The sequence below is a fragment of the Casimicrobium huifangae genome, from assembly GCF_009746125.1.
Taxonomy (GTDB): domain Bacteria; phylum Pseudomonadota; class Gammaproteobacteria; order Burkholderiales; family Casimicrobiaceae; genus Casimicrobium; species Casimicrobium huifangae.
The window spans coordinates 57672-171181 of sequence record NZ_CP041352.1 but is presented as its reverse complement, the minus strand read 5'-3'; the positions used below and the strand labels follow the sequence as shown (position 1 = coordinate 171181).

Here is a 113510-nt window from a genome sequence, read left to right as displayed (position 1 = left end):
CCGCTGTCTGCGCATCCTTGGTGCCATTGATCAATGCCTGTGCAATGGCTCCAGCATGGAGACCTGCCCAAGTGAGGGCAGTCATCCAAAAGGCTGGCAGCACCAAGAACATCGTGCCCATGACGAACATCAGGAGCATGTCCCCGAAGGCGTTGTTCAGCCCCACCAGCGGGTCGAAGTTGGCGTGTGGCCGGTTCCAGCCGAAGCCCCAGCCGTAGAGCGCATCGAGGATGGTGCTGTCGATCCAGCGCGCGAGCTGGAACCAGAAATCGACGAAGAACAGCGCGAACTGCACGACGCTCACGGTAACGACGGTCTTCAGGTCGTAGGTGCCCACGACCAGCACCAGCGGGATGCAGATGACCAGCGCCATCTTGAGCAAGGCGAGCACCATGGGCAGCGCCTGGCGCACCACGTCCATGGCGGGAAACGCGGCAATCGCACCGACGGCCATTCCGACGTCGCCGGTGGCCCGCGTAACGATGTTCGGCAGGGTCTTGTCGATCTGGCCGCCGTAGTCTGTATAGACGCTGCCCTGGTTCAATTTCTGCTGCCGTGGCGAGGCGATGGTGCGGATCACCGAGTCGTCCACCTCAGCTCGGCTCAGGAAGCCGGCCCAGCCCGCTAGGCGATTCAGCAGGCTTGGGTCTACCTGCCCCAGCAGGCGCGCGCGCAGACCATTGCTGCCATCGGCCCACCACTGCCTGCAGGACGGATAACCGCCACCGCTGGCCACCTGCGCAAGCCCCGCGTCGCGGGTGCTGTCGTAGGGCCAGTCATCGCGTGGTGTGCTGGAGCGGTAGGTGTCGTAGTAGCCGCCGGTGTCCGTGAAGAAGCGCGAGCCGATCCAGGTCACGTCGTGCATCTGCGCTTCATCGAGGTTCGGGCGCTGCATGAAGAGCTTGGCGCGCGCTGGTCCGTAGCAGTCTCGCGAGAAATCCGCCACTTCCTGAGCCAGCACCGGGTCGTCGATGCGCGTGGCGTCGATCTCCATCCTCATCTGCCGCAGGTCTGTCCCGCAAGGGATCGCCGCCACCGATGCCCCCGTGACGGCGCGCGAGATGGCGTGCATGAAGGCCCACCACACCGGCACCTTCGCGGACTGGTTGTTGATGGTGCTGAAAGACTGCGACCAACCGGTATCCGTGGGTTGCGGCACGCTGACCTGGCATTGGGCCGAGCGCGTGCTGTCGTAGCGGATGGTGTTGAGATCCACGTCGATGAATGGAATACCGGCGAACATCACCACCACGATGGCGACGAACACCCGGTTCTCGATGCGCGCAGCCGAGAGCACGCCCTTGTTGCCTTCGTCGGCACCCTCCGCGCGGGCCTTCAGCCATTCCTGCACGATGATGGCAATGAAAGGCAGCGCGAATACACCGCTCGCCACCAGTACCGCCCAGATGCCGTTGTGGACGATCCACGACACCAGCGTGAGGTAGTACTCCAGGTAGTCGGTGGTGAAAAGCGTCATGGCCCCGATCTCCCCTCAAGCGGCCTGCATCAACAGGCTGGCTTCCAGCGCGACGATTGCGGCGACGCCGGCGATCTCGCTGCGCACCAGGCGACGCCGCGCCTGCTTATCCGCCCCGCGTTGGGCCTCACGCGCCAGCAGCCGGCGGCGCATCCAGACCCAGCCGTAGGCTGTCGCGCCGTACAGACACAGCCGCCACACCAGGAAGTAGCTCGCCGTGGCCGCGAGCCAGCGCTCCCAGCCGGCAACGCTGCCGACGAGATAAATGCCGACGATGTTGGCGCCCACAGCGGCGGCAACGAGCACCACCGTCCACAGCAACGCCTTCGCCGCGCGCTGGTTAAGCAGCCAGCGGGGGCGCAGCCAACTGGCGCGCGGCGGGTTCATGGGTTGCCTCCCGGATTGCCCTTCTGGAGCCGGTCGAGGCGGTCGGGTATGGGGTCGCCTTCGTAGATGCCACGCGAGCCAGCCGCGCGCGTGCCGTGGCGCTGGATGATGGCCATGGGGGAGTTGTTCGCCAGCTCGCGGCGCAGCTCCAGCTCGGTCTTGAGGTTGCGGATTTCCTGGTCGAGTGTGTCGCTTTCGTGGTTCACGGCCTCGACCGCCAACTGGTTCGCCGTGACGTTGGGCTCCTTCTTGCCGGTCAGCAGGGTGCGCTGGAGCAGCAATGCCTTCTCCAGCACAGACGCCAGCGCGACCTCCGAGGCCAGGCGCCGCGCCAGCAGGTCTTGATCCGGCTCGTCGCGCAGCGCCTCAATGACGCCGCGCGTGATGGGCAGCGAGGTGCTGCCAGCCGCGCGCAGGTTCTCGAAGGTGGTGTTGCGCGTTCCCGAGACCAGCTCCTGCAAGGCTTCCAGCTTGGCCTCGTATTCCTCCTGGATCAGCGGCGTCAGCCCGACGCCGGGCACTGTCTCGGTCTTGGTGCAGGCATCGCAGGTACGCTGCACCTGTTCCCCAAGAACCCGTGTGGCCCATTCAGTCGCTTGTTGTGGCGAGGTCCAGGTCTGGCAGGACAGACTCGCGCAACTGGCGGGGGCAATGGAGGATGCATCGGTCACGCTGCGGCCGTTGACCAGGTTGTAGCCCGCGCGGGTGACGTCGCCGACCACGCGGATGGCCGACTGACCTGCGCCGCCCGCATTGCTGCCACCGATCCAGGGTACGCCGTCGTTGCCACGGCGCGTTTCGGCCTGTTCGATCGCCGACACGGCATCCGTGCTCGACACCGCATCGCGCAGCGCCATGCCTTCGGCGACCTGGCTCCAGCCGAGCTGTCCGCCCGCCGTGTCGGCCATCTTCTCGGCCATGGCGCGGCAGGTCAGCTTGGAACGGTCGAAATCCAGCCGCGCCTGCAGCACGCCGTTGGTCAGCAGGTTGTACAGCCCCGGATCGGCACGCTGGATGATTAACGCAGGTAGCGATGCCACCGCGCTGGTGGCGCTCTGGATCACGTTGCTCATGATCTGCTGAAAGCCGTTGGTGACGCCGTTGAGCTGGTTGCGCAGCGTGGTCTGGATGCTCATGTCTCCGCAGATCAGGTTGCTGTTCCAACCCACGCCGACGCCGATCGAGCGCATGCCGGCCGCACGGCCCATGGACACCGCGCTGCCGCCGCCAATCGAATACATCACCTCGTCGCCGATGACGGAGCCGCCGGTCTGAAAGCCGGTCTGCGCCCACGCCAGACCGCCGCCAAGAACGAGCGCGCCAGCCAGCACCCCGGTCAATACCCGAGCCAATACCATGGGGCGCAGCAGGCGGCGTGCCTTTGGGGAGAGGTTCATCAGTTCAGGACGCTTCATCGCCGTACCCTCATTGGAAATCGACGCTGCCGAGGAACACTTGCCCCCGGCGTTCGCAGCACGCATAGGGACGCCACAGCGCCCAGGCGTAGTCGCCTTGCTGCGCCTGGGTCAGGAAGCCGCTGCGCGGGAACACCGTGCAGGACGAGGACAGGACGGGCGTGAGTTCCTGCCACTTGCCCGTCGAGGCATCGCCTTCCATCAGCGCGCCGGCAGGCCAGTAGCCGGGCCGCGAGTTGGCGAGCAGCGGCTGATAGACGTGAATCTGCCCACGGCGCGTGACGACATCGCCAGCGCGCTGGGCCACCACGGCGCCGGCCTTGTGGTCGTCGGCCTGGTGCAGGAAGCCGCCACGCGGATACACGTTGCCCCAGAGGTTCATCGTGGTGCGCGCGCCGACCTCGCGCCTGCCAGGAATCAGCGCCTCCGGGTAGACCATCTCGGGCACGTTGTAGCGCCAGGCCAGTGTGTCCAGGGTGCTGAGCAGGTACGGCATGAACGCCGTGCCCGCGCCCTCGCAGAAGTAGCCCGACGATGAGACGAACTGGTTGAACACCTCGACGCCGGGATGGCCGATGACGTCCGCGTTCTTGAACTTGGCGAGATTGTTCTCGTGGTCTTCGTTGGTGGTGCCGTCTCCGCCGGCCTGGGCCGAAGGGTTGGGCGTGCTCATCGGTCGAACTTCGACCCAGGGGTTCTCGCCGGTGTTGCTGTAGCTGGAGACGACCGCATCGGGGATGTAGTGGCGGACTTTGATGGACGTGCGCACCGTGCAGCCCGTCCAGGTGCAGTAGAGCCAGTAGCAGATGCCGACGACGCGGTATTCGAGGCAGTCTGGCGATGCCACTGAGCCAACGATGGTTGCGGTGTTGAGGGCGTAGCTGCCCGTGGCGCTGAGCAGCAGCACCGAGGCCACGCCAGCACGCAGGCGGCGCATCCGCTCGAAGGGTCGGGTCATGGCTGCGGCCTCCGGTGTTGCGCAATGCGCGCGACGGCACGGGCCACGTCCGGCTCGCCATAGACCACGTAACGCTGATCCACCACGACCGCCGGAATGCTGGTGACACCCAGGCTCCAGGCGTCGGCGACGCCCTGGTATGCCGACGCAATGCGGCGCTGGAGGTCGGCACCGCCGTTGTTCAGGCGGCGCTTGACGATGACCGCGGCCTGCTCAGGATCGGCGGGCAGCTGTGCGGAAAGCTCGGCTTCGATGCGCGGGCCTTCATCCAGCTCGATCAGCCGTTCCCCACCCATGGTCTTGACCGGGTGGCGGCTGTCGGTGACGACCACCACATCGGCGGCGAAGGTGGTTGGGCTGAAAACGGCCAAGGATGCCGGCAGTGCAACGGCCAGGCCAAGGGTTCGCCAGCCGGATGCGAAGCGGAATAAAGATGCTGGCATGTCGCGTGCCCTGGAAGTTGATCAGAGCCATAGTCGAACGCGAACCCGCTGCCGCCCCAACAAACAATGCGCATCGCGGGCACCCCGCATACCTGTTCGATGCTGCCGCATGGAAGAAAGCGGAGGCCGAAGCCCCCGCTGTGATTACAAAAGACCAGACTCGGCGAATGAGTACGGTGCGCCCTGACCAATCACAAAATGGTCGAGTACCCGCACGTCGATAAGCGCCAAGGCCGTCTTCAACTGTTCGGTCAGCAAGCGATCCGCATTGGATGGCTCGGTGGTGCCCGAGGGGTGCTGATGGGCGAAGATGACCGCAGCGGCGTTCAGTTGCAACGCTCGCTGCAGCACGACACGCGGATAAACCGAGGTCGCATTGATCGTTCCATGGAACATCGGCTCCACGGCCAGCACGTCGTGCATGCTGTTCATGAACACGACGACGAATATCTCATTGGGCTCGGCGACCAGCTTCAAGCGAAGGTAGTCCCTGACCGCAGCGGGCCGCTCAAGACGTGGCCCTGCTTTGAAAACCCGTCGCTCCAGCAACACGATGGCTTGCTGGACGATCCAGTCCTCGTTCTGAACAGAAATATCGGAAAGCGACTCCAGGCAGGAGTCATTGATGACGACAGACATGGCGAACCTCCAGGCAGGGAAATCGGAGGGCGCACATGCCCCTGGAGGGCAGGCCCTCCAGGGAATGGAACAACGGAACAAGGTGCATCCATCACCGCTGCTGCGGTGATCGTTCGCGGCAGGATGCGAGGCGAACGGGTAGCGGTCAGCGCAGCGTGCTGCGCCGTAGCCTCAATGATCGCAGGCTACCTGGGCATGTCGCCGACGACGTCGGCAGGCATTTCGGTAGTGGGTGAAGTGACCGAATCCTCAGCCGCCAGCATGTCCATGGCCGACAGCAGTGCATCGCCTTCGATCGGCCCCTGCAGCAGGATCGCCTGGCCGGTCTGGCGATCGTGCAGACGAATCGAAGGCGTCGCGGTCACACCGCCCTTCATGGCTTCCTCGGCCTGAGCGCGAATCAACGCTACGGGCCGCTCGCTGGCCAAACACTTCTCGACGGCTGGGTTGAGGCCGGGATAACGCAGACCCTCTGGCAAGCCCAGGCCGTCGCTGCGCGTGTGCGCATAGACCCATTCGATGGCCTGCCAGAAGGCCGCATGCCCACCTGTTTCGGCGGCGCACTCGGCCAGGCGTGCCTCGGCGGAGGCAGCCGGTTCGTGCGCGGCCAGCGGCTGGTGCTGCCATTGCAGGGCCACGTCCGCGTTGGCGCCCACCCAGCGCTTGAGCTGCGGGAAGTACGCTCGGCAGAACGGGCATTCGAGGTCGGCATAGAGCGTCAGCGTGAATCGGCCCTCGGGGTTGCCCATCTGCCAGGGAGGTCCGGCTACCTGCGCAGCACTGACCGGCGCGGGAGCCAGCGACGCGGGTTCGCTGGGAGTGCGGGACACGAGCCATATCAGCAGCAGTGTGATCAAGCCAGCGGCCAAGAACCAGGGCCAGCGCTTGCGCGAGCGCCGACGGCGGAACGCCTGCACCGGCATAGGAATGGAAGGACGTTTCGGTTTCACGGCAGTCTCCGGCGGCTATTGCGGCAGGCCCAAGGCTGGCGACTCGATGCCGCGCGCCTGGTCGATCTTCTCGGCCACCTTGAAGGCCGCGTCGAGTTCACTGATGCCGTGCTGCTGCATGAGTTGGTAACGCTCGGCTTTCTCCTCGGGTTCGGTCTGCGCGAGCGCGAGATAGAGGCTCGGTGGCACGGCCCGGAACAACACTTCCAGGCTCTTGGAGAGGATGACGCCCTCGGTGAACTTCCCAGCTTCTTTGCGCGCTGAAAGCATCAGCGCCTTCTGCGCAGGCGAGAGTTCGCGGAACCGGGCGATCTTCTCCACCTCATCGGGCGGCATCGACAGACAGATCCACCACTCGATCATGTTGAGCATGGGCTCTGCGGCGCGCGGCAAGTCGTCGATGTTTTGTGTGGCGAGCCAGAACCAGGCCCCCAACTTGCGCCACATCTTGGTGATCTTCACCACGTAGGGGGCGAGCAGCGGGTTCTTGGTGATGATGTGCCCTTCGTCGGTGACGTTGATGATCGGGCGGCCCAGGTACTGATCGCGCTCGGCAATGTTGTTCACCGTGCTGATCAGGCTGATGTAGGCAATGGAGAGCTGCGCGTTGTAGCCCTCGCGGGCATAGGTCGCCAGATCGACCAGGGTGATGTCGGCTTCGGGCCACGGCGAACCGTCGCGGTCGAACATTTCGCCGTCCGTGCCTTGGCAGAACATGTCCATGGCGTCGGCCATCTCCAGCAGTCGCACACGCCGCATTTCCGGCAGCATCGGGTCCTGGCTGCGCGTGCGCAGCGCGTTGCGCACATCGCGCGTGAGCACGGTGCGCTTCTCGCCATCCTTGCTGTGGCAGTTCTCTGCGGCATCAAGGATGCACTGACGGATCAGTGAGCGGTCGGCCCGCGTCATCCGGGCTTCTTCCTTGTCTTCGCCGCCGGTGATCATCAGCCTCGCGGTGATCTCCAATTCGCCCAGCACGTCGCGCTGCTCATCCGCCTCCATGGCCACAGCATCGGGTGGCAGGTCTTCATCCAGCGCATCGGCGTCGAGCGTCTGCACGTCGCTGGGCGTCTCGATCAGCCGCCGCGCATCCGCGAACGGCGCGAGCGTCACCCCCGAGCCGGGGGCCAGTTTGACCCGGTTCACGGTCAGACCCAGGCGCCGGGCAAAATCGCTGAACAAGCCAAAGCTGTTGCCGGCCTCCACAATGAACAGCCGTGGCCGGTAGATCGCCGTGACCTGATTCAAGAGGTTGTTGAGGGTCGCTGACTTGCCCGAACCCGTCGGGCCGAACAGAAACAGGTGGGCGTTCATCTGCCGATCCAGGCGGTTGAGCGGGTCGAAGGTGATCGGCCCGCCGCCGCGATTGAACATCGTGATGCCTGGATGCCCCGTGCCCTGGCTGCGCCCCCACACCGGCGAGAGATTGGCCGCATGCTGCGCGAACATCAGTTGCGTGTACCACTTCTTGCGATCCTGGCTGGGGTTGTAGCAGCACGGTAGCCAGCGCAGGTAGCTGTTGAGCGGCGCTACTTCGTCGTCCTCACGCACCGGCTGCAAGCCAGCGTTGAGCATCACGTTCGCCAGATCCAGACCGCGTCGGTCCAGCTCGGCCTCGTCGCGCCCGCGCAGATAGAACGCCAGCGTGCCGCGATAGAGCTTGTGCGCGCTGCCGATCAGGGAGCGGGCTTCATGCACGTCCTTGAGCGCCTGCTCCGACGCCAGGGTTTCGCCGACCGCTTTCTTGGCCAGGTGGTTCAAGTCCGCTTCAAGGACATCCTGCGGCGTGGCGACCATCGTCAGGCAAAGGGTGGTGTCCTCGGGCATCTGGTCGAACAGCGTGTTGATGGCGTCGCCTTTGCGGGTTTCGCCGGTCAGGTGCCCCGTGCCCGGCGGCATGCGCAGGCGGTCGGTGATCAGCACGCGGTGCGGCATGCCGTCGAAATGCCAGGTGCCGTGCGCCACGTCGGTACGCGGCTGGCCGAAGAACAGCCGCTGGCTGAAATCCCGCCCGCTCGCCAATTCGATCTCGCCGTCTTCGCCGGCCTCCGTACTTTCGGGGTAGCGCGCCAGCGCATAGAAGCGCTCCCGGTCTTCGGCCCCAGGCCCGAGCAGCGTGGGACGCGGGTTGAACCAGCGCAGCAGCCAGTCGTGAACATCCGCAGCCACCATGCGCCGGGCCTGAATGCCGGCGTTCGCCAGTCCGCCGCACAGGCGGTCGCAGACGATATTGAGCATCTGCTCGGGCGTCTGGCCGCGGCGGCTGTTTTGCCCTTGGCCGGTCACGCGGCGATAGACCACCATGCGCACGCGCCGGGTCTGGCCGCGCCAGCGCAGCCGTGTGACCACCGTGTCCTCGAACAGACCGCCCGGCTTGGCCACCGCGCGCAGGTGGTGGCCGAAGAAGCGCAGGTAGAACTCGCTGAACGCCGTATCACGGGCGCGCGGCTGCACATAGTCGCGCAGGGTCTGCATGTACTGGTCGAAACTGGGCTCGTCCTGAACGTAGAGCTGCAGCACCCAGGGGTTCTCGTCCAGTTCATCGAAACTGTCCTGCAGCGCGTTCTCCAAGGCATCGCGGGCCTGCGCGAGCCAGCCGGGTTCACGGCCTTCGGTGCCCAGCGGCACCAGCTCGTAGAACGCCGCCACCGATTGCCCGTCCTCCAGCAACATGGCTTTCGACTGCGGCAGGAACTCCACCCAGGGCAGCAGTTCCACGAACGACGGCGCGACCTCGTACAGCGCCTGCTCGTCTGCCAGGGTCGCCGACCTGCGAGCTTGCACCGCCGTGCCGGGTTCGGGGATGCCGGCCTGACGCAGTGCCCCGACGTGGCGCTGCCAGCCGTCCGGCTGCTCGTCATCGCCAGCGCCGGACGCGTCCAGCTTCGGTGCGGCCAGCTTCGGCCAGGAGAGTTTCCAGCGCATCAGTAGTCCTCCACGCGCTCGCCTGGCATGGCGTACTGCACGCGCTGGTACAGCGGGAACACGGTCGTATAGCCCGGAATCGGCACCGGGTCGGTGCCCGCCAAATGGGGATACACGTACATCACGAGATCGGGGTTTGGCAGGCGTTGGAACTGGCGATAGACCTCGTTGCGCGCCGTGCGCGTGTAGCGCATCTGCTCGGCAGGTGCGACCTGCACATCCGTCTCGGTCAGCGGCCTGCGCAGGCTCTGGCGTGCATCGAGCAACTGCCTGCGCGCCACCTGGCCGGCGCCACCGCCGCCGTCTCCGGCGTTCTGCTGCCAGATGTCCATCATCGTGCTGTCGCCGTGGGTCAGCAGCTTTTCCTTGTTGGTGGCGCAGCCGCCGAGCAGCGCGACGGTCAAGGCCAGCGCCAGGCCCTGAGCCCAGCTATTCAAGTTCGAGAGCATGGCTGTCTCCTGCGCGGTGATCGACCTTGCGGCCTTCTGGGTCGAAGTCGATGGCGAGCGGTTTTTCGAGGTGGACGGCGACCTTGGCACCGGGCTGCACATAAACGGCAGCGAAGGCCTGGCCGTAGAGCTTGTTGACCCAGCTCGACATATCCTGAACGCCACTGGCGAGAATCCGGCCCACGGCTTCCTGGCCGCTGATGCCCACGCTGCCGATGGAGCCGTCGGCGCCGACATAGGACGCCCTGCCGCTGTCGGATTCGATCAGTGAGGCCACGCCAGCGCCAGCCGCCGTGATCAGCGCCTGGGTGCCGAGGTACTGCTGCGCATTGCTGCGCCGCTCGCCGCTGACACAGGGAATGCCGTGCGGATCGCTGATCCAGCCCAGGCCGTCGCGTTGTTGGTTGTTTTGCTGGTTGCCCTCGCGATCCTCGGGAATGGTGCGGATGGTCCCGTCATGGAACGCGAAGGTGATGCTGCGCACCTGGCCGCGCACACACGAAAGCGTCCAGTCGCCCGATGCGGTGCCGGAGAACACGGCTCCGGCCACATCGGGAATGTCGATGCCGTTCGCGGTCAAATTGTCCGGCCCGACCAAGACCTTGAAGGGGTATGGATCGTTCACCGTGCCGTCGATCGGCACGCGGCCAATCAGCGCCGTCATCGCCACCGACCCCATCAGCGTCGAGTTGGTCGGCACGGTATAGACGGGCGTCGCGCTCTTGACGCCTGCCGCGCGTGCGCCCGCGTTCGCCACGGTTTGCGCTGTGGTTTCCAGCGTGCTCTGTGCGGAACCGAAGCTGGTGGGGAAGCTTATGCTGCCATTCGGCCTGCCGCGCCCGTCGCTTTGTTTCGCGTCATCCGGCTCCACCCAGCGCATACCGCCTTCCATGCCGGCCTCGTCGCCGTCACGCAGGCCCAGCCCCACCGGTAAATCGGCATGGCCGCCGCCACGCCCGCCGATGCTGTCCAGGCGTTGCTGCAGGTCGGCGAGCAGCCCCTCGGTCTGCTGGCGCGCGCTGGCCGCCTGCTGCTGGTCGCGGCGCAGGTTGGATCGCTCGGATTCGAGCGCCGAACTGATGCGCTGGTCGATGGCGTTCTCGCGCTGGCGCAGTCGCTGATTCTCCTCACGCTGCGACCTGTTGTCGGACAGCGCGGTCTGAAGTTCGGTGCGCAACTGCTTCACCTGGGCAACGAGTGTTGCCACGGTGTCGCGCGGGGTATCGCCCTCGATGCCCAGCGCCTTCATTTCCTCCGGCGTGAGCCTGCTGCTGCCGTCCGCGACAGGCGGCGCCGACGCGCCGTCACCGGAGAACAATCGGATAGCGACAAACAGCACCAGCAGGGCCACGGGGATCAGCAGCCATTTCAGGAGTCCGTTACTGCGCATGGCGGGCCTCCCTGTCGTCGCGGGCTGCTGCTTTGGGCTGCGGGAGATGCACAGCGGGGTCGAAACGATGAATCGCTGGCAGCAACGACTGCGCGAGCCCGTGCCCGCGCGTCACCAGGTACAGGACGGTGGTGTCCTCGGGGGTTCCGCGCGGGCCAAGCGCCTCGTGCTGGAAAGTGGCGGTGAGGAAATCCCCTTGCAGCATGCGCGGGTCGAGGCTGATCCAGTCGCTCCCGCTGTTGGTCAGGCGCACGGCAGTGACCCACTGGTCTTCCAGCCGCCACGACGCGAGCGCGACCGCGCGAGCCGGCAAGGTCGGCATCAGCGTGCCGAGGTCGAGGTCGCGGCGCAGGTTGACCCGCATGACGCCTGGCAAGGCTTCCACGGTACGCAGCGGCGCATAGAGGTTCTGTGCCGCGAAGCGTGTCAGCACGACGGGAATTGGCGTTTCGCGCCGCGCCGTCCGGGTGTCAGATTGATTCTGGGCGCGCGCCTGCGGCGCATCGGCACCGTCAGGCTGATCGCCATAGCGTGCCGGTGCGCTGTTGCCCTCAACGATGCGCACCGGTTCCAGCTCGGCCTCGCCGTCCTTGGGCGGCTCCGCCGCAATGTCGAGCAGGATCAACGCGCCCGTGTCGGCGTCCTGCAATTGCAGCCGTGTGGGCTCGATCGGCTCGTTGGCACGCAGGTATATCGCGCCACCTGCGCTCTGCACGCGCAGTCGCTCACCGACGCCCGCAGGCACGCCCACGCGGACGTTTCGGTCGATGAACACGATGCGCTCCTGGCCGACCTTCAACGGCACCGCCAGCGGCATGCGCTCCCAACGCAGGATCTCCACAGCATGGGCTACAGGTGCTGCGACCACGGCCAGCAGCCCCAGCAGCGCGAATACAGGATGCTTCATGGGCTTCATGGGGAATTACCTCCTTGAGGCGCTTGCGGCGTCAGGCCACCAGGCACCGGGCGCGTCGGCTCCGGTGCGCTGATGCGCTGGGGCGTGCCCTCGTAGCAGTCGAGCACCAGGCCGAACGGGTTGCGTGCTGGATCGACGTCCACCCGTGCGACCTTCACGGGGTAGCGCACCAGGGCGCGCTTGACCTGCTCGGCGCCGTAGTACTCGTCGGCGCTGATGTCCAGCGTCACCACCCAGTCGCGGTCGGAGATCACACGCACGCGCGCCGTGGGGTTGTCGCCATAACTGCGGCCGGGGATTTCGTAGATGCCGCGCACCCGCTGGCGCAGTTCGCCCGTGCTGCGGCGATAGTCGTAGTCCGCCTTGAGGAATGCCTGGCAGGACGGGGTGAGGTACGGCGAGAGCGTATGGAGGTTGCGCGGGTAGTCCTCTTCGCCATTTGTGGGCCAGCGATTGAGTGTCTGGAACACGTAGAACGTGAACGCATAGACCGATTCAGGCGGTACTTCCCACCACTTGCGGGTACTGCCGGAGCGCAGGTCAGGCGGAACGTGGATGGTCAGATCACGCGGTGCGCTCCACCATCCTCCGCCCATGACCAGGGCGACGATGACCAGCGCGCCAGCACCCAGGCGAAGCGTCTTGATGTGCGCCTGCAGGTGGGTGATCTCGTTCTTGAAACGGCTCATCGTGCGTCCCCGTGCGTGCCCCTGCGGGTAGTCCAGAAGCCAGAGCGCGAGATCAACACATGGCCGCCCACCCAGCCGGCCATCAGCGGATGGCGCGTGGCGATGCGCCACTGCAACTGCCGGTACAGCCAGGTGTCGGGACGCCCACGCTTGAGGCGGCGCAGGATGCCGCCGCCGATGAACACGCCCAGGGCCACGCCCAGGACAACAAAGGTCGGCGCGATGGCAATCGTGCGGAACACCCAGGACAGCGGCACGCCGACCACCAGGCCTGCGGCGCCGGACAGGCCGCAGCAAATCCACAGCTCGTCGGCGGTGAGTCCGCGCACGACCACCGGGTGCCTGTTGAGCCGGTGTGGAAGGAACGTGACTGTCCCATCGACACGGACATGCTGTTGCTCGGACATGGCCCGTCCTCGCTTACAGGATGCCGGTGGCTTCGGTGAGCAGCCAGATGCCGATCACGAGCAGGACAGCGCCGATGGCGACCGTGAGGCCGAACTGGCCCCAGGTCTTGCGGCCGGTGTGGATTTCCGCGTAGGTGCCGTAGGCGTGGTAGCACACGCCAATAAACATCGACGCCACCACCAAGAGGGCCACGAGCATGATGATGTCGTAGCCGTAGTTCCTGATCGTGTCCATGATGCCGCTGCCGGCGCCGCGGGTCGGGTTTTCCAATTGCGGCAGACCTTGCGCGAACGACAGCGCGGGCAGCGCAACGGTACCCAGCGCCACAGCGGCGCGTTGGGCAAAACGAGTAGAGAGGATGCGGTTTTGCATGGTCAATCCCTTCAGGTCAGGAGAGGAGGAAGAAAGTCAGCACGAGGTACATCGCGACGAAGCGGATGCAGACACCGAGGAACTGGCGCTGGTTGAGGCGGTTCTCGGCCCACCCCACGTAGGCCGTTCGGATGGCCCAGACGCCCCAGACGAGCAGAACCGCGAACACGACGCCGACCAGGACGGTCGCCATTGCGGACGGCGCGATGCCGCTGTTGGCTTGAAATGCCGAGACCTGGGCACCGTTCATGGCTTGCCCTGCGCAGTCGTCGGCAGCGATGGCGGGGTGACCAGCTCGGTGCGGTACTCGCCAGCCAGTTCGGAAAGGTCGCGCGGCTGGGCGCGCGAAGGGTTGAGATGGGCCTGGATGCCGGCGCGCACACGCGCCAGATCAGCCAGCAGTCGTGGGTAATCGAAGTGGTAGCGCTCGCCCGGCTGGATGGGGTCATGCGCGGCGCCACCCGCGACGGTGCGCTCCAGCGCATCGAGCTGGCGCAGCGCAGCGACCAGCTCCTGGCGCTGTGCCGGGGATTCGGCCAACGCCATCGAAGACTGCCCCAGCAGCAGGGCCGTCACGAGAAAAGTGGGCACGCCGCGATGCGCGGCGCGCAGCCAGATCGGAGCCAACATCGCGCCATTCCTGTGTGATCAGCAATGGCTTGATCGTGGAGATCAGAGGCATTTCAGGCCGCAAACAATAAGAACCTGCGGATGACCGGATTGATGGGAGAGGCACTTCCCAGATATGAATAAGCCCAATTGATGTACGATTGACGTACATCGTCAACTCCCTTATCTTTGGAGGGATATAGCCTGTCCATTCCGAGGCGCAATATGACCGCAGCAGCCCATCATCCGGGAGGAGTTCTCGCCCAGCGTCTTGAGGCTGTTGGTGTGTCGCCGACTGAGTTGGCGCGTCAGCTTGGCGTCCCTGCTAATAGGGTCACCCAGATAATCAACGGCAAACGTGGGGTCACTGGTGACTCGGCGCTACGGTTTGCTCATTGGTTCGGTGACGCCCCAGAGTTCTGGATGAACTTGCAATCGCGGTACGACTTGGAACTTGCAGAGGCTGAATCGGGACGAGCTATCAGGTCGCTCCCTACTGGCCCAGCCGTTCGCGGCCATAAGCCTAACAGGCATGTGAAATCTACGTAGGAAAGGTCTTTTATGAAAAAAGGCAGAAAAGCCTTTTCTCACTGTAGTGAGGGTGCTTGGAGAGGGGCAGCGTATGACTGATGATGCACCAACAGACATCACATTCCACTATCCACCGGAGCTGTTTAATCTACTGGTGGATGTTGTGCCGCTACTCAATCGTTCGAAGCAGGATGTGCTGGTGTTCTTCCGGGGTGCAGGGGTGCCTGACAACATGACTTCTGACGTTGCCGCTCACTTGAGGGTCACACCGAAGGATGTCAACAAGTACCAGATGGTTCGCACGGTGCTTGAACGCCTCAACGCAAAGGGGGAACACGCTCTCCGTGAACGGCGCGAAGTACTGCGGCGCGTGGTGGACTTTGCGAACTTCGATTCGTGCTGGCCCGCCGACCAGCTCAAGGCCAAGGGCCTTGTCGCTAGTATCCGCGAAGTCGTTAACCAGAAAGACGCTTTCACGCGCATGAACAATGCCCGCGAAGAAGAACGACAAGCTCGCCTCGCCGAGTCGAAGCGGATCGCAGCAGAAAATCGCGAGCGCAGTTCCAGGATCGAAAATGCCAAGCAGGGTTTGTATGCATTGTTTGGCACTGCCGCGACGGCGCAGGAACGCGGGAAAATGCTGGAAACGGCCCTCAATAATCTATTCCAAGCCTACGGCGTCCTCATTCATAAAGCCTTCCACTTGGTTGGTGAGGCTGGTGAAGGGATTGTCGAGCAAATTGATGGGGTTATTGAACTCGGCGGTGTTCTGTACTTCGTAGAAATGAAGTGGTAGAAGTGGCCCCACATTTCAAGACAGCAGGATAAGTGGAAACTCGGATAGCAAATGACGCGGCGGAAGCCGCGAGAAAGACTATTCGATGTCAACGAAGAAGAGCAGCGCAATTCGGCGCCAGCGGCGCAAGCTCACACCGGAATTCAAAGCCAGGGTTGCCCTGGCAGCGCTGCGGGAGGACGCAACGACAGCCGAGTTGGTGGCACGTTTTGACGTTCACGCCAACCAGATCAGCGAATGGAAGAAGCTATTGCTGGAGCGCGCCACACTCGCCTTTGGCGGGAGCACGACGCTGGCCGCTGGCGACGACGAAGCGCTCGTCAAGGCCCAGACCAAGATTGGGCAACAAGCCTTGGAGATTGATTTTTTAGAACGCGCGCTCACCAAGGTCGGATTGCTGAGCGCCGGGAAATGATCGACCGGACGCACAAACTATCGCTGACGCGGCAGGCCACGCTGGTTGGCATCAGCCGCTCGGCGGTGTACTACCAGGCCGTGGCGGTCTCCGAGCGCGATCTGGCGCTGATGCGGCGCATCGATGAGCTGCATCTGGAGCAGCCGTTCTGGGGCTCGCGGGGCCTCTTGCGCATGCTCAGGCGCGACGCATCGATCAAGCCCTGGATCGAGCAACAACCCTTGGGGCGCAAGCACGTCGCCACCCTCATGCGGCGCATGGGGATTGAGGCGCAGTGTCCAAAGCCCGGCACCAGCAAGCGAGGGCGTGGCCCCCGGCACAAGGTGTTCCCCTACCTGCTCGGCAGCATCAACTTCGAACAGATGGACGCCAACACGGTCTGGGCGCTCGACACCACCTACATCCCGATGCGTCACGGCTTCGCCTACCTCACCGCCGTGATCGACGTGGCCAGCCGCCGAGTGCTCGCGCACAAGCTCTGCACCACGCTGGAGGCGTATCACGCCGTCGAGATCGTCGAGCAGGCGATCCATCGCTTCGGTACGCCCGAGATCGTCAACACCGATCAGGGCAGCCAGTTCACCGCGCTCAAATTCGTTGAGGCGATCACGACGCGCAACATCAAGCTATCGATGGACGGTAGGGGGGCGTGGCGCGACAACGTCTTCGTCGAACGCTTCTGGCGAACAATCAAATACGAGCGCATCTACAAGCGTGCCTACGATACGGTGAGCCAGGCACGCGCCGACGTGGCTGAGTACATCGACTGGTACAACGAGCAGCGACCGCACACTTCCAACGAAATGGAGCAGACGCCGAAACAAGCCTACGACAATTCACGGGAGAAACTGGCGGCACGGAGCTTGAAGGCGGCTGCGTAGAATGAAGCGAACCGGCGTGCTCCGCGTTACCCACGGCGCGCGCGAAACGTGCTCTATACGACGAGTTTTCGCGCGCGCCGTGGATAACGCTACGCTCTCAACCCACCCTCCGAGTTCCACTTATCTTTCGGGGTTTGTTGTCTTGACGAATGGGGCCACTTCTGGTATCGCAATCCGGTGGGAAAGCCAGAGATTGCAGAGCATCTTGTACGTCTCATGTCGCGGGCCGAAGTTCGAGGTATCTTCATCTCTGCCAGTGACTACACGGAACCTGCGATTCACACGGTACGAGAGTTCCTGCAACACAAAGTGTTGGTTCTTTCGACGCTTCAGGAGGTCGTGCGCCTGCTTGAGCAACAGGACGACCTCACGGAATTTTTCACGAAAAAAGTCCAGGCAGCACAGATACACAAAAACCCGTACTTCTGCCCTCATGGTAGCCAGGGACAAGGTGCGTCATGACAGCGAGTTGGAAGGATATCAATAAGCCGCCGATCCCCGCGACCGTCGTTACGGCCGCACAGGTGGCGAATGGCCCTGTGATGCCGCCGCAGCAAAGGCTACTGACCTACTCGCCGGGAGAGTGGGAGGGGTTCGTCGAGGAGTGGGCTTATTACTGCCTCACGACGAAGTACGAACACGTTCAGCGCTTCTCAGGTGCTGGTGATATGGGTATCGACGTCGCCGGGTTCGCTGACGGAAAACGCCTTCAGGGTGTATGGGAAAACTTCCAGTGTAAGCACTACGACCATGCCATCAGGCCCAGCGATGTATGGACTGAGTTCGGTAAGGTCATCTGGTACTCGTACAAAGGTGAATACGCGGCCCCCCGTCACTACTATTTTGTTTCGCCGCTCGGTGCTGGCACGTCGCTTAGTCGCCTATTCTCGAATGCAACGAAGTTGCGCGAGGAATTGTTTGCGAACTGGGATAAGCATGTGAAAGGTGCGATCACTAGCACGCAAGAAGTGCTGCTCGATGCGGAACTCCGAGCCTATGTGGACACCTTCGATTTCTCCATCTTCGACGCCAAGACTGCGCTCCAGCTTGTTGACGATCATCGTGCCACACCGGTTCACACAGCGCGCTTCGGTGGTGGACTGCCAACGCGGCCTGCATCCGAAAAACCTCCCCAAGAAGTCGCTGTCACCGAGAGTCGCTATGTGACGCAGTTATTCGGTGCATACAGCGAGCACACGGGGACAATCGTGACTGATTCCTCGGCTCTGCCCATAGCGAAACTCAAAGATCATTTCCGCCGCCAACGAGAGGCGTTCTATGAGGCCGAGTCGCTGCGCGTCTTCGCACGCGACAGTGTGCCGCCCGGCACATTCGAGTCCTTGCTGGATGATATTCACGATGGCGTTATCGACACACATGACGGGAACCATGGCGATGGCTACGAAAAAGTCTGCGCTGTCACCAAGGCGGCCCGCGACATGCAGATTACGGCAAACGCCCTCATCACTTGTACGAACCCCAAGGATCGGGACGGGATCTGCCATCAACTCGTGAATGAGGAGCGTCTTCGGTGGACACGATCATGAGCCAAGAGCATAAGCCGATTACATTCAATGGCCCACTTGAGGCGGGTATTCGTGCGGTCTCGATTTTGGGTGCTGCCTATCCACAAACCTACGACCTCCAGCGGCTTGTCGCCCTTGATTACCTTCTTGTTCATACCGGCGATATCGACGGTCCAGACAATTTGCACCCACCGACACCAATGCACACGGCTGAGTTGCTCGTGCGCCGTAAATTGGTCGAGCAATCGCTGCTTCTGATGATGACCCGCGACCTTGTTGAGCGTGAAGTTACACCCGAAGGAATCAAGTACGGCGCAGGCGAGAATGCTGCGACGTTTTTGTCGTCAGTATCTTCCAACTACCTGCTGTCCCTGAAGGATCGCGCTGTATGGCTTGTCGAAACCATTGGCTACCTGACGGACGAACAGTTCAAAGGCATGATGCGCCGCTTCTTCGATAAATGGGTTGAGGAGTTTCAGCACGTCGAGCAAAGCCTGGGAGGCGAAGCATGACGGCAATAACCCCCGGTTTTCGCTTGCGCTTCCTCGGCTTCTTCGGCCCACAGAAGTCACCCGCAACAGTGACCTTCGGCGCCGGTCTCAACGTCATTTACGGCGCTTCGAACACTGGAAAGTCTTTCATTGTCGAAGCCATCGACTTCATGCTTGGTGGCAAACCACCCCTGCGCGACATCCCTGAACGCGTCGGCTACGACCTCGTTCTCCTGGGGCTTGAGACCCTTGATGGGAAGTCATTTACGCTTTGGCGCAGCATAGACGGCGGCGGCTTTCGGCTATACGAAGACTTGCACCAGATGCCGCCGACGACCGACATCCCGTACACGCAGCTTGACGAAAAGCACAGCGATAAGAACTGCACGAATCTGTCCTCGTTCTTGCTGAATCTATGCAACCTTGGTGGCAAGCGTGTCCGCAAAAACTCCCGAAACGAAACGATCAGCCTGAGCTTTCGCAACATTGCTCGCTTGATGATCGTCGATGAGACGGAGATTACCCAACAAAGCTCTCCGCTGGTTGATGGAAATCCCACCGCGAATACACCGAACTTGGCGACGTTCAAGTTGCTTTTAACCGGGGCGGACGACTCCGCATTGGTCGCTAGCAATAAGAGTGAGCCAGAGGAGTTATCGCGCGAGGCACAATTGCATCTTCTCGATCAGCTTCTTGATGACTATCGTGATCGGCTCAAGGAATTGACCAAGAGTCCGAAGGAGTTGGAGGAGCAGCTAGAGAAGATCGACACCTCGCTTCGTCAACAGGCGGCCCTGGTAAACACCACAGAAGCTGAGTTTCAGGAGGCTGCGGGGAAACGGCGAGAACTGCGCAAGAAGCTGGAGGAAAGCCGAGAGCGACGTGCAGAGGTCGGCGCGATGCTTGAGCGATTCGGTTTGCTCGACAGGCACTACGTGTCCGATATTGAAAGGCTGCGCGCCATTGAGGAAGGCGGGACGCTGTTTAGCGTGCTGGGTGCCGGGCATTGCCCTCTCTGCGGAGCGGATCCCGATCATCATCGCGTCGATACCGGGTGTAATGGAGACACTGATGCTGTCGTTCAGGCCGCACGAGTGGAGGTCGCCAAGATCGAAGTTTTGCGCACTGAACTTGTAGCGACCGTCCGAAGCCTTGAGCGTGAAGGTGCCAACTTTGATCGCAGGATGCCTACTGTTGTTCGAGAGCTGGAGTCAATCTCGGAGTCGGTTGAAGAATTGATCGCACCTAAGCTCTCAACTCTTCGAAAGTCCTATTCCGACTTTGCCGACAAGCGTGCCGAGGTGCGCGAAGCGCTGGCACTCTACGCTACCGTACAAGACATGGAGCGCCGTCGCGCCGACCTTGAGAAGGACACCGAGGATGAGAAGGCCGGGGCTGTTGCAAGCGCAGATCTCTCAACCACTGTGACTTATAGTTTTGCCAAGACTGTCGAGGGCATACTGACCGGTTGGCACTTCCCAGAGACTGGGGATGTGTATTTCGATTCCAAGGCTCGGGATCTTGTTATCGCTGGAAAGTCGCGTAGTGCTTTTGGTAAGGGGCTTCGCGCCATCACTCATGCAGCCTTCACCCTCGGGCTGCTTGCTTTCTGCCGTGCGCGCCAGACCCCGCATACGGGATTTGTCGTGCTCGACTCTCCTTTGCTGGCATACCGAGAGCCAGACGGAGCGGAAGATGACTTGACTGGTACTGACCTTCAAGAACAGTTCTATGCATATCTTGAAGCGTTGCCTAGCGACACACAAGTCATCGTTGTTGAGAACACGGATCCGCCTGCTTCAATTATGCAGCGCGAGCAGTCGCTTATGTTCGGCAAGAACCCGTATCATGGGCGGTACGGATTATTCCCTTATACAACGGACTCCGCTCAATAAATGGGCATAGAAATGGGAAGAAGCCAATGGCATGAGGTGAGCGCGAGAATTCCCGACCGTTGAAGCTGGGCGTTTTCGTATGGGGACTCGATTACAGGTACTTCTTGAAACTCCCTGCAGTCAGGCTCACGGCCAGTCCCAGCAAGGCGGCGCTGGGCAGCAGGATCAGCAGCGGATGCACCGAGATCGGCAAGGCCAGGTATGTGACCCAGGGCAGCACGGCCAGTGGCATCAGACTGGCTTTTGCTCGGTGGTAGATAAAGCCGGATTCCCGGCCCGCGCCGAACCGGCGCACGTCACGCCTCACCAGGCCGTCGATTAAACCAACAAATGCCGCCGTGAAGATCAGCGGCAGCGTAAGCACCAGGACCAACAGACGCACCAGGAAAGTAAGCGTAGTGAAGGCGGCGGCGATCAGGTAGCTTTCGGCCCAGACATAGACCTGGCTGATGAAGTAACGGAAGTTCCGCGCCTGCCCTTGGCTGGGCGCACGGGCGCGCTCTGCGGTCTGGCTCATGCGCTCCAGCAGTCCTGAGCGCACGAACACCCATTCGTAGCCGGTGTCCACCAGCGCATGCGCCGTGCGCCCCGGCTCCTGCACGACCACGCTGCGTGGGAAGTGCTTGGACAGGTGCCCCAACTCGTACTGCAACATCTGCTGGGAGTGCTGCCAGCCTTGATCCTTCCAGAACAGGTGCATGCCGATGCACTCCATCAGGATCGAGAACAGCAGCGAGCTGACCAGCACCCCGAGCAGTCGGAACGGCAAGGTGATGGTGCCGACGATCAGGCCCTGGCGGCGGTTCTGCTCGCGCTGCGCAGTGGAGGCGGCATCGCTCATGGCGCGGCCTCTTCGCTGGCCGTGTCGCCCGTGTCGCCCGTGTCGGTGATGGGTATGGCGATGGCCGCCTCATCGAGCAGGTCGTCCGGCAAGGCCGCGTCCTGCAAGACCGGGGAGCTGGTGAACTCCCACCACTGCGTGGCCTCGCTGTAGCTCTGGCGCATGTGCCCAGCCAGTTGCTGCAAGTCCGCCGGCATCACTTCATCCGGGTCTGGCGCCGGCAACGGCATGCGCACCTTCCAAAGCTGGCCACCCTGCAACAGCGCGAAGCACTGGCCTTTGGGCAGGCCGACGACGTGCGATGGCTCGATCATCGGCACGCTGGACATGCTGATGCGGTCTTGGGTGTTCGACGTAAAGTCCGTCGCGCCGCGAATGTCCGAGCTGTCGGTTGCGCCGCTGACGATGGTGGTCGTATAGACCTCGACCTTCGGCAATTGCCGGGTCAGCAACTCAGCGGTGGCCGTTTCGCGCACGCGCAGCATGAACAGGTTGTTGAAGTTGCCGATCACCTGACCGGCCTTCGCCCGGTTGCCGATGCGGGCTTCGATGTCCGAGAGGGTCTGCGTGTACGCGGTGACTTGCAGGCCAGCGCCGCCGCCCTTGTTGATCAGCGGAATGAACTCGTCGCCCATCAACTCGTTGAACTCATCGGCATGGACGTTGATCGGCACGCGCGAGCCTGCCGATGCGCCCGGCAGGCCGTCGTCGATCCCGTGCTTGTAGATGTGGCCAGCGACCGAAACCAGGTCGGAGAACATGGAATTGCCGACTGCGGCGGCGACCTCGGCATCGGATAGCGCATCCAGGCCGACATAGACCACGGCGCGCTTTCGGATGACCTGCATCCAATCGAAGATCGGACGCGGGTCGGCCAGGTCGGAGTAGTTCGGGGCCAGAAGCTGGGCGATCTTGCCGCTGGTGAGCTTCTCCAGCAGCGGCAGCAGCGATGCGACGATCTTGTCGAAGTAGGTCTTGTCGTAGCGCACCGCCGAGCGCAGGCCGTCGAGCACCGGATCGTAGTTGCGAGCCTGCGAGAGGTACTGTTCCAGCGCCACCACGCGCTTTTCGCGCCCGATCATGTTGCGCGGGATGTTCTTCTCGTTGAGCTTGGCCTCGATCTGGACGATCACCTCCCAGGCCTTGGGCTCGGTCTTGGCGAAGTAATGCTGGGCGTACTCGATGAACAGCGCGTCGATGTTGATCACATGGCGTTGGATCAGCATGTAGTCCGGGCGCTGCCCCAGTTCCACCAGGGCGCGGGCGATGATGTTGACGAAGCGCCACGCAAATTCGCGAAATGCCGCGCTGTTGCCTTCCCCGGAGAGCTGCCCTGCAACACGGGTGGCCACCTCGCTGATGCGCCCAAAGCGGCCCACGGCGTTGTAGCGCGCAGAAATGTCCGGCCAGCCCAAATGGAAGACATAGAACTCGCCCTCGCGGCCCGCACGCTTGGCCTCGACGTACACCCGCTTCAAAAGATCGGCGTCGCCCTTGGGGTCGATGACGATGACGACCTCGTGCTCGCCGTCGGCGTTCTTGCGCCGGATGTCCTGGGTCACGAACAACTCGGCCAACCGCGTCTTGCCCACGCGCGTGGTGCCCAGTACCAGCGAATGCCCGACGCGCTCACCCAGCGGTAGGCTGACGTCCACCTCATCGGGTTCGATGCCGTGCAGGCGCGGCAGGCCGCCCACAGGCGGCAGCGGGCGCACCGGGTTGAAAGGCACGTCCCAGCCCGTGAGTGCAGGCAGCCGAGACAGCGGGAACGGCGCGAACTCCAGCCGTTCCTCCAGCCTGCGCGCCAGCCGGTAGGCCGGCGTTGGCTCGACGTAGCGGCGAAACTCCGGTCGGTACGTCTGCATCAGCCGATGGGTGTGTTTCTGCTCCCACAGAAACCCGCGGCCCACGAACAGACGCTGCTGGCTGACCGGCACGTCCTTGCTGGTCATCACATAGCGCGGCAAGCGGCGAATGTTGCGCCGGTAGCGCAGGATGACGCGGGCATCGCGGTAGCGGATGGCACCGTAGGCGCAGAACGCCAGCGCACTGCCGACGCCCATGGCGGGGCTCAGCGCGAGCGACCACGGGGCCACCAGGGACAGAAACGCGGCGCCTGCACACGCCGCGACGGTATAGAACTCCACCGCTGGGCGCAGCAAAACCTCGACTGGCTGTTTCCCCGACATGGCTTCATTGCTCGATGCCGGTGGCTGTGATCAGCACCGGGTAATGCCGCAGACCCAGGCGCTCGGCCAGGTCGTCACCGGCCACAGGCGCGAGGGGAACGCCCGGCACCAGGGCGCGCAGCCGTGCCAGACCCTGCACGGTCTCGACGTTAACCACCAGGCCCACCGCGCCGCGCTCGCGCAGCGATGTTGCCTGGCTGCGCATCCAGGCGTGGGACGCCTCGTCGTCGCCGACGACCACGAAAGGCCGCAGGCCCGGTGCCTCGATCACCCGCCGCGCGACGGTGCCAGGCGTGAGCTTGGCACTGCGCACCGGCAACATCGCGGCCTCGTCCATGAGCGTGGCGGGCACCGGGAGCATCGGGATGGGCGGTCGGGCCGGAGCATTGGCGCGCGGCTGAAGGTTCAGAGCCTCGTAGTACGGCAGCGCCGACGTGCCGCCACGGTCTTCGACCACGATCAGCGGCTCGCCGGCACGCGAGGCCAGCGGCAGAGCCGCCAGCAGCACGAGCAAGCCCTTCAGTGTGAGATGGGTCAAATGGGATGTTTTCATGGGATGCTCTCCTGGCGTGCGGCGAAGGCCGCAGCGGTTGGGCGCGTGCCCTGCACGCGGGCAAGGTGGCGCGACACGCTGCGCCGATAGCGGGCGGCAGGTTCTCCGCCCGCAGGACGGTGATAGCGACCGATTGCCAGTAACCAGTCCTCGCCAGTGACGTGCTGCTCCTTCAGGATTTCAGCGGCGATGGCGAGGTTGCGGTATGGGTCGAGCAGGTCACACGCGCTGACATAGCGTTGTTGGTGGTAGCCGAGGTTGATCTGCCCGAGACCCGCGTCGATGCGCGTGTGCGACGTGGAGCGCATCGCCTGCTGCAATCCGGCGCAGGCGTCGGCACGGGTGGCGAAGCGGTGCGACTGGCCGGCGACGTTGAGCGACCACGGCCACGGGACGATGCGCCCGTTGCGCCGGATGCCGCTCTCCTGCAAGGCCACCGCGTAGAGCACCGTCGAGGGAATGCCCGCGAGCTGTGCGGCAAGCTGGTAAGCCGGTGGCGGAATCTCCTGGGCATGGGCGGCGCAGGCGCACAGGCCCGCCGCGATCGCCAGTGCGCGCAAGCACTGCGAAACGGAGGTGGCCGCTACGGCTGGCGCTGCCATTGACCGTTCACCTCGCGCACGACCGCAGGAAGGTCTCCGGGCAAGCTCAGCGACAGCCACCGCCCGCCATCATGGTTGAGCGTGATGCCACCGCTGCGCACGCGCACCGGATCGACGTTCGCACGCTTGGCCCAGTCGCGAATACGTGTGTCGTCCTGGCGGCTGCCAACCATGTACAGGTCGAACTCGGTGCCGGAGGATTGCAGGCGCTGCACGAGCTGCCCGCAGGCCGCGCAGCCGTCCTTGACGAACACCGCCGTGCGGCCGGAGCCGCGTTCGGCACCCGCGTTGGGCTTGTCGTCAGGCAGGTTCACTCGCTGCATGCCGGGATTCAGGCGCTGCCAGGCCTCGTCGTAGGCACGCTGGTAGGCGAGCAGCTTCTCGACGCGGCGCGCTTCGACCTGCACCTGCAGCTCTGCGTAACGGCGCCGTTCCTCGTCGGTGCGCGCCTCGATGCCCAGGGCGGACAGCGGGTCCAGGTTGGGCGAGTAGATGCCCAACGGCCCGTCCATCAGTTCGCGATAGCGCGCCCACTCCTGCGGTTGCAGGCCCCAGTCGCTTGCCACCCGGTCGTCCAGGATGCGGGCGACAAGGAGGCGCTCCTGGCTCTGCGCATTGCGGGCGGAGGCCGTGGCCGGCTGCTGCGCCCAGGCGGGCAACTGGGCAGACGCGAGCAGGAGCGCGGAAAGGATGATCGACGGTTTCATGTCGTGCGCTCCGCTCAAGGAATCGCCATGCGACGGGTCTGGTCGCCGGCCTGGAACACCGCGGTGTTGCCCTCGACTGCCTGCAAGCGCCACGGGCCGACGGCATCGCCGGGAAGCAGCACTTGAAGCTGGTCGGGCGTGAAGTTCCCGTTGTTCGGCGCGACGGACAGGCTGCGCTGGCCGGCGCGAAGTTCGGCGCCGACGATGCGGAACGGCAGTGGCGGCGGTTCCGGCTTGGCGGTGGGCCTGGTCGGTACGCGCGGCTGGGCGGACGCTGCGGCACGCGCAACAGTCTGGCGTGTCTTGATTTGCTCGACTTCGGTGCGCAGCGCCTGAAGGTCTTCGGCAGCGGCATAGCCGCTCAGCGCTTTTTCGACCTGAGCAGCGCGTGCTTCCAGGAGTTCGCGGGTGTCTTTGAGGTCTGCCGCCGTTGCGACGGCTGGACGCTGCTGGATGGCATCAATGGTCTCGGCCAGGCCCATCGCCTGCGCTTCGAGACGTTGCAGGCGGGTATCAAGCTGATTCTGGTCGGTCTGGTCGTTCACCGCCTGGTAGCCGAGAGCGACGAAGACGCTGAGGCTGATCAGCCAGAGCCACATCAGGCTCTGCACCACCACGGCGGTGATCGGGCGACGGGGAGACTGCGCGGCATTCATGGCTGGCCTCCCGAACCCGAAGGCATCAGCGGAAACGTCTGCACCGCCTCGGCAGCGGGCGGCTCGTGTGCGTGCTCGGCGGTCGCACTGCCTCCAGGCCGCTCGAAGCAAATCTGCCGTGCCCGTTCATCCGCATGCAGTTCCCAGGCCGGGCCAGCCAGGGTGAGCAGCGCATCGCGCAAGGTCATGGGGCCAAGATGCAGGTGCGCCGCCGGCAGCGGGAGCACATACAACTCGGTCACGGCGCGAGGCGTCTCGCAAAGCTGGTAGCCGCTGCGTTTGAGCACATGCCGCAGGCCATCGCCCACCGTGGCACGGGCATCCTCGGGCATGAACACGTCGATGGTCTGCAACAGCAAGTCACGCTGCGCCGCCGTGGGTGTCAGCTCGACCAGCGTGTAGCGGCCATAGCGCACGACGGGAATGAACTCGGGGGCCTCGGGTTCGGGAGCGGAGGAGACGCCTTCTATGGCGTCTGGCACCAGCGGCGCGGTCGTGGTGGCGCAGCCGCTGGCCAGCGCTGCGGCCAGGAGACCAGCGCCGACCAGACGCCGGGATACATGGGTTGCGGGCATGGCATCGGCTCTTCTGTTGCGATGCCGATACCTTGGCGGCACGGTGCCGTGCGGTCAGCCAGGAATGCGAACTGGGTAGTGCCCGGTTTCAGGGGCGACCCGGATGCCTACTGCGTATCGTCCAGGCGGTACAGACGCACCCGTTGTTGCGCACAACCAGTAGCTCATGGATCAATAGGCGGATTTGCAGTTAAGCCGCAATATGGGACGAAAAACGGTGTACTTCGCGAATCAATTGCAGGGTGGCTGCCGTAGCACGCCAAAGAAAAAACGCAGCCCCGCCCACGAAGAACGCGAGTGGGGCTGCAAGTTGTGAACAAAAGAAAGCCGGCGGCGCTAGGCCGGCGATGGCGTGGAAATCAGGCGGTGACCAATTGCCGGGCCAGTGCGACCTCGACGGAATCACCGTCCTGATTCAGAACATCCAGCCCCGATTCGGGCACGTCGCCCGAGGTGGACTGCGAGACCATGATCTTCTTGGCCATCAGTTCCAGGCAGGTCATCTGCGAGGAACCGGCATAGCCGAGGTAGATCACGCGCACGGGCTGTTTCTGCCCGATGCGCCAGGAGCGGCGTGCTGCCTGTTGGAGCGAGTACACGTTGTAGCCACTTTGCATGAACACAATCGTCGGGAACTCCAACAAATCCAGTCCCGTCTTGACCAGCTCGGGATTGGTGACGAGCACGTCGATGCCACGGTCCAGTTGCTCGGCGATCCAGTCTTCTCGGCGGCTGGCATCCACGCTTGCGCGCAGTACCGCCACCTTGAAGCCTTCCTGCTCCAGCAGCCCCTTCAGGCGCGACGTGGTGTCGCGCGTGCCGGTATAGACCGTGTAGGCCAGAACGTTGCGGCCCTGTTCCTTCTCCGCTTTGCAGATATCGATCAGCTCACGCTCCTTGGGGCTGATCTCGAACTCATTGAACTGAGCCGGGACAAACGCCAAGGTGTTGCGCGTGCGCGGATGCACCACGGTCTCCGACCGGAAGCAGCAATCCGGCCAGGCCAGCAGCACGTTGAGCACCACCCCCAGCAAGGTCGTATCGCGTCGCGCCAGAGCCTGTTTCAGCTCTGCGGTCAGCCGACCCGCCAAATCGCGGTAGGCCGCAGCTTGCGCCACGTCCATCTGGACTTCACGAAACTCCTCGTCATACGGCGGCAGGACGTTGCCACCGATGTCCTTGAGCTTGAGAAAGATCGTGAACGGCAGGATGCAGCGCAAGACGCCTTTCGGGCCGAAGCCGGGAGCCTTGACGGTGCGCACCGATACCTTGGTGCCCTTGGCCGTCTTGTGCGCCGTGCCGGCGCTCTCGGAGTAGATGTCCTTGAGGACGCCGTGATCGCGCATGAACGCCATCGCAGCCGAGGTCATGCTGCCGCTCGTGGTCGGGCGGTAGCCGTCTTCGATCATCCGTCCTGGCAGTGCCCGGAACAGCAGGTAGAACAGATCATCGCCGTAGCCGCCCATTAGCGTGCCGGTCAGCAGCAAGGTCTTGCGAGCCTTCGCCGCCAGCACGCCCATGGCCTGGCCCTGGGCACTGCCACCGTTCTTGTACTCGTGCGCCTCGTCGGCGATGAGCAGGTCGAACGTGCCTTGCGGCAGGTAGCGTTTGATGAATTCGGACGGTTGGTAGCCGCCCTCGCCAAAGCCAAACTCCATGTTGGCCATCGCACGTTCCATGCGCGTGGCCTGACGGTCGGAAAACACCAGCTCGCCGTTGCCATCCATGAGGTTGATGAACTCATGGATGTTGTCACCCAGCATCGAGGCCAGGAAGCCGTCACCGAACTTCTGCATCAACTTCTGCGCGGTGACTTCCCCGATGGTCGGGATGCGCTTCAAGGCTTTGAGGACGACCGAGGACTGGTCGCTGCCGGACAGGCTGCGCGGGCGGATCAGCGTCCACAGGGGCGCGGCGCAGTGGCTGCACTTCCTGCGGGACTCCTCGGCTTCGAGCCCGATCGGGTTGACCGGCTCGCCGTCGAGGTCGGTGATGAGCGTGCCGCAGTCCGGGCAGGCCGCCACGTCGCCGTGGCGGGTGCGCCGCTGGGTGAAGACCGGCTTCCAATGGAACCCCATCCGCATCCTGACGCGGCCCAGGATGAAAAACTCCTGGCCCGTGGGCTGCACACCCAACTGCTCGCGCAGCTTGATGAGCTTGACTAGCGTGTCCGGGCCATTGAGCACCCAGACCTTGGCACCAGCCACCGTCTCCTGGATCTCGCGCCGCCACTTGTAGACCAAGTGGGGAGGCGAAAGCACCAGGGTGCGGCGGTAGCCTTCGGCGTTGAGCACGGCGGCCGTGGCGATGCCGACGGTCGTCTTGCCGCAACCCATTTCGCCATTGACGATCGCAGCGCGCTCGCCTTGATCGACCAACAGCTCGGCGGCGGCATGGACAACTTCGGCCTGGGCCTGGAACAACTTGCGCTTGAGGCTGGCGACGACGAGTTGCCGCTGTGCTTGCGCTTGGCCGGTATAGACCGGCGGGTTGGCGCGGTTGAGAGAGTCGAGCAGTTCGTCGCCGAACTCGCCGACAAAATCCTGAAGGCTCAGGGTGAGAGGGTTGGATTCCGCTTCGAGCAGTTCGCCCTGTACGGGCTCTGCATCGTTAGCGGTGGTGTCGAGATCAACGGACATGGTGATGCTCCAAAGAAAAATGGGACATGCACCACCCCAGCGGGGCGATGGCATGCCCCGTGGTGGGTAGAGAGACGGCGAACCGTCAGTGGTTGGACAGTGCAGGCGCTCGTGGCCTGCGGTGACAACTCGCGGTCAGTACTCGGACGGCAGCACGATGCGGGTCGCTCTGCGATCTGCTTCGGTGAAGATGCGGATGCTCAGGTCACGGGTGACGACGTAAAACGAATCGAGGCGTTCGCCAGACTCCAACGCAGCGTTGTTCTGCTGCCATTGGTAGTCCGCGACGTCGCCCCAGTCGCCACGCATGTGGCGTTCGAAAAGCGGCATGGGATCGAGCCGGCCTTCGTTCATCAGGCGTTCGACGCCTTCGCTGAACTCCAGTGCACCGATTTCGAACAGCCGTTTGCGGCGGTGCTTGTCATGTTGGTCGGATGTCATGTGGTTTCCTTCGGAGTGAAGGGGCTACAGCACCCTTGCGGGGTGTCGGTGGCCCCGCGTTGGAGAAGATCAGTACTCGCTGGGCAACAGCAACGTGGTGAGGCTGCGATCCCATTCGGTGATGATCCAGAGCTTCAGGCCGGGTGCGACCTGGTAGGAAGAGAACAGACGATCCTCACCGGACTTCAGCGCGGCATCGTTCTGCCGCCTGTCGCTGTCGTCGAGGTCGCCCCAATCGCCGCCGAGGTGGCGACGCAGGTAGGGAATCGGGTTGAATTGGCCTGTTGGACCAGGTCATCGACGCCGCAGGTCATGACCACCTGGCCGGGCGAGAAGCGCAGGCTCGGGGGCTGGCTGATGGAGAGTGCTTGGGCTGCCATGGGAAGGCTCCTGGATATGGAGGGGCCACGGCACCCCATCGGGGCGACTGGACCCCGGTGGGTGGAAAACTCGACGGCGAACCGTCGGCGGTGGAGAAACGATCAGCGAATGGTCAACACCTCGCCCCGCGTGGCGGAACCCGGCGTCATGTCCCAGGCTCGGATGACGGGAACGAACTTGTCGGTGAGGATGCGCGTCTCGGCAATCGAGCCGTCTTCGCGTTCGGTGAATTCCCGCTGGAGCGTCTTGTCCTTGTGGGTGTCACCTTTGACGACGAGTACGCGCCCCGTCTTGGATTGCACGACTCCCGAGATCGCACCCGCAGCCAGGGCCAGGGCGAGATGCCAGTGGGACAAGGCCCGCGCCGGTGGACGCAGCGTCTGCTGCGCGGCCCCCAACTGCGTATCCCGCGACGGCCAGAGGCCTTGCAGTCTGCCAACCTCATCGGCGAACTGCTCCGGCTCCATCGTCACGCGGAAGAAATGCCCCGGCTCCGCCGGACTGGCTGGGACGATGTACGGCAGGAACGGCCATTCGCCCGGCAGCTCCTCGGCTTCGACTTCGCCAAGCCCAACCTGCAGCAGCAGATTGCGCACGGCTTTGACGCCATCGGGTGCCTGCTCACGCTGGCGCACCCGCCGACCGAAGATCACCACCTGCTTGAACTGCGTTTCCACCGCTCGGTAGATCCGCAGGTCGGTGTAGTGGCGCGTCAGCCAGCCGACCAGCTCGGCGTCGAGCACGTAGCCGGGGATGATGAAGACCAGCACGCCGCCGTACTGCAGCAGGGGCAGCGTGCGCTGGTAGAACAGCTTTTCGAGGCGGGCACGGCCCTGACCCTGATAGCCAATGTTGCCGTTGACGTCCTTGGACAGGTCGCCATATGGCGGATTGAGCCAGAGCAGCCCAAAGGACTGCTTGGAGATCATCGTGTCCATCAGATCCGCGTGCAGGCAGTGATCGACCAGGCCGCGGGCATGGCGCGCCCGCTCTGCGTCGAACTCGACGGCGAACGCCCTGGCCTGCTCGCGCCCGAGGGCATGAGCAGCTTCGGCAATCGCCACGCCTTCGCCGGCGCAGGGATCGAGGATGCACATCGGCCCATTGGATTCAGGCGCACTGGGCATCAGTGCATTGAGGGCTCTTTCGAGCGTCGGTTCATCGGTTGGGAAGTACCCGTTCTTCACGAAGTTGCGGGCAAGCCGCGGGAACATGAGAGCCATGGAAGTCTCCTGGTTGGCGGGGATGAATAGAGAAGGCGCGCCTTGGCGTGCCTGCGCAGGTGGGTCAAGCCGTTACCGTTTCCGGCGTCCAAATCCTGGCCGGATAGGGATAGGCGGTGAGCACGTCACTGCGGATCAGCGAGCCGAGCGCCTGGGTCAGCGCCGGCACGTCGATGGCGAGCCGATGGCCCACCAAAGGCCCGAGGGCGAATGGCAGGCGGGTCAGCATCTCGCGGCTTTGCAGCAGTTCCAGCACGGTTTCGCGCCAGTGGTCGAGCAACGGCAGTGGGCAGGTGTCCTGCACCAACGGCCACAAGCGGTCAAGCCGGTGGTCGCTATCGCGGGGCAGCAATGCCAGTGCGCTGGCGTTGGCCTTGTCGGGCTTGACGCAGCGCCGATCGAACAGCCACACGTTGGACAGCGAACCGAACAGCGTTCGCCGGTAGGCGCGGGTCATGCGCTTTTCCAGGCGATCGACGTTGCCGACGAACACCGGGACGCTGCCACCCTGGTCGGTGATGACATGGAACTGCTCCAGCCCCTGCTCGTCGCGCCCGAGGGTCAGGCGAGCCAGGAACTGCTGGACGGCGGTGTCCCGCGCCCAGATCGACAGGAAGATCAGGTTGCCCTGGTCATCGCCGACGCAAGCGTCGGCCATCACTTCCGGGCATTCGTCGATGCGGTACAGCGTGGTGGAAGAAGTGTTTGCGGGCATGGTGGTGTCCTCGGATGAACGGGAACAGCACCGCCCGCAGGGGGCAAGTACTGCCCCTTGGGGTGGAAAAAAAGCGTCCCTGACTCAGGCCGTCAGCGCCGTAGCTGGAGCTATGGCTTCCTTGGATGTGCGCCGCCGCACGTGGTAGGCGCGAACGCCTGCACGCCATTCGGCGGACTGCTCCGGTGCGAGGTTCAGATAGGACAGCGGGCACGAGTAGTAGTACGGGTGCATGGATTCGTCCAGCGGCTTGTAGCCCCACTGGCCGCCGCTGCGTTCCAGCAGATCGCAGCGGATGGTGCACAGGGACTGGCCCGGTGCGAGATCACGGTGTACGCCTTCGGCCTTGGCCGTCACTTGCACAACAGACCAGAGGACGTTGCCACGCAGCGCGTGGGCGATGACCTTGACGCTGGCGCGCTCGGTCTCTTGCGGTGCGATCAACTCCGCGATCAGTTCAGAGCGCGATTGGGGTGAGAAATACCAGCCCATGAGAGGCCTCCTGAAAAAATTGAGCCAGAAGCCTTCCCGTGGGGAAGACCCCCGGCGGGTGGATGAAGCACACCGCAGATGTGATGCCAGTACTACGCAGGTTGCAGTTCGGCCTGGCGGCTCCACTCCTGCGTCTTGAAGTCCAGCGCGTAGCCCAGTTCGCCCAGGCGGGCGATCTGCGTGCGCAGGGTGCGGCGGTCGATGGTCGAATCCAGTTTCACGGACTCGCCCAGCGGCCAGAGCAAGCTGAACAGCGCGGCGTCGCCATCTTCGGTACTGCCGGGAGCAGTTGCCGCAGCGGGCGTCGGCGCATCCACGCCGAAGGGCGTGGTATCGACCAGCGGGTCCGTGGATGCCTGCACGGGTGCTGGCTTGGCGGGCCTGGAAGTTTTGCTGGGCTTGGCCGGTGTTGCCGGTGTTACTGCAGGCTGTGCGCCCAACTCTTCATCAAGTGGATCGAGGTCCTGGGTGGCGAAGCTGCGTGCCTCGTCACGGCTCAGTTTGTCGATGTCGTAGAGCGTCATTCCGTCCAGGCTGGCACGGATCTCGAAGCGCATGCCGCCACCGACCGGGTAGGACTTCGGGAAGATGTACCTGATGATGAACTCCCCGTCGTACTTGCCTTCGGGGTATTGCTCCAGCTCCGGGTCCTTGACCTCGAACGTACCGAGGTGCGTGGCGAGGCGTCCGACCGTGAAGGGGCCGTTCTTGCCGCGGATGGTACGCAGCGTGAGTTGGCCGGGGACGATGATGGGCGAAACCGATTTCTCGGGCGCCGATGTGACTGCCATGATGGTTCTCCTTGTGAATAGCAAGAGCGGCAAGGCCCCATGAAGGGCCATGCCGGATCAGAACGAAGCAGCCAATGCCGGCTCCTGCTCCTCGACTTCACCTTCGGGCTCACGCTCGGCGGGCTCGACAGGCTGATCGGAAGCGAGGTCGGCGTCCTCGGCTTCGGGCGCGGGAGCGTCCTGGGCCGGCGGCGAATCGGCTTGCGCGGGGCTCGTCGGATAGACCTTGGTGCCGTCGATCTTGATCAGGCCGATGTGGATCAGTGTCGAATCCAGGCTTGCGGCCGGTTCCCCAGCGCGCTCACCCTTGGTGCGGATGTACGGATCGATCTTCATGTCGTTGAGACGGAAGGCGATCAGCACCTTGCAGTCCCCTTCGATGGCCTGCACGCACCGGCGAACCAGATGCTCGGCTTCAGGGGTGGTAACGATGGTGTCGAAGTACCGATACTCCGGTTCATCGACAGGCCCGGCCAGCGCGGCGACGGTGCAAGAGAGGAACGGGTCGCCATCTTTGGGCGTGACGTCCTTCGGACGGCTGAGGTAGCCGATGCCGCGGGTGATCAGCTCGTGCTGCCTGATCGAAGCCAGTTCGGCCCGGTCAAGCGGCTCGGCCTTGAGCAGTCGCGCCTTGAGGGACGCGGCGGCTTGGCCTTTCTGCTCGCCCTTGTCGCGGATGTACGCATCGCCCCACAGGTCGCCGAGGCGAAAGCGCACCAGTGGGCGCTGCTTGGGATCGTCAACGCCGATGTAGCGCTCGACCAGTTTCTTGGCCTCGGCACCCGAGACCTTGACGTCGAAATAGCGATAGCTGGGATCCTTGGCGGGGCCGACCAGCGCGGCGATGGTGCATGCCAGGAAAGGCTGCGCACGGCGGCCGCCCCGAACAGGTACTTCACGGGCACGCTGGATGTAACCGATGCCCGAAGTGTGGAGGTCAAAATACGATTTCTCGTTGGATGTGGTGGTCATGGTGAATCTCCATAGGGATGAAGCGGAGACACACCAGCCCCACGCTGCGGGGAAAGGTGCGTAACCCCGCGATGGGTTGATAAGGCGAAAGCATCCACCACCAGAGACTGGTGGCCGCTCGCGAATGGATGCGGTGCGAGCTGGCTCGGTCACGCAGTGGGAACTACGTCGCAACCTCGAAGACCGGTGGTTGCCTGGCATGTCGCTGACAACGTCAGCAGGCATGGGCTCAGCATGACCAGGCCTCGCGCGCGAGGCAGCCATCAATCGGTATCCGATCGATTCCCTTTGATGAAATCTCCCACGGCAGAAAAAAGGCCCTCCTTCCGAATGGAGGGAGAGCCTGTGGGGGCATGTCGCCTGGTACTTTTCGTGGTGTCACGCCGGTACAGCGCGGCGCCGTCGGGACGTCTTCGCGCCGATCACGCTCACGTCGATCAGGCGCCAGCGCCCGTCGTCTATGAGTCGCTCCAGCACTTCGCCGAGCATGTCGAAATACACCTCGTCGTGCCGATCGACCAACTCGCCGTCGCGGCGCAGCTCCACCGCATAGGTATCGCTGCCGCGTTGGTAGAGGATCGTCACCTGGCCGGCGAACTTCGCGGTCGAAACCGTGAAACTGATCGCCGGGGGCGTTTCGATGATCCTGGACGGCTTCGGATCGACCCAGGTGAAGTCGTGGGCGCCCGCATCGACCAGCATGTGGGTGATGCGGCGGAACCCGTCGGGCGCCGGCATTTCCTCCAACTGCTCGATGAGCTGACCCAGTTCCATGCACTGCGGCTCGGGAATGGGCAACTTGGCCGGCGCGGAGCCGAGGATGTGTGTCTTGACGGTGTAGGGCGTGCCGTCGGACATCATCTCGGTGCGCTCTTCTGGCGTGTCCGCACGCAGACCGTCGAAACGACGACGGGCATAGGGTTGGACATGCACCTTGGTGCCCTCGCTGGGAATGCTGGTCACCAGGTTGGGATCGAGTACCGCGAACTCGCTGGGCTTGAGCTTGACGACGATGGCGTCCTCGCTGGCGGCGACCACCCTGCCGTCGAAGGGCTGGGGATCGATAACGAAGCCCAGTGTCGAGGACTGTGGCTGATCATCGAACACGCGGTACTTGAACGACCGCACGTTGCGCGGCACATGGCCTGCGACCAGCGAAGGCATCAGGGTCTTGATAAGAGAGCGATCCATGTGAATCTCCTTGAGGAAGAACAAGGGATTCCCCGCCCGCAAGGGAGAGGTCCCTTGTGGGTGAATGGGCGCGGTGCGTCCGTAGGAAGAAACAACCAGCACGGTTTCCCGCGCTTGCAGCCTTGAAGGTCTTGGCTGCCTGGGCATGTGTCGGCAACGCCGACGAACATTGGGCAAGGATGGCCCTGGAGTGAGTGGCCTGCGCTCAGGAAACCGCACCGCGCCGCACCCGCTTTCCTGCGCCGCGACAAGAAAAGGCCCCTCGAAAGGGGCTGGGTGGTCAGGCTTGGCACACGAAGTAGTGTTCGCGCTGACGTGGAAAGAACACGTGCTTCCACGTGTCGCCGCCGGTGTTGCCACCGTCGAAGACGACCATTTCGTAGGCATCAATGTCGGTGTCTGCCAGATCGGCGCTGGCGATATGGCGCATGTGCAGCATGCCGCTCAAGCGCTCGAATACCAGGATCTGGCCGATGGCGTCGTCCTGGCCCATGGCGTTGACGCAGGCTCCAAGCTGATGCTCGAAGTCGCGCGCGGGCGAGATGAGGTCGGGGAACATAAAGTGCTCCTATGAAATAGGACCAGCCCGGCTCCCAGAAAGGAGACAGGCTGGCATGGAGGGCAAAGAGGAAGGTGGGCGCGTGGTGTGTTTGCTAGGGCTCGGCCAGCGGCAGGCCCAGCAACACGGGCGCGTCAGCGTCGAGGATGAGGATGCGCACATCGGCCTGGCCAGCCAGTTCCAGGATGTTCGCCAGGTCGTCTGGCATGCCCTTGCTGCGGTGCTCCTGCCGAAGCTGCTCGGCGGTGATGCCCTCGGCGTATTCCAGGTTCTTGTCCGTCCAGGGCGTGGAGATCAGCTTGACGCCAATCGCCGGGCTGTACGGAACCCGAAAGGCGATGAACAGAAAGGCCTCCGGCGTGGCAAGGTCCGCCAGATTGGCGAGGTACAGGCCGGTTTCCTGGCTGATGTGCGCGCTGCTGATCTCCCAGCATCGGCTGTAGTAGCCGGTCTCGAAACTCAGGCGCTGCACGACTTCCCGCGCGGCCTCGACCGAATAGCTGTCACCGACGTGGATCAGGCGACCGTCGAAGTCCTCGCCATGAATGGCATAGACCACGGCACCGATCACGCCTTCGCCGTTAACGCCTTCATCGGCATCGCATTCGGCCAGCACCTCGGCGCTTATAGGTTCAGAGCCGTTCGTGACCACCGCGAAATCGCTGGTGACGATGCAGGACGATGAAATCAATTCCTCGTCGGAAAGGTGTTGCTGGCTCGGGTGGATGTTTCGCCAGACATGCGGGCTTCCGTCCTCGTAGCTGATGGACAGCGTGCGGACGATCTTCAAATTCCAGTAGCCGCGGAGAAAGGGATTGGGATTCTGGGACATGGGAACTCTCCAGATTGAATAATGGAGCCAATTCCCGCCACCGGGAATTGGACCCGGTGGGTTGAAAAGGGAAAATGCGTCAGTCGACGCTGATCGTTGGCTTTGATTCAGCCGCTTTACGCTGGGCAACGGAAAGGAAATCGAGGGACATGGCCGTGTGGGCGCATGTCCCTCGTGGGGAACGAAAAGACGGGGGTGTGCCGGAAACGGGTTCACCAGCCGCTGTAGTTCAGCATCAAGTCGGCAATGACCTTGCGGCGTTCCAAGTCGAGACCGTCGAAGTCCGACAGCCCGTGGAAGTGGCAGCGTTTGAGCATGGCACCGCCCTCGTGCGCGTTGTAGAAGCTGACCATGGCGGACAGAAACATGCGTTGCCCGCTGCTCAGGACACCGAGGGCATCGTTGAGCCGCAGCATGTTGGGACGCAGATCCCACTTGCTCTTGGCCTGGTTCAGGCCGTCACGGGTGCCGTCGCCAAACCATTCGGGGCCAGCGATCTCGGCACCACGCTTCCATGCCTCGAAGAAGGCTTGGGGCGCGGCAGCGAAATGCTGCTCTTCCCGCATGATCTGATCGACGACTTCTCGCGGCAGCAGTTGATTCATGGCGTGATTCCTCCAGTTGGATCAGGGAATGGCGAGCTGGGACCAGCCGCCTCTTTCGAGGGCACGTTGAGCCGCTGCATGGCTGCGGAAGTACTCGTGCGATTCCCGCGAAACGGGACCTTCGGTATCGCGCGTGCCGATGTAGTGGCCGGCGGCGCTTTGCAGGACTTCGAGCGGCAGGAACTTGCCGCAATAGGTCAAGGCCAACTGGCCGAAAGAGGCTTTGTGGGACATGGGTAGGCTCCTTGGAAAAGCGGGGCCTTGTCCCTCACGGGATGGCAGCTCCCGCACGCGGTGGATAAAAAGCATCGACGTCACGGGGACGCGCGTCCGCAGACTTGATGCGATACGGACTGGCGGGTTACGCGGGAAGAACCCGCGGCAGCCTGGAACCCATGGCTGCTGGCATGTGCTGACGAATCAGCGAACATGCGGGCAGCTTCGTCCGGGGGGCGCGCTGCGTCAGTTGGAAAACGGCATTCGGCCCAGCCCGGATTGGTGGGCGCAGAGACAGAAAACCCGCATCGAGTGCGGGCTGTCAGGGGGGTGCTTGGGTGCGTTGGCTCACTCGGGCGTGTCGCCCAGCACATGCTGCTTCCACAGGGCGAATGCCTCGTCCTGTCCCAGTTCGGCCAGGACCACAATGGGTTGCGCCTGCCGCGCACGCAGCGAAGCGAAATACGCCTTACGGTCGGCGATGGCCTTGAGATTGATGCCATCGATGAACAGCAGCTTGCCGCCCTTGATGAACAGCACCTTGTTGCCAAGGTCGCGCTCGAACGCGGCTCGTACTTTCTCCGGTTGTTGCATGCGTCGGTTTCCTGTTGCTGTGGCCGGCCATTGGCTCGGAACGTTGATCGGCGAGATAAAGGCGCCGAAGGCTCGCTGACCTTCGGCTCGGGAGGAAATAACCACCCGTGGGCTGTTGCAGGCCCGGTCGTCGCTAGAACCGTCTGCTCATCAGCAATCACACCCGGCCCATGTCGTGGCTGGGGCCGGCATCGTCTGGCGCACATCCGCGCACAAAGGGAGCCCGTTTTTGCGCCGGTGGGCACCGGCACCGAATACCGCTGACCACAAAGGGTCTCCGGGTGGCTCGCGCTGCCAGGCAAGCCATCGGGGGGCCCTTCGCAGTGGGCGGGAGAAACACAGACCAGCAGAACACGCGGGAGACGGTTCGCGGAAAAGCTACCTTCAAGTCCCGCAGCCGGGGACGGCTGGACGGGACGCGCACACGGACAAGAAGGCGTTGCGCGCTGGGCGACCCGCAGGGGCGTGCGGGACACGGGCCACGCCTTTGAAACAGGGCGCGGCCCACGGGAAACGGAGTCAGTCAGGCGCCTTTGCGGCCGCTGCTACGCGAGCGCGAAGCGCCACGCTTGGGCGTACCGGATTCGACCGGCAGCGTGCCTTTGCAGTCGGGGTAGCGACTGCACGACCAGAATGGGCCGCTCTTGCCGGTGCGCTGGCGCGTCGGTGCGCCGCACTGCGGACATGCTGGCCCATGGGGAAGCTTGATGGACAGGGACATGCTGCCGTACTGCGCGATCAACTGCGAAATCCAGGCGGCCTGCTTGCTGAGGAATACGTCCAGGGTGAGCTGTCCGGCCTCGATCATGTCGAGCGCCTGCTCCCACACCGCCGTTGTGCCGGGGTCTGCAATCGCTGCGGGCACGGCGTCGATCAGCGTGAACGCCGCATCCGATGCGCGAATGGAGCGACCCTTCTTCACGATGTAGCCACGGGCGATTAGCACGCTGATGATGTTGGCCCGCGTCGCCTCGGTGCCGATGCCCGTCGTGTCCTTCAGCTTCTGCTTCAGGCGCGGGTCGGTTACGAAGCGCGCAATGCCCTTCATTGATTTGACCAGTTCGCCCTGGGTATAGGGCTTGGGCGGCATCGTCTTGAGCGCCTTGATCTCGGCCTCGGCCACCTGGCACGCCAGGCCCTCACGCAGTGGGGGCAGCACCTGGCTGCGCGCCGCGTCGACGCAGTCCTCGTCCGCTTGCGGTTCGGCCAGCACCAGACGCCAGCCCTTGATGACCACCTGTTTACCGGCGGCCACCAGCGTCTGTCGGCCGCAGGAAAACTCAGCCACGGTACGGTCGAACTCGTGGTGCGGGAGGAACTGCGCCAGGTAATGCGCCCGGATCAGCCGGTACACCGCCAGTTCCTTCTCGCTCAGAGCAGAGAGGTTCGCGGGTTCGAGCGTCGGAATGATGCCGTGGTGCGCCGTGACCTTGCCGTCGTTCCAGGCGCGCGAACGCTGGGAGCGGTCGAGCTGACTCATGATCGGTCGCAGCGACGGGTCGGTTTTGAGCAGGCTGTCCAGGACGGCGGGCACCTCGGCGAACATGCTTTCGGGCAGGTAGCCAGAGTCCGAGCGCGGGTAGGTCGTGGCCTTGTGCGTCTCGTACAGGGCCTGGGCGATCTGCAATGTCTCCTGCACGTCCAGCCCGAGCTGCCTGGAACAGACCTCCTGAAGCGTCCCCAGGTCGAACAGCAGCGGCGGGCCTTCGCGCACGCGCTCGGTCTCGACCGACACCACCTGGGCGCTGCCCGCAGCACGAATCTGCTGCGCCGCCTGCTGGGCGACCGGCTGTTGCAGACAACGACCGGCGTCGTCGGTGCAGCCATCGGGCGCAACCCACTGCGCGGAGAAAGCCTGACCCTCTGCGGACAAAGACACGTCGATGGCCCAGAACGGCACCGACTTGAAAGCCGCGATTTCGCGGTCGCGATCCACGACCAGCTTCAGGGTCGGGGTCTGGACACGTCCGACCGACAGCACGCCGTCGTAGCCCGCCTGCCGCCCGAGCACCGTGAACAGACGGCTGAGGTTCATGCCGACGAGCCAGTCTGCCCGCGAACGCGCCAGCGCCGAGTAATACATCGGCAGCGTATCGGACGACGGCCGTAGCTTGCCGAGCGCGGTGCGGATCGACGCATCGTTGAGCGCCGACAGCCACAAGCGTTCGATGGGGCCACGGTAGCCGCACAGGTCGATGATCTCTCGGGCGATCAGTTCGCCCTCGCGGTCGGCATCGGTGGCGATGACGAGATGGGTCGCCTTCGCCAGAAGCGCCTTGACGACCTTGAATTGCGTGGCGGCCTTCGGTTTGACCTCGACCCGCCACTGCTGGGGAATGATGGGCAACTGTTCCAGCGACCAGCGCTTGAGCGCCGCGTCATAGACCTCGGGTGCTGCCGCTTCTACGAGATGGCCGATGCACCAGGTGATGGTGATGCCGGAGCCGTTGAGGCAGCCTTCACCGCGCCGCGTCGCGCCGAGAATCCGGCCAATATCCTTGCCCTGGGAGGGCTTCTCGCACAAGAACAGCCGCATGTCCGTCCATCCGATTTCCGTGGTTCATTGAGTTGCTGGAATCGAGGATGCCGGGCACCGCCAGGGGCAGCAGCAAACAAGTCGCAAGCGGTGGCGACCACTTTCACAGGATGGAATGGCTGGGGCGGAGATGGCGTGCAGCCGGGGTGTGCGGGCCGGGAGCCGCGATTTTCGGGAGCGCATGGAAGCCGGTGGACGTTGATGGAGCTATCCCCTGGGGATAGCTCGCGAGAGCATGGAACGGCGAACAGTGGCCGGCCCATGCCGGGTCACTTCCTACGCCGCGGCTCTTTTGGCGCAGCCGGTTCCTGGACTGCCTGGGACTTTGCCTCCGCATCCTGCGGCTTCGGGCTGAGGGTCACGGACTCGATGCGGAACGGCAGGATGCCGACGCTGCGCGCGTTGATCTGCCAGGTCTCGCGTGGCTGATCTTCGTTGTCCGTCCAGGGCTCGCGCTCCATGCGGCCGACGACCAGCACGCGCATGCCTTTCTGGTAGAGGTTTTTCCAGTGCGCGGTGTCACGGTGCCAGATTTCCACTGGCGCCCAAAAGCCGCCGCGATCCTCGAAGTCGCCGCCTTTGGTGGGAACGGGGTTGTCGAAATACACGTTCAGCCGCAGCAAGCGCCGCGGCTCGTCGTTGCCGTTGGGGAACTCCCGGTACTCGGGCGGGGAGCCAATGTTGCCTTCGCCCCAAAAATGCGTGCTCATGTTGCAATCTCCATGGTGATTGAAATACCCGAGCCGCGTCGGCGTCGGGCGCGTACTGGGGTGTCCGGTGTCATCACCGATCACGCATTCCAGGTGGGATGGACTTGAGCCTGCGCAGGTAGGCGTCTTCCGCCTTGGCGGCCTTGCTGGCGCACTCCTGGGCCTGCCTGCCCAAGGTGTGCAACAGGCTGATCTGCATGTTCAGCGTGATGCGCTGAAGCTCAATCGCGTGCAGCTCGGCCAACAGGTTGACCGGCGTGCCGATGTTCGCCATCAATTCCTGCCACAGGGCTACGCCCATGGCTGAGCGGTCGTGCTTGCGCCAGCGCAAAAACGCCGTGCCTGCGCCAGTGGTTTGCTGGGCCAACTCCACGGGCAGCAGGTGGAAGGGATGCCCGACTGCCTGTTGCAGCACCTGCCGCTGCGCCAAGCCAATCAACTCGTCGCGCATGGCGAAGCACTGGCTGGCCCAGCCCTCAAGATCCCCCTTACCCTTAAAAGGCTTTAAAAGGCCTTTTAGAGAGGCAGCGTGTTCCAGCTTCATGAAGGCAGCCTGTTGCAGGCCCTGGAAGTAGCGGGGTTCGCGGTTCGGATCGCTCATGCCTGCTCGCCCTCGACCTCGCCGGCGCCGACCTCGGGCACCGCGCCGGTGGCGGCCTCGTCGTTGGGGGCAGGCGCTGCAGCAGGACTCTCAGCACGCTGTTGCAGGCCACGGCGCACGATGGGCGGCGCGAACTTCGAGCGGCGCGTGCCTTCCAGCACGTCCTGCGGCAGTTCGCCGAATTTCTCCAACGCCGCCCGTGCTGCGGCGTTCTTCGACACGAAGTCGTCGCGCGTACAGCCCGAATAGCGGTATTGCTGGGCCAGCGAGAACAGGCTGCGCAGTGCATGGGCGCCCTCGTTGAGCCAGCGCTCCAAGGTGCTGCGGTCGATGAGCGCCGTGTGGTGGGCGAGGATCAGTTTGCGGGCGATGTCGTCGTAGTCGGCCAGCAGATAGACGGCGGCAAAGCCGAGCTGCGCATTGACGAACAGCGGCAACTTGACGGGCTGCACGTTGAGGTTCTCGCCCAGGCTGAGTGCCGGCGGCACGCTTGCCAGCGCCTGATCCACCTGCTCGCGCAGCGATTGCAGCGTGGTCTTGGTCTGGTCGAGCTTGACCTCGATGCGCAGCATCCACCAGTCCGAGTACGGGTCGTCCTGCTCCGAACCGCGCCGCATCTTGTTCATTTGGGCGATGTAGCCGTTCAGGCCGACGATGCCGGGTCGCCCCTCGGCGGCGGCACGGCCATGCCAGATGCGCGAGGCGTGGTGGGTGTGAAGCGTCAGCGACATCGCGCTGCGCAGGGAACCGAGATTCAGTTGCAGAGGTTCATTGGTTGCCATGGTGTCCGCTCGTTGTGTGGAAAGGAGCGGTCAGCTTCGGCAGGAAGCGGAAGGCCGTCAGTCAACAAACCGAAACCTGCCAGACCCCGGTTCAGCGCGTGGTGGCCGCCTGCGGCGCGAGCTATCCCCTGGGGATAGCTCCATGGAGCGCCAGCGAACGCTGCACGTCGGGATCAGGGCGGACAACGCCGATGCTGCTGCAGATGTTCGAGGCGAGGCCTGCGACTGCACGGCATCCGCCCCAACGGTGGAACTATCCCCAGGGGATAGCTCTACTGGCATCCATGGGCGTCCACTTCACCGCCTTGTCGGTCGTCTCACTTGCTGGCGAGCAGATCTCGCAGTCGCTCGATGTGCTGCCTGGCGACTTCTGGTGGCACCGGCTTACCCTGCGTTTGGGGTGGTGGTGCGGGTGGTGGCCGTTCGTTTGGCTGAGTGGGTGCCGGTGGCGGGTCTTTCTTGGCCCAGGCATTGAACTCACCGTGGATGGCCCGCTGGATGATGCCGAACAGATACCCAGCGGGATTGCGGATGCCGTGGTTGCTACAACGCGCGGCCCATTCGTCCAGCACGTCCTGCCTCAGCGAGGCATCAACCTGCTGCAATGCCACCTTGGCACCCGCCTGCTGTTCCGCCTTCAGTTGCGCAAAGCGCTTGGGCCATTGCAGATCGTCCAGTGCGCGCGCCTGCGCAGTAGTACGTATTTCATTAATACAACTACTACGTACTGTACGGGCCTGCTTCGGATTCCGAAGAGAGACGTCTGGCGCGGGTTTCGGCCCTGCTTCGGAATCCGTAGTGGGGCGTTCGTCATTCCGAAGAAGGCTCGGAGCCCCTTCTTCGGAATCGTGAATGGCGTCTTCCTGTGGATAACTATCGCTGGCCGTAAGGTCCTGGTTGGCGAGGCGTTCGGCCATCACCTGCAACCGTGACGGGAGGGTGCGTCCGGCCAGCAATGGGTCTTCACCGATTTCCTTGAGCGTGTGCAGGCCCACGATCTGCACGGCCTTGGCAGAATGGCCGAGCGCCTGGCTGACGAGTTGCAGGTAGTCCGGGTCGAGCTGCATGGCCTCGAACGGTGTCAGAGGTTCGTCGTGCAGCACGTACAGATTGCCGAGGATGCGGCCAGTCTTGGGGTCACGCCGTCGCCGAACCAGGCTCAGCCAGCGGGTCAGGCGCATCAGTGTCAGCGCCCGTGCCACGGTTTCATGCGAGGCCTGGCCTGCGCAGGGCATGGACGCCAGCCAGGGCCGCAACTGCTCGTAGGTGGGAAATGCGGTCACACCATCGTCGTTGAGCATCAGCCGGAACACTTGCCAGGCGTTTCGTTCCAGCGGCGTCAGGCGGCGGTCGAGGAACAACTTGCGTGGCACCGTCTCGTGCCGGTTGCCACTGAAGAGGAAAGCATCGCCGGAGGTAGGCGTGGGCGACTGTGCCGGTGTAGGCGCAGGTGCGCTGGGGGCGGGCTTGGGCGCAAGGTCTTTCAGCGCAGCATCGAACAGCTCTGCGAGTGCGATGGGGCCTTGGCGTCGGACTCGTGGTGCGGTGTCGTCCACGGCCATGACTCAAGCCAATCCCTGATCGACCCAGCCCTTGATCGAGGCCCAGACCACCGACAGAGGCAGCGACATGCCTTCGGCCAAGTCCATGGCGGCATCGAGAATGGAGGTTTCGTCTTCGAGATCGACCGTCCTGCTGTTGGTCACGGCCTTCCATTGCCGCCACAGCTCCGTGTCCTGCTCCTCGTCCAGCACGGGATGTCGGCCCTTGCGCTTGGGCAGACCGAGGATTTCACGGCGAAGCGCTACTTCCTGATGCGTCAAGCCATAGAACTTGCTGACCATCTCCGTGCTCGCGCCCAGCCTGAGCATGCGATCGACTGTGGCGATTTCCTTCTCCACGTCCTGCGCCTGCTGGAGCAGCCGCCGCAGCACTTCGCGGTTGACCGTCACTGAGCACCAGGAGACGTTGGCGTTGGCCAGCACGCTGATCAGCGCGGGATGCTTGAGGGCGTCCAGCTCTGCCTCGCCAAACCCCATCAGTTTGCAGCGGCGCAGTTGCCCATTGCGCAGGTCATAGAGGGCCTGGGCGATGACAGCCTGGTTGAGTGGGTGTGCTGTGGACATGCTGGCCTCCCTCGCTTAGGTTCCAGAGTCCGCAGCGCCGGCTTCGAGATCGAGCAGGCGGCGGGCCAGTCGCAGCAGGCGGAACAGCTTGACCAGCGCGGTGTCGCTCAATCGTCGGGTTACGTCGCCCTGGCCGTGCAGCAGCGCCGGCAGGTCGATGACGAGTTGCCCGTTGTCCAGACCGACATCGGCGGGCTGCTGACCGGCCAGGCAAGCCAACAGCGTATGGACGGCACGGCCCAGCGGCGCTGGGTTTGTGGTGCGAGCACGGCAGGCGAAGCCGATGCCGTCTGGGCGGTCATCGATGCACTCGCCCAGGTCTGCCTCGACCGCAATCTCGCGGGCAAACTGCGCGACGTGGATGCGCAGGTGCTCGGGTGTGTCCAGGCCGGGGGCGATGTACCAGACATCCGAGATCGGATAGAGCCCGCCGGCCTGCACCGGGATGGACTGCAAGACATTCGCCGAGAAGTCGTGCGGCAGTGGATCGCCCAACTGGTCGGCGACCATGCGCTGGATGGACTCAAGCCGTTCGGTCGTCGGCGCTGGCGAGACGATGTGCTCCCGAAGCACGTCGTCATCTACCGCCGGACTGGCTGCGCCAGAATGACTGGCGTCCGCGTCGCTCTCGCCCGTCGAGGGCGTTGCCGTCGGCCTCGCAGCAGGTGGCGCAGTATCGGCCGGTGGGCGCGCGATGGCTTCTGGCTCTGGCAAGGCAGGCGGCGTCGAGGGCGGCGTCGGCTCGCTGACCAAGGCCCGCTGGCGGCTCTCGGACTCGGTCATGTCCAAAGCGAGCACGTCGTAATCGACGTCCAGCAATTCGGTCATCTGGCCGATCAGCTCGTCCTGTACGCGCTGCGCAGAGAACTCGTCGGCCTGGACATCGAATTGCGACAGCACATCCTGAAAGAACTCGTCGAAGTCCTGAACCAGTGAGCGGCCTTTGGCGTAGTGCTCCCAGGTGCGCTCGCAGGCCTTGCGCATGACCGACAACCGCTCGACCTGGTGACGCCCCAGGCCGGCGTAGAGCACGGTCGGGATTGCGGGCAGCAGGTAGCGTACGGCGTCGGCCATCCGGCTGATGTGCGACTGCTGCACGGGGTATCCGTCCGCGGCCAGGCGGCGGGCCAGCTCGGACTGGCTCAGGGTGGAGCGGATTTCCAGTTCGTAGAACTCGCGCGCTTTCTCGACGCCCAAAGCGCGCTCAATGAAGGTGAGGCCACCGCGCAGTTCGTTTTCCGCAAGATGTCCGGTGAGCGCGACGATCTCGCCACGCTCGGGCCATGGGCGGAACAGGCATGAGACCCGAAAAAAACGTTCGTCCCGGGTCTCCGACCAGAGTTCGCGCAGGATTGCCAGTCGCGTGTTGCCGCCATTGCGGATGATGTAGTGATCGTCGCCGGGCCGCCGGGTGATGGCCGGAGCCGCGTCCAGGCCACGCTCGCGGATGGATGCCTTGATTTCCTCGTACACCGGATTGCGCTTCTTGCGCGGGTCGTGGTCGTAGGGGCGCAACTGGTCGAGCGTCACGACCATGGGCGTGTCGGCGATCGGGTCGCTCAAGGTCGTTGCTGACGGGCCGCTGCGCTCGAACCCGGACGCAAGCAGTTTGCCGGCCATCTGCTGGGAGGTGATCTCAGTCATGGCCGCCCCCCTGCGCTTGGGATCGGGTCTCGCGCTCGGCACGACGGATCTGCGCACGGGCGTTGAGGGCTGCCCGGTGATCGCTGGCCGTCGAACTGGTGTAGATCGCGGCGCAGCCTGCCTTGGTGAACTTGAGGTGACCGCCCGCCGTGCGCTTGACGTGCCAGCCTTCGCCGACGGCGAACTCGATCAGGGCGCGCAGCCGATTGTGGCCTCGGGCCAGTTCATGTGCGTTCGCCATGGGGCCTCCTGATATCAAGAGGCTGTGGCGGACGGCCGGACACTGCGGCCAATCGATCCTGCCACTGCGGGAACAACTCGTCGGCAAGATCGCGCATGGTGGTGAGCGCGGCGGGAGCGACTCTGCCCACTGGCTGGCGGTACTCGACCCGATGCACCGGCAGGCCGCGCGTCGCGGCCCGCGGATAAGCCTCAATGGCCGGCACGTCGGTAGCCAGAACCCGAATGCCGGTGTGGCCCTGGAACAGATCGCGCAGCGCCTGCTGGATCAGCCGTGCGTTGGCGGACACCGGATGGACGCGGTTGATGAGCAGGTGCAACGGCGGCGGCTCGATGCCCAGGTGCCGGTACGGCGCAATGTCCGCCAGCAACTGCATGGTGCCGCGCCGCAGTTCGCGGGCGGCGAGGATTTCCGGGGTCACGGGCGACAGCGCGAGGTCGGAGGCCAGCACCGCCATCTCCAGCAGCACCGAGCGCGCGCCCTGGGTGTCGATCAGCACCAGGTCGTAGAGGGGGTTCAGTATCGGCAGTAGGTGTCGCAGCCGCAGTCGCCCGTCTGGCGCGTGCAGCAGCAAGGTGTTCAGTTCGCCTCGGTGGTCGTTGGAGAGCACCAAGTCCAGGCCCGCGATGATCGTGCGGGACACAAGCTGGCCGAGGTCGCGCTCGTTGAAGGCCAGCAATTCATAGATACCGCCCGGCGCACGATGGGCCAGCTCGTAGTAGGAGGACAAGGTGGGCTGCACATCGAGATCGAGCAGCAGCACGCGCAGCCCGGCGTCCGCAGCGAGACCGCCAAGGTTTGCGGCCGTGGTGGTCTTGCCGACCCCACCTTTGGTTGAAATGATGGATACGACCTGCATGGCGTTCTCCGGGTCAGGATGGAAAGTCCGCGAGAGAACGGGTCAGGCCCGGTTGTTGACGCGCTCGTCGATCCACTGATCGATTTCGATGGAATCCCAGCCCACGGCGCGCACGCCCAGACGCAGCGCCTGCGGGAACTGGCGTTTCTTCATCAGGTTGTAGATGTGGGCGCGCTTGAAACCGGATTTCGCTTCGACTTCTTCCAGGCGCAGGATGCGGCGTTCGTTTGGCTGCAGTACAGGTGTTTGCGACATGGCGGTCACTCCTGAACGCTCAGTGGCGTTTGTTGGCGTGACCTCTATTCAATAGACACGGCTGCGAAAAGACATTGCAAATGCAATCCCCGCGACTGCACATACAAGCTGGCAAATCTCAGAGGGAGGCGCTACGCAGTCGGCGCCTGGCGGTGGCGAACTTGCCGTTCAATGTCCGCTCCGCGATGCCCATGGCGCCGCTGTGATGGGCAACCAGCGCGCTGACCACGGCCTCCTGCGTCTTGAAGCTGGAGTACGGCGTGCCCGATGGCGACTGGCCGAGCATCAGCTCCAACAGGCCGCCAACGATGTTCAGGTAGGTGGCCTCGGCCCGATCACTGATCGGACACTGCGCGCATGCCGAAATCACCGTCGACTGCTTGAGCAGCGCGTCATGCTTGTCCTGCAACTCGCGAAGCTGACGTTTGGTCTGTTCCAGGGCGGATTTCAAAGCCTGGCGTTCGACCAGCATGGCTTGCCCTGTTTCTAGGGAGATGAAGGGATGGATGATGCGCTCGCTGCGGGAGAAGAGAAAGCCGGGCCGCTGCTCGGGGTAGTGCTGGCGCATCCAGCACTTCAGATCGACATGGCGTACCGTCAGATCAGGCGATTCGATCAACGCGGTGTCGCGTGTCGTGATGCCATGCTGCCCGAAGGGCAGTTCCCCGTTGAGGATGCCGTCATAGATGCGGTCGGTGTACAGCCGCAGTTCGCCCAAACGCGGACAGTCCAGCGACTGCGGCAGATCCATAGGCGACGAGACCGAAGCCAGGATCACCTGCTCGTATCGCAGCAGTCCGGCCCAGCGGATGGACGCTTCGAGCGGGCGGTAGAACACCTTTGATGTTGGTGCATCATTTTTGTTCTCGTGCATGCTCCGTCTCCTTCCAGGAGAAGAACTACAGGGCCGACTGCTTTTGCAGCCGTCCTCATGGTCGGCCTGTTGTCCGCGCAAGACGCGAGTGATGACGCCCGCTTTTGATGACTTCTGATCAGTTCGCGCAACGAGTAGGCGTTGTGTGCTCGATGTGCAAAAATCCATCGGGCACAAGAAAACCGAGCGTCTGTCGCGGCTCGACAGTGACGCTTGCGCTATCAGGATCGTGAGAAGTGGCTGCTCTCGCAAAACCGTATCGGTATGGTCTGATGCGCCAGCGGTTTCAAAAAGCGGCAAACGCTCGGAATCTATTGATCGGGGCTTGAGATTGGCAACGAAAATCCGCTGGTGTCATATCCGATCGAGATACTGATATAGCGAGATAGCATTACCGAGAAGTCGCCTATGGTGACTGCCGAGCGCTGATCCGACGCTAAACGCTGCCTGCCAAAACGTGGAAATTGCGAGTTGGCCGCGCAGAAGACGGATGGGTGGCCATGCGAAGCGATCGACGTTCCCTCCTTTGACCTTGACCGGACGGTGCTGCCGCCCGGCCTCAGCTCAACGGGCGACGGGATCTTCGGGCATATCAACCAACATTGCCGTTTTTACCAGGCGCTCTACAGTCTGCCTGGCCAGCACCGGAGACGCCTCCGATTGCTCTGCAAGCTCATCGGTTTCTATGGCATGTGCGGCGACCAGTCGAGCTGCAAGATGCAGGTTGGTCGGATCGACGGCCTCGATGACTGGACACTTGCCCAGGGCATCGTATGGCCGCAGCAGTGCGTGATAGATGTGCCAGGTGTCGATACCGCGCGGCACCAGCTTCAGGACAGCCTGAATCAGCTTGCGCTTGATGGGGTCGAGTTGCCAGTCCGGGACGCGCTGCCCACGGTGACCCAGATGGATCGACAGGAGATTGCCGGCCTGAATCTCGTAAGTGATCCAGCGGCGGGACTTGCCAACCAGCTTGGCGTAATCGGCCACCGACAGGTTGTGGGATGCCTCGAATATCTCCAGCAATTGCAAGCGCTCGCGCTGCACCTCTGACAGCGTGGGTCGCGCGTACTCGGGCAGATGCACCGCCGAAAGTCGATAGACGGAAGCTGGAACCGCTGGTGCATCGGGTGCAGGCGCAACGATCAACTGAGGGGCGTTTGGATTCAGGGCGGGCGGCTGCGCTGCCGCCTGTCCGGCGATTGTGGGCAGGCCCTGCAACGTGATGGTCAAGTGCGTGCTGGCAACTTCGACCTGATTCTGCTCGAACAAGTCCAGCCGGTCGGCCCAGTCCTGCATCATGACGCGGCGTTGCTCGACGTACTCGGCGTGGTTGTAGGTCGCGCTGATCCGATCCGGATCGGCATGCGAAAGTTGGGCGTCTACCCACTTGGGCGGATACCCCAATTCATTGAGCGCAGTCGAGATGGTGGCGCGAACGCCATGCCCAGTGAGTTGGTCTTCATAGCCCATACGCTTGAGCGCGCCATTGAGCGTGTTCTCGCTCAGAGGGTTTTTCAGGCACCAATCACCGGGGATGAGATACACCTGTGCTGGCTTCAGATTTCCCAGCAAATGACGAACGACCTCTTGTGCCTGCAACGACAGTGGCACGATGTATGGCGGGATGTCGGCGAAACGCTGGCGCTTCTTCTTGGTGAGCTGCTTGCGTTGCTTGAGCCTGACAACCGGGATGATCCACAGACCGCGCTCCAGATCAAACTGATCGGGCGTGGCGTAGCGCAATTCACCGGTGCGCACGCCCGTGAGCAGCAGCAGACGTAGACCCAGTTGCGTATTCAGGCGACCGCTGTACTTGCGCAACGTCTGCAGCATTGCCGGCAGCTCGGGCATGCGCAAAAAGGGATTGTTCTCCACCGGGGGCAGCGGCATCGCCACCACGTCCAAATCCTTGGCCGGGTTGTCGCCCATGTTGGGCACCACCACCGAGGCGTAGGTGAATAGCTGGCTGAACCAGGTGCGCAGCTTCTCGGCCACCGACAGCGAGCCACGCTTTTCCACTCTGCCGATGATGTCCAGCAGGTGGGCACGGGTAACGTCGTAGATGGTCAGGTGGCGCAATACGGGAAACACATCCTTGGCGAAGACGCGCCCGATCTGTTTGGGCGTGCTCTGGCGGCCCTCATTTTCCAGAGAGAGGCTGCGGTGGGCCAGCCATTTGTCGTAGATGGCCTGGAAGGTGTGCTCGCCCGCCAGGACGATGGCGTGGCGCTTGCGCTTGCGCTCCGAATGCGGGTTGATGCCCTTGGCCAGCATGGCCCGGGCTTCGTCGCGCAGATGACGGGCGTCTTTCAGGGAAAGCGCGGGATAGCCACCGAAGGACATGCGCTCGCGCTTGCCGCCCCAAGTGAAGCGGAAGTGCCAGGCCTTGAAGCCGGTGGCGGAGATGTAGAAGTAGAGACCGTCGAAATCGACAAGCGAATACGCCTTGCCGGTCACCTTGGCCTGTCGAACCTGGAGGTCTGAAAGCATGAGTCCAACTCCTGCGAAGCGAGTTGGATGCCATGTTCCCGACGGAACCCCGGCTCCTCCAGCAACAATACGGTTTTGGGGACCTCCGTATTGCCAGTGTACCGCTCAACGTACCAGTTAGAACCGGCTGGGAGTGGATTTCGCTGGATGTCAGTGGATTGAGATCAGGTAAAAATCTCAATCCTGACAATGACTTACGACGTTCCCTGGCGTTCGGTGGAAGTCCCTGGAAAGTCGAAGTGGAGCGGGCGAAGGGAATCGAACCCTCGTAGTCAGCTTGGGAAGCTGAAGTTCTACCATTGAACTACGCCCGCAACAGCCGTAACTGTACCTGATTCGCGCGGGACTATTCGACTTCGATCACGGCAGCAATTTCCACGGCAACGTTGCCCGGCAGCGAGCCGGCGCCGAGCGCAAAGCGCGCATGGCGCCCGGCATCGCCAAACAGCGCCACCAGCAAATCAGAGGCCCCGTTCGCGACTTTCGGATGATCGCCAAACTCCGGCACCGCGTTGACGAAACATTGCAGCATGGCAACGCGGCGCACCCGGTTGAGCGTGCCGAGGTGGGCGTTGACCAGTGACAGGATGGCGAGCACGCAATTGCGCGCGGCAGCCTGCCCCTGCTCCACGTCCAGATCGCGACCCACCTTGCCGGCGAAGGCAAGCTGGCCGTTCTCGCGCGGCACCTGGCCGGACACGTAGAGTGTGTTGCCCACCTGCACGCAGGGCACAAAGTTCGCAATCGGCACGGCGGGAACGGGCAGCGTCAGCCCAAGCTCGGCGAGACGGGCGTCGTAGTTGTTGGCGGTAGTCATTTGGCGGAATCCTTTGCGCTGGCAATGGGGAGGGAAGGAAAATGCACGGCATCGGTGTTGGCGCCGCACAGCAGCACACCGATCCGTTGGCCCGGCTGCACGGCGACGCGCCCGCTCAACAGGGCGGCAACGGCAGCAGCGCCGCCCGGCTCGGCGACGATACGCAGCACCCGCCACAGCGCCTGCTGCGCCGCGACGATGGCCTCATCGCTGACCAGCGCGACGTGATCAACGTAGCGCTGGGCGAACGGGAACATCAGCGTGCCGACCTGTCGCGGTGCCAGCGAGTCCGCCGCGACACCGCCCGCCGGCGCCTCGACCGGGTGCCCAGCCGCCAGCGCGTGGGCAAGCGTCGGCGCCGCTTCGGGCTCGACACCGATCAGTCGGGTACGGCCCTGATACCAGGCCGCGATGCCGCCGATCAGGCCGCCGCCGCCGACAGCGACCAGCACAGCGTCCAGCGCTGGTGCCTGATGCTCGAACTCGAAGCCGACCGTTGCCTGCCCGAGCATGGTCTCCGGCTGGTCAAAGGCGTGGATCGCCAGCGCCCCGCTGTCACGCTGAAAGTCCTCGCTCGCGGCGAGAGCGTCGGCGTAGCGATCACCGACCACCCGCAGCGTGGCGCCATAGGACGCAATCAGCTCCCGCTTGCCCGGCGGACAGACGCCGGGCACGAAAATCGTTGCCTGCTTTCCCATGCGTCGCGCGGCATAAGCAACCGCGCAGCCATGATTGCCGCCGGACGCCGCGACGACACCGGCTGCGGGAATCTCGCGCGTGAGCAGATGGGTGAGCGCACCACGCGTCTTGAACGATCCGGCGTGCTGGAGATATTCCTGCTTGAGCACGAGGGTGACGCCCGGCAGGCCGAAATCATCGCCATCGACCTCCAGCACCGGCGTCTGGCGGACGTAACCGCGCAGCCGTTGCGCCGCCTCACGTATCTGCACTGTCGTCAGTGCGATGGTCATGTCTGCTCCTAAAATGCGATTTGTTCGTCAGTATTGTAATTAGCTAAAAAACTAATCGTCAAACCCGGGGATGGCTGCTACTCAATCCGATGCTCCAAGCTCGCTCGCCAACGTCGACGCATTCAATGCGCTGGCCAGCGACAAACGCCTGCAGATTCTGGAGTGGCTCAAGGACCCGGTGGCGCATTTTCCGCCACAGGTGGACGGCGATCTGGTGCGCGACGGCGTGTGCAGCATGTTCATCGCCGACAAGCTGGGTGTCAGCGCACCGACCGCCAGCGTGCATCTCAAACTGATGACCGACGCCGGTCTGCTGATCGCCACCCGCATCAAGCAGTGGACCTTCTACCGGCGCAACGAAAAAGGTATTCGTGCGCTAAAGTCATCCATCAGCAAAAGTCTTTAACTGCCGGTCCGATGGCAGTGCGCAGCACTGGAAAGGAAACACCCATGAAACAACTCATCAGCTTCATTGCCGCCTTCACGCTTGGCATCGCCGCGTTCGCCAGCGACCCTGCGCCATACGACGAGAGCGCTGACGCGCAGGCGCAGGTGAAGCAGGCACTCGCGCGGGCAAAGGCCGAGAACAAGCAGGCGATGATCGTGTTCGGCGCCAACTGGTGCGGCGACTGCAAGATGCTCGATGGCGAATTCAAAAAGCCGGCGCTGAAGTCCGTGCTCGACGCCAGCTATGTGATCGTCAAGGTTGATGTCGGCCGCTTCAACAAGAATCTCGATGTGGTGAAGCCCTACGGCGAAGTGATCAAGAAGGGCATCCCGTCGATCGTCGTCGCCACGGCGGACAACCAGCTTGTTTACGCCACCAACGGCGGCGAGCTGGCCGATGCGCGCAAGATGGGTGAAAGCGGGGTTCTGGCGTTCTTCCAGCAGCTGCCGGCGAAGACCGGGCGCAAATCGTGACCGATGGCACGCCAGCCGGGACCGGCGGCAGCGGCGAACCGCAGCGCCTGTCCAAACTGCTCGCGCAGCGCGGCATTGCTTCGCGTAGCGAGGCAGACCGCATGATCGAGCGCGGCTGGGTGAGCGTCAATGGTCGCGTGGCGCAATCCGGTGACCGCGCGCTGCCGGACGCCGTGATCACGCTGTCGCCGGAAGCCCAGGAGCGGCTGCAAAGCACCGTCACCGTGCTGCTCAACAAGCCGCGCGGCTTTGTCTCGGCACCGGACGAAACCGGCGGCGCGCGGGCGATGAGCCTGCTGGTCGGCGAAAACTTTGGTGGTCTGGGGCAACCGCCCACACTGTCCACTTATGGCCTGCGCGTCGCCGGACGCCTCGCAGTGGGCGACAGCGGTCTGGTCGTCTACACCACCGACACCGCACTGGCGCGTCGCCTCGCAGCCGATGATGTCGAGGAATCCTGGCGCATCAGCTTCGCGGAGGGCATTCCGGCACAGGCGCAAGAGGCGTTGCAGGCTGCGGCTGCCGATACGGACGGTACGGTGATGATGGGCGAACGGCACGGCGACAGCATGCTGCAAGTCACCACCACGCGATTGGGCAAGGGCGCACTCGCCGAGCTGTGCGCCGGCCTTAGCTGGCAGGTCAATCTGCTGCGCTGGCGTCGTGGTGAAGTGACGTTGCCCGATGGTCTCGACGACGGGCAGTGGCAATTGCGAACGTCACCCGCCTGACGAGCTGCAAGTCCAACCGATGATCGTTCGCCCGCCCTCGCCTGCCAACACCGCCATGGTGCGCCCACGCATCCTGCTGGCGCCGATGGAGGGGCTGCTTGACTGCGTGCTGCGCGACATCCTCACCCGCGTGCGCGATCCGCTCACCAGTGTGGCCGGTGGCGGCATCGACCACTGCGTGTCGGAGTTCATCCGCATCAGTGGCACCCTGTTGCCCAACCGAGCCTTTGTGCGGGTCATGCCAGAGCTGCTCAATGATGGCTGCACGCTCTCCGGCGTGCCGGTGCGGGCGCAGTTGCTGGGCTCCGACCCCACCTGCCTCGCCGACAATGCCGCACGGCTGGCAGCGCTCAGGCCCGCAGGTATTGATCTCAACTTCGGTTGCCCGGCCAAGGTGGTGAACCGCCACGGTGGTGGTGCCATGCTGCTTGACGATCCGGCGCTGATCGCGCACATCGTCGCTGCCGTGCGCCGTGCCGTTCCGGTGACAGTTCCAGTGTCCGCCAAGATGCGGCTCGGCTTCAACGACGACCGCCGCGCCGAGGAGTGCGCGCAGGCGATGGCCGACGCCGGCGCCGGCGAAATCGTGGTGCATGCCCGCACCAAGGCCCATGGCTACCGGCCGCCCGCCTACTGGGAACGCATCGCCGATGTGCGCGCAGCGGTGCGAGTGCCGGTGATTGCCAACGGCGAAATCTGGTCGGTGGCGGATGCGCTGCGTTGCCGCGAAGTCTCCGGCTGCGTTGACCTGATGCTCGGTCGCGGCATGGTCGTTGACCCTGGCCTCGCGTGGGCGCTGCGCGCACATGACGCAGGCGTTAGCGCCGACGCCGTGGGCTGGTCGCAGTTGCGACCGCTGATCACTGATTTCTGGCAACTCGTATCGGCCCGCGTCTCGCGCAAGCATCGCGCTGGCCGGCTCAAGCAGTGGCTCAACTTCCTGCGCCGCCGCTACCCCGAAGCCGAGGCCGCCTACGCGGTGCTGCGCACGGTCAACGATCCGGCGTTGATTGATGCCTGGGCGGCAGGGCGCAACGGGGTCATCATGGGCAACGAATCGCCGGTGGCAGCCGACGAGCGGATTGCGCTGGTTGATTGACCTCACCGTACGCGGCCGTCATCAGCACTGCATTTCGTTACATCTGAGTCACCACCACCAGGCGCGGCGATGCTGAAATGCGCCCATGAAAACAGGCCTGATCCCCCTCCTCCATATTGCCCGGCATCGCGTGCGCGTGACCGCGTTCTGCCTGCTGGCTGCCTTCGCCGGCAATGCGCACGCCGCCGAGACCGTGACTGTCATCGAGTATTACAACCAGAACCTCGACGCCTACTTCATCACGGCGCGCAGCAACGAACAAGCGCTGCTTGACACCGCCGCCGGCTTTTCGCGCACCGGGACGCGCTTCGTTGCCAATGCCGCTGTGGATGCAACGGCTGCGCAGACACGCATCTGCCGCTTCTACATCTCGGGCGTCTCACCGTTCGTGAGCTCGCACTTCTATGGTGTGGAGAGTACTGACTGCACCATGCTGCTGGCCAACACGCCAGCCGGGTTCAGCTTTGAGGGCTACGACTTTGCCGTGGCGCGGCCCGACAGCAGCGGAGCGTGCCCGGCGAACAGCCACTTGCCGGTTTACCGCGCGTTTCGCGCCGCAGCCGGTGGCAAGACGCCCAATCATCGCTACACGGCAAGCCTCACCGAGTACAGCCGCATGATCGCACTAGGCTGGGCTGGTGAGGGCGTCGCCTATTGCACTACCGCAGCGCAGTATCCGGTGGCAGACAGCCTGCGCGCTTCCGCCGTGCAACAGACGGCCGTACATGACCCCGCCTGCACGCCAGCGGCGCCGTTCTACTACGAGATCGGGGACCGCGACGGTGCGCGGGTCAACGGCAGCGTTGGTCTGCTGTACGGCGCAGCAACCGAAGTGCCGATCGCATCCGCATCCAAATGGTTCTACGGCGCTTACGTCACCCAGCAGCGCGGCGGCAATCTGAGCGCGGACGATGTGCGCTTTCTCACCTTCAGCAGCGGCTACGTCACCTTCGACAACGCCTGCGCCCGCGACGACACCGTGGGCAGTTGTGCGGTGGCGGGCAGCAATGGCAACTACACGCCCGCCGCAGACGGCAAATTCTTCTACGCCGGCAGCCACATGCAGACCCACGCGGCGCGCCACATGGCGCTTGGCAGTCTGAACAACGCAGGGCTGGCCGATGCCGTGCTGGGCACGCTCGGCATGACGTCTTACGCCGCCAGCTTCCGCTACTCGCAGCCGCAGCTCGCGGGTGGCATCAACACCTCGGCCAATGTGTACACCGCGTTTCTGCGCAAATTGCTGCGCCAGGATCTGGTCGCCGGCAGCCAGCTCAACGCCCATGCCCGCTGCACCAATCCGCTGACCTGCGCCAGCGCCATCGAAACGCCGTTCCCCACTACCGAGAGCCCGAACTACAGCATCGGCCACTGGGTGGAGGACACGCTCGTCGCCGATGGTGCTTACTCAAGCGCGGGCGCCTTTGGCTTCTACCCGTGGATCGAGCCGACCAAGGCCTACTACGGCGTGCTGGTGCGCACGGTGCTGGTCGGCAAGCCGGCGCTGGACTCGGTCGCCTGCGGTCGCAAGCTGCGGCTGGCCTGGGCCACAGGGGTGGCATCCTGACCGCCACGCAGCCATGATGGTCGCTGGCGAATCAGATGCGACCACGCAGCAGGCGCCGCCCTACTCCGGCACACACATGCTCACACCCTCATCGAGCCAGCCGATGGCGACAGCGGCGTCTACGGTGGTGCGGCCGGTCACGTAACGATGGTTCGAGACGTAGTTCTTACCCGGTGCGCTGGCGTTGTTGTAGAGCCGGTAGAGCGGTTTTGATCCGGCCGGGCAACTGGGCTGTGTGCCCACTGGCGCGTTGGCTGCCAGCGGCAACGGCTTGTTGACCCGGAAGGTTTGCCCCTCGTAGCTCAGAAAGCTCACGCCCTTGAGCCAGTTGCACTCGGTGTCGCTGGCGCTGTAGAAGTGGGTGTTCGGCCCGCCGTTCGCACCACCATAGAAACGGCAGACGCTGACATAGCCACCCTGCTTGAAGCTGTTGCCGGTGCGCCGCCAGGTGGCGATGCTGTCGAGTGCGGTGCGATCTGCATCCGTTGCAGCGTAGAAGTACTGCCCATCCGGCTGCCTTGGAAAGTCCGCTGTGTTGACGTACTCGGTGACTTCCCCTTCAACCCAGGGCGGTGGCAGGGTGGTCAGTTTGAAGTTGTCTTCCGCCGTCGGGAACACCGGCCAGTCAGCAGGCATCTTGCTGCGGTTGGCGTCGTTCCAGTCGCTTTGTGATTCGACCAAACCAAGCTTGTAGCCCCAGTAGTAGGTGATCCACGGCGCGCCCGCGCGCTCGATGACCATTGGGGAGGCGTCAAATTCACCGCCATCCAGCGCTTTGCGGCGCACTGGAGCGTTGAAGGTAATTTTGTCTTCTAGTGTCCAGCGGATGGGGGGCGGGGAGGACGTCATGTTTTCGCCGCATATGGCAATATCCGTGCTGTAGCGCCAAGCGTTTGTCTCAAACATCGTCTTACCGACCGCAGTGGACGGGGGTATTGCCGTGTGTTCCTGGCGACACGGCTTCTTCAAACTCGAGAGACCAGCCGGCCCATAAAACTTCACCACACGTGGCGTGCGAGCGTCAGTTTCGATTCGCACAAACAGGCCCTGATACCACGTCTGAATGTCCCCGTACACGGTTCGCCCTGTCAACAAGGTTGGGTGGTTCGTGCTAAGACTGGGGTCAGTGTCGTATACGGCATACTGCGAAAAATACTGAACATAGTAAGCCGACAGATCGTCAGCCAAGGCCGTACTCGTTGTTGCGGCAAACGCCGCGAGCATGGTCAGGACGTTGCCAACCGGACGCACGCGCGTCATGCCGCGTGATTGCAGATCGGGTTGAGGTGTCGCATGCGCGGCCGACAACCGTTGAACCTGAACAAAGGTCTTCATGGCGACAGCTGAATGATGTTGATCGGTTGGCCCGCAGCGTCAAGATACCCAGTCGACTGAAAAAATTCGCGTAACTTTGCCTCAATCGCCACTGGTGTCGTAAGCCCGTAGTAGTCGGCAACATAAGCGGCTGCGGCTGCGACGTGCGGCGCGGCCATCGACGTGCCCGACAGAAACAACCAGCCGGAGCTTCCGGACACGGGATTTCCGGCGTATGGCGTCACCTGTGAACTAATGGTTGAAAACCAGCCGTCGGCCGGGAGGCCGGCACCATTTTGCGCGGTGTGTGTGCCCCATGCTGAAACAATCGCATTGCCGGGGGCCCACACGTCTACGCACGGCCCGTAATTTGACGCGAAGTCCTTTGCCAAACCGGCCGGGTAGGTATCGCTGAACGTCCGGTCATACTGGGCGGATAAACCAGCCGGACCTTTTACCGGTTCTCCGGTGTGGTGAATTGCGCCCACCACCATAATGCCATCCAATGATGTCGAAAGTGCAGTGGCGCTTGTTCGGTATGCTTTGGATGGATTGCTGCAAACATTTTCCCAATCATTCCCCGCCGACTGCGCGATGAACGCGCCTGGATAGGACGCCAAGTAGTAGCCAACGCCCGGTAAATACCGCCAAACTTGCGCGGGCTGGCTCAATTGAAGAAACTTCGCGCGATTTGTTTCCGCCTGGCCGTTTGTGTCGAAGCCAAATTGACCACTGTTCATCGAAATGTTGATGATTGGCACTGTCTGTGAACCGCTATTGATCACCGCGCCGTAGACATAGTCAAGCGCATAGCCCATGCCGCTAGTTGTGGCTGGCGGGAATGCGCAAGGTGACCACGGTGAGCCTTTGGCGGTCAACGCTGTGATCGACACCATGTCCACGCCCGCATACATTCCCTTTGTTGTCGCGCCGTTTGCTGCGCCACCGATAATTCCTGCCACGTGCGTTGCGTGCGCCCAGCAACCAACGACCGGGTAAAAGCCTGGGTCAATGTTGTTGCAGTTGGTGCCTCCGCCACATGCAACGTTTACTCGGGCGGTCACGGAGGGTAGGTCGTCGTGCCATGCGACTCCAGTATCAATGATGTAGACGGTTCTGGTGGATTGTGAAAGGCGCGTCTTGCCGTTCATCGATACGCGACCCCAGGACTGCGTTTCTGACCCAACGACCACGTTGCCCCACGGCGCGGCGGGGTTGAGGGCAGAAAAGACTTGCGTCGAGCCATCCTCAGTCAATAGCTTCAGACTTTTGTCCTCCCGCATCCGCTTGATCTGCGCGTCGGTCAGGTATGCAGTCGTGCTGCTCCCCACCCACGTCGTCATGCCTTGCGGTTCGTACCCGTGCGTCTTGGCATGCGCATTGACCAGATTCACCACTTGCGGGCGGTGGAAACTGGCGTTGCTGTCCCAGCCCGGTGGCGGGTCTTTCGGGAATTTTTCGTGTGCGTCGTCAGCGAAGTCGATGATGATCAACTTGCGGCCTTGGGCATCAACGATGGGTTTTTCTGCCGCGTGATACGGCACCAAAAACAGTGACTCAGCCTGAGCAGGCAACGTAGCCGCACTCGCAAGCGCAAGCGACACGAGAAGTTTGCCGAGATGATTACCGAGAGAGAGAGAGAGACGATTTCGACACGAGAGCCTTTGTGGTGTTGAGGAGGAGAAGCCGCGTCAGCGCCTGTGTCGGGCGCAGCGCGGACCGCGTTCCGGTCGTCAGTTGTTCTGGCTATGACATTAGCATCGTTTCTGATGCTGGTCTACCGCCCAAATGGGTGGGCGCCTGCATGGCTTTGAGTCGGCGCGAGGTCACGGTGACGTGCGGTCGAGGCAGCCAATCGGCGCCCGGAGCCCCCTTGCAAAGCCGAAGCTGCGCGCACGACGCTGGTTGAGCACACATGCACGACGGACGACGATTCCGCTTTTCGCTGGAAACGCCTTTTGATGTGGGCTAAAGGCCTGTTTTGAACCAAGTCGACTTGGCGTCAAAATTTGACGCTCGTACAGTTCGTATGCGGCTTGCCAGGATTTTTTGGCTAAAGTTGCTCGATCGGTTGCGCAGCGATCACCTGCTCCATGACGGCCTTCAGATTGCGCAGCGCGCGTGCCGATTGCCGTTCGAGAACCCAGCGGGTGACTGATGCGTCCAGCGCTCGCCACGGCCAGCCTTTGGAGCGAAAATCGAGCGTGCGGTGAAAGCGGCAGCCGGCGCCATCTGCGCTGAGGCGATAGACGATGTGGGCACTGCCGGCGGCGGTATCGGTGCCGATCTCCCAGATGCCGGGCCGGTCGCGGCCGAGCACGGTCCACACCGCTTCGCTGCGGCGCCAGGCAACGGCGATCTTCTCGCGCATGGTCTCACCGGTGGTCAGTGGCCGCGGCTCGACGTCATACACGCCCAGCGTGGCCGGGTGCCAAGTGTGCCAGAGCGCCGGCGTGGTGACGTAGTCGAACACGTCCTCCGGCGATCGGGCAATGGTGATCTCGGTCTCGATGCGCACCGCCTCGCGCTGAAACTCGTGCATGTCGGCCAGCGTCATGGTCTTCAATCGCATCATCGTTCGTCCTCCCCGATTGGCGGCGCGTGCCGGCTCCCGCCGGTTGCGATCAGGGAATACGTGGGAACTGGCGAAACGGATTTCGCGGCGGCGACAACGGCCGCGTCCGGCGGCCCGCTCAGGGCACCACGCGGGCCGCCAGATACGCTTCAATCGCCGCCGTATCGCGGCTCGCGCAGCTGCCCGTCGCGCCGGCAATCAGTGCAGCGCCGCGCAGGCCGAGCAGGTAGCGCAGCGTCAGCACGCCGTCGGTGAGGGCGTCGACCTGGCCATTGCCGTCAATATCAAGCGCGGCGTAGGGCGGCGCCGGGCAGGCGGCGGTGACCACCACCGTGGTGCGCATGAAGCCCGAGTGGATTCGCACATGAAGTAGTAGGTACCGGGTGTGCTGAATGTGCGCGTGATGCTGGTGCCCGCGTTGGCGATCAGTGTCGATCCGGCAATGGTGAATGTATTGTCGGTTGCCTGGCGCAGCGGATGGTTGGCGAAAGTGCCCATCCACGTCACGGTCTCGTTGGTGTTGATATTGACCGTCTCGGGCATCGAATTGAAGCTCCATGTGACCGTCACGTTGGCGGCATTTACGACGGTCGCCAGCAGTACGCCTGCGACCAGGGCCAACGCCCGGCGAATGTATGCGACCAAAGAAACTGTCGGAGCATTTGAACGTTGCATTGGCCGGGCCTTTCGGCTGAATTGGTGCGGCATTAGAGCGTATGAGGTGGCAGCAGGCAATATCATCGCGCGTGGATCGGTCCGCACGACAACCTGTGAGGCGATGGTTCAGCGCGGCGCCGTCCGTTGCGTGGCATCGGCCTTGTTGCGCCATTCGGTGCTGAGCGCCGCGTCCTGCCGGAAGCCACAACTGCCGCTTTGGTACCAGAACGAGAGGGTGTTCATCGCCCGCCAGCTGCCGCGCTCGATGGTCTGCCGCAATAGGCGCTCGCCAGCGGCGGCATCCTTGCGCACCCCGATGCCGCAGAGCAGGATGTCGGCGTAGCGGATGGCCGCTTCCTCGTGGCCGGTGTCGGCCGCCTTCTTGATCCAGAGCGCCGCCTGCGCAAGATCGGACTTGATGCCGCCCACCCCGGCATGCACCCAGGTGCCGTAGATGAACCAGGCTTGTGGCAGCGCAGCCTTGGCCGCCTCCCGCATCATGGCGACGGCGCGGCGTTCGTCTTTCACCTCGGGGGAGTGGCCGTTGAACAAGTCGATGGCAAGGTCGTACTGTGCTTGCGGGTCACCCCGCGCTGCCTCGACGTTATTGCGGGCACGCTTGAGGTGGCGCATGACGTCGGCGGCATCACTGCTGTCGATACGGGCGTCCAGCGCCCGTTGCAACCAGAGCATGGCGTTGTCGAAGCTTTGCGTCACGCCGCGCCCGTACTCGTAAGCGAGACCGAGGTTGTACATGCCATAGGCGTTGCCGCCATCGGCGGCGCGACGGTACCACTGCGCGGCAGCGGGATAGGATTGACCGCGCCCCTTGCCCGACTCATAGCAGAGCCCGTAGTTGGTGGCGGCGATCGGCTCACCACCGTTGGCGGCAGTTTCCCACCAGTTGCATGCCTCCACTGCGTTCGGCGCCACGCCCTTGTTGCGCGTGTAGATGCGGGCAACGCGAAACTGTGCGTCGGCGTTGCCGGCGCGGGCGAGCGGCAGGTAGAGCGGCAGTGCGCGGGCATCATCCTGGGCGCCATAGGCGCGCTCCGCCTCGGCCAGCGCCGCGCGTGCCGGGTCTGCCGGCGCTGCCGCGACTGCTGGTCGCGGTGGGTTGCTGTCGCAGCCGGCGAGCGCCGTGAGCAGGGCGGCCGTCAGCACGGCGGCCGGAGCAAGTTTCAGCGCGCGGTATCCGAAATTCGACATGATGAGCCTCCGATAGCCTGACGATCAGCGTCGATGGACGAGCGTAGCGCGGTCAGGCGCCGCCGGCAAATCTGCCGTTCTGCCATCGACCAGCGTCGGATCAGACGTTTTTGCCGGATGCCCTTGCGCCATGGCGGCAAAGGTGATGAGTCAATCCGATGCGCGTGGGCGCGACGGTCACTCAGCCGCATTGGCGAGCGGCTCGGTGATCGACAGCGCCTCGATGCCGGCGTTTGGCAGCGAGAAATAGAAGCTCGCGCCCTCGTCCGGCGCCGCCTCGGCCCATACCCGGCCGCCGTGGCGCTCGACCGCACGACGCACGATGCTGAGGCCGATGCCGTGTCCGGCGTAGTCGTGCCCGTGCAGACGGGTAAACGGCTGGAAGAGAACGCGGGCGTTCTCGCGACAGAAACCAACGCCGTTGTCACGCACCTGCACCACCGTCTGCTCGTCGTCGCGGCTTGCGAGCACCTCAATGCAGGCGTCCGGGCGATGGCCGCAGAACTTGATGGCGTTGCCAATCAGGTTGGCCAGCGCCGGCCGCAGCAGCGAGGGGTCAGCCTCCACAACGGGCAGATCGCCAACGATGTAGCTTGGGCCGTGCCGGAGCGGTGCCCGCAGGTTGCTGTTTGGCAATCTGGCCACGTTGGTGGACGTGGCCGACACACCGTTGGTGCCGGTGGCCACGTCGCGACGCGCCGACGCCGCCGCAAACAATGCCATCTGATTGCCGGTCTGCGCTTCGGCAAGGGCGATCGCTTCGTGGGCCAGCGCTGTCAGGTCGACATGGGTCTTGTGCAAGTCCTTGTCGCCCACCTTGGCCAGCGTGAGCAGCGCGGTCACCAGATCGGAGGACTGCTGCGCCTGGCCGGCAATCAGCGGCAGCACCCGCCGCGCCACCGCTGTATCGCCCTGGCGCAAGGCGTCGTTGGCGACATTGGCAAGGCCGGCGATGCCGCCCAGACTACCGCGCAAATCGTGCGACACATTGCGGTTGAAACTTTCGAGGCGAGCCACGATGTTCTGCAAGTCGGCAGTACGACTGGCGATGGTCGCCTCCAGCGAGGCGTTGAGGATAGTCAGTGAGTGCTCCGCGTCCATCCGTCGCGCGTTTTCGATCTCGAGCGCGACGCGCCGGCGCACCAGACTGACCGTGAGCACGGCAATGCCCAGGAAGATCTCCGGAATCAGTGCGTAATAGCGCAGCGTAAAGGTCTCGGCACCGTTGGCCACCTGCCAGACCAGATAGACCGGCATCAGCACAATCCCCAGCGCAGTCAGCGCATGGCTGGACGAACGCTCGCGCAAGGCGGCGCTGAAGGCGGCGTAGACGATGATCAGGCCGGTCAGCATGTAGGGGAAAAATGCCCATGGCCGCGGCAGCGGGATGCCGGTTGTCGCGCAAAAGGTGATCGCCAGCGAAGGTACCGTTGCCAGCGCAATCAGCCAGTTCGACGCCCGTCCCGGCGCCGCGAAATATTGCAGCAGACCACAGGCACAGGAGGCTGCGGCCATGCCATGCAGGGCCGCGGCAACCGGGTTCATGTTGACCGTGTTCGGCCGCAACGAGGCATCGTTGAAGAAGTGAATGGCGAGAAAGCCGTAGCCGAGCGCGATCCATGACGCGCCTGGCTCGCGATCACGCAGCCAGAGCACCAGAAAGATCGCCGACAGCGTACCGAAAATTACCGCAGCTACATCAGTGCCCGAAAACGGTATCTGCCCCGAGAAGTCCAGCGGAGTCACAGTTTTTTCTTTTTGGAGTTGCAGCGAGTCAGCAATGTGTCTGACATTCTCATTGTGGCGCTATCTGGCTTAAAACAGCGGAAACAACACGTCAACTGGCTATTGATAAATAAGAATTTTCGGGGGAAATACGACAGACTTAGAGACCGAAGGATGCCCGCCGCCGCTGCCGGTGCACGCCACAGGCGACCAATTCGGTGTCATCTGCCCGTAACATCGTTGTCATAAAACGCGAGGTGAGTGCCCCGGCAACGCCCCGACCGTCGGGCGCTCGCCGTCTGACGAATCAAACCGCTTTCGCATGCCAGCCAGCATCCTTATTGTTGAAGACGAACCTGCCATCGCCGAGCTGGTGTCGCTGCACTGCCGGCACGCCGGTTACACGGTCAAAGTGGCGCATGCGGTGCTTGACGCCCGTGATATCGTGGACGAAACGCTGCCCGACCTGGTGGTGCTGGACTGGATGCTGCCCGACAAATCGGGCATCGACTTCGCCCGCGAGCTGCGGCGCGACGAGCGTACCCGCGATCTGCCGATCCTGATGCTCACCGCCCGTGCCGCCGAGGACGACAAGGTGCGTGGTCTTGAGGTAGGTGCCGACGACTACGTCACCAAGCCGTTTTCGCCCAAGGAGCTGGTGGCACGAATCAAGGCCCTGTTGCGCCGTGCCGCACCGGACGTGAGCGAGGAGCCGCTGGAAGTGGCGGGCCTGCGGCTGGAGCCGGCCTCGCACCGGGTCACCGGCAACGGCACGGAACTCAAGGTTGGCCCCACCGAGTTCCGGCTGCTGCGCTTCTTCATGGCCCGGCCGGAACGGGTGATGACGCGGCAGGCGCTGCTTGATGGCGTATGGGGCGATCACGTGTTCATCGAGGAGCGGACGGTGGATGTACACGTCCGCCGCCTGCGCCTCGCGCTGGAGCCCTCCGGCCATGACGCACTGGTGGAAACGGTGCGCGGCGGTGGTTACCGGCTGCGCAAACAGCCGCTGCGGTAACTGCGGGCGGCTGGCCCCTACCCCGCTTTCCTTTTAGTGTCATCACCCGCCACTACACTGCCGGCATGAAGGCGATCCGGCAAACCCTTGTCGCATTGGCGCTGATTGCGCTGGTGCTGTCGTGGGTATGGACGCCCTGGGTGGCCGTGGTGATGCTGGCCGCCATCGGCGCCTGGCTGTTCTGGCAGTTGCAACGTCAGGATGACGCCGCTGCCGCACTGCTGCGCGAGCCGGAATCGGTAGATCGTTCCTTTGACGACGCCATGGCCATCATCCGCGCCCGCCTCAAGGAAGGCGAGCAGAGCCTGCGCGACCGCGATGCCGAGATCGCCCAGCGCAAGCAGATCACCAATGCGGTGCCTGACGGTCTGTTCCTGCTCGACAACGGCGGCCGCATCATCTGGTGCAACCAGGCGGCGCTGGTGATGCATTCGCTGGATGCCTTCCGCGACATGGGCAAACCTATCGCCCAATTGATTCGAGCCCCGGAATTTGCCCGTTATCTGGACGATGACACGCAACCAGAGCCAGTGGTGACGCTCGGCGGTCGCTCGATCGCCTTTCATCTCGAGCGCGGCAGCGAAGGCGCGCGCCTGCTCTTGACCCGCGACGTAACCGAACGCGAGAAGCTCGACCGCATGCGCCGTGACTTTGTCGCCAATGTGTCGCATGAGTTGCGCACACCCCTCACTGTCGTCGGCGGCTTCGTGGAAACGCTCACCGATCTGCCACTCGAACCGGACGAGCGCAATCGCTACCTGCAACTGATTGCCAACCAGACCACCAACATGCGGCGGCTGGTGGAGGACTTGCTCACACTGGCGCGACTGGAGAATGACCAGTTGCCGCCGGAGGCCACGCAAATTGACCTGGCGCTGGTCGCGCGCGACGCGCTGGCGGACGCCGAGGCGCTATCAGCAGGCGCACACACGTTCGAGGCAACGATCGCCCCCGCACACTTGCTCGGCAGCGTCGGCGAGCTGCGCTCCGCGCTCGGCAATTTGCTGTCCAACGCAGTGCGCTACACGCCCGCGGGCGGCCGCATCACGCTCAATGTCGCGGCCCACGCGAACGGAGAAATCGTCGTTGAAGTGAAGGACAGCGGCGTCGGCATCGCCGCCGAACACATCCCGCGTCTGACCGAACGCTTCTACCGTGTCGATCGCTCCCGCTCGCGTGAAACCGGCGGCACCGGCCTCGGCCTCGCCATCGTCAAACACGTCGCGCAACGTCACCGCGCCAAACTGGAGATTGAAAGCACGGTCGGCGGCGAGCAGCACGGCAGCACGTTCCGGTTGCGGTTTCCGGTTTCTGGCACTTAGTCTCCTGATCCGTCAGCTTTTCGGCTCTGGTGACCGCCAATTGGGCTTTTGAGGCACATTTTTTCGCCAATCGACTTGCGTTCATTCGACCTTGCAACCCGCATGAAACTTGGCGAGAGGCAAAAGGCTGCGTCACGTCGTCATGCTTGCGTCATGTTTGGTGTCCTGTTCAAATGGATGGCAATTGACAAATTGGAATTGCGATGACGGCTCGGATGGCAAGGCTGCTGCTTGCGGCATGGGTTGGGGTTTGTGCTGCGAACGCGGTGGCGCAGGTCGAGTGGGTGACGCCGCTGGGCGACCCGGCGGCACCGGCGCCGCTCATGTTGCAGCGAGCGGTAGCCGCGCCCGATGGTGCTACCTTTGTCGTGGCCAATGTTGCCGACGGTGAAGCGACGCGGTTGCGGGTCAGCCGCATTTCAGCGGCTGGGGTTGAGCAGTGGGTACGCTGGCCAGTCAATGGCTCTGGTGTGCTCGGCAGCTGGGAGACCACACTACCGGCGGTAACGCACGCCGATGGCTCGGTGTCGCTCAGCTACTTTCGCAACACGCCCTATGGCTACTGCGCCGCCAACTACTCCGCAACAGGTGACTTGCGATGGCTGCGCTGTGGCGGCAATGCCGCCGCTATCAGCCTCGCTGCCGATGACGATCTCTACATTGTGGCCGGCACCCCGCGCCAGGTCAGCAAGCTCGCAGCAACCGGCCAGGTGCGCTGGGAAGTCACCGACACCACTTACCCAAGCGGCAATCTGGTCGGCCACGGGATCGACTCCAACGGCAACTACGTCGAGCTTTGGAGCAGCACCATCCGCACCTGGAGCTACGTCGACGGCAGCATCAGTGCGGTCAACGCCGCCAGTCTGCCTTACCAAACGCCTGCACGCGACCTGCGTCTGATCACTCGCAGCAACCGCAACCTGGTCGTGACACGTGGACTGGCTTACGCAAGCAATGCGACCACGTCAACCGTGACTCGCCACACGTCGACGGGTGCCCAGTCGTGGTCGACAACCGTCACCTTCCCCGGCACTTTTACTGGCAATGAATACGATGTGCTGTTTCCGGCGGATGCGGACGGTGTGTATGTGGTGCGCACCTCCACGGGCATCACCGACACCCAGGTAGCGAAGCTCTCCGCTGCGGGGGCCGTGTTGTGGCAGCGGCATTACTCAAGAATTCATCGGATTGTGGAGGGGCCGAACGGTCTCATTGGCATTCGCAGTGATGTCAACGTAGGTAGCGGTAGCAGTGATTCGTTCATCTTTGCCATCGCTCCCGCCGATGGGGCGCTCGGTAGCCCGATCATCTACTCGCGCTCCGACGCCTTCGCGCCAACGGACTGGTTCGCCGCTGCCAATGGCCGTGTTATTGCGAGCTTCCAGGGCAACAACCCGTTCCCGCCGTATGCGGCGTTTCCAAATGCCCTGCTGGCGAGTAGCGCCTATGTCGGCCCTGCGGTCGCCAGTCGCTGGGTGGTCACGGCGCTGTCGCGTCCAGCGGTCAGCGCGCAGCAGAGCGAGTGTCTGATGCCCCGATTGAGTCGATCAAGCCCAGCTCCTGGCTGGTGGTCGCGCACGCAACGAGCGCCGCAGTCGCCGCGATCTACCTGGGTCAACACCGACACTGCAACTGGAATAGCTGGCGCTCGCTCGGCCAACGATACTGGGGACGTTGACTGTGGCTCGCCGATCACCCCGGATGCCGCTCGCATTGCTGTTAACAGCTACGGTCAACGGCTGCAGAAAGTCAATTTCAATGGGGACCTTATCTGGCAGTCTGCCAGCTCGCTATTTCCCACCTCTGGCTCGCAGCGCGCCTTGACGTCAATTGCCACCAGCGGCGCCATCACTTACACCACCGGCAATCTGCTCGGCCGCGCCACCATCAGCGGCACGATCATCTTCGAGACCGATCTCGGGATGATCACGCCGCAGTTTCTCGCCGTCGATACCGATGCCAGCGTCTGGGTGGTCGGGCCCAACCCCAACGGCGGCTCAGTGAAGGTGGTCAAGGCTGACGCCAGCGGTGCGCTGCAGTGGACGCTGACTATTGATGCGCCATCCTGCTCCGATACGCTGAGAGCGGTCCGACTCAGCGCCGCCGGCGTGCTGCTGGTTGCCACTGAGGCGTGCAGCGAGGGGCGCGTGCATCGCATCAGCGCTAACGGCCAGGTGGTCTGGCAGCGTGTGATTGGCGGCACTGTTGCGCAACCGTTTGTACAAGTGGGCGCCTTGGCAGAGGATACCGCCGGCAACGTCTTTGTCGGCGCCTGCACCCACAACGGTTCGCTGACGGCCGACAACGCCCGTGCTGCGTCGCTGGTCGCATCGTGGTCGGGCAGCGGCAGCGAGCGCTGGAATCTCCGCCGCGATCTGTTTGGCGACGCCCCGGAGTGCGTCACGTCGTTGGACACTGATACCGACGGCAGCGTCTACGCGGCGAGCAGTGTCACGCGCGGGACGTCGCCGCCCGTGCTGTGGGCAATCGCTGCGTCCGGTAGCGAATTGTGGCGCCATGCGGGCCTGCTCGCCAATCCGGATGCAACATTTACTGAGCTCGCACTTGACAGTACGGGCAAGCTGGTTGCTCTCGGCGAGGCCCCCGCAGGTCAGGATGGCCCGCGCGCAGCGACGTTGCGGCGCATCGCGCTTGCGGGCATCGGCTCGCCACTGCGTCTGAAAGTACTCGAAGCGCCGGCGACGCCGGTCGAGTATCGCGCCTCGTTCGGGCTGCGCGTCGGCCTTCGTACGGCGGCGGACGTTGCCGCCAATGCAACCAGTCCCGTGGTGGTATCGCTGGCTGTCGACAACGGCGGTGGTTCGGTCAGTAGCGCCGGATGCACCATCGCTGTTGGCAGCAGCGAATGCAGCATCACGGATGCCCGCTACGACGCGGTCGAGAACAACGTAGTCCTGTCCGCTGCGGCCGATAGGCTCGCCGCTGCAGTGGCGCCGGCCATCAACGTCGTGCGGGCGGCGACTGCCACGACGATTGCGGCCCTCACGCCCCCGCCTTACAACGCGTTTTCGATCGTCACGGTACGAGCGTCGGTGCAGGGGCCGCCGCCGCCCTCGCCCGCTGACATCCGCGGCTATCTCAATGGACCGCAGGGATCCTCAGCCTACACGACAAACTGCGGGTCCGTGACTGGCACCGGTCTGGTGACCGGCTACCAGTGCGATTTCCTCATTAACAGCGCTGCCATGCCATTCAACGCCTCCTTCGTGGCCTACGGCGATTCCAACTACCTGAGTTCGACGGCGGCCGCCACCACATTGCCCATCACTGCGGTGACACCTGCATTGACAGTGACCGAGGACACTGGCAATACACGGGTGGCAGGGGACCGCGTACGTTTCCGGGTGACGCTGACGACGCCGGGTGGCGTGAACGTGTCGACCTTCGTCCTGCGTTCACTGCTCAGTATCAGCGGTGGTGGCTGCATCTACACCGTGGCAAACGGCAGCCTCAGCGATAACTTCTCGGGCAGCTATGTCCTCTGCGAGTCGCTGAATCCGCCGGTCGGCCCGCTGAGTGTCATGGTGTCTTTTGCTGGCAATGCCGACTTGCTGGCTGCCAGCACGCTCGCGCCAACGGTCACTATCACCGGCGGCGCCGTGTTGCGCGGCAGTGCCTACCTGTCGGGCGCCACCGTCTGCTCGCCGACGGCAGGGGCCAACTGCTCAGGCCCCACCTATGTCGGGGCCAGCGGCAGCTACGAGTGGGCGTGTTCCGTGCCGGCTGGCGCGTCGGGCCAGATTTTCTTTGTTCCGCCGCCGGGCTCGCCTTTCGTCTTCCAGCCGTCTCCCATTGCGTTCAGTAACGCCGCCGGCGTTGTCAACATGTCAGGGCCGACCTCACAGTTCTACCAGTCATACGCGTGTATGCGCGATGTTGATGGCGATGGAGCAACACTGGCACATACCGACGGCGTTCTGGTGCTGCGTCGCATGTTCGGGCTGACGGGCAACGCACTGACCGAGGGCGCCACGCACGCCTGCGTTCCGCGTTCGGCCGCCGGCATTGTGCAGGCGGTTTCGCTTGCTGCCTACGACATCGATGGCGACGGCCAGACGCGCGGCGAGACGGATGGTCTTCTGTTTTTGCGGGCGATGCTCGGCTTTCGGGGTGAGGCGCTGATCGCCGACGCTATCGGCGCCAATGCAATGCGTCGCACACCTACCGATATCTGGAATTTCCTGGTTGGCTCATGTGGATTTGCATACTCGCCGTGAAGCGACGGGACCGGCGTCGTGAGCACAGAAATTGTTCATCGCGCCACGCGATGCTGCCACCACAGCATCAGTGGCGCACCAAGTAGCTCGAGTACAGTGAAAGCGATGAAAGGCGGTAGCGGTGCACCGAGCATCGTCAGTGACAGCAGTCGCCCGGCGCCGCCCAGAAAGATCATCAGCCACAGCGCGCGGAACAGTACTGCTTCGCGTTCGATGCGTGGCACCAGCCACAGCACGGCAAGTCCGAGGCCCAGCCAGACGCCGCCGAAGAAGCGCAGGTTGCTGTCAAGCGTGACGTCGCGTGGCAGGTGCATCGAGGCGTAGAGCGGATCGTCCACACCCATCATCGTGAGCACGCCAGTGATGACGGGCACCAAACCCAGCAATGCGGTGACGATTTGCAAGTTGCGTCGGGACATGCTGCTTCTTCCGCCAGGTTAATAGCAATTGCGTGCCAGGTCAGGCACGCAGGCTGAGGATGACACCCGCCGCGTACAGCAGCGTCGCGAGGGCAATTCCCCGAACCGGCACTGAGAAGAAACAAAGTCGGGCCACAACGAGATAAGTCGCCAGCGTGACCAGCCCCAGCCCCTGCAGGAACGCCGACTGCCACAGCAGCGCCGTTTGCACCAGTGCGAGATAGCCGTAAACCAGCCCGAACAGAATGAGCCCCATGCTGTGGGTGATGTTGAAGCCGTGGTTCGCCCGCCACATGGTGGTCTGCCGTGTGATGACCGGATGCGTTTGCTGCATTGCCGCCAGCACGGCGGGATCGCGCGGGTGCAGCTTGTTGCCGTGCAGCGTGTAAAGCAGGTGGATGCTGCCGAACAGCAGCACGATGCCGGCACTGGTTGCGACGAGGGTGGAGGCGAGCATGTGGCGACCCTTTATGGATTATCTTTACAGGCGAAAGATTTGCCACATTCTTCCATCGCAATCCTTCTCGTGTCAAGATTACAACCATGAAGCCCCTGAAAGCAGAACCAGCGGCGCGCAAGAAGCCAGCCGCAGCGACAGCCGCCCCCTCCGGCAAGCACGCCCTCGCGCCTGAGCCGGCCCCCGAGCCGAAGCCCTACCACCACGGCAACCTGCGCGAGACGCTGCTGGCGGCGGCGGACGGGGTGCTGGCGCGGCAGGGCGCGGCGGGTATTACGTTGCGCGATGTTGCCAAGGCGGCCGGTGTGTCGCACGCAGCGCCGTACCATCACTTCGCCAGCCTTGATGAGATGCTGGCGGCGGTCGCCGAGCGCGGCTTTGCGCAGCTCGCGATGGCGATGGCAGCACCTGCGGGCGAGAGCGATCCGCGTGAGCGCCTGCTGCAGATCTGTGAGGCTTACGTCAATTGCGCCCGGTCACACCCGGCGCAATTCCGTCTGATGTTCGGCCCCCTGCTCGCCCGCAAGCACGAGTTCCCGACGCTGAAGACCGCCGCCGAGGGCGCGTTTGCGCAGTTATTGGCCGCCTCGACGGCGCTTGACGCCGGGCGCGGACCGGAACTGGCGCTGCTGGGCTGGAGTCTGGCGCATGGCCTCAGCAATTTGCTGATCGACGGTGCCTTTGACGGTCTGCCGATGGAGCTGCCCGCCGGGGCGACGCTGGCACGGCAGCTGGCGGCACGTGCCCTGGGCGAATTGGGTCGCTGACGTTGCAGCCGTCATGGTGTGGGGAAATTTCAGCTCATTGGCTTTTCGGCGGAAGCTCGTTTTGATAAGGGCTTTGCCCTGTAAATGACCTGTAGTCGACTTCTGCCATTTCCGCGCCCTCGCCCGCATCCGGCGGCGATTTAGTGAAAAAGTCATGCGCTCGGGCATCTCGTCAACCGAGTCGCGTGCTGGCGATCTGCCAGCCTCGACGCGCATAATTTCCGGCTCACTGCCGCGCTGGTTGACGGCGCGCCAGCCCCCTCCTGCAAGGCTTTCCATGAAACTGAAAGAACCCCTCCTCTTCCGGCAACAGGCGTACATCGACGGTGCGTGGTGCAACGCCGATTCCGGCGCCACCTTCGGCGTCGACAACCCGGCCACCGGCGAAATCATCGGCAACGTGCCCGACATGGGCGCCGCCGAGACGCAGCGCGCGATTGACGCGGCCAACGCCGCGCTGCCGGCGTGGAGCAAGCTGAGCGCAAAGGCGCGTGGCGCCATCCTGCGCAAGTGGTTCGACCTGATCGTGGCCAACGCTGACGATCTGGCGCAACTGATGGTGCTTGAACAGGGCAAGCCGTTCGCCGAGGCGAAGGGCGAAGTGGCCTACGGCGCCAGCTTTGTAGAATGGTTTGCCGAGGAAGGCAAGCGCGCTTACGGTGACGTGATTCCGACCCAGTCGCCGGACCGCCGCTTTGTGGTGATCAAGCAGCCGATTGGCGTCTGCGCAGCGATCACGCCGTGGAACTTCCCGATTGCGATGATCACGCGCAAGTGCGCGCCCGGCCTCGCGGTGGGCTGCACCTTCGTGGTCAAACCAGCCGAGCAGACGCCGTACTGCGCGCTGGCGCTGGTGGCGCTGGCCGAGCAGGCGGGCATGCCGAAGGGCGTGTTCAACGTCATCACCTGTGACTCGTCAAAAGCGCCAGAGGTGGGCAAGGTGCTCTGCGCGTCGCCGATCGTGAAGAAGGTGACGTTTACCGGCTCCACCGAAGTGGGCCGCATCCTGATGCGCCAGAGCGCTGACACGGTGAAGAAGATGGGCCTGGAGCTCGGCGGCAACGCCAGCTTCATCGTGTTCGACGACGCCGATATCGATGCCGCTGTCGAAGGCGCGATGGCCTCGAAATACCGCAACACCGGCCAAACCTGCGTCTGCGCCAACCGCATCTACGTGCAGGACAAGGTGTACGACGCCTTCGCCGCCAAGCTCACCGAGAAGGTGAAGCAGATGAAGGTGGGCCAGGGCTTCGAGGACGGTGTGATGCAGGGCCCGCTGATCGACGGTCAGGCGCTGAAGAAGGTGCAGGAGCACGTTGCCGACGCGGTGAGCAAGGGCGCCACCGTACTGACTGGCGGCAAGCCGCACGCCAAAGGCGGCCAGTTCTACGAGCCAACCGTGCTCGCCAACGTAACGCCGGCGATGCGCGTCAGCGTCGAAGAAACGTTCGGCCCGGTGGCGCCGCTGTTCCGCTTCAATACCGAAGAGGAAGTCATCAGTCTCGCCAATGCCTCCGAATTCGGCCTCGCCAGTTACTTCTACTCACGCGACATCGGCCGCGTGTGGCGCGTCGCAGAAGCACTCGAAGTGGGTCTGGTCGGCGTCAACGCCGGGGTGATCGCCAACGAAGTGGTGCCATTCGGTGGCGTCAAGCAATCCGGCCTCGGCCGCGAAGGCTCAAAGTACGGCGTCGACGACTATCTCGAGATCAAGTACATCTGCATGGGCGGCATCTAGCCGCCGGGCTGCGCTTGATCCGTGTTGACGTGGCTCGGGAGCAGAGCTAAATGTCAGGCCGGGCAACGATCACGCAGTTGCGTCCGCTCTGTTTGGCGCGGTGCAATGCGCGATCGACGCGGTCGAGGACGGACACGAGTGGCTCGCCCGCAGGCGCTTGTGTAACCGCGATCGACGCATGCAGGTGCTCGCCGGCCGCCTGATCGGACGGGATGGCGAGCGCGGCGACTGCTGCGCGCAATTTCTCGGCAATTGCGCCCGCGTTGCTCGCGGCCATGCCAGGCTGCCACAGCAGGAACTGGTCTCCTCCCCAGCGTGACACCATGTCGGTGCGCCGTACATTGCCCAGCAGGGCTTGCGCCACGTCGCGCAGCGCGAGATTGCCGACCAGCCGGCCAAAGCGGTCGTTGACGCCACGAAAGCCGTCCAGCGCAACGATGGCGAGCACGCCACGGGTGGCATGTTCGCTTTCCAGATTCCACTGTTCTTCGAGTGTGCGTCTGGCATGCCGCCGGTTGGCCAGGCCGGTGACCAGATCGCTGGCCTCGTCCGGCAGGCGGTCGGCCTGCTGGCGCGAACTGGCCAGCACTGCGTGCAATAACTGCGCAACCGTCTGAAACAGCCCGGCGCTGGTGGATTCGAAATAGCGTGCACGGGTTGAATAGACCGCCAGCAGGCCGCGCTCATCGCCGCCGCTGCTGATCGGTGCGATCAGCACGCTGCGTGCGCCGTAACGAGAGGCGGCGGCGCGCCACGGACCATGTGTCGCCGTTGGCGACAGGTCGAAAGTCCGGGTCGGCACACCGCTGGTGGTGAGCACTGCCATTGAGCGGGGTGATGCAAAAAAATCGGCGCCAATCGACAGCCGCTTCTCGGCCAGAATGGCCGGACCCACTGCCACCTGTGGCTCAACCACGGTCGCGTTCGGGTCCCCAAACCAGACCCACGCCATGCAGATATTGGGCGATGCGCTGACGATCGCCTCACAATAACGACGGGCCATGCCGGCCGGATCCGGACGCCCGATCAATTGCGCGCTGGTTTGCAGCAGCGCCTCGGCCAGCAATGCCTGCTCGGCCAGCGCGATGCCATCGGGCGAGCCTTCGCCCCTCAGCGACGACTTCTGGAACAGTTTCAACATGGTCTTCCGGTCTTATCCGGCAGCCAGCGTCCGTTCGTCTTGGTTTACTGCATCGCGAACCGGTACGGGCTTGCTACCGTGGCGGCTATCCTACTCCAATCGGCTGTCGACTTCTCGGAGTTATCTGACCACCTGCGGCAAATTGATTGCCAGCCGCGTCAGGCAGGCACTTCACTCAGTTGTGCAAACGGCAACTCCTGCTTGACCAGAATGACCGTGCACGGCGCCTCCATCGCCACCTTGATCGGGATGGTCGGTTTGAACGCCTGCAGCTTCAGCCCATGCGTCGCCGCGCCCATCACGATTACCGTCACGTGATTGCCGCGTGCATACTCGATGATCGCCCCCGGCACGTCGCCCGCCTCGATCACGTGGTGCGACACCTGCCGCCCTTCCAGATCAACGCCGCGTACCCACTGCTTTTGCCGTTCAAGGTGGTGACTGTGTACCCGGCTTTCGCTGCGCTCGGCGTCGGTGCTGCTGGTGTCGGACGGCGAAATAACGGTCACGCAGGCGAGGCGCGCACCCGGCCGCGAGCCGAGTGCCCGGTTCACTGCAACCCGTAGCGAGTACAGCGTGGCATCGGTGACATCCTTGTACGGCAGCGCCACCATGACGATAGGGACCTGATCAATCTGCTCCATCGGCAGCGGACTCGGTTTGTATTCCATACCCGCCGCCTTGAACCAGCGTTTGATATGGGTGCCGAGCGACGCGCCCTGCATTTCGTGGCCGCGATCGCCGATCTTGACCAGCGAGGGATCAGCAAGATCAAGCGCAAGATGGGCCGCCGACGGATATCGCTTCGCCGCCTCCGGCTCCAGGCAACGCAGGATGACTTCCTGCAGCCACGGCGGAATCTCGGAGCGCCAGGCCCGTGGCGGCTTCGGCTGCATCCACATGCGCTGGCGCAGGCCACCGGCAGTTTGTGGCTCGCCAAACGGCAATTCACCGGTGGCCAGCTCGTAAAGCATGACGCCAATGGCAAAGATGTCGCTGCGCGGATCGCCGCGCACACCGACCACCTGCTCCGGCGCCATCCACACCGGTGAGCCAATCGCCTTGCGCAACTCCTCCGCCAGCAAATCGGGATAGTGGCCGTGATAACTGAGCCCGAAGTCGAGCAGCACGCCGCCGCCAATGCCATCCTTACCGGGGCGAATCATCACGTTGGCCGGCTTCAGGTCCTGATGCACCACGTTCTGCCGATGCAGGCTGTGGGCGGCACTGGCGACCGCTTCACCCAGGCGGGCGATGGTCTCCGCATCCGGCTGGGTGCGCGTCTCGCGAGCAACGTCGAGCCAGTGCTGCAACGGCCGGCCCTCGATGTACTCCATCACCAGATAGGGCACACGGGTCAGGTCGCCCGCCGCCACGAAGCGCGGCACATGCGGGCCCGACAGCGCCTGCAGGATCTGCGCCTCGACCTCGAAGCCGACGATGTTCTCGGCGCCGTCGCCGGTCGCCATGCGTGGCACCTTCATCGCCATCCGGAATCCCGGATCGGGCGCGCCGTTGGCATATTGAACTTGATAGATGTGCGCCATGCCCCCCGAGTGGAGGTTGGCTTTGACCACAAACCCGTCGAGCGTTTCGCCCGGCTCCAGCAACTTCATTGACCCCTCGAAAGTCTTTCTGCAAAAAAATCCGGCAACCCTGCGGCACGGATGGCAGCGGCTGCCGCCGCATGGTCGTAGGCAACGCGCGCGAACGTGAGCCGCGCAGCATCACGATCAAACAGCGCGTACATGGCCTCCTGTCGCCCGTCACGCGGTTGCCCGACGGACCCGATGGTGGCGACCCAGCGCCGGTGCGCCGGCACCGGAATCGCGGCACCGGGCGTTGGCACAAACTCCAGCAGGCCCCGGCCCTGGCCCTGGTAGTACAGCATCTGTCGGTGCACATGTCCGCCAAACACATGGCGAATGTCGGCGGCAATCTCGGTGGCGGCTGCCAGCGACTCGCCGGCGCCGCGACCGTCGTGCACATAGTGCCAGCGCTCCGGGGAATCGACGCTGGCGTGAACCAGCAAGGTACTGCCGTCACGATGCAGGAGTGGCAGCTCGTCGAGAAACTGCCGTTGCGCTGCGCTCAGCTGCGCATGCGTCCAGGCAGCCGTCATTTCGCCCAGGGCGTCACCCGCCACGGCCGGTGGGCGACAGGCCAGAGCATCGTGGTTGCCCTTGAGCACCCAGGCACCATCGGCCGCCATCGCCATCACGCGCTCAACAACTGGCGCTGGATCGGCGCCATAGCCGACCAGGTCGCCCAGCAACGCAAACTGCGTTGCGCCGCGCGCGCGCGCGTCGGCGAGGCAGGCGTCGAACGCCTGCAGGTTGGCGTGGATGTCGGAGAGCAGCGCGAGCTTCATGATCGTAGCCGGCTCGGAATCCATCACGCTGGACGCAGTCACCGGTCAGTTGGGATTGTCGCTGCGATGATACGCGCGGTGCAGCGGGCGTTGTAGGCGCTTGACGCAGGTCAAGCCATCGCCTGCCAGCAGCGTTATCGTGGCCTGCCATCACCTCTGCATCCGGCCAGCATGACCACCCGCCACCAGCTCCGTCGTCGCTTTCTCGTCCGTCGCGGCGTGATCTATTCTCTGATCATCTCGATGCTGATCCTGCTCGGTGGCGGCTTCGGGTTCTGGCTGCTTGACCCGCATGTGCACACGCTGGCGGACGGTCTGTGGCTGGCGTTCACGACCGCAGCCACAGTAGGCTATGGCGACATGGTGCCGTCAACGCATGCGTCTCGCGCGTTTGCAGTAATCGTCGTACTGCTCGGCCTTGCCGTGCTGTCACTGGTCACCGCATCAGTCGCCGCCCTGTTTGTTGAAAAGGACGTGCACACCGAAGAGCGCGCTATCGAACGCGAGCTGATGCAGGAGATTCGCGCAGTGCGTGCCGAGGTGGCGGCGCTACGCCGCGAGCTCGGTCGCTGACAGGCCGCAACGTCCGGCAGCCGCCGCCGATGTGGCTCTGCTCCTAGTCGTTGGTCGGGACTGCGGGTGATGTCTTCTCGCCACGCTCATACACCACATGCGCGCGGCCGACGATCAGGCTGTCGATCTTGCCGATGGTGTCGGGGTTTTTGTTCGAATAGGGCAGCTTGCTCAGCACGTAGCGCATGGCGTTCAGCCGTGCGCGCTTCTTGCAATCGCTCTTGATCACGGTCCACGGCGAGTCGGCGGTATCGGTATCGAAGAACATCGCTTCCTTCGCCCGGGTGTAGTCATCCCACTTGTCGAGCGAGGCCTTGTCGATCGGTGACAGCTTCCACTGCTTGAGCGGATGGTTCTCGCGTTCCTTGAAGCGGCGGCGCTGCTCCTTGCGGCTGACCGAGAACCAGAACTTGAACAGATGCACGCCGCTCCTCACCAGATGGCGTTCAAATTCCGGCGCCTGCCGCATGAACTCTTCGTACTGCGCGTCGGTACAGAAGCCCATCACCCGCTCCACGCCCGCGCGGTTGTACCAGGAGCGGTCGAACAGCACGATTTCTCCGGCCGTCGGCAGATGCTGCACGTAGCGCTGAAAGTACCACTGTCCCGCCTCGGTCGGCGTTGGCTTCTCCAGCGCCACCACGCGCGCGCCGCGAGGATTGAGGTGCTCCATGAAGCGCTTGATGGTGCCGCCCTTGCCGGCAGCGTCGCGGCCCTCGAACAGGATCACCACGCGCTGGCCGGTGGCCTTGACCCAGGCCTGCAGTTTGAGCAACTCCACCTGCAGGCGGTACTTCTGCTGCTCGTAGTTGCGCCGGAGCATCAGGTTTTTGTACGGATAGCCGCCGTCGCGCCAGTTGTCGGCGAGCTCATCGTCCGGGTTTTGCTCTGCAATCTTCTGACCTTCGCGATCATTGCCGAGCAGGCGCTTGCGGATCGCCTTCAGGTCGTCGCTGGACGCGCCGTCAAGCAGGGCGCGCAATGCTTTCGCCTTGTCGCGGCCACTTTGCGCCGAGTCCAGCACCGATTGCACTGCGGCCAGTTGTGCGCCCTCGGCGGCCTTTTCCGCCTCGCGGGCAGCAAAACTCTCCAGTGCGGCGGGCCGCAACCGTGGCGCCGTATCACCGGCGGCGACCGGGCGAGCCAACTTACGCGGCCGACGCGCAGCGGGTGTGGTTCGCGCCATCGGCTTGGTGGTGGTGGGGCGAGTGGAACGGCTGGCCATGGCGCTTCCTTGACGATACAAACGGACGAGTATGCGGCTGCCACGGCGGTGGCTTTTTGACCTGAGTCAATCGTGTCGCGTGACCGTCACAAAACAGGGTTAATCCGCCGGTCGCTGGAAGAAAAGCCCGGCATCCCCCCAGCCATGCCAGGCGCCGGGCCGTTGCTGCACGGCGCCTTCGAGCAGCGCCACCGCCGCCTGCAGGGACGCGTCAGCGCTGCGGGTGTCGAGCGACACCACCTTCAGTTCCGGCTGCAGGGTGTCACGATTCCACTGTCCGATGAAGACGTGGATCGGCCGCTGTTGCCGATGGGCGAGCTCTACAAGACTCGGCGGGAAATACGCGGTCGCGCCGAGAAATTGCACTGCCGCCGATCGATCCACCAGCGGCGGTGGCAAGTCGATCAGCGCCAGCACGCTGTTGCCCTCTTTCCACGCTTTCAGCACGCCACGTGCCGCGCCACCCCAATCGGTGTAGATCAGCGGCGCGCCGCAGACACGCTCAATCGTCTTCATCCGCAGCGTGCCGAACCAGAGCAGGATCCGCTCCGACCAGTTGGCAGCATCCGGACCGCGCTGCATGACAATCGATATCGGCAGACCGAGCGTGCGCAGGTAGCGCGTGAGCCACCAGCCACCGCCGTAGTGGAAGGTGACAAACAGCGCCGGCGCCGCCAGCGTGGCTGGTGCTTCAACGCGCAGGTGCTTCGCCATCCAGCGGTCGCTGCGGGTGAGCGAGACCCAGAGATCGGCGTAGTCGGTAACGCGGGTAAGGCGCAGGTCCGCAGCGGCCTCGTCTGCATCGGCAGCCGGCATGCGGTCGCGGATACCGGACAGCAGCGCGGCGCTTTCCAGCCGGAACACCTCGGGGTTGCCGCGAATCCACGCCACCAGATGCCGGCGGATGAACATCGGTGACAGCGCGAATGCCAGCGGCAGCAGCACATGGTCACGCAGCCGCTCCCAGGCGGTCGTTGGCCCCTGTTGGGAGCCGCCCATTGACACCAGCGCGGTGCCGAACAGCACGCAGGCCATGCCGGCGATGACGTTGAAGGTGATTGCCTCGCCCAGCACCAGCCAGCCCCAGAACGCGGCGAAGGCGGGGAACAGGAAGGCGACGCTGGACGCACGCTGCGGGCCGACGGTCTTGATCAGATGAAAGAACAGCACGTAGCCTGCTACGGTGCAGAACACCGACAGCGCGAGTACGGCACCCCAGGCCTTGACCGACGGCATCGTTGCCGGCGCCAGCGCGATGCCGGGAAGCAACAGCCACACGGTGGCGCCGAGCACCATCCCGGTGGCCGACGCGACCTGCGACACCTCAGCGTCCGGGCCGTCATCGGTCAGGTAGTGCTTGATCAGAAAGCCGGCGGTCGCGTACATGCTCGCCGCAAGGGCGGCAGCCAGCATGCCGATGACGGCCAGCGGCGTCAATGCCACTGGCTGCAGCCCGACCAGCACCAGCACGCCAGCGAACGCGAAGGCAATGCCCAGCCACTTCAGCGCACCGAGGCGCTGCTTGAACCAGAGCCACGCGATCAGCGCGCTCCACACCGGGGTCGTCGAGTTGGCAATCGCGCTGTAGCCAGCCGGGATGTGCTGCGCGGCAAAACTGTAGGCGATGAAGGGAATGGCGGTGTTCACCGCACCAACCGCGAGATAGGTTTTCCAGCGCCGACCGAGCGCGAGTGTTTGCCGGAACGCCGTCACGATCACCAGCATAATCAGGCAAGCCAGCCCGACGCGCGCAGCGGCCATCGAGAAGGCGCCGAACTCGGGTACGGCGACGCGCATGAACATGAAGGCGGCGCCCCACAGCGCGCCGAGCAACAGCAGTTGCAAGAAGGCCCGGGAATTCACGCGACAGGCACCCGCTGGCGGTCCGAGAAGACACACCCACAGGCATTGGCTATTTGATGAAACGACCGCTGCATGCGGGCTTGCTGCTGAAAATTAACGAGGTCGACTTTGACAAAAAATGCTGCTGAGCCCTCGTCAAATAAGGGCTTTGAACAAAAGCTGCTAGCTACTTTTTCGCGGCTGCGACTTCTGCTGCCAGCTCGGCGCCAGATTTGTAATGGGCAACCCGGTTGACCGTGGTGCGCAACGTGCGCTGCGTAAACGCGTTGCTGCCCTTCACCTCTTCGTTCCAGTATTTGTCAGCCAGCTGGCGGTTGCGCGGCACGTCGAGCAGGAAGGCGTCTCGGGAGCCAGCGCCGCCGAAGATGTAGAGCTTGCCGTCGAGCATGCGCCAGGTGTCGGCGTCACCGCCCCACGGAATGGCGTAGACGATGCCGTTGGCGCAGTAGCCACCAAACTCGGGCAGATAACGCGTCGGCTCCTTGTCGAACAACGCCTTGTTTTCGGCCGACGAGAAATAGAACGTCACGTTCTCGTAAGTGCTCTTGATCGCCGGATTGCCCTGTTTGTAGGCGCTCTGGGTGAAGTAGGCCACCACGTCGGCGCCCTTCAGGATCACCCGGTCATTGCCGTCCATCGCCACCGCGTTGACCGGCGACAGCTTGCCACCGGGGCTTTGCGTGACCAGCGGCGCACAGCCGGCGAGGCCTAACGCCAGCGTCAGCAGAATGGTGCCAAAAAGAGTGGATTGAATGCGCATCAGTGGGCTCCTTCAGGGGAAAGGCATTGTAGGCGGCCGCTTGACCGGAGTTGCCTGGTCGATCGCTATCTCGAACGCCCTGCGGCGGCGGCCAAAAACATGCCCCGCGCCGGCAAAGCCGCAGGGCGTCAATTAACGATTCTTTACATCCCGGAAAGCCACGGGTAAGAACTTGCAGTTAAAATCATGCCATTGGAATAATTCAGCGGTATCCCTGCGCGCATGCGCAACGGTCCGCCCCAAACGCCTTGAAACTTGTTACGGTAGTTCTACGTAGCAGCGGGCGACCTCAGCTTCGCGACGCCCTGCAATCCCTTTGCCAGCAGGATCACACCCTGCTTGAGGTGCTCGTCGTCGACGTCACCGGTGATACCCACCCGGCCCTACCCGATTTGCCATGGCGTGCCGGGCACAGCGCCCGGATGATCGGCAGCGATCGGCCGTTGTCCCGCCCCCAGGCGGCGAACGTCGGGCTGGCGGCGGCATCGGGCGAGTGGCTCTGCTTTCTCGACGAAGATAACCATTACGACGCCGATTTCGTGTCGTCGATGCTGCGGCACGCACGTCAGCAACCTGGGCGCCTGCTGCTCTATGGTCACAGCCGGGAGCAAGCTGGTGATGGTTCAACCAAGCACGTTGCCGCATTGCCATTCAATCGGGCGCTGATGGCCAGCCGGCCGCTGTGTCACTGGTCGGCGGCGCTGATCAACCGGCGGGTGATTGCACTCGGCTGCCGTTTCGACGAACGCCTTGCCGTCTGCGAAGACCAGGACTTTCTGGCGCAGATCGCGCAGCACGGCGACTTTGCGCTGGTGCCGGTGACCGCCTTCAACCACCGCGCCGCCTCAGACACTGCCGAAACAGGCGACGATCCGGCTTCGCGCGACGGGCTTCGGCTGTCCTGCGAGACATTGCTGCAGGCGAGGTGGGCGGGCAGCAGTCTTCATCACACGTTGCGGGCAGCAGCGGGCAGTCAGTCGGGCGTTGCCGCCTACTTCCGGCATGACTTCGCAGGCGCCCGTGCCGCCTTTTCGGCGGCGCTGCAGGAGTACCCGGACGATCCGAACGCCCTGCACGGCCTCGGTCGCCTCGACTTCGAAGCACAGCAGCTGGAGAGAGCACGCCGGCAGGTTGAACGTGCCATCGAGATCAACCCGGACGCGGCCGAGTTTCGTCTGACGCTGGCACAAATTCTCGCGGCGACGGACGCCACTGAGTCAGCCCGTGCGGAAGCAATGCAGGCAGCGCGCGACCCGCTGCTGCGTGAAGCGGCGCTGGCGCTGTTGTCGCGACTGCCATCTCGCGAAGCGCCGGTAACCGCCACGCAGCAACCAGCGCGCCTGTCGCCCTGCAGTTGCGGCAGCGGCAGGCGGTACAAGGATTGCCATGGCAAGATCGGCTCGCTCACCAGCGAGTCCGAAGCGCCACGGCCCATCGACGCCAACGCCACCGTCATCCAGCAGGCCGGTGCGGCAATGCAGGCTGGCGAAGCCACTCGCGCGATTACGCTGCTCAGTGCGGTGTCCGTCAACAACGTCATCGATGCCACGCTGGCAATCGACGCCGGCTCACTGCTGCTTGCTGCCGGTGACGCCAACGCCGCCAGCCCGTGGTTCGCGCGGGCCTTGCAACTTGATGCCGACGGGCCGGCCCGCGCGCTGCTGCGTCAATGTTGCGAGCGACAGTACGCATCAATTTATGCTGATTCCGTGTACCGTGAAGCAGCGCATCTTTGCCGCCGGTTGCCGCCGGATACCGCATCACGGCCGCAACGCAGCGGCGATGCCATCCACATCGTGACCGATTTCGCAGGGGTGGGCGGATCCGAGCGTCACGCAATGAATCTGCAGCGAATTCTTGCTCCGCATCTGCCCGTCCGGCTATGGTCTACGACACCGGTGCATGTGGCATGGAGCGATTGCGGCATCACGCTGATTGACAGCGCCGCAGGCAACTTCCCGCGCGATGGCACGCTGGTGCTGATTGGTCAATTTGTTGCCCTCGGTGACTGGTTTGGGCAGGCGAGATTTCACCGATTGGTCATCCGTAACAATATCGATCAGCCGCAGATGTTGCTGCAGCGACTGGTGGAAGTGGAGCTGTACAACCGTCGGCTGACAGTGCAATTCACCTATCCGTCAGCACAATTCCGGGAGCGGGTCGGTCTGCCGGGCGCCGTCGAGTATTCGCTGACCGATCTCGATCGTTTTCATCCGGCCGTCCGCACGCGACGAACCCTGCGCACCGGTTTTACCGTCGGGCGTCACAGCCGCGACCACTACACCAAGCACCATCCGAACGACCCGTCGTTTTTCCGTGCGGTAGCCCGCGCCGGTCATCGCGTACGTCTGATGGGCGCGAGCGTCATTGCGTCGGCGCTGCAACACGACAGCAGCGACATCAGGGATCGCATCGAAGTGGTCCCCGCAGGCGCCGAGCCGGCTGCCGACTTTTTGGCATCACTGGACTGCTTTATCTATCGCGCCCATCCGTACTGGTACGAAACCGGCGGCAACGTGATTGCCGAGGCGATGGCGATGGCGATTCCGGTCATCGTCGTCGGCGAAGTGATGGGCATTGCCGCGCTGATCGAGCACGGCGTCAATGGCTTCTGCGTCGCCACCGAGGAGGAGGCGTTGGCCAAACTGACGCGACTGGCGAACGACGAGATGCTGCGCGCCCGCATCGGCCGCGCCGCGCGTACCCGTATGGAGCAATTGGCAGCCGAGCAGAACGACGCCATCGTGGCTTTTTACGCCGACCGCCCGCGCTCCGTCAGCACCTCGATGCCGCTGACGGCGAGCTGAGCACGGCGCTGCATGACCGCGTCAGTGCTTGCTGAGGGCTGCGGCGATCCGCTCGATGAATCCCGGCGCATGGGCTGAATCCAGCCAGCGCACAACCACAACGGCGTCGTGCGCCGGTTCGATCCACACGTAGTGGCCACCCGCACCGATCATGAAACTGGCCTGCGTTGAGGCGCCGGGGAAATTGCGACCGTCACGATTGAGCCACGTCAGCCAGCCGTAGAACGGCGCGATGGCGCAAGGTTCGGTCATACGCGCGAGCCACTGTGTTGAGACGACTTGCTCGTCACGGTGACGTCCGCCGCTGCGCATCCATTCGGCGATCCGCGCCTGATCACGGGCGCTGATCGACACCCCACCGCCCCAGTGCGTACCACCCGGCACGCTCTGCACGCGACGCTTGGTGCAGCTGGCATCGACGATCTCCGTCCACGCGTCGTCATAGCCTTCCCAGCGAAACCCTTCACCACCGCCCAGCGGTTGCAGGATGGTGTGCAGAAACGCCTCCGGCAACGGCTGGCGGAATAGATGCAGCAGCGCGAGCGACAACTGGTTGATGCGTACATCGTTGTATTCCCAGTAGGTACCCGGCGTATGCAATGGCCGCGCATCACCCTTCACACCGGCGGGCGGTCGTGGATCATGCGACACCGTGCGGTAGCGATCCACCGTGTCGGGCAAGCCAAAGCAGGTGCCTTCCCACTCGCTCGTCTGCTCCAGCAGATGTGCCCAGGTGATGCTCTGGTTGTGTGCTGAATCAAAACCGATGCCGGGCACGCGGGCAACGACCGGCTCATCGACGTCGGGCAGCAGCCCGCGCGCGTTGGCAACGCCGGCCAGCAGGGCGAGGTAGGTTTTGGCCACGCTGAACGTCTGATCGGCACGGTCTGGCGCGCCCCAGGCGGCCACTTCCACGCCCCGCTGCAACACCACGCCCGACACGCCACCGCGCATGTGGACCGGCCCGCGCAGCACATTCCACGGCGCCGGATCGCCATGATGCACGCCAAACGGCACCTGCCCCGGCAAGGGCGCCGCATGCGGGTCACGCGGCCAGGGCACTTCGTGGGATTGGGCGAACTGGATGGCGTCGGTGAATGCGTTCATTACGCCATTGTGCCGCGCCGGTTTCACGTCGCAGCAGTGGTGTGCCATTCGTAGGGCGGAACGCTTGCGGTTCCGCCGAATGCGCTGGTGCGCCAATGAAGCGCCGTCCGGAGAAGACCAACCATAATGCAAGCGTTGTAACTTCCTCAGGTCAACCATGCGTAGTGTTGTCGTGATCGGCATGATCCTGGTGGCTGGCTGGTTTGGCTACAAGCAATATGCTGCACGCAAGCCACCGCCACCACCTGCAGCTATCGCCCCGGAAGAGCGGGTGATCACGCCACCAAGCTGGTACGGTCATCCACCAGGAAGTCAAACATCACCACCGACGGCGCGTTCAGCGCCGCCATCGAACGCAGCGCCAAAGTTTGTCTGCGATGGTCGGGTTTATTGTTCGCAGATGCGATCCTGCGAAGAGGCCACCTTCTTTCTGCGGAATTGCCCAGGCACGAAGATGGACGGGGACGGGGACGGCATTCCGTGCGAACGACAGTGGTGCTGAACGCGTCAGCAGTAACGTAGGGCGGAACGCTTGCGGTTCCGCCTTGTGCAGTCGCTGAAGGCAAATCATCGCGAAGTCGGATGCCAGCGCATCCGGCGGAACCGCAAGCGTTCCGCCCTACGGGCTATTCGTTTGCTTTTTCATAAGGAAGCATGACCATTCGCACCTCGGCCTCAACCTTTTCGCGCAAATCCTCGACAAGTTCTCGGAGCGGCGGATCCTCAAGCTGGTCAGGTGCTATCACTTTACGAATCCAGATGTCGTAGTGCAGAGCAACTTCGAGCGCCTGATCGAGGAAGGGAACTGGTTGCGAATGGCCCAAATCTCGATGCGCCACATATCCGTTGCGGAAGGACAGCATTTCCGCGTGATACGCCTCCCACCTCGCAACAGTCATCGACGTTGATGCGAACAAATCTTCTCGAAAAGTCTCTTGAAGAGTCCTAACATCGTCCGGACAAAGTCTCTTCCAATGTGTCTCGTTCGAACTATCGCTACCGAAGACTTTGCACCAATTGCTTATTGCTTGGTGCAAGTGTGCGTCGCTGGTGTCGCTCCAGAAAGACGTCGTCAACTTTGTGTTGGCAAGCCAAGGTCGCAGCGCGCGATGATGAATCAGGTGTTTTACAAAACTGTCGACTAGCGGCACTTGTTCGACGAACACATCCTGACGATAGTTCATATTTGCGTCACTACCTCGTTAGCTGTGAAAGGCCGCTACCCCCGCCGCGCCATGAAAAGTAGCTTCTGGAACAGCTCCGTATCCTGCTCATTCTTGAGCACCGCGCCGTAGAGCGGTGCCAGCACTTTGCGCTGATCTTTCTCGCGCAGCACGGCGGGGTCAACGTCTTCGGCGAGCAAGAGTTTGATCCAGTCGATGAGTTCGCTGGTGCTTGGCTTTTTCTTGAGACCCGGCAGTTCGCGCAGATCGAAGAAGGCTTCGAGCGCGGCGCTGACCAGTTCCTGTTTGATGCCGGGATAGTGCACGTCGACGATCTGCTTCATCGTGTCCTTGCTCGGGAACTTGATGTAGTGGAAGAAGCAGCGGCGCAGGAAGGCGTCGGGCAGGTCCTTCTCGTTGTTGCTGGTGATGATGAACAGCGGCCGGTGCTTCGCGGTGATGGTCTGGTGCGTCTCGTAGACGTCAAAGGTCATGCGGTCCAACTCGCGCAGCAGATCGTTCGGGAACTCGATGTCGGCCTTGTCGATTTCGTCGATCAGCACCACCGTCGGCGCATCGCTGCTGAAGGCATCCCACAGCACGCCGTGCTTGATGTAGTTGGCAATGTCGCGCACCTTCTCTTCACCCAGCTGCGAATCACGCAGGCGGCTCACGGCATCGTATTCGTAGAGCCCCTGCTGCGCCTTGGTGGTGCTCTTGATGTGCCATTGCAAGAGTGGCCAGCCAAGCGCGCGGGCCACCTCTTCCGCCAGCAGCGTTTTGCCGGTGCCGGGCTCACCCTTCACCAGCAGCGGGCGCTTGAGGGTGATCGCCGCGTTGACCGCGAGCAGCAGGTCGGGCGTGGTGATGTAGGAATCAGTTCCCTGGAATTTGGTCGTCACGGCGAAAACTTTGCGGAAGGATGGACAAGCGTGGCGCCAGCGCCCGCTTGTTGCGGGTCAAGGCCGTACGCGTGGAAGCTCGTATGATACGGCGCATGAATATGCCCGCCCCCGCCCTCGCCGATCTCCGCAAGGACTACAAGCTCGCCTCGCTGGGCAAGCGCGACCTCGCTGCCGACCCGATTGTCCAGTTCAACAAGTGGATGGACGAGGCGATCAAGGCCGAGCTGCCGGAGCCGACCGCAATGAACCTGGCGACGGTGAGCGCGCAGGGTCGCCCGTCGGCGCGCATCGTGCTGCTCAAGGGTTGCGACGAGCGCGGCTTTGTCTTCTACAGCAACTACGAAAGCCGCAAGGGCCGCGAGCTGGGCGAATCGCAATGGGCGGCGCTGACCTTTCACTGGGTGGAGCTGGAGCGGCAGGTGCGTATCGAAGGGCACGTCGAGAAAGTGCCGGCGGCCGAATCGGACGCTTACTTCAAGTCGCGCCCGCTGGCCTCACGCATCGGCGCGCATGCCTCCCCCCAGAGCGAGCCGATCGGCAGCCGCGAGGCGCTGATGGCACGCGTCGCCGCAGCAACGGCACGCTACGGCATCCTGCCGGACGGCCCGCCGCGCCCGGCGCATTGGGGCGGTTACCTGATCGTGCCGGAGCGCGTGGAGTTCTGGCAGGGCCGTCGTTCGCGCCTGCATGATCGACTCGTCTACATGCGGCAGTTTGGCGGCTGGCACATCGAGCGGCTGGCGCCCTAGCCTCCCGCTGACGACGCCATGAACTGCCGCCCCGGCTGCGGCGCCTGCTGCATTGCGCCGTCGATTTCTTCACCGATTCCGGGCATGCCGGGAGGCAAACCGGCTGGCGTGCGCTGCGTGCAGCTGGACAACGCAAACCGTTGCCGCATCTTTGGCGACCCGGCGCGGCCGGCGGTGTGCAGCAGCCTGCAGCCTTCGCCCGAAATGTGCGGCGAATCTCCCGACGCGGCGGCCACGCAGGTGCATGCGATGCGCTTTCTCGCCGCGCTGGAGCGGGCGACGACCTGACAGGCTGCTAGCGCTGCACCGCGACGAGTCTTGCGGGGTAAGCTTTCTTGCGAAAAGCTCGTTGAATAAGGGCTCAACGCGGTAAATTGCCAAAAGTCGACTTTTGCTGTTTTATGGCACGGAGCCCACGTCGAATGGTACTTTCAGCAAAAAGCCTTTGTCTCAGGCAGTACAATTTTCACTCTCCCGGACTCCCCTGATCGCGCTGCCGATCGCCCGCCCATGCGCCGCACCACGCTCACCCAGTTTCTCGTTGAACAGCAGCGCTCGGCGCGCGCCATCAAGCCGGAACTGCGGTTGCTGATCGAGGTCGTGGCGCGCGCCTGCAAGGCCATTGCGGTGAACGTCGGTAAAGGCGCGCTCGCCGGCATGCTCGGCAACGCTGGCACCGAGAACGTGCAGGGTGAGGCGCAGAAGAAACTCGACGTCATCTCCAACGAGATCCTGATGGAGGCCAACGAATGGGGCGGCCATCTCGCCGGCATGGCGAGCGAGGAGATGGAGACCTTCCACGAGATCCCCAACCGCTACCCGAAAGGTGAATACCTGCTGCTGTTCGACCCGCTGGATGGCTCGTCGAACATTGACGTGAACGTGTCGATCGGCACCATTTTCTCGGTGCTGAAATCGTCCGACGAACTGGGCCCGGTCACCGAAAAGTCGTTCCTGCTGCCCGGCACTTCGCAGGTGGCGGCGGGCTACGCGGTGTACGGGCCGACAACACTGCTGGTGCTGACCGTCGGCACCGGCGTGCACTGCTTCACGCTCGATCGCGAAATGGGCTCGTGGGTGCTGACGCAGTCGAACATGACGATCCCGGAAGACACCAAAGAGTTCGCCATCAACATGAGCAACATGCGGCACTGGGAGCCGCCGGTGAAGCGCTATGTTGATGAGTTGCTGCAAGGCAAGGAAGGCCCGCGCGGCAAGGATTTCAACATGCGCTGGGTGGCCTCGATGGTGGCCGATGTGCACCGCATACTGACGCGCGGCGGCATCTTCATGTATCCGCGCGACAAGCGCGAGCCGGACAAGCCCGGCAAGCTGCGCCTGATGTACGAAGCGAATCCGATGAGCTTCATTGTGGAACAGGCTGGCGGTGCCGCCACCAACGGGCATCAGCGCATTCTCGACGTCCGGCCCGGCAAGCTGCATGAGCGGGTCAGCGTGATTCTCGGCAGCAAGAACGAGGTGGAGCGCGTGACCTCGTATCACCTTGCGTGAAGGACGAATGACGAATGACGAATGACGCAAAGGTCGGTGATGGAGAGTCGCTCTCGTCCTTCGTCCTCCGTCCTTCGTCCTCGGGCGCAGAGCGCCCCTCCTTCACCGGCATCACGCGCGAAGCCATCGAGAACAATCACTCGCGGGAGGCGATCAAAAATTCGCCGCTCGCGGGCAAGATGCTGTGCGACGAGGCGCTGGCCGCCTCGCTGGATGCGATGCTGGCCGACTGGGACGGCGCCTCGGACGTCTTCGTGTTCGGCTACGGCTCGCTGATCTGGAACCCCTGCATGGAGCATCGCGGCCGGCTGACCGCCACCGTTCGCGGCTATCACCGCCGCTTTTGCCTGTGGAGCAGCGTCTATCGCGGCACACCCGAGAACCCGGGACTGGTGCTGGCGCTGGATCGCGGTGGCGCCTGTCGCGGCATGGTCTACCGCATTGCCGCCGCCGATGCGCGCAAGGAACTCACCCTGCTCTGGCGCCGCGAAATGTTTGGCGGCAGCTACCACGCCCGCTGGCTCAATGCGCAGACCGAGGACGGCCCGGTGCGCGCCATCGGTTTTGTGATGAATCACTCGTCGAGCGCCTATGCCGGGCGCCTGTCAGATGAGGTCGTTGTCGAAAAGCTGGCCACCTGTCGCGGCCACTATGGCTCCGGCGCCGACTACCTCTGCCAGACCGCCGCCGCGCTGCGCGCCGCGGGGCTCGATGACCCGCATCTGGACCGCCTCTGCGACCTGCTCACTGCGCGCGAGACCGCCGACGCGATGGGCGGCAGCGATTGTGGTTGCCCGCCCGGTCAACAGCCAGGCTGATCACTGCGTTGCTGCCACCGGCACTGCGGAATCAGAGTTCGCGGGCTGGCGATGGTCGCCCTGCTGTGATAGCGTGCCGCCATCTTGATGACCGGTGTCGCGCGTTGCCGACTCCGCTAGTGAAAGGAACGAAAATGGGCTTGCTTGATGGAGTTTTGGGTGCCGTGCTGAACAGTCGCGGTGGTGGTGGCGGGCAGCAGGATTTGATGGGTAATCTGGTCGGTGGCCTCATCCAGCAGGCCGGTGGTGTCGGTGGCCTGCTCGACATGCTGCGCAAGGGCGGGCTCGGGCAACAGGCTGATTCCTGGCAAAGCACCGGTCAAAATCTGCCGGTAGACGGCGGTGACCTGATGAAGGTGCTCGGCGGTATGATGGGCGGCGCCCAGGCGCAACAAGGTGGTGCTGGTGGCGGTGATCTCGGCGGCCTGCTGGGGCAAGTGCTTGGCGGCGCAGCACCCGGGCATCCCGCTGGCGGAAGCATTGGCGACGTGCTGGCGCAAGCGGGTGTTGGGCAGGACCAGCTCGGCGGCCTGCTCGCTCAGGTGCTGCCCGGCGTGCTCGACGGCATGACGCCCAGCGGTCAGGTGCCGGAGCAACACTCCAACGACATGATGCAGAACGTGCTCGGCAGTGTGCTGAAAGGCGCACTGGGCGGCAACAAGGGCGGTCTGTTCGGTTGATCGTGACCTGCGGTCGCTAGAATCGTCGGACGACCGAACGGGCAAGCCGGGGGGCGGTCGAACCTTTTTGAGTCGACTACGCCATGATCATGCGCCTCCTCCCGAGTTCTTCTGCTTGCCCGACCCGCTGGCTGGCACCAATTTGCGCCGCAGCCCTGCTCTGCTGTTCTGCTGCAGTGTCCGCTGTGGGCACCGTCGAGGCCGGCTCGGATTTCCACGTGGTAGCAGCGTCGGCTGACACGCAGAAATACCTGACCTACGGCTGGAATGGCTGGAACGGCAAAACCATTCACTGGCGATACAACGACAGCAACCGGTCGACAGCGGCAGCAGGCACGGCCGACGCGGCGCTCAACGCGATTCGCGCCGCGATGGACAAATGGTCTGCCGTCTGTGCCATCACCTTTGTCTACGACGGCACGTCCAGCAACGGCGCCAGTCTCGCCACCAACAACACGCGTGATAGCGTCAATGTCATCGCCTGGAGCGCGCTGGAGAGCGGTGTTGCCGGGCAAACCTGGGTGAGCGCGAGCAGCACTTCGTCCGCCCTGCCGACACTCGACGAGGCGGACATGCTGCTGAGTACCGGGCTGAGTGCGGCCAATCTCGGCGCCGTACTGGTACACGAGGTGGGGCACATGCTCGGCTTGAAGCACTCGAACGTGGAGAGTGCCGTGATGTCCGGGCCCAATACCGCGCCCGATCCCTCCACCACCTACTCCGGATTGACCGAACTGGCAGCCGATGACATCTCCGGCTGTCGCGCCCTGTATGGTGAAGTGCCACCACAACCGAGCGACACCACCGTTGCCCTGAGCGCGACGGCGCTCAACTTTGCCGACACCCAGGTCAACAACGTAAGCAACACCCAGACCGTCGCCATCATCAACACCGGCAGCAGCTTGCTGACCGTGACCGGGGCAACGTTGACGGGTGACGATTTCACCCTCATCTCCACCACCTGCGCCACGGCAACACTGATTGGCCCGGGCGGTCGCTGCGGTGCGACGATCCGCTTTACCCCCAAGTCAGCGGGTGCGCGCACTGGCAGCCTCGTCTTCAAGCACAATGCAAGCAGTGGCTCGGCAACGGTCACTCTGGCGGGTAACGGCGTGACCAGCACATCCGGCAACACGCCCTCGAAACGAGTGATGATCGAGTATCGCTACGCACCGCTCGACTACTACTTCATGACCTCGCGTGACAGCGAGAAAGCGGCGCTTGACGCCACCAGTGGCTGGTCGCGCACCGGTGAAAGCTTCCCGGTGTACACCTCGATGCCGACCGGTGGCCAGGGCATCACCCGCTTCTTCTTCGCTCAGGTGGCGCGCGGCAACACTCGCGGCAGCCACTTCTATGCAGTGCTCGACAGTGATGTAGCAGCCCTGAACAATCTCAATCCTTCGCAGAGCACAGCACCGGGGCTGCCGCAAAACGAGGGTGTTGATTCCTACGCATTCACGCCGCTGGTGTCCGGTGTTGGTGGTTCCTGCGCCAGCGGCCTGCTCCCGGTGTATCGCCTGTTCCGGGGTAACGTTCGATTCCCGGATGATCCCAACCACCGCTATACCGCCACCGTTGCCACCTACAACGCATTTGTCGCCCAGGGCTGGGATGGCGAAGGCGTCAGTTTCTGCGCACCGGCGAACTGAACGCGTCCAACTGACTTCCTGAATACCGAGGCCACGATTGAATCTGTTTGACGCGACGATCATGGGTATCGTCGAGGGCGCGACCGAGTTTCTTCCGATCTCCAGCACGGGTCATCTGATCGTCGCAGGCTCACTGCTCGGCGTGCACGATGAGCGTGGCAAGGTGTTCGAGATTGCGATCCAGATCGGCGCCATCTTTGCGGTGATCTGGGCCTACCGCGAACGCTTCAACGGCGCCATCAAGGGCGTCACCCGCGTGAGCAATGCGCAACGCTTTGTGTGGAATTTGTTCGTCGCCTTCCTGCCGGTCGCGGTGCTGGGCCTGCTGCTCAACAAATACATCAAGGCCGTGCTGTTCAATCCGTACGGCGTCGCGGCGGCGTCGATCATCGGCGCGCTGGTGATCTTCTGGGTCGAGCGGCCGTCGATGCTGGCCGACCGCGCAGTCAATGCCCGCGTTCGCGACGTCGACGACATGACGGCGCTCGACGCCATCAAGGTGGGCTTCGCACAGTGCTTCGGCCTGATCCCGGGCATGTCGCGCTCGGGTTCGACGCTGATCGGCGGCATGCTGTTCGGCCTGTCGCGCAACGTCGCCACCGAGTTTTCGTTCTTTCTGGGCGTACCGACGCTTGCAGCGGCCAGCGTCTACTCGCTGTGGAAGGAGCGCGCGCTGCTTTCGTCCGCCGACATCCCGGTGTTCGCAGTCGGCATGGTCGTCTCGTTCATCGTCGCGCTGGTCGTGATCCGCTGGCTGATCCGCTTTGTCGCGACACATTCGCTGCGCGTGTTTGCGTGGTATCGCCTCGCGTTCGGCGCGCTTATCCTCGCAGCGGGCGCCTTGGGTTGGGTGCAATGGCCCGCCGCCTGACCACAGAGGCCAGTCCTATTTCAAGGCGGACGCCAGCAGACCAATCGCCGCACACACCGCAATCGTTTCCATCGCGCCGCGCTTGAATTTGACGAACCCCACCAGTGCGGCAATCGCGATCAGCGCAGCGAACCAGTCGACGTTGCCGCCCCATCCCTGAAAGCCCTGCGGCCAGAACGTGTGCTGCGCGAAGAACACGGCGAGTGAACCGATCACGCCGACGACAGCGGCCGTGATGCCAGTGAGTGGTGCCTGCAGCTTGAGCGAGCTACGCGTGCTTTCGATGAATGGTGCGCCTGCGAAGATCATCATGAAGCTCGGCAGGAAGGTGAAGAAGGTGACCACGGTGCCCGCGAGCAGACCACTCGCCAGCGGCGAGCTGGCGACCGCGTTCTTCACGCCACCGAGATAGCCGACAAAGGTCAGGATCAAAATCAGCGGCCCCGGTGTGGTTTCGCCGAGCGCGAGCCCATCCATCATCTGTGCCGTGGTGAGCCACTGATACTTTTCGACTGCCGCTTGTGTAACGTAAGGCAGCACGGCGTACGCACCGCCGAAGGTGATCAATGCGGCGGACGTGAAAAATTCGGCCATGTCGGCGAGCGCTTTGCCGGGTAACACCGCATAAACCGCCACGCCAAGAGCGATGAACACCGCGATCAGCACGAGCGAATGCCGCCATGAGAATCGCGCGTGTTCTGGTGACGGTGTGTCGTCGTCGATCACGGCAGGCGGGTGCTTTTTTGTCTTGCTGTCGCCGTGTCCGCCACTGATCCACTTCGGGCGCAGTTCACCTGTGATCCAGCCGACGATTGCGGCCACGGCAACGACCCACGGAAAACCGATCTTCAGAAAGCTCACCGCAACAAACGCGGCAACGGCCAGCACCCACCACACGGCATGGTTGAGCGACTTGCTCGCGATGCGATACACCGCGAACAACACCAGCGCGACGACCGCTGGCTTGATGCCCCAGAGCACCGCTTGCATGAAACTCGTCTGGCCGAAGGTGAGATAGCCCCAAGCCAGCGCCATCATGATCAGCGCGCCGGGCAGCACGAAGAGCCCGCCGGCAACCACGCCGCCCCAGGTGCGATGCATCAGCCAGCCGATGTAAGTGGCGAGCTGCTGCGCCTCGGGGCCGGGCAGCAACATGCAGTAGTTGAGCGCATGCAGGAAGCGTCGCTCGCTGATCCAGCGATGACGCTCGACCAGCTCCTGCCGCATGATCGCAATCTGCCCCGCCGGGCCGCCGAACGAGATGAAGCCGAGCTTGAGCCAGAAGCGCAAGGCTTCGCCGAAGCCCGGCATCGCGGGTGGTTTTTTCTCTTGTGTGACGTTGCTCATGCCGGGGTCCAGTTGTGTTTTTCGTCAGTGGCGTCAACCGCGTCGAGCACCCAGCGGTACAGTGCGTCGTATACGGGCATCATGGCCGCCAGCATCGCGTGGTCATCGCTGAAATTTTTCGAGAAACCGAGCGAGACGGCAAGCAGTCCGGCGCTCTGCGGTGCGAGGTGCAGCGCATCGGTGTCGGCACCGCGAACGATGGCAGCCACGCGTTCCAGTGCCGGGCTGGTGAGTTCGAACGCGCGCAGGAGGTTATCGAACGAGCACAGCGGCCCCGCGTGCTCAATCGGCGCGCCGGGTATGTCATAGGCGATGGCATTGTTGGCCTTCGCAAATGCGAACACCTCGTTCGTCGGTACATAGAAAAACTCGGCGCGCCGATCGATGAAACGGCGGATGAGCCAGGGACAGGCAACACGGTCGATCTTCGGCCGTGCGCGGGTGACCCAGCGGCTGATGGATTCACCCGTGACGCCAAGGTCGGGGCGCTTCTTTACGCGCGGCGCACCGGATTCCATCCATTGCCGCAGACCGCCTTCGAGAAAGCGCGCATCGCGATCTAGTGCGCGCAGTTTGTCGGCGCCCGTGATGCCGACGTGCATGCCCTTCACGCAATAGGCAACGGCTCGCGTTGCTCCCTTTACTTCGGCGGGTTCGGGTCGGTTGGCGTGGTAGTCCCAACGGATTGAACCGGGAATGAAGTAATCGCTCGCCGCGAAGTCTTCGGACTTGCGCACATCGACGAACAGCGGCGCAGCCGGCGTGCCAACGAGACTCGCGCAAACTGCGGGAGAAGTGGATGAGGGTTGGGGTGCAACGGTGTCCATGAAAAACCTTTCGTGCCGCGCCGGGCAGAGCGTTTTGCAGATTGGACGAGACACCGTCAGTGCGCCGCAGGAGGCTGCGACACAGATGGGTTCTGCGATTAACCCACGGACGAAAGCTTACACGAATCCGTTCAGCGAATTGCCGGTTGCGGCGCAGGTGTCGTTGCCGCTGCGTGCGCAACGGGTGTGACTGGTTTCACGCCAAACACGATGCCGACCGTTACCAGTGCAAGGCCGAGCAGCAGGTTCCAGTACAGCGGCTCGCCAAGGAACAGCACCGCGCCGAGAGCCGACAGGCCAGGCACGACCGCAGTGATCATCGTCGAGCGAATCGGGCCGAAGGTCTCGACCATGCGCACGAAAGTGATACCCGAAATCACGACTGAGCCGATGCCCTGCACCACGGCCTGGAAGATGATCTCGCTCCACGGTGCCTCGCGCAGGTGACTCACAACGAGCCCTGTCCAGGCAAGCAGCGCGTAGACCGGCACGAAAGTGAACGCGGCGAATACGCAGACCGCGATGGTCGCGGGGATTGCGCCCATCGCATGCTTGCGCGTCATCACGGTGTAGCTGCTCCAGACGAACGACGACGCAAGGAAAAGCACATCGCCCTTCCACACATCACCCCCATCAAACGCACGTAACAGGCTGCTGCCGCCGACCAGCAGGCCGCCGCCGATGATCAATGCCAGCCCGACCCAACGCCGCCCGGTAACCGGCGTGCCGATCACGACCAGCGCGATCAGCGTCGTCCACAGCGGCAACATGCCCGGCATCAGCACCGAGGCATGCGCTGCCGGGGCGTAGAGAAACCCGCTGTAGGCAAAGCTCGCGTAAAGCAGCGCGGCAAAGGTACCGGCGATCGCGGTAGTGCGCCACGGATAGGGCGACAGGCCGAGCCACATCTGCGCAGCGCCCGGCTCGCCGCGCTCGCGGGCGCGACGCACCCACCACCAGCCCCAGGGCAGCATCACAATGCCAGCACCGATCATGCGCACGAACGCGATGTCGAATGGTGTCAGCGTCTTGTGCGCCATCGCCCGCGCGACGATGATGAAGCTGGTCCAGATGGCGACGGTGATGATCGCCGCAGCGATGCCGATAGTCCGCTTCGAAAGTTGCATGGCCGGCATTATCGGACGGGCACGCCTCGGCCTGTGCGCAAGATCGGCAGCCTAGAATGACGTTGTGTCATCCATCAAGACGGCAGTTTCTGCCGGCGCGCTGTTCGCCGCCGCCGCGCAGTTCGGCTTTGCTGCCAAAGCCATTTTCATCAAGCTCGCCTACGCCGCGCATCCCGGGCTGGACGCGGTGACGCTGCTGGCCATCCGCATGCTGTTCTCGCTGCCGTTCTTCCTGTTCATGGCATGGCTGGGCAATCGTGACAATGGCAATGCCAACATGCCCCGGCAACCGCTGTCGCGCGGCGACTGGGGCTTTGTGGTGTTGCTTGGCTTCATCGGCTACTACCTGTCGAGCTTTCTTGATTTCTGGGGCTTGCAATTCATCAGCGCTGGTCTGGAACGGCTGATCCTGTTCACCAATCCGACTATCGTGGTGGTGCTGTCGGCGTTATTCCTGCGCAAGCACATCACCGGGCGTGTCGCACTGGCGCTGCTGGTCTCCTACGCCGGGCTGGCGCTGGCGTACTGGCACGATCTGGTCATCACCAGCGACACCCGCGCGCTGGTGACCGGCACCGTGCTGGTGTTTCTCTCAGCGCTTTGTTACGCCATCTACATGATGGTTGGTACCGGGCTCACGCGACGCATTGGCAGCACGCGCTTCACCGCCTATATGATGCTGGTAGCGACCGGTTTCGTGATGGCGCAGTTCTTCATCATGCGTCCGCTCAGCGCACTGGACTTGCCGCCGACGATTTATCTCTACGGCGTCGGCCTGGCGATCTTTTCCACGGCTGCGCCGGTATGGATGATGGCCGAAGCGCTCAAGCGCATCGGCGCCAGTGATGCCTCAATGATCGGCACCGTTGGCCCGGTGATCACCATCTTCCTTGGCGTGATCTTTCTCGGTGAACAGGTATCGCTGCTGCAACTGATTGGCGCCGGACTTGTGCTGGCAGGCGTTGCGATGATCTCGCTGAACAAGACCGCACCCAAGCCGCCGGATACGCCGCCAACGCGATAGCGCATCGGCGACTACTGCGGTAGGCTAGGTGCCTGTCCGTCACGCCGTTCACCGGGTTTTCCATGGTTCGTACTTTTCTCGCCACCCTGTTGGTGTTGCTCGCGATCTCTGTCGATGCTTCGGCCGCCGTCGGCGCCACCCATGTCGAGCGTCCACCCGGCGTCATCGACCGCACGCCCCGCGTCGCCGTCATTTGTGCGTTCGAGCCGGAGCTGTCCACGCTGCTGAAGAACGTGACCAGCAAGCGTGGCTACCGCGTGAATGGCGTTGAGTTCACGACTGGCAAGCTGCGCGGCAAGCCGGTGGTGCTGTTCCTGAGCGGCATCAGCATGACCAATGCCGCAATGAACACGCAGCTGGTGCTGGACCGCTTCAACGTCACACACATCGTCTTTAGCGGCATTGCCGGTGGCGTGAATCCGGCGCTGAACGTGGGTGATGTGGTGGTGGCGGAGCGTTGGGCGCAATACCTTGAGATTCTTGCGGCGCGCGAAGTTTCTCCTGGCTCGTTCGCGCCGCCGGGATGGATGGACGATGTGAAACTGCCCAACTTCGGCATGATGCACCCGCGACCAGTCGGCGTGCGCTCGAAGGGACGCGAGAAGGAAGAGAAGAAGCTCTGGTTCGCGGCGGACGCGAAGCTGCTGGCGATGGCGCGGGCACTGGGTGACGTAAAGCTGGCCGACTGCGACGAGAAGAAGGTTTGTCTCACCAGCAAGCCGAGGCTGGTCGTCGGTGGCAACGGTGTGTCCGGTCAGGCCTTCGTCGACAACGCGGCGTTTCGCGAATACACCTTCAAGACCTTCGATGCCAGCGTGCTCGACATGGAGACTGCAGCCACCGCGATGGTGGCCTATGCCAACGGCGTGCCCTACATTGCGTTCCGCAGCCTGAGCGATCTCGCTGGCGGCGGCAAGGGCGAAAACGAGATCGAAACCTTCTTCAAGCTCGCTGCAGACAACTCAGCCAACGTGTTGATGGCATTTCTGTCGGCGTGGAAGTAGCGCCCGAGGGCGCTTGTCATCAGCGCGGGGTGCGGCTCTGATTGGGGCGGCGGAGACTGGTCCACGCCGTCAACGCAAACAGCGCTGCTGCCAGCAGGGTCAGGCCTTCGCGCCCCAAGGCATCGACCACGGCCGCGACGCCGCTGCCGACAAAGCGAGCCATGGTGGCGACCGTACCGGGGCCACCGCCGACAGTGCAGTTGATGCCGTAACCACCTGCCGCCGCAAGAATGGCGGAACAACCCATCCGCAGGTCGGCAGTCGCGGCGCCCGGCTGGTTGCCGAGAAAGAGAACTTGCACCGTGCAGGTGGTCGGGGCAATGTACTGCGTCGTCGTGTTGCAGGTACCGCCAACAATCTGGAACTGCGACGCCAGATTGGGGTTGAGCGCGATCTGGTTGAAGGTCAGGCCGGCCGCACTGCCACTGGTCGTGATGTTCGCGGTTACCGTGTACGTCTGCCCTGGTTGCAGCGTCGCGCTGGACGGGGCATTGCTATTGGCAAAGGCAGTGCCAGCCACAACACCGGCTATTGCCGTGTTGCTCAACAATACCGCTGCGCCCAATAGCGCGCCCACTTTGCCGAGACGAATTTTCATGACCGGACACCCGCTTGCCTTCGATGCGGCAGTCTATGATGCCGACACGCCCGTCGCAAGGCATTCCGTCTGCGGTAGCGATACTGGCCGGCATGCCCGGGCTTATTTGTGACAGTTGACCAGCTTGGTTTCTACGTGTTGTTCGGCGGCTTTGCGTTGACCGCGCTGGCCGAGACGTTGTGGCCCAGATACGCCTGGACGTTACGCGAGCGGGCACAGCATCTCGCGCGCAACCTGGTGCTGTGGGCGCTGTTTCTGCTGGTGATCAGCCTGCTGGTCAACTGGCTGCTGGCCCCGCTCTCCGCAGCCGCACGTATGCATGGCCTGGGTTTGCTGAATCTATGGCCGGTGCCGTACTGGCTTGCATTCATCATCGGCTTTCTGTTTGCAGATTTCTCCGACTACGTGCTGCACCGTGCCAGCCACCGCTTCCGTGCGCTCTGGCTGCTGCATGCGGTGCACCACTCCGACCCCCGGCTCGATGTGTCGACCTCGCTGCGGCAGCATCCGCTCTTCTTCGTGGCGACACTGTCGATTCGCGCGCTGCTCACAGTGGCGTTGGGCGCGCCGGTGGAGGCGCACGCGGTGCGCGATGTCTGCGGTGTGGCGACCTCGCATCTGCATCACGCGGCGATTGGCTGGACCGCCAAAGGCATCGCCTGCTGGCAGCGCTGGATCGGTTGGCTGATCGTGACGCCAGCCGCGCACTGGGCGCATCATGACCCCGATCCGGCGCTGACCAACAGCAACTACGGACAGGTGCTGTCACTGTGGGACCACCTGTTTGGCACCTTTCATCCGCCAGCCCTGCCGACGCGCGACAGCGGCCTTGATGCGCTGCGTGATGGTCGCTGGCAAACGGTCACGGGCATGCTGCTGACGCCCTGGCGGGCGCGGCGCTTCGACCGCTTTTGAGCCACCAGTGATGCGCAATTCGGCTGGCAGACGATCCTTGTTGCATGGCAGCTTTTCACGGATATCCCCATTGGCAATGGGCTGGGGCACGGAAAAAGTGAAAAGTCGATAATTGGCGAATTTGGGGTTGCAGCCCACGTTCGGCGGCCATTTCACCAACAAGTTGATGAGCATTGCGGCGCCGCGAAGCACCCGAATACCGTTCGCCATCGCAGACCGGGTGGACGGTTCAGCCGCGCTGTAACAAGCTGTAACCCCCCAAGCCGCGTCAGCGCCGCCACGCCGCCGCACAATGCCGTCTACCTCATCACGACACCGGTTTAACGGTGCGTGAAACCACCGGAGGGCACGGCCATGGCTGACCATTTTTACGCCGAAGTACGACTGCAGGGGCGCTCTGCCGTTCTGCTGATCACCAGCGACAACCAGTGGAAGCTGGTCAACGAAGAACCGGGCATGAACTTCGCGAAGTTCGCCGGCAAGGGCGGCAGCTGGGGCCAGGGCATGGCCCAGATGACGCAGTGGGATTTCTATCCGGCCGGTAGCAACGAGGCCGCGTTCAAGTTGTCCAATCTGTCGTTTCCGCCAATGATTGTGATGGAACCGCGCATGTTCCAGAACCAGTTCCAGGTCGGTGCGGCGTGGGCCAAGGCGCTTGGCTTTGACAACGGTCCGCGGGCGGCCATGGGCCTGCGGGCACACTGGTATCCGGTGGCGACCGGCGCGCTGATGTCCTGGATTCGCCAGTATTGCGAGGAACGCAATGAGGAACTGAAGAAGCTGGCCATCAGCCTCGGCATCAACATTGCCGCGATCTTCGATCCCACCGGCGGGCTGTCACTGGTTGGTGCGGTGGAAGCATCCACTCGCGGCGACTATCTGGGCTGCGCGCTCAATCTCGCCGGTGCCATTCCGATTCTTGGCAAGTTCGCGCAGGCCGCGCGCAATACGCGGATCGCCGCCCGCATGGACGCCCTGCTCTCCGAGATCAAGGTGCTCAACGACTGGCTCACGCAATCGAAGAATGTGTTGCAGCGTTCGCGTCTGGCGGCGGAGGCCGGCCTGGCAGGCATCATCAAGCGTGTCAGCGCCGGCGCCAAACTGCTGCGCAACGAGGGCTGGATTCGCCGCCTCGACCCGAAGGACTGGGCGCAGGTCGGCTTCCTGCCGAAGGAGGTGGACGTGCTGCGCGAGTTTGCGCAGCAGGGCTACTACATCGTAATCCGCGCCTGCAACCCGGAGCGCGTTGAGTGGCTGACCTGGGCGGCGCGGGTCGGCGTGCGCACCCTGTCCAAGCCGCTCTGGATCAAGGCCAAGTCGCTCAAGGTTGGTGGCTATCTGCGCGGGCTGGTGGGCTATCGCAAGATGCACGGCGTTCGCGATGCGTTGCGCTCGGTCAAACCGCCGTCCGGTTTCAACCCCGGCTGGATTGCGCGTGGCGGCGGCAAGGTGGATGCGGTCTACGGCATCGCGCCGGGGGCGCACAGGGTGTTCGGACTGACCGACGCCGGGCAGGCCGCAGATCACTTCCTGGTCGAGACGGATGGTTTTCTGATTCTGGTCGACAGCAAGGGCGCGGCCTATGTCTCTGATCTTGACGTGGTGCTGATCCAGAAGCAATTGCCCTCGGGTGCATTTGCGCCCCCGGGCATGCACGTCGGGCCCAAGGGCATTCCGTGGAAAGGGGGCGACAACGCCGAGGTCGGCGCCTTCTGGAACAAGTCCTTCGAAAAGGCCGGCTATCCGCCGGGCTATCGCCCCATTCAGCACGGCGAAGCCGGCGGTACCGCAGCGAACTTCAAACCGGCTGGAGAAAAATTCGATCCGTCAATGGATGTGCGCAAGCAGGTGTGGGAGCCCGGCGACACGTGGGATAGCGAGCGACTGGTAGTCGCCGCACAGGCCGACAACATCGGCGGCGTAGGGCTGGCCGAAAGTTGGGGCAAGATGGATGCATTTCATGCCGCCAATCCGATGGGGCAGTTCCGCTTCAGCCGGCCCGGCAAGTAGTGCAGCAAGAGCCGGCCGGGCAACTCAGGTTTTCTTCTGGGGTCGTTTCCAGTTCGCAATGGTGACTGGCTTGCTGCGCGCCACCGTGAGGGCGCCGGCGGGTGCGTTCTTGGTCACGGTGCTGCCGCCGCCCACGGTACCGCCTGCGCCGATGGTGACCGGCGCTACCAGCACGCAGTTGCTGCCGACGTGGACATCGGCCTCAATCACCGTGCGGTGCTTGTTGGCGCCATCGTAGTTGGCGGTGATGGAACCGGCACCGTAGTTGACGCGCTCGCCGACCGTGGCGTCGCCGAGATAGGCGAGGTGATTGGCCTTGGCGCCTTTCGCCAGCGTTGAGTTTTTCACTTCGACGAAATTGCCGATGTGAACTTCATCGCCGAGCGCAGCACCGGGGCGCAGGCGCGCGAACGGCCCGATCAGCACACCCTCGCCCACCGTGCAACCCTCAAGATGGCTCATCGGATGCACCACACTGCCGGTGCCGACGGTGACGTCACGCAGCACACAGTTGGGCCCGATACGTACGTTGTCGCCCAGCTTCACGGCGCCCTCGAACACGCAGCCAACATCGATGAAAACGTCGCTACCGCAGTCAAGCGTGCCGCGCACATCAATGCGCGCCGGATCGGCCAGGGTAACGCCCGCCGTCATGAGTTTCTCTGCCTCGGCGAGCTGCACCTTGCGCTCCAGTGCAGCGAGTTGAATCTTGTCATTCACACCTGCAATCTCCATTTCAGAGTCCGGCTGTGCGGTGGCGACCCGCAGACCATCAATGGCTGCCATCGCGATCACATCGGTCAGGTAAAGCTCGCCCTGCGCGTTGTGCGGCGTCAGTCTCGCAAGTGCCCCGCGCAGCCACGCCGTCGGTGCCGCCATGATGCCGGTGTTCATCTCGTGAATGGCGAGCACGGCGTGGTCGTTCGCCGCCAGCGCGTCCTTGTGCTCGACGATCTTCACCACCTCGCCCGCCGCGTCGCGCACGATGCGGCCGTAGCCGGTGACATCTTCGACCACACAGGTCAGCAGCGCAAACGTCTGCTCGTTGACCAGGCTGACCAGCGCGTGCAGGGTTTCGCTGCGGATCAACGGCGTATCGCCAGTCACCAGCAGGGTCACGCCGTCGCGCTCCACCGGCGCCAGCCCCACGGCGGCGGCGTGGCCAGTGCCGTTCTGCGGGCTTTGCAGCGCCCACGTCACTGATGCCGCCGGGAACGCGGCGCGCACATCCTCGGCGCCGTGTCCAACCACGACGACTGTCTGCGCTGGCTGCAGTGCGGCCACGCTGGCGAGCGCGTGTGCCAGCAGCGGTTGCCCGGCCAGTGGCTGCAGCACCTTTGGCAGACGCGACTTCATGCGCGTACCTTTGCCTGCAGCGAGAACGACAACGGAAAGCGGCGGGGCAGTTGAACTCATGAGCGCTCGGCAATCGCGATAGTGCTGCAGTGCAGCAGTGATGGTGGCAGGGATTCTACGGAGACTGCCACCTGCCAGCGCTCCTACAATGACTGGTTGTTGTACGGAGGATTCCTGAATGAATATCGCAAGGCGCGCGGCCACTGCCGCCGCGACACTCGCGGCGCTGGCCGTGACCCTGGGCGCGGCAACTCCCGCCGCTGCCGATGACTGCAAAGGCCGGGGCGAGCTCGACAGCAACTACTGTGACGAAAACGGCGATCTCGTAGCCGAACCACCGAAGGACAAGAGCAAGTGGAAGGACCCGAACACGCTGGTCTTTGCCTACACGCCCATCGAGGACCCGGCGGTTTATCAAAATCTGTTCAAGGGTTTCACCGACTACCTTGCCGCCTGCACGCAGAAGAAAGTCGTTTACTACACGGTGCAGAGCAATGCCGCACAGATCGAGGCGATGCGCTCCGGGCGCCTGCATGTGGCCGGGCTGGCGTCAGGCGAGACCGGCTTTGCGGTGAACCTCGCCGGCGCGGTGCCGTTTGCCATCAAGGGCAACAAGGACGGCCCGCGGCTGTACCGGCAAGTGGTGGTGGTAAAGAAAGACAGCCCGATCAGGACCATCGCCGATCTCAAGGGCAAGAAAGTCGCGCACACCTCGCCGTCCTCCAACTCCGGCCATCTGGCGCCGCTGGCGCTGTTCCCGAAGGAAGGCATCACGCCGGGCAAGGACTACAACATCGTGTTCTCGGGCAAGCATGACCAGTCACTGGCTGGCGTGCTGAAGGGCGACTACGACGCCGCGCCGATCACCAGCGACATTTACGACCGCTGGGTGATGCGCGGCCAGATGAAGGCCGACGACGTGCGTATCATCTATCGCAGCGGCACTTTCCCCACCTCGGCGTTCGCGCACTCGCACGACCTTGCGCCGGCACTGGCCGACAAGGTGAAGAAGTGTTTCTTCGATTACAAGTTCTCACCCGAGCTGCAGAAGGAATTCCTCGGCGATGACCGCTTCCTGCCGGTGAACTACAAGAAGGACTGGGAACTGGTACGCGCGGTTGCCGTGGCGTCGGGAACGCCGTATAACCGGGCGCAATTCGACAAAGAAAACGCCAAGAAAAAATGAGGAGTGATCTGATGAAAAAAGTATTGCTGTCGGCGACGCTGTTCGCCGGATTCGCCGTCGTGTCCACCAGCGCCTGGTCACAGGCGGCTTGCAAGAACCGTGGCGAGCTTGATGTGAACTATTGCGACGAGAACGGCGACCTGGTTGCCGATCTGCCGAAAGATCAGAAGAAGTGGAAGAACCCGTCCACGCTGGTGTGGGCCTACACGCCCGTTGAAGACCCGGCTGTCTACGAGAAGATCTTCTCGCCGTTCACGCAGCACCTCGCCGCCTGCACCGGCAAAAAGGTCGTGTTCTTCCAGGTGCAGAACAACGCTGCCGAGATCGAGGCCATGCGTTCCGGCCGCCTGCATGTGGCGGGTTTCTCGACCGGTCCGACCGCGTTCGCGGTGAACGTCGCTGGCGCGATTCCGTTTGCAGTGAAGGGCTACGAGAAGGATTTTCAGGGTTACAACCTGATCATGGTGGTCAAGGCAAGCAGCAACCTGACCAAGCTCACCGACCTCAAGGGCAAGAAGGTCGCGCATACCTCGCCGTCGTCGAACTCGGGCAACATGGCGCCGCGCGCGCTGTTCCCGAAAGAAGGCATCACGCCCGAGAAAGACTACACGGTGGTCTATTCCGGCAAGCATGATTCCTCGATCCTCGGTGTGCAGAAAGGCGACTACGATGCCGCGCCGGTTGCGTCTGACGTGTACGAACGCATGGCACGCCGCGGCCAGATCAAGGAAAGTGATTTCCGCGTGATCTATCGCAGCAAGAAGTTCCCGACCTCGAGCTTTGCCTATGCGCACGACCTCGAGCCGAAGCTGGCCGACAAGGTGCTGTCCTGCTTCTACGACTACCGCTTCACGCCCGAGATGCAAAAGGCCTTCGACGGCGCCGATCGCTTTTTCCCGATCAACTACAAGACGACCTGGGCGCCAGTGCGCGAAGTGGCCGCTGCCGGTGGCGAGAGCTTCGGCAAGGCCGCTTATGTGAAAGAAACCGAGCGCGAGGCGGCGGCTGTAGCGGCCAAGAAGAAGTAGCGCGCTAGCGCGCGCACGACGAAAGACGAAGGACGAGTGACGGGAGCATTTCCAAGCGTCCTCTCCGCCTTCGTCACTCGTCATTGGTCATTCGTCTTCGCGAAGCTACTCCATGAGTTCACTTTCCATCAAACACCTCGTCAAGGAATATGTCCCCGGCAAGCCGGTTCTCAAGGACATCTCGCTTGATATCGAAGGCCGCGGCATCACCGCCATCATTGGCCCGTCCGGCACCGGCAAGTCCACCCTGATCCGCTGCATCAACCGCCTCGTCAATCCGACCGCGGGCGAGATACTGTTCGAGGGCAAGGATCTGGCCAAGCTCTCCGGCCAGCCGCTACGCGAAGCGCGGCGCCGCATCGGCATGGTGTTTCAGGAATACAACCTGGTCGAGCGGCTGTCGGTGATGGAGAACGTGCTGTCGGGCCGGCTCGGCTATGTCAGCGCATGGACGGCATGGCGCCGCAAGTTCGACGATGCCGACATCCAGAAGGCGTTCGGTCTGCTCAAGCGCGTGGGGTTGGCCGACTTCGCCAATCGTCGCGCCGACGAGCTCTCCGGCGGGCAGCGCCAGCGCGTGGGTATTGCGCGCGCGGTGATGCAGTCACCGGGGCTGCTGCTGGCGGACGAGCCCACCTCCTCGCTCGACCCGAAAACCTCGGTCGAGATCATGGAGCTGATGCGCGACCTCGCCGCCGAGAACAACGTCCCGGTGATGATCAATATCCATCAGGTCGAGCTCGGCAAGCGTTACGCCGAGCGCGTGATCGGCATGAGTGGCGGCCTGGTGGTGTACGACGGCGCCCCGGATGGACTGGATGGCGACGTGCTGCGCAAGATTTACGGCGGCGAAGACTGGCTGGCAACATGAGTGCGATCGCCACTGATCGCGCTGTCACCCGCGCCGATTTTTTCACGCCATCGCTGGGCAAGCGTCTGGCTTGGGTGGCCGTGTTTGCCTATCTGGTCTATGCCGCAGCGACCTTGGGGCTCTCGCTGGAGCGGGTGCAGCAGGGACTGGGGCATGGCGTGCGCTTTCTGGCCGGATTCTTTCCGCCCAACTTCACCGAGACCGACATCGTTCCCGGTCTGCTTGAGTCGCTGCAGATTGCTTTCCTGTCGTCGCTGATCGGCACCTTGCTTGCCATTCCGATTGCGGTGCTGGCTGCGCGCAATCTGATGCCCGCCGGCGTGAGCTGGGTGGCGCGGCTGGTGATCATCTTTTGCCGTTCCTTTCATCCGGTGATCGTCGCCATCATCGCCGTCAAGGCAGTGGGCTTCGGGGCGTTGGCCGGCATCATCGCGCTTACCTTTGCCAGCATCGGTTTCGTCGGCAAGCTGCTCGCCGAGGCCATCGAGGAAATCTCGAAGAAGCAGATCGAGGCGGTACGCGCGACCGGTGCCTCGTTCATGAACGTGATCGCGTACGGCGTGGTGCCGCAAGTGATGAACCGCTTCATCGGCTTTGTGGCGTATGAAACCGACAGCAACCTGCGCAACTCGACGATGGTGGGCGTGGTCGGCGCTGGTGGTATCGGCGGCACACTGTTCTCGGCGTTCCAGCGCTTTGACTACAACTTTGTCGCCGGCATCATCCTCGCCATCATCGGTCTGGTGATGATCGGCGAGGTGCTGCAGATTTACGTGAAGCGGGTGTTCAGATGAGCCAGCGTTCATGGTTCGACAAGCTCACCACGAACGGAGAGAGGGGTGAGTGCGGCGTCGACGCACGCAACTGCGCCCGAGCCTGCCGAGGGGTCACCACGAACGGAGGTCTGGTGTGAGCAGCGATCCGTTGTCGGCGACGGCCGAGATGCAGCGCTGGATTCGCTTCACGCCGGCGCAACGGTTGGCGCGATTCGCCGTTTTCTTTGTCATGGTCGCTGCGGTTGGCTGGGCGCTGAAGACGATCGAGATCATCCCGGAGTTCCTCTACGACGCGCCCGAGCAAGTCGTGGACATGGGATCGCGCATGTGGCCGATCGATTGGGGGCATTTCTGGCCGGTGGTCTGGCCGGCGCTGGTCGAGACCCTGCACATTGCGGCGCTGGCGACGATCCTCGGTTTGCTGATGGGTATTCCGGTCGGCTTTCTCGCCGCACGCAATGCAACGCCGGTGCTCTGGCTCAATGCGATCGCCCGCTTCATCCTGGTCGCAACGCGCTCAATCTCAACCCTGATCTGGGCGCTGTTCTTCGTGGCGATGTTCGGCCCCGGCCCGCTCGCTGGCGCGCTCGCAATTGCGTTCCACTCCATCGGCTTCATCGGCAAGATGTTCTCCGAGGGCGTTGAAGAAGCCAACCGCGGCAGCATCGAAGCGCTGCAAGCCGCGGGCGCGACACGCATGCAGCAGATCCTGATGGGCTACTGGCCGCAGGTGATCCCGACCTTCTGGTCAATCGCCCTGTTCCGCTGGGACATCAATGTGCGTGAATCGGCCGTGCTCGGACTGGTGGGCGCCGGTGGTATCGGCATGGCGCTCAACGCGGCCATCGACCTGATCCAGTGGGAGCGCGTCGCGCTGATCCTGTTCACCATCTTCATCGTAGTCATCATCATTGAAACCATCGTGACCCAGATCCGCAAGCGGGTGATCTGACGACGGCTGCGCCGTCAAGACGAGAGACGAATGACCAATGACGATAACGGTATACGGTATTCCCAATTGCGATAGCGTCAAGAAAGCGCGCAAGCTGCTTGACCAGCGTGGCGTGGCGTACACCTTTCACGACTTCAAAAAATCCGGCGTTCCCGATGCCGAGCTGCGACGTTGGGTCGTACGGAGAGGCTGGGAGACCCTGCTCAACCGCAAAGGCACTACCTGGCGCGGGCTACACGACGCGTTGAAGCAATCGGTGCATGATGCCGAATCGGCGATTGCCGTCATGCTCGGCCACCCGAGCACGATCAAGCGACCCGTTGTTGTGGCTGGGGCTTCGCTGGTGATCGGTGTCGACGCGGACGCGCTCGCGGCGCTCGCCTGACCGCGCCGTCACAACAGCGGTACAACGGCTACAGCTTTTTGTCGCAGCCCTTGTTCAACAAGGGCTCATGGCTGTTTTCGTCTGGAAGTCGAATAAGACCAAAAACGACCTGCTAGCCCCAATCGAATGCGGCTTTCCGCAGAAAGCTGATGCGTCGAGCGCGTCTTGGATGGTCTTGGACGGTACTGGCGACCAACCATACGCGCCCGAGTTAAGCGCGATGAACCAGAAATCGTCAGGCCGCCCGCCGGATGTCGGCCTGCCCCACCCGTAGAGCATGCTGCTCGATGTCCGCGCCGCTGACCGACACCGCGCTGTCTGGTGGCACAGCAGCCCATTCCGGGCAGCAGGGATTCGTCCGGTCCTGCAGCGGCTCCGATGCAACGATGGTGCCGTGACTACAGCGGTTGACGTAGAGCGTCGGGGGTCGGTTGTCGCTCGAATAGCGAAAGGCGTAGATCGTCTTGCCATCCGCCAGAGCGGCAGCGAAGCGAAGCGGTGCGCTGATACCGGCCTCACCCATCATCTGCCGGACATCGCCCAGCATCGCCGCCATTGCATCGATGGGTGTCATGCCCCGCTCAATGTGGTTCACTGCAAGCAGAAACATCAGCTCCGAATCGGTCGCGCCCTTGCGGGCCGCGTAAAGTTCATCCGGCAACAGCGACTCCATGCGGCGGCGAATCTTTGCGTAATCGCCGATCTGGCCGTTGTGAATGAACAGCCACTGCCGGTAATGGAACGGGTGACAGTTCTGCCGCGCCACCGAGGTACCGGTAGTTGCTCGCACGTGGGCAAAAAACAGTGGTGAGCGAACGGCGGCACACAGCGCCAGCAGGTTCTCGTCGCTCCACGCTGGTGTCACTTCACGATAGACACCCGGCTCCGGACGTTCCGCAAGGCCGGTGTACCAGCCGAGGCCGAAGCCATCGCCGTTGGTAGTGAGCTTCGCCTCCTCCGCCTGCATCGACTGGCGCACCAGCGAATGCTCGGGTTTGCAGACAAGGTCTTCCAGAAAAATCGGTTCGCCTGAATAGGCAAGCAGTCGACACATGGGCAGGGCTGCGGGTGCATGCCGCAGCGGCTGTTACGCTTGCGGACCATTATTGCACGCGGCTTGCCACCATGTCGAAACCCCCTTCCCCTGCACGCGGTGACTGGCTCGCACAGGCAATTGGCCGCATCGAAGCGGACTTCCAGCGTTCGGCCGACACCCATCTGATTGCACTGCCGATCGCCGGGTTCGCCGACGTGGGGATCGACTTCTACTTCAAGGACGAATCGACGCACCCGACCGGCAGCCTGAAGCATCGGCTGGCGCGCTCGCTGTTCCTCTACGCGCTGTGCAATGGCTGGCTCAGTGAAGGGCAGACGGTGATCGAGGCGTCGAGCGGTTCCACTGCGGTCAGCGAGGCCTACTTCGCACGACTGCTTGGCCTGCCGTTCATCGCCGTGATGCCGCGCAGCACTTCGGCGGAGAAGATCGCACAGATCGAGTTCTATGGTGGGCGCTGTCATTTCGTCGAGCGTGCCGCCGAGGTGTATGACGCGTCACGCCAGCTTGCACGCGAAACGGGCGGGCATTACATGGACCAGTTCACCTACGCCGAGCGCGCCACCGACTGGCGCGGCAACAACAATATTGCTGACAGCATCTTCACCCAGATGGCCCATGAGCGGCACCCGATACCGCACTGGATTGTGGTGGGTGCCGGCACCGGCGGCACCAGCGCCACCATCGGCCGTTACGTGCGCTATCACCGGCACGTTAGCCGCGTCTGCGTTTCCGATCCAGCCGGGTCGGTCTTCGCCGACTACTGGCGGACGGGAGACACGACATTGACCTCGAGCGGATCGCGCATCGAGGGCATCGGGCGGCCACGCGTGGAGGCAAGCTTTATCCGCGAGCTGGTGGACGAATTGCTTACCGTGAGCGACCGTGATTCGATCGCCGCGATGCGTGATCTCTCTGCGCACCTCGGCCGCAAGGTCGGGCCATCCACCGGCACCAGTTTTCACGCGATGCTGCAACTGGCTGGCGCCATGAAAACGAATGGCATGCAGGGTTCCCTGCTGGCGCTGATCTGCGACTCGGGCGAACGCTATCTGAACACGTATCACAACGACGCCTGGGTCAGTCAAAACTTCCCGCTGGCGTAGCGCACCCAGGCGCTCGCATCTCCTCTGTTCACCGCTGAATTCGCCAACAACACGCGGTCGATAGAGTTTCATCCGATTTTTCCTGCGTCATTGGCGCTGCGAGAGCTTGCGAGAGCCCTGCGAGAGCGCGCCCGTACAACGTCAGTGTCAGCCAGAACCTTGGCTGATGGGCGACGCCAGCCGGCTATCGCCATCAAGCAATCTGACAAATCAATGGAGTAACGACACATGGATACCAACTTCGCTACGTCCCCGTCTGATTCAAATCATCACCCGCTGCGTCGCGGACGTGCTGCGATTGCGGCGATGCTGATCGCCTGCATTAGCATGAACAGCGCCTTCGCGACCGGTCTCGCGCAGCGCGCCGCCCAGCAATCCAATGCTGCTGTTGAGGTGACCCTGAACGACGTGGCTGTCGATCAGCAGCTGATCCAGAGCATCGACGCCCTCGACGAAGGCCAGTTCGCCGAGCTGCACGCCATTTATGTCGACGCTGCAGCGGCTCACCCCGGCGAAGCCAGTACTTCGGACCAGCAAAAGAGCTGGAAGACGGTCTTGGCCAAGGCGATTCTCAAGTCGTCCGCGTTCAAGGCCGCCCTGCGTGCCGCTAGCGAACGCGCCTACGTCTGGTACATGGGGCACATCAACCCGGTGCTGGCAGCAATGGATCAGGTAACTTCGTGGGAAGTTGTCGGCATCGCAACCGCGCTCGGCGCTGTTGGTGTGCCGCCGAGCTGGGCCAAGA

109 protein-coding genes, 1 tRNA gene and 4 pseudogenes (2 of these 114 cut by a window edge) are annotated in these 113510 nt (G+C 63.5%); 39 read left to right on the top strand and 75 right to left on the bottom strand.

The window, feature by feature from the left end:
• From FKL89_RS00800 to FKL89_RS00725, 16 genes are all read right to left on the bottom strand, one after another.
• Nucleotides 1–1477, bottom strand: partial view of a conjugal transfer protein TraG N-terminal domain-containing protein gene (locus FKL89_RS00800; protein ID WP_106685108.1) — the 5' portion only. It extends 47 nt beyond the left edge of the window; 1477 of the gene's 1524 nt are visible here — the first part of the coding sequence; the start codon lies at nt 1475–1477; the stop codon falls past the left edge of the window.
• A gap of 15 nt (nt 1478–1492) precedes the next feature.
• Nucleotides 1493–1864, bottom strand: a complete 372-nt coding sequence (locus FKL89_RS00795; RefSeq protein ID WP_077565941.1) for a hypothetical protein — start codon at nt 1862–1864, stop codon at nt 1493–1495.
• Nucleotides 1861–3279, bottom strand: a complete 1419-nt coding sequence (locus FKL89_RS00790) for an integrating conjugative element protein (RefSeq protein ID WP_077565943.1) — start codon at nt 3277–3279, stop codon at nt 1861–1863. The genes FKL89_RS00795 and FKL89_RS00790 overlap by 4 nt, the downstream gene beginning before the upstream one ends.
• 10 nt (nt 3280–3289) lie before the next feature.
• Nucleotides 3290–4237: a TIGR03756 family integrating conjugative element protein gene (locus FKL89_RS00785; RefSeq protein WP_094226370.1), complete on the bottom strand. Its 948-nt coding sequence runs from the start codon at nt 4235–4237 to the stop codon at nt 3290–3292.
• Nucleotides 4234–4680 (bottom strand): TIGR03757 family integrating conjugative element protein, encoded by a 447-nt coding sequence (locus FKL89_RS00780; protein WP_156860849.1) that lies wholly within the window; start codon nt 4678–4680, stop codon nt 4234–4236. The genes FKL89_RS00785 and FKL89_RS00780 overlap by 4 nt, the downstream gene beginning before the upstream one ends.
• Nucleotides 4681–4824: 144 nt before the next feature.
• Nucleotides 4825–5319, bottom strand: a complete 495-nt coding sequence (radC, locus tag FKL89_RS00775) for a RadC family protein (protein WP_026383922.1) — start codon at nt 5317–5319, stop codon at nt 4825–4827.
• 185 nt (nt 5320–5504) lie between these two features.
• Nucleotides 5505–6269: a DsbA family protein gene (locus tag FKL89_RS00770; protein ID WP_156860848.1), complete on the bottom strand. Its 765-nt coding sequence runs from the start codon at nt 6267–6269 to the stop codon at nt 5505–5507.
• A gap of 15 nt (nt 6270–6284) precedes the next feature.
• Nucleotides 6285–9194, bottom strand: a complete 2910-nt coding sequence (locus FKL89_RS00765; protein WP_156860847.1) for a conjugative transfer ATPase — start codon at nt 9192–9194, stop codon at nt 6285–6287.
• Nucleotides 9194–9643: a TIGR03751 family conjugal transfer lipoprotein gene (locus FKL89_RS00760; protein ID WP_156860846.1), complete on the bottom strand. Its 450-nt coding sequence runs from the start codon at nt 9641–9643 to the stop codon at nt 9194–9196. The genes FKL89_RS00765 and FKL89_RS00760 overlap by 1 nt, the downstream gene beginning before the upstream one ends.
• Complete coding sequence (locus tag FKL89_RS00755) at nt 9624–11033, bottom strand: TIGR03752 family integrating conjugative element protein (RefSeq protein ID WP_156860845.1); 1410 nt, start codon at nt 11031–11033, stop codon at nt 9624–9626. The genes FKL89_RS00760 and FKL89_RS00755 overlap by 20 nt, the downstream gene beginning before the upstream one ends.
• Nucleotides 11023–11940, bottom strand: a complete 918-nt coding sequence (locus FKL89_RS00750; RefSeq protein WP_156864496.1) for a TIGR03749 family integrating conjugative element protein — start codon at nt 11938–11940, stop codon at nt 11023–11025. Before FKL89_RS00750 ends, FKL89_RS00755 begins: the two co-directional genes overlap by 11 nt.
• Nucleotides 11941–11945: 5 nt before the next feature.
• Entirely contained in the window at nt 11946–12638 is a 693-nt protein-coding gene (locus FKL89_RS00745; RefSeq protein ID WP_022579863.1) for a PFL_4703 family integrating conjugative element protein, read from the bottom strand.
• Entirely contained in the window at nt 12635–13045 is a 411-nt protein-coding gene (locus FKL89_RS00740) for a TIGR03750 family conjugal transfer protein (RefSeq protein WP_033991615.1), read from the bottom strand. The genes FKL89_RS00745 and FKL89_RS00740 overlap by 4 nt, the downstream gene beginning before the upstream one ends.
• Nucleotides 13046–13058: 13 nt before the next feature.
• Nucleotides 13059–13418, bottom strand: coding sequence for a TIGR03745 family integrating conjugative element membrane protein (locus FKL89_RS00735; protein WP_022579862.1), 360 nt, complete (start codon nt 13416–13418; stop codon nt 13059–13061).
• A gap of 16 nt (nt 13419–13434) precedes the next feature.
• On the bottom strand, nt 13435–13668 hold the full coding sequence (locus FKL89_RS00730; protein ID WP_022579861.1) for a TIGR03758 family integrating conjugative element protein: 234 nt from the start codon (nt 13666–13668) through the stop codon (nt 13435–13437).
• On the bottom strand, nt 13665–14048 hold the full coding sequence (locus FKL89_RS00725; RefSeq protein ID WP_022579860.1) for an integrative conjugative element protein, RAQPRD family: 384 nt from the start codon (nt 14046–14048) through the stop codon (nt 13665–13667). Before FKL89_RS00725 ends, FKL89_RS00730 begins: the two co-directional genes overlap by 4 nt.
• Before the next feature lie 204 nt (nt 14049–14252).
• On the opposite strand from FKL89_RS00725, the gene FKL89_RS00720 reads away from it, so the two are divergent.
• The 7 genes and pseudogenes from FKL89_RS00720 to FKL89_RS00690 all read left to right on the top strand — a co-directional run bounded on the left by FKL89_RS00720 (nt 14253) and on the right by FKL89_RS00690 (nt 20562).
• The gene (locus FKL89_RS00720) at nt 14253–14576 is read left to right on the top strand and encodes a HigA family addiction module antitoxin (protein WP_034027947.1); all 324 of its coding nucleotides are present in this window, start codon (nt 14253–14255) and stop codon (nt 14574–14576) included.
• A gap of 73 nt (nt 14577–14649) precedes the next feature.
• Nucleotides 14650–15351 (top strand): annotated as a pseudogene (locus tag FKL89_RS00715) (restriction endonuclease); the annotation flags it as partial.
• Nucleotides 15352–15439: 88 nt separating this feature from the next.
• Nucleotides 15440–16650 (top strand): IS3 family transposase gene (locus FKL89_RS00710; RefSeq protein WP_156860844.1). Its coding sequence is split into 2 segments (ribosomal slippage): nt 15440–15725 and nt 15725–16650, totalling 1212 coding nucleotides; the frame shifts between segments, so codons are not numbered across the junction.
• A 162-nt stretch (nt 16651–16812) separates the two neighbouring features.
• A pseudogene (locus FKL89_RS00705) lies at nt 16813–17112 on the top strand (restriction endonuclease); the annotation flags it as partial.
• The gene (locus FKL89_RS00700) at nt 17109–18197 is read left to right on the top strand and encodes an ABC-three component system protein (RefSeq protein WP_156860843.1); all 1089 of its coding nucleotides are present in this window, start codon (nt 17109–17111) and stop codon (nt 18195–18197) included. The pseudogene FKL89_RS00705 and the gene FKL89_RS00700, both read left to right, overlap by 4 nt.
• On the top strand, nt 18182–18688 hold the full coding sequence (locus tag FKL89_RS00695; protein WP_052164738.1) for an ABC-three component system middle component 2: 507 nt from the start codon (nt 18182–18184) through the stop codon (nt 18686–18688). Before FKL89_RS00700 ends, FKL89_RS00695 begins: the two co-directional genes overlap by 16 nt.
• Nucleotides 18685–20562 (top strand): ATP-binding protein, encoded by a 1878-nt coding sequence (locus FKL89_RS00690; protein ID WP_034027948.1) that lies wholly within the window; start codon nt 18685–18687, stop codon nt 20560–20562. Before FKL89_RS00695 ends, FKL89_RS00690 begins: the two co-directional genes overlap by 4 nt.
• Nucleotides 20563–20653: 91 nt before the next feature.
• On the opposite strand, the gene FKL89_RS00685 is transcribed toward FKL89_RS00690, so the two are convergent.
• From FKL89_RS00685 to FKL89_RS00510, 36 genes and pseudogenes are all read right to left on the bottom strand, one after another.
• Nucleotides 20654–21403, bottom strand: coding sequence for a TIGR03747 family integrating conjugative element membrane protein (locus FKL89_RS00685; protein ID WP_022579854.1), 750 nt, complete (start codon nt 21401–21403; stop codon nt 20654–20656).
• On the bottom strand, nt 21400–23592 hold the full coding sequence (gene traD, locus FKL89_RS00680; RefSeq protein ID WP_033991643.1) for a type IV conjugative transfer system coupling protein TraD: 2193 nt from the start codon (nt 23590–23592) through the stop codon (nt 21400–21402). The genes FKL89_RS00685 and traD overlap by 4 nt, the downstream gene beginning before the upstream one ends.
• A 4-nt stretch (nt 23593–23596) precedes the next feature.
• Complete coding sequence (locus FKL89_RS00675) at nt 23597–24145, bottom strand: integrating conjugative element protein (protein WP_022579852.1); 549 nt, start codon at nt 24143–24145, stop codon at nt 23597–23599.
• Nucleotides 24142–24747, bottom strand: a complete 606-nt coding sequence (locus FKL89_RS00670; protein WP_022579851.1) for a transglycosylase SLT domain-containing protein — start codon at nt 24745–24747, stop codon at nt 24142–24144. The genes FKL89_RS00675 and FKL89_RS00670 overlap by 4 nt, the downstream gene beginning before the upstream one ends.
• The gene (locus FKL89_RS00665; protein ID WP_022579850.1) at nt 24729–25454 is read right to left on the bottom strand and encodes a TIGR03759 family integrating conjugative element protein; all 726 of its coding nucleotides are present in this window, start codon (nt 25452–25454) and stop codon (nt 24729–24731) included. The genes FKL89_RS00670 and FKL89_RS00665 overlap by 19 nt, the downstream gene beginning before the upstream one ends.
• A gap of 14 nt (nt 25455–25468) precedes the next feature.
• The gene (locus FKL89_RS00660) at nt 25469–26110 is read right to left on the bottom strand and encodes a hypothetical protein (RefSeq protein WP_034027955.1); all 642 of its coding nucleotides are present in this window, start codon (nt 26108–26110) and stop codon (nt 25469–25471) included.
• Nucleotides 26107–26685, bottom strand: coding sequence for a PFGI-1 class ICE element type IV pilus protein PilL2 (pilL2, locus tag FKL89_RS00655; protein ID WP_034027956.1), 579 nt, complete (start codon nt 26683–26685; stop codon nt 26107–26109). Before pilL2 ends, FKL89_RS00660 begins: the two co-directional genes overlap by 4 nt.
• A 359-nt stretch (nt 26686–27044) precedes the next feature.
• Nucleotides 27045–29324: a helicase-related protein gene (locus FKL89_RS00650; protein WP_022579848.1), complete on the bottom strand. Its 2280-nt coding sequence runs from the start codon at nt 29322–29324 to the stop codon at nt 27045–27047.
• A 135-nt stretch (nt 29325–29459) separates the two neighbouring features.
• The gene (locus tag FKL89_RS00645) at nt 29460–29765 is read right to left on the bottom strand and encodes a hypothetical protein (protein WP_022579847.1); all 306 of its coding nucleotides are present in this window, start codon (nt 29763–29765) and stop codon (nt 29460–29462) included.
• Between the two features lie 69 nt (nt 29766–29834).
• Nucleotides 29835–30145, bottom strand: a pseudogene (locus tag FKL89_RS00640) (hypothetical protein).
• 102 nt (nt 30146–30247) lie between these two features.
• Complete coding sequence (locus FKL89_RS00635) at nt 30248–31393, bottom strand: DUF6094 domain-containing protein (RefSeq protein ID WP_223724529.1); 1146 nt, start codon at nt 31391–31393, stop codon at nt 30248–30250.
• 40 nt (nt 31394–31433) lie between these two features.
• Nucleotides 31434–32084 carry a hypothetical protein gene (locus FKL89_RS00630; RefSeq protein WP_022579844.1) on the bottom strand — a complete coding sequence of 217 codons (651 nt, stop codon included), beginning with the start codon at nt 32082–32084 and terminating at the stop codon, nt 31434–31436.
• Nucleotides 32085–32168: 84 nt separating this feature from the next.
• Nucleotides 32169–32576, bottom strand: a complete 408-nt coding sequence (locus tag FKL89_RS00625; protein ID WP_156860842.1) for a hypothetical protein — start codon at nt 32574–32576, stop codon at nt 32169–32171.
• 92 nt (nt 32577–32668) lie between these two features.
• Entirely contained in the window at nt 32669–33367 is a 699-nt protein-coding gene (locus FKL89_RS00620) for a DUF3275 family protein (RefSeq protein ID WP_022579842.1), read from the bottom strand.
• A gap of 57 nt (nt 33368–33424) precedes the next feature.
• A complete protein-coding gene (locus tag FKL89_RS00615; protein ID WP_023124761.1) occupies nt 33425–34339 on the bottom strand; it encodes a DUF3577 domain-containing protein in 915 nt (304 codons plus the stop codon).
• Nucleotides 34340–34717: 378 nt separating this feature from the next.
• Entirely contained in the window at nt 34718–35530 is an 813-nt protein-coding gene (locus FKL89_RS00610; RefSeq protein WP_023124760.1) for a hypothetical protein, read from the bottom strand.
• A 280-nt stretch (nt 35531–35810) separates the two neighbouring features.
• Nucleotides 35811–36089, bottom strand: a complete 279-nt coding sequence (locus FKL89_RS00605; RefSeq protein WP_023124759.1) for a hypothetical protein — start codon at nt 36087–36089, stop codon at nt 35811–35813.
• Between the two features lie 94 nt (nt 36090–36183).
• On the bottom strand, nt 36184–36921 hold the full coding sequence (locus FKL89_RS00600; protein WP_023124758.1) for a DUF5983 family protein: 738 nt from the start codon (nt 36919–36921) through the stop codon (nt 36184–36186).
• A gap of 212 nt (nt 36922–37133) precedes the next feature.
• Nucleotides 37134–37526 carry a hypothetical protein gene (locus FKL89_RS00595; protein ID WP_023124757.1) on the bottom strand — a complete coding sequence of 131 codons (393 nt, stop codon included), beginning with the start codon at nt 37524–37526 and terminating at the stop codon, nt 37134–37136.
• Nucleotides 37527–37547: 21 nt separating this feature from the next.
• Nucleotides 37548–37760, bottom strand: coding sequence for a hypothetical protein (locus tag FKL89_RS00590; protein WP_003158617.1), 213 nt, complete (start codon nt 37758–37760; stop codon nt 37548–37550).
• A 330-nt stretch (nt 37761–38090) separates the two neighbouring features.
• A pseudogene (locus tag FKL89_RS00585) lies at nt 38091–38336 on the bottom strand (hypothetical protein); the annotation flags it as partial.
• Between the two features lie 523 nt (nt 38337–38859).
• Entirely contained in the window at nt 38860–40872 is a 2013-nt protein-coding gene (locus FKL89_RS00580) for a DNA topoisomerase III (RefSeq protein ID WP_023124756.1), read from the bottom strand.
• Nucleotides 40873–41141: 269 nt separating this feature from the next.
• Entirely contained in the window at nt 41142–41582 is a 441-nt protein-coding gene (locus tag FKL89_RS00575; protein ID WP_023124755.1) for a single-stranded DNA-binding protein, read from the bottom strand.
• Nucleotides 41583–41655: 73 nt separating this feature from the next.
• Nucleotides 41656–42183: a DUF3158 family protein gene (locus FKL89_RS00570; protein ID WP_023124754.1), complete on the bottom strand. Its 528-nt coding sequence runs from the start codon at nt 42181–42183 to the stop codon at nt 41656–41658.
• Nucleotides 42180–42965: a PFL_4669 family integrating conjugative element protein gene (locus FKL89_RS00565; protein WP_023124753.1), complete on the bottom strand. Its 786-nt coding sequence runs from the start codon at nt 42963–42965 to the stop codon at nt 42180–42182. The genes FKL89_RS00570 and FKL89_RS00565 overlap by 4 nt, the downstream gene beginning before the upstream one ends.
• 317 nt (nt 42966–43282) lie before the next feature.
• Nucleotides 43283–44527, bottom strand: coding sequence for an STY4528 family pathogenicity island replication protein (locus tag FKL89_RS00560; RefSeq protein WP_156860841.1), 1245 nt, complete (start codon nt 44525–44527; stop codon nt 43283–43285).
• A gap of 3 nt (nt 44528–44530) precedes the next feature.
• Entirely contained in the window at nt 44531–45091 is a 561-nt protein-coding gene (locus FKL89_RS00555; RefSeq protein WP_022579830.1) for a DUF2857 domain-containing protein, read from the bottom strand.
• Nucleotides 45092–45106: 15 nt separating this feature from the next.
• Nucleotides 45107–46735, bottom strand: coding sequence for a ParB family protein (locus FKL89_RS00550; protein ID WP_033940618.1), 1629 nt, complete (start codon nt 46733–46735; stop codon nt 45107–45109).
• Nucleotides 46728–46976 carry a hypothetical protein gene (locus FKL89_RS00545; protein ID WP_022579828.1) on the bottom strand — a complete coding sequence of 83 codons (249 nt, stop codon included), beginning with the start codon at nt 46974–46976 and terminating at the stop codon, nt 46728–46730. Before FKL89_RS00545 ends, FKL89_RS00550 begins: the two co-directional genes overlap by 8 nt.
• Nucleotides 46960–47835, bottom strand: coding sequence for a ParA family protein (locus tag FKL89_RS00540; RefSeq protein ID WP_022579827.1), 876 nt, complete (start codon nt 47833–47835; stop codon nt 46960–46962). Before FKL89_RS00540 ends, FKL89_RS00545 begins: the two co-directional genes overlap by 17 nt.
• A 42-nt stretch (nt 47836–47877) precedes the next feature.
• Complete coding sequence (locus FKL89_RS00535) at nt 47878–48090, bottom strand: AlpA family transcriptional regulator (protein WP_014603611.1); 213 nt, start codon at nt 48088–48090, stop codon at nt 47878–47880.
• Between the two features lie 118 nt (nt 48091–48208).
• A complete protein-coding gene (locus FKL89_RS00530) occupies nt 48209–48964 on the bottom strand; it encodes a hypothetical protein (protein WP_156860840.1) in 756 nt (251 codons plus the stop codon).
• Nucleotides 48965–49528: 564 nt separating this feature from the next.
• Entirely contained in the window at nt 49529–51457 is a 1929-nt protein-coding gene (locus FKL89_RS00525; RefSeq protein WP_156860839.1) for a tyrosine-type recombinase/integrase, read from the bottom strand.
• 240 nt (nt 51458–51697) lie between these two features.
• Nucleotides 51698–51771, bottom strand: a tRNA-Gly gene (locus FKL89_RS00520).
• 32 nt (nt 51772–51803) lie between these two features.
• Nucleotides 51804–52274 carry a RidA family protein gene (locus tag FKL89_RS00515; RefSeq protein WP_156860838.1) on the bottom strand — a complete coding sequence of 157 codons (471 nt, stop codon included), beginning with the start codon at nt 52272–52274 and terminating at the stop codon, nt 51804–51806.
• Nucleotides 52271–53245: a threonine/serine dehydratase gene (locus FKL89_RS00510; RefSeq protein WP_156860837.1), complete on the bottom strand. Its 975-nt coding sequence runs from the start codon at nt 53243–53245 to the stop codon at nt 52271–52273. The genes FKL89_RS00515 and FKL89_RS00510 overlap by 4 nt, the downstream gene beginning before the upstream one ends.
• A 70-nt stretch (nt 53246–53315) precedes the next feature.
• Between FKL89_RS00510 and FKL89_RS00505 the strand changes: the two genes are divergently transcribed.
• The 5 genes from FKL89_RS00505 (at nt 53316) to FKL89_RS00485 (ending at nt 57563) form a co-directional block, all read left to right on the top strand.
• Complete coding sequence (locus FKL89_RS00505) at nt 53316–53651, top strand: ArsR/SmtB family transcription factor (RefSeq protein WP_156860836.1); 336 nt, start codon at nt 53316–53318, stop codon at nt 53649–53651.
• A 44-nt stretch (nt 53652–53695) separates the two neighbouring features.
• Nucleotides 53696–54166, top strand: coding sequence for a thioredoxin family protein (locus FKL89_RS00500; protein ID WP_156860835.1), 471 nt, complete (start codon nt 53696–53698; stop codon nt 54164–54166).
• Nucleotides 54163–54897 carry a S4 domain-containing protein gene (locus tag FKL89_RS00495; RefSeq protein WP_162527349.1) on the top strand — a complete coding sequence of 245 codons (735 nt, stop codon included), beginning with the start codon at nt 54163–54165 and terminating at the stop codon, nt 54895–54897. The genes FKL89_RS00500 and FKL89_RS00495 overlap by 4 nt, the downstream gene beginning before the upstream one ends.
• A gap of 19 nt (nt 54898–54916) precedes the next feature.
• A complete protein-coding gene (locus FKL89_RS00490; RefSeq protein WP_238363449.1) occupies nt 54917–55996 on the top strand; it encodes a tRNA dihydrouridine synthase in 1080 nt (359 codons plus the stop codon).
• 85 nt (nt 55997–56081) lie between these two features.
• Nucleotides 56082–57563, top strand: coding sequence for a hypothetical protein (locus FKL89_RS00485; RefSeq protein WP_156860833.1), 1482 nt, complete (start codon nt 56082–56084; stop codon nt 57561–57563).
• A gap of 60 nt (nt 57564–57623) precedes the next feature.
• On the opposite strand, the gene FKL89_RS00480 is transcribed toward FKL89_RS00485, so the two are convergent.
• From FKL89_RS00480 to FKL89_RS00455, 6 genes are all read right to left on the bottom strand, one after another.
• On the bottom strand, nt 57624–58412 hold the full coding sequence (locus FKL89_RS00480; protein ID WP_156860832.1) for a hypothetical protein: 789 nt from the start codon (nt 58410–58412) through the stop codon (nt 57624–57626).
• A gap of 482 nt (nt 58413–58894) precedes the next feature.
• The gene (locus FKL89_RS00475) at nt 58895–60481 is read right to left on the bottom strand and encodes a S8/S53 family peptidase (RefSeq protein ID WP_156860831.1); all 1587 of its coding nucleotides are present in this window, start codon (nt 60479–60481) and stop codon (nt 58895–58897) included.
• 449 nt (nt 60482–60930) lie between these two features.
• Entirely contained in the window at nt 60931–61452 is a 522-nt protein-coding gene (locus FKL89_RS00470; protein ID WP_156860830.1) for an SRPBCC family protein, read from the bottom strand.
• Nucleotides 61453–61570: 118 nt separating this feature from the next.
• On the bottom strand, nt 61571–61816 hold the full coding sequence (locus tag FKL89_RS00465; RefSeq protein ID WP_156860829.1) for a hypothetical protein: 246 nt from the start codon (nt 61814–61816) through the stop codon (nt 61571–61573).
• Nucleotides 61817–62235: 419 nt separating this feature from the next.
• The gene (locus tag FKL89_RS00460) at nt 62236–63318 is read right to left on the bottom strand and encodes a tetratricopeptide repeat protein (RefSeq protein ID WP_156860828.1); all 1083 of its coding nucleotides are present in this window, start codon (nt 63316–63318) and stop codon (nt 62236–62238) included.
• Nucleotides 63319–63495: 177 nt separating this feature from the next.
• Entirely contained in the window at nt 63496–65064 is a 1569-nt protein-coding gene (locus FKL89_RS00455; protein ID WP_156860827.1) for a sensor histidine kinase, read from the bottom strand.
• Between the two features lie 301 nt (nt 65065–65365).
• Between FKL89_RS00455 and phoB the strand changes: the two genes are divergently transcribed.
• The 3 genes from phoB to FKL89_RS00440 all read left to right on the top strand — a co-directional run bounded on the left by phoB (nt 65366) and on the right by FKL89_RS00440 (nt 71621).
• A complete protein-coding gene (gene phoB, locus FKL89_RS00450; protein ID WP_156860826.1) occupies nt 65366–66061 on the top strand; it encodes a phosphate regulon transcriptional regulator PhoB in 696 nt (231 codons plus the stop codon).
• Between the two features lie 65 nt (nt 66062–66126).
• Entirely contained in the window at nt 66127–67383 is a 1257-nt protein-coding gene (phoR, locus tag FKL89_RS00445) for a phosphate regulon sensor histidine kinase PhoR (protein WP_156860825.1), read from the top strand.
• A gap of 203 nt (nt 67384–67586) precedes the next feature.
• Nucleotides 67587–71621 (top strand): NHL repeat-containing protein, encoded by a 4035-nt coding sequence (locus FKL89_RS00440; RefSeq protein WP_156860824.1) that lies wholly within the window; start codon nt 67587–67589, stop codon nt 71619–71621.
• A 35-nt stretch (nt 71622–71656) separates the two neighbouring features.
• Here FKL89_RS00440 and FKL89_RS00435 read toward each other — a convergent pair whose 3' ends face one another.
• Complete coding sequence (locus FKL89_RS00435) at nt 71657–72040, bottom strand: DUF4345 domain-containing protein (protein ID WP_156860823.1); 384 nt, start codon at nt 72038–72040, stop codon at nt 71657–71659.
• 40 nt (nt 72041–72080) lie between these two features.
• Nucleotides 72081–72497: an LIC_13387 family protein gene (locus FKL89_RS00430; protein ID WP_156860822.1), complete on the bottom strand. Its 417-nt coding sequence runs from the start codon at nt 72495–72497 to the stop codon at nt 72081–72083.
• 86 nt (nt 72498–72583) lie between these two features.
• On the opposite strand from FKL89_RS00430, the gene FKL89_RS00425 reads away from it, so the two are divergent.
• Both FKL89_RS00425 and FKL89_RS00420 read left to right on the top strand, forming a co-directional pair.
• The gene (locus FKL89_RS00425; RefSeq protein WP_156860821.1) at nt 72584–73264 is read left to right on the top strand and encodes a TetR/AcrR family transcriptional regulator; all 681 of its coding nucleotides are present in this window, start codon (nt 72584–72586) and stop codon (nt 73262–73264) included.
• A gap of 277 nt (nt 73265–73541) precedes the next feature.
• Nucleotides 73542–75002 (top strand): NAD-dependent succinate-semialdehyde dehydrogenase, encoded by a 1461-nt coding sequence (locus FKL89_RS00420; protein WP_156860820.1) that lies wholly within the window; start codon nt 73542–73544, stop codon nt 75000–75002.
• Between the two features lie 46 nt (nt 75003–75048).
• Here the strand turns inward: FKL89_RS00420 and FKL89_RS00415 are convergent, their stop codons facing one another.
• The 3 genes from FKL89_RS00415 to FKL89_RS00405 form a co-directional block, all read right to left on the bottom strand.
• Nucleotides 75049–76143 (bottom strand): GGDEF domain-containing protein, encoded by a 1095-nt coding sequence (locus tag FKL89_RS00415; protein ID WP_156860819.1) that lies wholly within the window; start codon nt 76141–76143, stop codon nt 75049–75051.
• 158 nt (nt 76144–76301) lie between these two features.
• Nucleotides 76302–77759 (bottom strand): bifunctional serine/threonine-protein kinase/universal stress protein, encoded by a 1458-nt coding sequence (locus FKL89_RS00410; RefSeq protein WP_156860818.1) that lies wholly within the window; start codon nt 77757–77759, stop codon nt 76302–76304.
• Nucleotides 77756–78514 (bottom strand): metallophosphoesterase family protein, encoded by a 759-nt coding sequence (locus FKL89_RS00405; RefSeq protein ID WP_156864494.1) that lies wholly within the window; start codon nt 78512–78514, stop codon nt 77756–77758. The genes FKL89_RS00410 and FKL89_RS00405 overlap by 4 nt, the downstream gene beginning before the upstream one ends.
• A gap of 171 nt (nt 78515–78685) precedes the next feature.
• Between FKL89_RS00405 and FKL89_RS00400 the strand changes: the two genes are divergently transcribed.
• Nucleotides 78686–79087 (top strand): potassium channel family protein, encoded by a 402-nt coding sequence (locus tag FKL89_RS00400; RefSeq protein ID WP_156860817.1) that lies wholly within the window; start codon nt 78686–78688, stop codon nt 79085–79087.
• A gap of 43 nt (nt 79088–79130) precedes the next feature.
• Here the strand turns inward: FKL89_RS00400 and ppk2 are convergent, their stop codons facing one another.
• From ppk2 to FKL89_RS00385, 3 genes are all read right to left on the bottom strand, one after another.
• A complete protein-coding gene (gene ppk2, locus FKL89_RS00395; RefSeq protein WP_156860816.1) occupies nt 79131–80312 on the bottom strand; it encodes a polyphosphate kinase 2 in 1182 nt (393 codons plus the stop codon).
• A 99-nt stretch (nt 80313–80411) separates the two neighbouring features.
• Nucleotides 80412–82175 carry an EamA family transporter gene (locus tag FKL89_RS00390; protein ID WP_156860815.1) on the bottom strand — a complete coding sequence of 588 codons (1764 nt, stop codon included), beginning with the start codon at nt 82173–82175 and terminating at the stop codon, nt 80412–80414.
• A 166-nt stretch (nt 82176–82341) separates the two neighbouring features.
• On the bottom strand, nt 82342–82935 hold the full coding sequence (locus FKL89_RS00385; RefSeq protein WP_156860814.1) for a YHS domain-containing (seleno)protein: 594 nt from the start codon (nt 82933–82935) through the stop codon (nt 82342–82344).
• A 248-nt stretch (nt 82936–83183) separates the two neighbouring features.
• Here FKL89_RS00385 and FKL89_RS00380 point away from each other — a divergent pair, with 248 nt between their 5' ends.
• Complete coding sequence (locus FKL89_RS00380; RefSeq protein ID WP_156860813.1) at nt 83184–85742, top strand: glycosyltransferase; 2559 nt, start codon at nt 83184–83186, stop codon at nt 85740–85742.
• A gap of 21 nt (nt 85743–85763) precedes the next feature.
• Here the strand turns inward: FKL89_RS00380 and FKL89_RS00375 are convergent, their stop codons facing one another.
• A complete protein-coding gene (locus tag FKL89_RS00375; RefSeq protein WP_156860812.1) occupies nt 85764–86849 on the bottom strand; it encodes a serine hydrolase domain-containing protein in 1086 nt (361 codons plus the stop codon).
• Between the two features lie 157 nt (nt 86850–87006).
• Between FKL89_RS00375 and FKL89_RS00370 the strand changes: the two genes are divergently transcribed.
• Entirely contained in the window at nt 87007–87351 is a 345-nt protein-coding gene (locus tag FKL89_RS00370; RefSeq protein ID WP_238363448.1) for an excalibur calcium-binding domain-containing protein, read from the top strand.
• A gap of 124 nt (nt 87352–87475) precedes the next feature.
• Here the strand turns inward: FKL89_RS00370 and FKL89_RS00365 are convergent, their stop codons facing one another.
• Together FKL89_RS00365 and FKL89_RS00360 are read right to left on the bottom strand one after the other, a co-directional pair.
• Nucleotides 87476–88033, bottom strand: a complete 558-nt coding sequence (locus FKL89_RS00365) for a hypothetical protein (protein ID WP_156860811.1) — start codon at nt 88031–88033, stop codon at nt 87476–87478.
• Between the two features lie 35 nt (nt 88034–88068).
• A complete protein-coding gene (locus tag FKL89_RS00360) occupies nt 88069–88914 on the bottom strand; it encodes an AAA family ATPase (RefSeq protein ID WP_156860810.1) in 846 nt (281 codons plus the stop codon).
• Nucleotides 88915–89009: 95 nt separating this feature from the next.
• On the opposite strand from FKL89_RS00360, the gene pdxH reads away from it, so the two are divergent.
• From pdxH to FKL89_RS00325, 7 genes are all read left to right on the top strand, one after another.
• Nucleotides 89010–89666, top strand: a complete 657-nt coding sequence (gene pdxH / locus FKL89_RS00355; protein WP_156860809.1) for a pyridoxamine 5'-phosphate oxidase — start codon at nt 89010–89012, stop codon at nt 89664–89666.
• 18 nt (nt 89667–89684) lie between these two features.
• Complete coding sequence (locus FKL89_RS00350; RefSeq protein ID WP_156860808.1) at nt 89685–89954, top strand: YkgJ family cysteine cluster protein; 270 nt, start codon at nt 89685–89687, stop codon at nt 89952–89954.
• Between the two features lie 222 nt (nt 89955–90176).
• Nucleotides 90177–91178 carry a class 1 fructose-bisphosphatase gene (locus FKL89_RS00345; RefSeq protein WP_156860807.1) on the top strand — a complete coding sequence of 334 codons (1002 nt, stop codon included), beginning with the start codon at nt 90177–90179 and terminating at the stop codon, nt 91176–91178.
• A gap of 14 nt (nt 91179–91192) precedes the next feature.
• Nucleotides 91193–91996, top strand: a complete 804-nt coding sequence (locus tag FKL89_RS00340) for a gamma-glutamylcyclotransferase (protein WP_156860806.1) — start codon at nt 91193–91195, stop codon at nt 91994–91996.
• 65 nt (nt 91997–92061) lie between these two features.
• A complete protein-coding gene (locus FKL89_RS00335) occupies nt 92062–92676 on the top strand; it encodes a YidB family protein (protein ID WP_420361131.1) in 615 nt (204 codons plus the stop codon).
• A gap of 176 nt (nt 92677–92852) precedes the next feature.
• Entirely contained in the window at nt 92853–94328 is a 1476-nt protein-coding gene (locus FKL89_RS00330) for a matrixin family metalloprotease (RefSeq protein ID WP_238363447.1), read from the top strand.
• A 37-nt stretch (nt 94329–94365) separates the two neighbouring features.
• On the top strand, nt 94366–95199 hold the full coding sequence (locus FKL89_RS00325) for an undecaprenyl-diphosphate phosphatase (protein WP_272953716.1): 834 nt from the start codon (nt 94366–94368) through the stop codon (nt 95197–95199).
• Nucleotides 95200–95214: 15 nt separating this feature from the next.
• On the opposite strand, the gene chrA is transcribed toward FKL89_RS00325, so the two are convergent.
• The 3 genes from chrA to FKL89_RS00310 form a co-directional block, all read right to left on the bottom strand.
• Nucleotides 95215–96546 (bottom strand): chromate efflux transporter, encoded by a 1332-nt coding sequence (chrA, locus tag FKL89_RS00320; RefSeq protein WP_156860804.1) that lies wholly within the window; start codon nt 96544–96546, stop codon nt 95215–95217.
• A complete protein-coding gene (locus FKL89_RS00315; protein WP_156860803.1) occupies nt 96543–97373 on the bottom strand; it encodes a chromate resistance protein ChrB domain-containing protein in 831 nt (276 codons plus the stop codon). Before FKL89_RS00315 ends, chrA begins: the two co-directional genes overlap by 4 nt.
• Nucleotides 97374–97504: 131 nt before the next feature.
• The gene (locus tag FKL89_RS00310; RefSeq protein ID WP_156860802.1) at nt 97505–98500 is read right to left on the bottom strand and encodes a DMT family transporter; all 996 of its coding nucleotides are present in this window, start codon (nt 98498–98500) and stop codon (nt 97505–97507) included.
• A 64-nt stretch (nt 98501–98564) separates the two neighbouring features.
• On the opposite strand from FKL89_RS00310, the gene FKL89_RS00305 reads away from it, so the two are divergent.
• Both FKL89_RS00305 and FKL89_RS00300 read left to right on the top strand, forming a co-directional pair.
• On the top strand, nt 98565–99524 hold the full coding sequence (locus FKL89_RS00305) for a DMT family transporter (RefSeq protein ID WP_156860801.1): 960 nt from the start codon (nt 98565–98567) through the stop codon (nt 99522–99524).
• A gap of 62 nt (nt 99525–99586) precedes the next feature.
• Nucleotides 99587–100528, top strand: coding sequence for a 5'-methylthioadenosine/S-adenosylhomocysteine nucleosidase (locus tag FKL89_RS00300; RefSeq protein WP_156860800.1), 942 nt, complete (start codon nt 99587–99589; stop codon nt 100526–100528).
• A gap of 19 nt (nt 100529–100547) precedes the next feature.
• Here the strand turns inward: FKL89_RS00300 and FKL89_RS00295 are convergent, their stop codons facing one another.
• A complete protein-coding gene (locus FKL89_RS00295) occupies nt 100548–101126 on the bottom strand; it encodes a hypothetical protein (RefSeq protein ID WP_156860799.1) in 579 nt (192 codons plus the stop codon).
• Nucleotides 101127–101234: 108 nt separating this feature from the next.
• Between FKL89_RS00295 and FKL89_RS00290 the strand changes: the two genes are divergently transcribed.
• Nucleotides 101235–102041, top strand: coding sequence for a sterol desaturase family protein (locus tag FKL89_RS00290; RefSeq protein ID WP_156860798.1), 807 nt, complete (start codon nt 101235–101237; stop codon nt 102039–102041).
• A 354-nt stretch (nt 102042–102395) separates the two neighbouring features.
• A complete protein-coding gene (locus tag FKL89_RS00285) occupies nt 102396–104051 on the top strand; it encodes a hypothetical protein (RefSeq protein ID WP_156860797.1) in 1656 nt (551 codons plus the stop codon).
• A 24-nt stretch (nt 104052–104075) separates the two neighbouring features.
• Here FKL89_RS00285 and glmU read toward each other — a convergent pair whose 3' ends face one another.
• Complete coding sequence (gene glmU, locus FKL89_RS00280; RefSeq protein WP_156860796.1) at nt 104076–105467, bottom strand: bifunctional UDP-N-acetylglucosamine diphosphorylase/glucosamine-1-phosphate N-acetyltransferase GlmU; 1392 nt, start codon at nt 105465–105467, stop codon at nt 104076–104078.
• A gap of 118 nt (nt 105468–105585) precedes the next feature.
• On the opposite strand from glmU, the gene phnD (FKL89_RS00275) reads away from it, so the two are divergent.
• From phnD (FKL89_RS00275) to FKL89_RS00250, 6 genes are all read left to right on the top strand, one after another.
• A complete protein-coding gene (gene phnD / locus FKL89_RS00275) occupies nt 105586–106593 on the top strand; it encodes a phosphate/phosphite/phosphonate ABC transporter substrate-binding protein (RefSeq protein ID WP_156860795.1) in 1008 nt (335 codons plus the stop codon).
• A gap of 11 nt (nt 106594–106604) precedes the next feature.
• On the top strand, nt 106605–107621 hold the full coding sequence (gene phnD / locus FKL89_RS00270) for a phosphate/phosphite/phosphonate ABC transporter substrate-binding protein (protein WP_156860794.1): 1017 nt from the start codon (nt 106605–106607) through the stop codon (nt 107619–107621).
• 82 nt (nt 107622–107703) lie between these two features.
• Nucleotides 107704–108492 (top strand): phosphonate ABC transporter ATP-binding protein, encoded by a 789-nt coding sequence (gene phnC / locus FKL89_RS00265; RefSeq protein WP_395707583.1) that lies wholly within the window; start codon nt 107704–107706, stop codon nt 108490–108492.
• On the top strand, nt 108489–109286 hold the full coding sequence (gene phnE / locus FKL89_RS00260) for a phosphonate ABC transporter, permease protein PhnE (protein ID WP_156860792.1): 798 nt from the start codon (nt 108489–108491) through the stop codon (nt 109284–109286). The genes phnC and phnE (FKL89_RS00260) overlap by 4 nt, the downstream gene beginning before the upstream one ends.
• Nucleotides 109287–109434: 148 nt before the next feature.
• Entirely contained in the window at nt 109435–110220 is a 786-nt protein-coding gene (gene phnE / locus FKL89_RS00255) for a phosphonate ABC transporter, permease protein PhnE (RefSeq protein WP_156864491.1), read from the top strand.
• A 37-nt stretch (nt 110221–110257) separates the two neighbouring features.
• Complete coding sequence (locus FKL89_RS00250) at nt 110258–110605, top strand: arsenate reductase (RefSeq protein WP_156860791.1); 348 nt, start codon at nt 110258–110260, stop codon at nt 110603–110605.
• Nucleotides 110606–110840: 235 nt separating this feature from the next.
• On the opposite strand, the gene FKL89_RS00245 is transcribed toward FKL89_RS00250, so the two are convergent.
• On the bottom strand, nt 110841–111659 hold the full coding sequence (locus FKL89_RS00245; RefSeq protein WP_156860790.1) for a class II glutamine amidotransferase: 819 nt from the start codon (nt 111657–111659) through the stop codon (nt 110841–110843).
• Between the two features lie 71 nt (nt 111660–111730).
• On the opposite strand from FKL89_RS00245, the gene FKL89_RS00240 reads away from it, so the two are divergent.
• Both FKL89_RS00240 and FKL89_RS00235 read left to right on the top strand, forming a co-directional pair.
• A complete protein-coding gene (locus FKL89_RS00240) occupies nt 111731–112765 on the top strand; it encodes a PLP-dependent cysteine synthase family protein (RefSeq protein ID WP_156860789.1) in 1035 nt (344 codons plus the stop codon).
• 228 nt (nt 112766–112993) lie between these two features.
• Nucleotides 112994–113510 carry the 5' portion of a hypothetical protein gene (locus FKL89_RS00235; RefSeq protein WP_156860788.1) on the top strand. Its footprint extends 32 nt past the window's final position, so only the first 517 of its 549 coding nucleotides appear in the window; its start codon is at nt 112994–112996; its stop codon lies beyond the right edge, outside the window.

Coding starts and splice junctions, on each gene's coding strand:
- pdxH (WP_156860809.1), top strand. CDS start 89,010: ATGAATATGCCCGCCCCCGCCCTCGCCGATCTCCGCAAGGACTACAAG.
- FKL89_RS00500 (WP_156860835.1), top strand. CDS start 53,696: ATGAAACAACTCATCAGCTTCATTGCCGCCTTCACGCTTGGCATCGCC.
- FKL89_RS00645 (WP_022579847.1), bottom strand. CDS start 29,765: ATGACATCCGACCAACATGACAAGCACCGCCGCAAACGGCTGTTCGAA.
- phoB (WP_156860826.1), top strand. CDS start 65,366: ATGCCAGCCAGCATCCTTATTGTTGAAGACGAACCTGCCATCGCCGAG.
- FKL89_RS00550 (WP_033940618.1), bottom strand. CDS start 46,735: ATGACTGAGATCACCTCCCAGCAGATGGCCGGCAAACTGCTTGCGTCC.
- FKL89_RS00780 (WP_156860849.1), bottom strand. CDS start 4,680: ATGCCAGCATCTTTATTCCGCTTCGCATCCGGCTGGCGAACCCTTGGC.
- FKL89_RS00385 (WP_156860814.1), bottom strand. CDS start 82,935: ATGCGCATTCAATCCACTCTTTTTGGCACCATTCTGCTGACGCTGGCG.
- FKL89_RS00310 (WP_156860802.1), bottom strand. CDS start 98,500: ATGCAACTTTCGAAGCGGACTATCGGCATCGCTGCGGCGATCATCACC.
- FKL89_RS00530 (WP_156860840.1), bottom strand. CDS start 48,964: ATGCACGAGAACAAAAATGATGCACCAACATCAAAGGTGTTCTACCGC.
- FKL89_RS00510 (WP_156860837.1), bottom strand. CDS start 53,245: ATGACCATCGCACTGACGACAGTGCAGATACGTGAGGCGGCGCAACGG.
- FKL89_RS00315 (WP_156860803.1), bottom strand. CDS start 97,373: ATGGACACCGTTGCACCCCAACCCTCATCCACTTCTCCCGCAGTTTGC.
- FKL89_RS00295 (WP_156860799.1), bottom strand. CDS start 101,126: ATGAAAATTCGTCTCGGCAAAGTGGGCGCGCTATTGGGCGCAGCGGTA.
- FKL89_RS00610 (WP_023124760.1), bottom strand. CDS start 35,530: ATGGATCGCTCTCTTATCAAGACCCTGATGCCTTCGCTGGTCGCAGGC.
- FKL89_RS00560 (WP_156860841.1), bottom strand. CDS start 44,527: ATGGCCGTGGACGACACCGCACCACGAGTCCGACGCCAAGGCCCCATC.
- FKL89_RS00300 (WP_156860800.1), top strand. CDS start 99,587: ATGGTTCGTACTTTTCTCGCCACCCTGTTGGTGTTGCTCGCGATCTCT.
- FKL89_RS00730 (WP_022579861.1), bottom strand. CDS start 13,668: ATGAACGGTGCCCAGGTCTCGGCATTTCAAGCCAACAGCGGCATCGCG.
- FKL89_RS00370 (WP_238363448.1), top strand. CDS start 87,007: ATGCGTAGTGTTGTCGTGATCGGCATGATCCTGGTGGCTGGCTGGTTT.
- FKL89_RS00795 (WP_077565941.1), bottom strand. CDS start 1,864: ATGAACCCGCCGCGCGCCAGTTGGCTGCGCCCCCGCTGGCTGCTTAAC.
- FKL89_RS00485 (WP_156860833.1), top strand. CDS start 56,082: ATGAAAACAGGCCTGATCCCCCTCCTCCATATTGCCCGGCATCGCGTG.
- FKL89_RS00480 (WP_156860832.1), bottom strand. CDS start 58,412: ATGACGTCCTCCCCGCCCCCCATCCGCTGGACACTAGAAGACAAAATT.
- FKL89_RS00340 (WP_156860806.1), top strand. CDS start 91,193: ATGACGAATGACGCAAAGGTCGGTGATGGAGAGTCGCTCTCGTCCTTC.
- glmU (WP_156860796.1), bottom strand. CDS start 105,467: ATGAGTTCAACTGCCCCGCCGCTTTCCGTTGTCGTTCTCGCTGCAGGC.
- pilL2 (WP_034027956.1), bottom strand. CDS start 26,685: ATGCCCGCAACCCATGTATCCCGGCGTCTGGTCGGCGCTGGTCTCCTG.
- ppk2 (WP_156860816.1), bottom strand. CDS start 80,312: ATGGCCAGCCGTTCCACTCGCCCCACCACCACCAAGCCGATGGCGCGA.
- FKL89_RS00420 (WP_156860820.1), top strand. CDS start 73,542: ATGAAACTGAAAGAACCCCTCCTCTTCCGGCAACAGGCGTACATCGAC.
- FKL89_RS00625 (WP_156860842.1), bottom strand. CDS start 32,576: ATGGGCTGGTATTTCTCACCCCAATCGCGCTCTGAACTGATCGCGGAG.
- FKL89_RS00675 (WP_022579852.1), bottom strand. CDS start 24,145: ATGAAAACATCCCATTTGACCCATCTCACACTGAAGGGCTTGCTCGTG.
- FKL89_RS00735 (WP_022579862.1), bottom strand. CDS start 13,418: ATGCAAAACCGCATCCTCTCTACTCGTTTTGCCCAACGCGCCGCTGTG.
- FKL89_RS00545 (WP_022579828.1), bottom strand. CDS start 46,976: ATGGCGAACGCACATGAACTGGCCCGAGGCCACAATCGGCTGCGCGCC.
- FKL89_RS00410 (WP_156860818.1), bottom strand. CDS start 77,759: ATGAAGTTGCTGGAGCCGGGCGAAACGCTCGACGGGTTTGTGGTCAAA.
- phnD (WP_156860794.1), top strand. CDS start 106,605: ATGAAAAAAGTATTGCTGTCGGCGACGCTGTTCGCCGGATTCGCCGTC.
- FKL89_RS00245 (WP_156860790.1), bottom strand. CDS start 111,659: ATGTGTCGACTGCTTGCCTATTCAGGCGAACCGATTTTTCTGGAAGAC.
- FKL89_RS00365 (WP_156860811.1), bottom strand. CDS start 88,033: ATGAACTATCGTCAGGATGTGTTCGTCGAACAAGTGCCGCTAGTCGAC.
- FKL89_RS00575 (WP_023124755.1), bottom strand. CDS start 41,582: ATGAGCACGCATTTTTGGGGCGAAGGCAACATTGGCTCCCCGCCCGAG.
- phnE (WP_156864491.1), top strand. CDS start 109,435: ATGCAGCGCTGGATTCGCTTCACGCCGGCGCAACGGTTGGCGCGATTC.
- FKL89_RS00435 (WP_156860823.1), bottom strand. CDS start 72,040: ATGTCCCGACGCAACTTGCAAATCGTCACCGCATTGCTGGGTTTGGTG.
- FKL89_RS00790 (WP_077565943.1), bottom strand. CDS start 3,279: ATGAAGCGTCCTGAACTGATGAACCTCTCCCCAAAGGCACGCCGCCTG.
- FKL89_RS00755 (WP_156860845.1), bottom strand. CDS start 11,033: ATGCGCAGTAACGGACTCCTGAAATGGCTGCTGATCCCCGTGGCCCTG.
- traD (WP_033991643.1), bottom strand. CDS start 23,592: ATGTCGGGGAAACAGCCAGTCGAGGTTTTGCTGCGCCCAGCGGTGGAG.
- phnD (WP_156860795.1), top strand. CDS start 105,586: ATGAATATCGCAAGGCGCGCGGCCACTGCCGCCGCGACACTCGCGGCG.
- FKL89_RS00570 (WP_023124754.1), bottom strand. CDS start 42,183: ATGAGCGATCCGAACCGCGAACCCCGCTACTTCCAGGGCCTGCAACAG.
- FKL89_RS00660 (WP_034027955.1), bottom strand. CDS start 26,110: ATGAATGCCGCGCAGTCTCCCCGTCGCCCGATCACCGCCGTGGTGGTG.
- FKL89_RS00765 (WP_156860847.1), bottom strand. CDS start 9,194: ATGCGCTGGAAACTCTCCTGGCCGAAGCTGGCCGCACCGAAGCTGGAC.
- FKL89_RS00740 (WP_033991615.1), bottom strand. CDS start 13,045: ATGTCCGAGCAACAGCATGTCCGTGTCGATGGGACAGTCACGTTCCTT.
- FKL89_RS00535 (WP_014603611.1), bottom strand. CDS start 48,090: ATGTCGCAAACACCTGTACTGCAGCCAAACGAACGCCGCATCCTGCGC.
- FKL89_RS00580 (WP_023124756.1), bottom strand. CDS start 40,872: ATGCGGCTGTTCTTGTGCGAGAAGCCCTCCCAGGGCAAGGATATTGGC.
- FKL89_RS00375 (WP_156860812.1), bottom strand. CDS start 86,849: ATGAACGCATTCACCGACGCCATCCAGTTCGCCCAATCCCACGAAGTG.
- FKL89_RS00620 (WP_022579842.1), bottom strand. CDS start 33,367: ATGGCAGTCACATCGGCGCCCGAGAAATCGGTTTCGCCCATCATCGTC.
- FKL89_RS00700 (WP_156860843.1), top strand. CDS start 17,109: ATGACAGCGAGTTGGAAGGATATCAATAAGCCGCCGATCCCCGCGACC.
- FKL89_RS00430 (WP_156860822.1), bottom strand. CDS start 72,497: ATGCTCGCCTCCACCCTCGTCGCAACCAGTGCCGGCATCGTGCTGCTG.
- FKL89_RS00760 (WP_156860846.1), bottom strand. CDS start 9,643: ATGCTCTCGAACTTGAATAGCTGGGCTCAGGGCCTGGCGCTGGCCTTG.
- FKL89_RS00400 (WP_156860817.1), top strand. CDS start 78,686: ATGACCACCCGCCACCAGCTCCGTCGTCGCTTTCTCGTCCGTCGCGGC.
- FKL89_RS00415 (WP_156860819.1), bottom strand. CDS start 76,143: ATGTTGAAACTGTTCCAGAAGTCGTCGCTGAGGGGCGAAGGCTCGCCC.
- FKL89_RS00345 (WP_156860807.1), top strand. CDS start 90,177: ATGCGCCGCACCACGCTCACCCAGTTTCTCGTTGAACAGCAGCGCTCG.
- FKL89_RS00745 (WP_022579863.1), bottom strand. CDS start 12,638: ATGAGCCGTTTCAAGAACGAGATCACCCACCTGCAGGCGCACATCAAG.
- FKL89_RS00440 (WP_156860824.1), top strand. CDS start 67,587: ATGACGGCTCGGATGGCAAGGCTGCTGCTTGCGGCATGGGTTGGGGTT.
- FKL89_RS00565 (WP_023124753.1), bottom strand. CDS start 42,965: ATGGCAACCAATGAACCTCTGCAACTGAATCTCGGTTCCCTGCGCAGC.
- FKL89_RS00750 (WP_156864496.1), bottom strand. CDS start 11,940: ATGAAGCATCCTGTATTCGCGCTGCTGGGGCTGCTGGCCGTGGTCGCA.
- FKL89_RS00590 (WP_003158617.1), bottom strand. CDS start 37,760: ATGTCCCACAAAGCCTCTTTCGGCCAGTTGGCCTTGACCTATTGCGGC.
- radC (WP_026383922.1), bottom strand. CDS start 5,319: ATGTCTGTCGTCATCAATGACTCCTGCCTGGAGTCGCTTTCCGATATT.
- FKL89_RS00525 (WP_156860839.1), bottom strand. CDS start 51,457: ATGCTTTCAGACCTCCAGGTTCGACAGGCCAAGGTGACCGGCAAGGCG.
- FKL89_RS00690 (WP_034027948.1), top strand. CDS start 18,685: ATGACGGCAATAACCCCCGGTTTTCGCTTGCGCTTCCTCGGCTTCTTC.
- FKL89_RS00555 (WP_022579830.1), bottom strand. CDS start 45,091: ATGTCCACAGCACACCCACTCAACCAGGCTGTCATCGCCCAGGCCCTC.
- FKL89_RS00515 (WP_156860838.1), bottom strand. CDS start 52,274: ATGACTACCGCCAACAACTACGACGCCCGTCTCGCCGAGCTTGGGCTG.
- FKL89_RS00460 (WP_156860828.1), bottom strand. CDS start 63,318: ATGTCGAATTTCGGATACCGCGCGCTGAAACTTGCTCCGGCCGCCGTG.
- phoR (WP_156860825.1), top strand. CDS start 66,127: ATGAAGGCGATCCGGCAAACCCTTGTCGCATTGGCGCTGATTGCGCTG.
- FKL89_RS00670 (WP_022579851.1), bottom strand. CDS start 24,747: ATGGCAGCGCCAGCCGTAGCGGCCACCTCCGTTTCGCAGTGCTTGCGC.
- FKL89_RS00350 (WP_156860808.1), top strand. CDS start 89,685: ATGAACTGCCGCCCCGGCTGCGGCGCCTGCTGCATTGCGCCGTCGATT.
- FKL89_RS00405 (WP_156864494.1), bottom strand. CDS start 78,514: ATGAAGCTCGCGCTGCTCTCCGACATCCACGCCAACCTGCAGGCGTTC.
- FKL89_RS00505 (WP_156860836.1), top strand. CDS start 53,316: ATGGCTGCTACTCAATCCGATGCTCCAAGCTCGCTCGCCAACGTCGAC.
- FKL89_RS00470 (WP_156860830.1), bottom strand. CDS start 61,452: ATGATGCGATTGAAGACCATGACGCTGGCCGACATGCACGAGTTTCAG.
- FKL89_RS00250 (WP_156860791.1), top strand. CDS start 110,258: ATGACGATAACGGTATACGGTATTCCCAATTGCGATAGCGTCAAGAAA.
- FKL89_RS00615 (WP_023124761.1), bottom strand. CDS start 34,339: ATGACCACCACATCCAACGAGAAATCGTATTTTGACCTCCACACTTCG.
- FKL89_RS00425 (WP_156860821.1), top strand. CDS start 72,584: ATGAAGCCCCTGAAAGCAGAACCAGCGGCGCGCAAGAAGCCAGCCGCA.
- FKL89_RS00595 (WP_023124757.1), bottom strand. CDS start 37,526: ATGAATCAACTGCTGCCGCGAGAAGTCGTCGATCAGATCATGCGGGAA.
- FKL89_RS00665 (WP_022579850.1), bottom strand. CDS start 25,454: ATGAAACCGTCGATCATCCTTTCCGCGCTCCTGCTCGCGTCTGCCCAG.
- FKL89_RS00630 (WP_022579844.1), bottom strand. CDS start 32,084: ATGCCCGCAAACACTTCTTCCACCACGCTGTACCGCATCGACGAATGC.
- FKL89_RS00605 (WP_023124759.1), bottom strand. CDS start 36,089: ATGTTCCCCGACCTCATCTCGCCCGCGCGCGACTTCGAGCATCAGCTT.
- phnE (WP_156860792.1), top strand. CDS start 108,489: ATGAGTGCGATCGCCACTGATCGCGCTGTCACCCGCGCCGATTTTTTC.
- chrA (WP_156860804.1), bottom strand. CDS start 96,546: ATGAGCAACGTCACACAAGAGAAAAAACCACCCGCGATGCCGGGCTTC.
- FKL89_RS00650 (WP_022579848.1), bottom strand. CDS start 29,324: ATGTCCGTTGATCTCGACACCACCGCTAACGATGCAGAGCCCGTACAG.
- FKL89_RS00725 (WP_022579860.1), bottom strand. CDS start 14,048: ATGTTGGCTCCGATCTGGCTGCGCGCCGCGCATCGCGGCGTGCCCACT.
- FKL89_RS00685 (WP_022579854.1), bottom strand. CDS start 21,403: ATGAGCGATGCCGCCTCCACTGCGCAGCGCGAGCAGAACCGCCGCCAG.
- FKL89_RS00785 (WP_094226370.1), bottom strand. CDS start 4,237: ATGACCCGACCCTTCGAGCGGATGCGCCGCCTGCGTGCTGGCGTGGCC.
- FKL89_RS00240 (WP_156860789.1), top strand. CDS start 111,731: ATGTCGAAACCCCCTTCCCCTGCACGCGGTGACTGGCTCGCACAGGCA.
- FKL89_RS00720 (WP_034027947.1), top strand. CDS start 14,253: ATGACCGCAGCAGCCCATCATCCGGGAGGAGTTCTCGCCCAGCGTCTT.
- FKL89_RS00540 (WP_022579827.1), bottom strand. CDS start 47,835: ATGCAGGTCGTATCCATCATTTCAACCAAAGGTGGGGTCGGCAAGACC.
- FKL89_RS00285 (WP_156860797.1), top strand. CDS start 102,396: ATGGCTGACCATTTTTACGCCGAAGTACGACTGCAGGGGCGCTCTGCC.
- FKL89_RS00600 (WP_023124758.1), bottom strand. CDS start 36,921: ATGTCCCAGAATCCCAATCCCTTTCTCCGCGGCTACTGGAATTTGAAG.
- FKL89_RS00490 (WP_238363449.1), top strand. CDS start 54,917: ATGATCGTTCGCCCGCCCTCGCCTGCCAACACCGCCATGGTGCGCCCA.